Consider the following 114,791-nt stretch of genomic DNA (forward strand, 5'->3'; position numbering starts at 1 on the left):
TTCCGATGTATTACTCACCCGTTCGCCACTCGCCACCAGGTGCAAGCACCCGTGCTGCCGTTCGACTTGCATGTGTAAGGCATGCCGCCAGCGTTCAATCTGAGCCAGGATCAAACTCTTCAGTTTAAACCTGTTACTGTTTTCGGTTCTTTCGAACCGGTCGCTCACTCAAAGCTGACAGGAATATGAATCACTTCATAAACCTGACTTACTTTAGTGTGAGACTCTTGATACTTTTGCTATCTGATCCGAAGATCAGCTCGCTGCCATCAAGCGCCCACACTTATCGGCTGTTAATTTTTAAAGAGCATTTCTGCGAGCAACCTGAAGTTTCTCAGCAGCGCTGCGTTTTCAGCAGCAGAGAAGCGAGATTATGAACCGCGTTTCTCGGTTCGTCAACAACTTTTTGAACTGCTTCGTTGCGACGACCGGGGTTCAACTTCGTGTGCGCCGGCGGCTCTACAGCCAGCCCAACCGCACCGCTTCCCTTCTTTCCTCCGCGCCGCGTTGCCGTTAGCGCGAAAGAGGCGTGATTCTATGCACCTCACGGCAATCGCGCAAGGGGTTTCGTAAAAAATATAAGGCCTCGCATGCTGCCCGCATGCGAGGCCTTATATAGAGATAGAGGCAGCCCAGCCGTCAGGCCATACGCGCCTGACGCGCCACGATCTCCATATAGTGATCGAGACCAGGCGTCACCTTGCCCTCTTCCTTCGCGGTATCGTCCCAGCGGCGCAGGCGGAGCGCATCTTCCGCGAACGGGCGCTGCAGGAACGCGGCCGTTTCCGCTTCACTGAAGATGCCGCCCTGCAGCGCGAGGCTGCGCACCGAATCCGGCGACAGGCTCTCGAAGTAGCCGGCGTCCGTGCGGCACAGGCAACGCTTGGCGTCGACGTGCAGCCGGATCGGCTCCAGCACTGCGTCCGAAAACAGCGGCCGCAGAAACGGCAGCACGTAATACTGATGCAGGTCGTCGATGCCCCGCGCGCTCGGCGTCTCGCCCTGCCGATTCAGCAGATGGCCAAGATCGTGCAGGAACGCGGCCGCAACCAATGCTTCGTCGGCGCCCGCCTCCTCCGCCAGCAACCCGCTCTGCAACGCATGCTCCAGTTGCGTAACCGGTTCGCCGCTATACGCGACGTGGCCGTGTTCGCGATACAGCCCGTGAATCTCTTCCACCGTCAATGCCATCCGCTCACTCCCAAGGCAGCGAAAACGTCTTCACGTTCGTGAAGCTCTTCATCGCTTCCTGAACACCTTCCTTATAGCCAAGCCCCGAATCCTTGATTCCGCCGAACGGCGACAGTTCGATCCTATATCCGGGCACTTCCCAGACGTTCACCGTCCCGACGTTCAGTTCGTTCACGAACCGCACGACCGCCGCCGTACTGTCCGTACAGATACCCGACGACAGTCCGAATGCCGTGCCGTTGCTGATCCGGATCGCGTCGTCGATCGTGTCGAACGCGATGACGGGCGAAACGGGGCCGAACGTCTCCTCGCGCACGATCGTCATCGACGGATCGACGTTGTCGAGCACGGTCGGCGAATAGAGCGCACCGCGACGCACGTTGCCGGTCAGCAGGCGCGCGCCCTGCGAGACCGCCTCGCCGACCCGCGCCTCGAACAGTCGCGCCGCCGCGTCGTCGATCACCGTGCCCATTTCATTCGCGGGATCGAACGGATCGCCATATTTCCATGCGCGCGTCTTCTCGACGAGCAACTCGGTGAACGCCGGCGCGATCGTGCGCTGTACCAGGATCCGCTTGACGGCCGTGCAACGCTGCCCCGAATTCCGGTACGAGCCGAGCACGGCCAGCGTGGCCGCACGTTCCAGATCGGCGTCGTCGAGCACGATCAGCGGATCGTTGCCGCCCAGCTCCAGCACGATGCGCCGGTAGCCGGCCCGCGCGGCGATCGCCTTGCCGATCGACACGCCGCCCGTAAAAGTGATCAGCGATGCGTGCGGGTGCGTGACGAATTCGTCCGCGATTTCGCGCGGGTCGCCGGTCAGCACCTGCAGCATCGGCTCGGGCAGGCCGGCCTCGTAGAGCAGGTCAGCCAGATAGAACGCCGACAACGGCACCTTCTCCGACGGCTTCACGATCACGCGGTTGTTGGTCGCAATCGCCGGCGCGATCTTGTGCGCGACCTGGTTCATCGGATGGTTGAACGGCGTGATCGCGACGATCACCCCGTCGAGCGGCTGGCGCTGCGAAAACACGCGGCGCGCCTTGCCATGGGGCGTCAGGTCGCACGAGAAGCTCTGCGCGTCGTCGCGCAGCGCTTCGACCGACGCGAACTTCAGCACGTCGGCGACGCGGCCGATCTCGTAGCGCGAATCCCGCTTCGACAATCCCGATTCGAGTGTGATCAGGTCGGAGGCTTCCTCGGTACGCTCGCGCAGCAGCGCCGCCGCACGCTCGAGGATCTGCGAACGCTCGTAACGCGTGAGCGCGGGCCGGTACGCCATCGCGTAGTCGAACGCGGCGCGCACGTCGTCGACGCTCGCCAGCGGCGCCGTGCCGACACGCGTGCCGGTGTATGGATCGGTGACGTCGAGAACGCGGTCGCGCGTCGCACGCGTGCCGCGCCAGCGCAGTGCCTCTGCGCGAAACGCCGGGTGATCCTGTCGGGGATGAGCCATCATGACGCGATCCGGTTCAGCACGAAATCGAAAACGTCGAAGTTGCGCGGACGACGTGCAGGATCGTCCCGCTCGATCCGACGGTTGAACAACAACGGCACCTCCTGCTCGGACACGCCGCCGTGCGACCGCAGCGGCACGGTCAGGCCCGACAGGTCGTGTTCGCGCTCTCGCGTGCCGAGCGTCATGTCGCGCCGCGCGATCACGACAAGGTCGCCGATCCGGTCGGCCGGCAGCTCGAAGCGCGCGGCGGCTTCCGCGTTGTCGAGGACGAGCTCGACGCCGTCGATCGCGCCTACGCGCCACATCGCGTCGGTCCGGTCGACGCCGGGTGCCAGGTAGACGGTCGCGAACGAGCCAAGCGCGCCGTGGTGCACGACATACGGATCGGTGATCGGCAGGATCACGCGCGCAGCCCGTGCACCGAACCACTCGTCGAACGCGTCCTGCAGATAGATCACGTTGGGGCGGCCCGTAACCGGATCGTGCTTCGCGTTCATCCCGTGATCGGCCGTGAGCCCGATTGCCCAGCCGAGGGCGTCGAGCTGGGCGAGATAGCCGTCCATCATCGCGTAGAACGCGTTCGCGCCGGCACTGCCTGGCTCGCACTTGTGCTGCACGTAGTCGGTGGTCGACAAGTACATGAGATCGACCTGGCGCGTCTGCGCGAGCCGCACGCCGGCCGCGAACACGAACTCGGAAAGCGCCGCGCTGTACACGTCGGGCGACGGCAGGCCGACCCAGTCGAGCACGTCGACGATCCCGTTTTCCGCGAGATTCGCCTGCGCGGCCTTCTCGGCGGAGAAGCAGATGCCGTTCATCCGCCAGCCGAGCAGCCGGCGCAGCTTGTCCTTCGCCGTGACGACGGCCACCCGCGCGCCGGCGTCGGACGCCGCTGCAAGCAGCGTGCCGGCACGCAGGTACGCCGGGTCGTTCATCATCACTTCGGCACCGCGACCGCCGTCGGCAGCCGGATCCCAGAAGTAGTTGCCGCAAATCCCGTGGACCGCCGGCGGCACGCCGCAGACGATCGACAGGTTGTTCGGGTTGGTGAAGGTCGGCACGACACAGTCGGCACGCCAGGCCGTGCCTTCCGCGATCATCCGGGCGATGAACGGCGCGACGCCCGCCTCCACCGCGCGTTCGAGATAGTCGTACTCGCAGCCGTCGACGCAGATAACGACGGTCGGTTCGACCGGCAGCCGGTAGCGTCGGCCGTTGACGTCGATCGATCGTCCCGCGAGATTCGTCGACACGTTGCCGGCGGCCGGTTGCTCGCCGAACTGCCGCAGTGCGAACGCGGCGTTCACGATGCCGCCCGCTTGCCGCGCGGCACCCGCGCGGCGATCAGCAGCAGCGCCGCGAGCGACGCGCCGAGCATCAACAACGACAGCGCGGATGCCGGAAGGTAGTAGCCGCGCTCGACCTGACCGATCACGACGATCGGCACGGTCGCGAAACCCGGCGGGTAGACGGTCAGCGTCGCGCCGAGTTCGCCGAGCGACAGCGCGAAGCCGAGCGCGAGGCTCGCGCGCAGCGCCGGCACGAGTTGCGGGAGCAGCACGCGGCGCAGCACCATCGCGGGCGGCGCCCCGAGGCTCGCCGCGGCTTCGCGCAGCACGGTGAGCTCCGGGCGCAGCGCGGCAGCCGCGCAGCGATAGCAGAACGGCAGAATCAGCGCGAGTTGCACGAGCACGACGATCGCGGCGGAACTCGACAGGTCGAGCGGCTTCTGGTGATACGCGATCAGCACCGCGAGCCCGAGCACGACACTCGGCACGCCGTTCGGCACCATCACGAGCGCATCGACCACCGCGCCGAGGCCGCGGCGGTCGCGCCCTTCGAGTGCGAGCGCGAGCCACAGCCCGAGGATCGTGCCGATTGCCGACACGCCGAAGCCGATCTCGAGGCTCGTCAGCAGCGCGTCGTATTCCGGCGAACCGAGCCGCTCGAACCAGCGCAGGCTGTAGCCGGCCGGCAGGATCGTGCCCGACCACTGCGTCGACACGCTCGACAGCGCGACGACGATGACCGGCAGCACGAACAGCCAGAAGCACGCGAACGCGGCCAGCGCGAGCGCCGCGCGCGACGCATGCTTGAGGACCGTGTCGCCCCAGCCGACCTGGTGGCGCGGCACGGCTTGCCCGATACGGAATTCAGCGGACATCGTTCCCTCCCGTCGCACGCCGGTTCACCCGGCGATAAACCGCATAGAGCGCCAGCGACAGCGCGAGCATCACGACCGCGCCGGCCGACGCGGTCGGCAGGTCGAGGTCGACGGTCGCGCTGCTGTAGATCGCGACCGGCAGCGTCACGAGCCGCGCGCTGCCGAGCACGAGCAGGATGCCGAACTCGTTTAGCGTCAGCAGGAAGCACAGCACGGTGCCGGCAGCGATGCCCGGCCACGCGATCGGCAGCACGACGCGACGCGCGAGCATCCATCCGGACGCGCCGAGGCTGCGCGCCGCCTCGATCAGGCGCAGGTCGAGCGTCGCGAACGACGCGAGCGTCGGCCGCACGACGAACGGCGTATAGAACACGGTTTGAGCGAGGATCACGCCGCCGATGCCGAACAGGAAATCGAGCGGCGGAGCCTCGAGATGGAACAGCTGCTGCAGCGCGATACTGATCGAGCCTTGCGAGCCGTACAGGAAGATCAGCGTGAACGCGACGAGGAACGACGGGAACGCGACGTACAGTTCCAGGAAGCGCGTGACGAGCGACGCGCCCGGAAACGGCTTGAAGAACAGCAGCGCGGCCAGCAGCACGCCGAGCACCGACGCCGTGCCGGCGCTCGCGAACAGCACGCCGACGGTCGTCAGCAGCACGTTGCGCGTCTCGGGGTTGCCGAAGAACGTCCGGTACGCGGCAAAGCTCAGCCCGTGATCGCCGGACACGCTCAGCAGCACGAGCCGCACCAGCGGATAGACGACGAGCGGGCCGAGCACGACGATCGCGAGCGCGGCGAGATGCAGGTCGCCCATGCGCTTGCGGCGCCGCGCGGCGGCGGCATGCGCGGCGGCCGACGCCAGCACGTGCGGCGGCAGGCCGGCTTCAGGGCTCGATAAGGACGACATCGTCTGCCTCGCAATGCAGGGAAACGCGCGCGCCGCGCTCGGGAGCCGCGCCGCGGCCGCGTTGCATCGTGACGCGCACGGGTTCGTCGGGCGCCGCGTCGATCACCACCGCGATCGACAGATCGGCGCCCTGCCATTCGACCGACGACACCGTGCCGTGCAGGCCGCCCGCCGCGAGCGGCATCACGGTCAGGCGCTCGGGGCGCACGCACGCGACCTTGCCGCGCATGCCGTGACGCGGGTCGCCGAGCGGGAAAATCACGTGCGGCGGCAGCAGGTTGGCCGGGCCGAGGTAGCGCGCGACGTAGCCGTCCCGCGGCGCATCGTACAGTTGCTGCGGCGTGCCGAGCTGCGCGATGCGGCCGTCGCGCATCAGCAGCGCGCGGTCGGACAGCACGAGCGCGTCGTCGCGGTCGTGCGTCACGCAGACGACGGTCAGGTTCGGCAGGCGCTCGTGCAGCGCCTTCAGCTCGCTGCGCACCGACGCGCGCAGGTTCGCGTCGAGCGCCGACAACGGCTCGTCGAGCAACAGCACGTCGGGCTCGATCACGAGCGCGCGGGCCAGCGCAACGCGCTGCTGCATCCCGCCCGACAGCTGCGCCGGCAGGTGGTGGCCGGCTTCGCCGAGCTGCACGAGCTTCAGCGCATCGGCAACGCGACGCGTCACCTCCGACGTGGCCATCCCGCGGGCACGCAGCCCGAATGCGACGTTCTCGAACACCGACAGGTGCGGGAACAGCGCGTAATTCTGGAACAACAGACCGAGATTGCGCTTGTGCGGCGGCGCATGGGTCAGGTCGCGTCCGGCCACGGTCAGCGTGCCGGTCAGGCCGTCGGCCTTCACGAACCCGGCGATGAAGCGCAGCAGCGTGGTCTTGCCGCAGCCGCTCTTGCCGAGCACGGTCAGAAATTCACCGGCGCCAATCGACAGCGACAGATCTTCCAGCACAGTGCGTGCGCCGTAGCGCACGCTCAGGTGTTCGATCTGCACGCCGCCTGGCGCGCCGGACCGCAGCGTGGCGCGCGGTTCGGCGGCGCCGAATGCGCCGGGATGGGTCAGGGTGGTGTCCACCGGGTTCATCCTCTTGCTCACTGATACAGGCGACGTGTCGCGATCACTTCGGCTTGACGACGTCGAGCTGCTTGCCCGAGCTGCCGATCACGTCCTTTTTCCAGCGCTCGATCCACACCGGTTTCTTCGCCATCACCTGCGTCCAGTCGACCGGGATCAGTTTCACGCCCGCGATCGCCTTCTTGACCGCTTCGCCGTTCTTGCCGGCCAGCGGCACGTCCGTGCGGCCCGGGATGCCATACATGTCCGGCACCTTCGACTGCACTTCCGTCGACATCAGGTAGTCGATCAGCTTCTTGCCGGCGTCCTGGTTCGGGCCGCTCTTGATCAGGCCGATGCCGTACGGCAGCTGGAACGTGGTCGGCTGGTCGCCGTCCTTCGCGGCCAGGAAGATCGGCTTGACGGCCAGCGCGCCGTGCTCGGCGTCGTCGAGATCCATCTGCAGGTCGCCGTTCGCGACGCTGATCTCGTTACGCGACAGCAGCACGTTCAGATAGCCCGTGCCCTTCGTGTGGAACTTCACGCTCTGCGACAGCTTCGCGAGGTAGTCGAACGCCTTGTCCTCGCCCATCAGCGACGTCGTCAGGATCAGCACGGCCATCCCGTCGCCGGCCGTGGCCGGGTTCGAGTAGGCAACCTTGCCCGCGTAGGCCGGCGACAGCAGGTCGGCGAACGTCTTCGGCTGGTTCTTCACGACATCCGGGTTGATCGCGAACGAGAAGTAGTTGTTCACGAACGTCGCCCACGTGCCGTCTTCTGCCTTCGCGATCGCCGGCACGTTCTTGTAGTTGACGCTCTGGTACGGCTGCAGCAGGCCCATCTGGCCAGCTTGCTGGATGAACGGCGGCAGCGTGACGATCACGTCCGCCTTCGGCGAGTTCTTTTCGATGTTCGCGCGGTTGACGACCTCGCCGCTGCCCGCCGTCACGATGTTGACCTTGACGCCTTCCTTCTTCTCGAACGCGGGCAGCACGTCGCGATAGAGATTCTCGAGACCGTCCGCCGTGTACAGCACGACCGCGTTCGCCGCATGCGCGGGCATCGCCGCGCCTTGCAGCAGACCGGCGGCGCAGGCGGCCAGCGCGAGCTTGCGGAACGCGCCGGCAGCGGCGCGCGAGGAATTCTGCAGTGTCATCTCACTTCTCCGTAGGCGGAACACCAAACGGCCGGGGCACGATCCGGCTCCTTTCAGTCGGACAGACCGACGACCGGCCTGTCTCGCTGCCGCGCTGCAGGTGGTCTCGCGCGGCAACCGAAGGATCACAGCGTTCGATGACAACGCCGTGACGAGTGCCACAATTTCCAAAAAATGACACATTTTGCCAATATCATGCAAGTCGTTCAGAAATGCCGCCCGGCGTTTCGTCCGATCTTTGCAGGAGAAAAACCATGCCCGACCCGATTCTGCTCACGCCCGGCCCGCTCACCACGTCCGCCACAACACGCCACGCGATGCAACACGACTGGGGCTCGTGGGACGCCGCCTTCAATCAATTGACTGCGAGCGTCTGCGCGGATCTCGTCGCAATCGCGCGCGGCGGCGACGAATACGTGTGCGTGCCGATGCAAGGCAGCGGCACGTTCTCGGTCGAGGCTGCTCTCGGTACGCTGGTGCCGCGCGACGGCGTCGTGCTGGTGCCGGACAACGGCGCGTATTGCGCGCGCATCCTGAAGATCCTCGGCCGGCTCGGCATCGACGCGATCGCGCTGCCGTTCGGCGAGGACGCCGCGGTCGACCCGGCGGCGATCGAAGCCGCGTTCGCGTGCGAGCCGCGCATCACGCACGTCGCGCTGGTGCACCTGGAAACGAGCGCAGGCATCCTCAATCCGCTCGACGCGATCGCGGCCGTGTGCCGGCGGCACGGCAAGCGGCTGATCGTGGACGCGATGAGTTCGTTCGGCGCGTTGCCGATCGCGCTGGCGGACAGCGGGATCGACGCGCTGGTCTCGGCGAGCGGCAAATGCCTGGAAGGCGTGCCGGGGATGGGATTCGCGATCGTGCGGCGCGACGCACTCGACGCGTGCGAAAGCAACTCGCCGTCGCTCGCACTCGACCTTCACGATCAGTACGCGTACCTGCGCAAGACGGGCCAGTGGCGCTTCACGCCGCCGACCCACGTGATCGCCGCGCTGCGCGCCGCGCTCGACCAGTACCTGGCCGAAGGCGGCCAGCCCGCCCGCGGCGCGCGCTATGCGGAGAATTGTCGGACCTTGATCGAATCGATGCGCGCGCTCGGCTTCACGCCGTTCCTCGATGCGAGCGTGCAGGCACCGGTGATCGTCACGTTCCACGCGCCCGACCACCCGGCGTACGATTTCCGCCGCTTCTACGATGCGGTGCGCGACGCGGGCTTCATCCTGTATCCGGGCAAGCTGACGCAACGCGAGACGTTCCGCGTCGGCTGCATCGGCGCGATCGATGCCGGCGATATCCGGCGCGCGGTCGCGGCGATCGCGCAGGCGGTCGACTCGCTCGGAATCGTCGTGCAGCACGCGTGAGCGCCGCGTCAGCAACGCCCGGCAAGCGTGGAACGCAGACACAAAAAAGCCCGGCGACCCGCAGGTCGCCGGGCGAACGCACCGAGGGTGCGTGGAGCCGGTACTTAAAGTTCGATCCGCTTGATGTCGCCGACGACGAAGATGTACGACAGCGCACCGATCAGCGCGATCACGCCGATGAACACGAGCGCGCCGACGAACGATCCGGTCGATGCGACGATGAAGCCGACGACGAGCGGCGTGACGATGCCCGCGAGGTTCGCCGCGAAGTTGAAGATGCCGCCCGTCACGCCGAGCAGGCCGTCCGGCGCGATGTCGGACACGAGCGTCCAGCCGAGCGCGGCCATGCCTTGCGCGAAGAATGCGACCGACATGATCGCGATCACGGCTTCGTTGCTCTTCACGTAGTTCGCGAGAATGATCGTCGATGCAAGCAGCAGGCCCGCGATGATCGGCAGCTTGCGCGCGAGGTTCGCGGACTTGCCGCGGCGCAGCAGCCAGTCGGAGAAGATCCCGCCGAACATCACGCCCACCGATGCGGCGATGAACGGCATCACCGCGAAGAAGCCGATCTTCAGCCAGCCCATATGGCGTTCCGTCGCGAGATAGGTCGGGAACCAGGTGAGGAAGAACACGAGCGTCGAGTTGCCGGCGAACTGGCCGAGGCAGATACCCGCGAGCTGACGCTTCTTCACCAGCCGGCCGGCCATCGCCCAGCTGAACTTGGCCTGCGCGGACTTGCCGCTCGTGTCGCCGTCCTTGCGCGCGCGGTGCACGAGGCCGCCGCCCGCTTCGATGTATGCAAGCTCTTCCGAGTTCGCGCCCGGATGGTTGCGCGGCTCGTGATAGAACTTCCACCAGACGAGACCGAACACGATGCCAACCGCGCCGACGACCCAGAACAGCGAGCGCCAGCCGAACGCACCCATCAGCGCGAACAGCACCGGGCTGAAGAACGCGAGACCGATGTACTCGCCGACGGTGTACGTGCCGGTCGCCATCGCGCGCTCGTTTTGCGGGAACCACGTCGCGACGACGCGGCTGTTGGTCGGGAAACACGGCGCTTCGGTCACGCCGAGGCCGAGCCGGCATGCGAGCAGCGTCCCGACGCCGGGCACGAAGCCCTGCAGGAGCGTGCACAGCGACCACAGCGTCATGGACCAGTAATAGGTGATCTTGCTGCCGAAACGGTCGAGGAACAAGCCGCCGGGCACCTGCATCGCGACGTACGTCCAGGAGAACGCGGAGAACATGATGCCCATCACCGCCGCGTTGATGCCGAGCTCCTTGGTGAGCTGCGGCGCAGCCACCCCCAGCACGGTACGGTCAAGATAGTTGATCATCGTGCCGATCGCGAGCAGCGCGAGGATCTTGTAGCGCGCAGAGGTCCGCCGGACCGTGGCGGCCGCCGCGGGCGCGGCGTTCGTGTGGGTGGTGTGCTGCATGGTCGTCTCCTGGTCTCTTTTTCAGCTAGTCTGTAGAAAGGTCAGCGCGCGACGAGCGACTGAAAATGCTCGAACATCCGCTCGTCGTCCGGCGTGCGTCCGGTGAAGATCTCGAACGCATCGACCGCCTGGTACACGGCCATCCCGCCGCCCGGCAGCGTCGCGCAGCCGGCTGCGCGCGCGGCGCGGATCAGTTCGGTTTCGAGCGGGAAATACACGATGTCGGCGACCCACATTCCCGCGTGGAGCAGCTCCGCCGGCAGCGGCAGGCCCGGATGCTTGACCATGCCGGTCGGCGTCGCATGGATCAGGCCGGTCGCCGCCCGCATCGCGGCCGCGAGATCGTTGCCCGATGCGACCCGGGCGGCCGGGAAGCGCTGCTGCAGTTCGCCCGCGAGCGCGGCGGCACGCGTGCCGTCGACGTCGAAGATCGTCAGTTCGGCGGCACCCATCTGCAGCGCCGCATGCGCGACGGCCGCACCCGCGCCGCCCGCGCCCAGCTGCACGACACGCTCGAGCGACGCGCCGGGCAACCCGCGACGGAACGACTTCGCGAAACCCGACCAGTCGGTGTTGTGGCCGATCCGCTTGCCGTCCTTGAACAGCACGGTGTTCACCGCGCCGAGCGCGCGCGCATCGTCCGACAGTGCGTCGAGGTGCTCGATCACGCGCTGCTTGCACGGATGCGTGATGTTGAGCCCGTTGTAGCCCATCCGCTGCGCGGCATCGAGCAGTTCCGGCAGCGCGTCGACGGTCACGCCGAGCACGTCGAGATCGATGCGCCGGTACACGTAGCCGAATCCCTGGCGGAAACCTTCTTCCTCGTGCATCGCGGGCGACAGCGAACCGCCGATACCCTGGCCGATCAGGCCGATCAGAAACGACGGGCGGCTCATCGTGCGGCTCCTTGCGCGAAAAGGGTCGACAGGCGCTGCAGCGCAAATACGTAACCTTCGGTGCCGCAGCCGCAGATCACGGCTTCGGCCACCGCCGACACATACGAGTGATGACGGAATGCCTCGCGGCGATGCACGTTCGAGATATGCACCTCGATCACGGGCTTCGCGATCGCGGACAGCGCGTCGGCCAGCGCGACCGACGTGTGCGTATAGCCGGCCGGGTTGATCACGATGCCGTGCGTATCGTGGCGCGCGGCATGCAGCCAGTCGATCAGCTGGTGCTCGGCGTTCGACTGGCGAAAATCGATCTCCAGCCCGAGCGCCTCGGCTGCCGTGCGGCAACGCTGCTCGACGTCGGCAAGGGTTTCCGCGCCGTAGATGTGAGGCTGGCGGGTGCCCAGCAGATTCAGGTTCGGGCCGTTCAGCACCAGCACCTTGTGCTTGCTCATGGTGTTTCTGCTCCAAAAACGGGGGCGAATCGCTAGTCGACTTCGCCCCTTGACGTCAAGATTCGGCGCTAGTGTGCGCTTGCGCAAGCGCAATGTCTTTTCGGGTTTTCGCTTATTTGTACCATCTAGTTAGTTTGTATAATTCGCCATACTCCCCTAGTAAATTCGGGATGTGGCGCCCGCAAACAATTCAATGACTGGTTCATTCCGGCCCGATCCAGCCGACGCCATGCCCCGCTCACCGCAGGATTCGCCCATGCAGCGCTCGATCGCCACCGTGTCACTGTCCGGCACGCTCGCCGAGAAGCTCGCCGCCATCCAGGCCGCCGGCTTCGACGGTGTCGAAATCTTCGAGAACGACCTCGTCTACTTCGACGGATCGCCCGCCGACGTGCGCCGCATGGCTGCCGATCTCGGCCTCGACATCGTGTTGTTCCAGCCGTTTCGCGACTTCGAGGGCGTGAGCCCGGCCCAGCTTGCGCGCAATCTCGACCGCATCCGCCGCAAGTTCGACGTGATGCATGCGCTCGGCACCGACCGCATCCTGGTATGCAGCAACGTGTCGCCCGACACGATCGCGGACGACGCGCTGCTGATCGACCAGCTCGGCGCGCTTGCCGAAGCCGCGCGGCAGGCCGGCGTGGTGGCCGCGTACGAGGCGCTCGCGTGGGGCAGCGTCGTAAAGCGGTACGGGCACGCGTGGCAGCTCGTGAACGCGGTGAACAGCCCGCATCTCGGCCTCGCGCTCGACAGTTTCCATACGCTGTCGCTCGACGATTCGCCGGACGCGATCGCCGATATCCCGGGCGACCGGATCGCGTTCGTGCAGATCGCCGATGCGCCGAAACTCGCGATGGACGTGCTCGAATGGAGCCGCCACTACCGCTCGTTCCCCGGCCAGGGCGATTTCGATCTCGCGCGCTTCACTGCCCGCGTGATCGAGTCCGGTTATACGGGGCCGCTGTCGCTCGAGATCTTCAACGACGGCTTCCGCGCCGCGCCGACCGCGATCACGGCCGCCGACGGCCACCGGTCGCTGCTTTATCTGGAAGAACTGTCGCGCGCGCGACTCGCGCAGGACGGCCGCGCGCCGGCCGCCGGCCAGCCGCTATTCGCGCCGCCTGCGCCGCCCGCGCACGTCGGGTTCCAGTTCATTGAATTCGCGGTCGACGCGCAGGCGGCAGCCACCGTCGGCGAATGGCTCGGCCGGATGCGCTTCCGGCTCGCGGGCCGCCATCGATCGAAGGACGTGACGCTGTTCCAGCACGGCGCCGCGTCGATCGTGCTGAACGCCGAGCGCGACTCGTTCGCCGACGCGTTCTTCCAGCAGCACGGGTTGTCGCTGTGCGCGTCGGCGTTCCGCGTCGACGATGCGAAAGTGGCATTCGAACGCGCGGCCGGCTTCGGCTACACGCCGTTTTCCGGGCGCGTCGGCCCGAACGAGCGCGTGCTGCCGAGCGTGCAGGCGCCGGACGGCAGCCTCGAATACTTCGTCGACGAGACGCCGAACGCTCCAACGCTGTACGAATCGGATTTCGTGCTGACCGACATCGACGGCCCGACCGAGGTCGGCCCGCTGACCGGCATCGATCACGTGTGCCTCGCGCTGCCGGCAGACGCGCTCGACACGTGGATCCTGTTCTTCAAGACCGCCTTCGGCTTCGAGGCAGAGCGCAGCTGGCTCGTACCCGATCCGTACGGCCTGATGCGCAGCCGCGCGGTGCGCAGCGCCGACGGCTCGGTGCGGATCGCGCTGAATGCGTCGGTCGATCGCCATACGGCCGTCGCCGAATCGCTCGACCGTTATCACGGCACCGGGCTGAACCACGTCGCGTTCCGGACCGACGACATCGTGAAGACGGTCGCCGCGTTCGCCGCCGACGGCGTGCCGTTCCTGCGCATTCCGCCGAATTATTACGACGATCTCGCCGCACGCTACGCGCTGTCGGACGAGTTGATCGACACGCTGAGCGCCCATCATCTGCTGTACGACCGCGACGAAAACGGCGGCGAATTCCTGCATGCGTATACGGAACTGGTCGACAACCGCTTCTCGCTCGAAATCGTCGAGCGGCGCGGCGGCTACGACGGCTACGGCGCCGCCAACGCGGCCGTGCGGCTCGCCGCGCAGGCCCAGCGAAGAAAATAAGGGCGCAAGCGAATTCCGCGCTGGGAGCGATTCGAACGGGAAAATCACGCCGCCGCAGGGACGCGCGCCACGCGGAAGCGCCATCGTGGTGAGCGCTGCGGCAGCGCCTTGCCGGGCAAGGCCGACCACCGCGAGCGGGACATGGCCAACCTGCCGGGGTTACATCCGGTAACGCGCACCACGCTCCAACATGCGCGCGGCCACCGCGCTTTTAAGAATCGCTTAAGTCTTCGACGGCACCATCCGCTTCCAGTACCCGATAGATATCTCGAAAAGGAGGACAGCGATGAGCGCCGTAGAAGCACCCGCGGGCCGCCCGGCCGCCCCCCCTGTAAAAAAGACGATGCTGCGCCGATTGCTCAGCCATCATGAAATCGCAACGCTGCTCGTGCTGCTGCACGCACCGATCGGCGCGAATGCCAAAGCCGAATTGCCCGCGCTGCAGGAAGCCGGCCTCGTCGAGATGGTCAAGCTCGACGCCGACACGGCACCGAGCTTCCGGCTGACCGAAGACGGCACGGCCGTCCTGAAAGGCCTCGGCTACCGCTGAGCGCCGCCGAGTCGCCGCCAAGTCGCCGCTTTCCCGCTTCAATCCTTCGTACCGCCCCGATCCTTCCGACGCGCCGCCCCTTCCGGCGCGTCACTTCACCCTGCCCTGTCCTGCAGCATCAGCCGGTATTCCGTCGGCGTCATGCCGACCGTTGCCTTGAACTGGCGCGTGAACGCGCTGTGATCCGTATAACCGCATAGCGCCGCGACGTCGGTCACCTTGTCGTGCGTGACGAGCAGCGCCGTGGCCGCGTCGAGCCGCGTTTTCAGCAGCACCTGGCGCGGCGTCAGGTGAAACACCTTGTGGAAGTAGCGTTCGAGCTGCGCGACCGACATCCCGGCCATCTGCGCAAGCTGCTTCAGGTTCAGCGGCTGCACGTAGTGATCCTGGATGTGCTGCACCACGTCTGCGAGCTTGCTGTAGGCCGGGTGCGAACCTTCGTGCGCCTTCAGGTCGCGCGAGATGCCCGCAAGACCGACCACCTTGCCCGCCGCGTCGCGCAGCGGCTCCTTGCAGGTCAGGCACCAGCCCGGCTGGCGGCCCGGATACAGATGCAGCTCGAGCTGGTCCATCAGCTGTTGGCCCGCTGTGATCGTTGCCATGTCCTGCTCGAAATACGTTCGGCCGAAGCGGCGCGGAAACACTTCGTCGGTCGTCTTGCCGAGCAGGTCGCGCTTGTCCTTGTAGCCGCAACGCAGCGCGAGCGTGCGGTTGACGAGCGCGTAGCGGCCGTTCGCGTCCTTCACGAAGAATGCGACGTCGGGCAGCGCGTCGAACACCGGCTCGAGCAGGCGGAAGTGCGCGAGCATCGCGCCGAGATCGGCATTGTCGGGCTGGTAGCGCAATGTGTCGGCGAGGCTCATGGGCGGTGCGGCAAGGAAGGTCGTCATCCCGGCATCTGCGAAGGGAGTGGCTGATGGCGTCGATTATAGAAGCGCGGTCGAGAACACGTCGCGACGAGCTCGTACAAGCGCGATAGAGCGACTCGGCGAACGGCGGCCGCGCAACGCGACGCCGGTCGGCAACGATCGGGCAGCAGCATGGCTCCGCGCGCAACGCGCCGTGCCGTTGTGCGCGCAACCACCGCGCCGCGCTTGCCGGACGCCGAGGATTGCGCATCGATCCGCTGCGGGGTGCCCGGCATCGATCGGCAACTTCGGTGATATCGACCTGCCGCACGCGGTATCGCAACAACGCTCGCGAAGCTGCCATCCTGGAGATGCCGGCGTGCCGCGTCTTGGCCCGATTGCGCATTTCACATGACGATTTCAGCACATATCAGGGTTATCTACGATATGCCGAAATCGTCGCCGGTCACGCATCGAACGCGCAAGACGCGCGCATTTTCGCTACCTAGACTTCGATCAACGGTTACGAGACGACATCCCGCCGCCGCCGCGCACGCCGATTCCGGCACAATCCGCGCGGCCGTCGCGAAGGCCTGCCGATCGATACGTCTCGCCCGGTTTACCGCACCGGCCCGTCGGCCGGCGTCGGCCCAACCACGCCATCAAGGGGAAGTGAAAGTGAAGCTGAAGGTATCGCACGTCGCGCTGGCCGCTGCCTGCGCACTGTCGGGCGCACACGCCATCGCCGCCGACGTCGTCAAGATCGGTTTCGCCGCGCCGCTGACGGGGCCGCAATCGAACTACGGCACGGACATGCAGAAGGGCGTGCAGCTCGCGATCGCCGATTTCAACGCGACGCATCCGACGATCGGCGGCAAGCCGGTCACGTTCCAGCTCGACTCGCAGGACGACCAGGCCGACCCGCGCACCGGCACGACGGTCGCACAGCGGCTGATCGACGACAACGTGCGCGGCATCATCGGTCACTTCAACTCGGGCACGAGCATTCCGGCGTCCGACCTGTACGATCGCGCCGGGCTGCCGCAGATCTCGATGGCGACGTCGCCGCAATACACGGCGCGCGGCTACAAGACGACGTACCGGCTGCTGACGAGCGATGCGCAAGCAGGCCGCATCGTCGGCACGTACGCGGTGAAGACGCTGCGCTTCAAGCGCATCGCGATCATCGACGACCGCACGGCCTACGGCCAGGGCATCGCCGACGAATTCGCGAAGGCCGTGCAAGCCGCGGGCGGCACGATCGTCAAGCGCGATTTCACGAACGACAAGGCGCTCGACTTCTCCGCGATCCTGACCAACCTGAAGGGCATCAACCCGGATGCGATCTTCTACGGCGGCGGCGACGCGCAGTCTTCGCCGATGATCCGCAAGATGCGCCAGCTCGGGATGAAGTCGGCATTCGTGACCGGCGAAATGTCGCGTTCGCCGACGTTCCTGAAGGTCGGCGGCGACGCGGCCGAAGGCGCGATCGTCTACATGGGCGGGCTGCCGAAGGAAAAGATGCCGGGCTTCGCCGGCTATGCATCGCGCTACAAGGCACGCTTCAATGAAGACGTGATCACCTATTCGCCGTACTCGTACGACGGCACGATCGCGCTGCTCACCGCGATGAAGGAAGCGAACTCGACCGACCCGAAGGTCTATACGCCGTATCTCGGCAAGGTATCGATCAAGGGCGTGTCGGCGCCGAGCATCGCATACGACGCGAAGGGCGACCTGAAGGATGCGCCGGTGACGATCTACAAGGTCGAGCGCGGCGCGTTCAAGCCGGTCGACACGATCGCCGGCAACTGATCGCACGCTCGTTGCATTGCGCGGCGCGGCACGCGGATCGACCGCTTGCCGCGCCGCGCGCGTTTCTTCCGCGTGAAGTCCGAAGCGCTCCTCGGCGCGGCCCGCGCGCGCGCATTTCGCGCTCCTGTAGAATCCCCCCACCCGCTTTGACGCTTCGTCTGCGTCGTGCCCCATCCCGGTGCGACGGTGCGTGTCGCGTGCCCTATCCGGCGCTCGGCGCACGCTCGACGATGCAGGCCGCGCCTTGCCAGTCCATGCCGATAGCGGGTTCTGGAGACGCAGCACCGACAACAACATTCAAAACCGATCGTCCTGACCATGCAAGCTTCCGAATTGAGCGGCGTGCCCCGTGCCGCCGAACGCGCGCTCACGCGCAGCGACTACAAGACCCTTGGCCTTGCCGCACTCGGCGGCGCCCTCGAGTTCTACGACTTCATCATCTTCGTGTTCTTCGCACCCGCGATCGGACAGCTGTTCTTCCCGCACGACATTCCCGACTGGCTGCGCCAGTTGCAGACGTTCGGCATCTTCGCGGCCGGCTATCTCGCGCGCCCGCTCGGCGGCGTGATCATGGCGCACTTCGGCGACCTGTTCGGCCGCAAGCGGATGTTCACGCTGAGCGTGCTGATGATGTCGGTGCCGACGCTGCTGATGGGCCTGCTGCCGACCTACGACTCGATCGGCATCCTCGCGCCGGTGTTGCTGCTGCTGTTCCGCGTGTTGCAGGGCGCGGCGGTCGGCGGCGAAGTGCCGGGCGCATGGGTGTTCGTGTCGGAGCACGTGCCGTCGCGCCACATCGGCTATGCATGCGGGACGCTGACCGCGGGCCTCACGGCCGGCATCCTGCTCGGCTCGCTCGTCGCTGCCGGTATCAACAGCCGCTACTCGGGCGCCGAAGTCACCGCATTCGCGTGGCGCATCCCGTTCCTGCTCGGCGGCGTGTTCGGCCTGTTCTCGGTGTACCTGCGCCGCTGGCTGCACGAGACGCCGGTGTTCGCCGAAATGAAGGCGAAGAAGGCGCTCGCGGCCGAGATTCCGCTGAAGGCCGTGCTGCGCGATCACGGCCGTGCGGTGATCGTGTCGATGCTGCTCACGTGGATGCTGTCGGCGGCGATCGTCGTCGTGATCCTGATGACGCCCGCGCTGCTGCAGAAGCAATATCACCTGACGCCCGCCACCACGCTGTTCGCGAACAGCATCGCGACGCTGTGCCTGACGGCCGGCTGCATCACCGCCGGCTCGCTCGCGGGCTGGATCGGCGCGAAGCGCGTGCTCGGCATCGGCGGCCTCGTGCTGGCCGTGTGCTACTACCTGCTGTTCGCGCAGGTCGCCGCCGACGCGTCGACGTTGCCGCTGTACTACGGGATCGCCGGCTTCATGGTCGGCACGATCGGCGCGGTGCCGTTCGTGATGGTCAAGAGCTTCCCGGCCGTCGTGCGCTTCTCGGGCATCTCGTTCTCGTACAACGTCGCGTATGCGATCTTCGGCGGCCTCACGCCGGTGATCGTGTCGCTGATGATGAAGTCGAACCCGCTCGCGCCGGTCGTGTACGTCGCGGCGATCTGCGTACTCGGCGCGATCGCCGTGCAGTTCGCGAAGGATGCGAAGGAGCTGAAGGACGCACGCTGAACGCCGGCGCGCATCCGCGCGCAGGATGAACAAAGGGCCGAATCCCGCGGCGTGCGGGATTCGGCCCTTTCGTTTTGGTTCCGCGCGGCGCGCGACGTCCGTACGTCGCGCCGTTCAGCGCGACTCGACTCAACTCCGGCTCAGCGCAGCGCGCCGTACGACGAACTTGGCCGGCGCAGCGCGTCGATGCTCGCGCCGCCCGCACCGGTCACGAACAGCAGCAGGAAACCGCCGGCGATCGCGACGTTCTTCCAGAAGTGGATGACCATGTCGTGCTGGACGGCGGCGTCCGTCGCGTCCCAGAAATTGTGGCCGACCATCGCGGTCGCGATCGTGTAGAACGCCATCAGCAACGCGAGCGGCTTGACCTTGTAGCCGACGATCAGCAGCAGGCCGCCGAATGCTTCGATTGCAACGACGAGCGGGCCCGTCACCTGCGGATACGGGACGTTCATCCGATGCAGATAGCCGATGAAATCGCCGTAGCCGAGCAGCTTCATCACGCCGCCCCACAAGAACAACGCCGCCAGCGCCAGGCGCGCGAAAAAAATGACGCCGGAATCGACGGAACGCGTCATGCCTCTCTCCTCGTATGCAATTCGGCCGTCCGCTCGAGGCGTGCCCGGGCGGTTCGCAGCCGCGCGGCCCGGCCGGGCCCGCGGCAAATGGGCCAGCATAGAGGGTCTTTTCGCGGTGTCCAAGAAAAAGGTTGTAGCAAATCTTTACACTGCGGCGGCCGGCACCGACGCGGCGCCACCACGATGAACGACGCCGCAGCCCGCCGCCGCGAATAAAAGGAACAGGCCCTAACCGGCGTCGCTCAACAGCACGCCTTTCTTGAACACGAAGCAGCCGTAGCCGCGCTGCTCGCCGGTGACGATCACCGCATACGCCTGCTGCGCGCGCTCGTAGAACGCGAATCGCTCGATGCCCGCGAGCGGCACGGCGCGCCCTTCCGCGCGATCGATTTCAGCCTGCACTTCGCGCTGCACGGGCGGCACCGCGGCCGGGTCGCCGACCACCTCCATCCGCCACGCGGGCGTGTCGACGAACGTGTCGAGCGGCAGCACCGACAGCACCGCGCGCGCGACGCGCGCCGAATCCGCGCCATCGATGCGCAGCGCGCGGCCGACCACCGTATGCTCGGCGACGGATTCCGCCGGAAAATTCGCATCGCAAATCACCACTTCATCGCCGTGGCCCATCGCGCGCAGCGTGTGCAGGACGTCGGCGTGCAGCAGGGGATCGATATTCTTCAGCATGTGGGCAAACCTCCGGGACGGGGAACGAACTGCATACGTTACCCGATCCCGGCGGCCGCCGGGCATGCGTCGCTCACGTCACGACGTCGCGGCCGGCATTTCGTCGATGAAACCCGTCACCGACTTCAGGCGGCCCGACGCATCGACGGTGCCGAAATCTGAACCCTTCACGATCGCCGCGCCCTCCGGCGACACGAGCGCCCACGAGAAGCGCAGGTGCTGGCCGAAGCCGTCGACGTCGGTCGTGCGGCGAAAGCGATACGCGGGGAAGCGCGCCTGCACCGCGGCGATCATCGTGTCGATGCCCGCGTGGCCGTCGCCGGCCATCAGCGGATCGCGATAGGCCGCGTCGCTCGCGTAGGTCGCATCGATCAGCGCGCGCCGGCGTGCGGCGTCGGACTCGTTCCAGGCGTCGAAATAACGGTCGATCAGGTCGGCGTGAGCGGACTGGACGGTTTCGTTCGTGTTCATGCGAGGCTCCTGGTCTGGATGAGGGGAGGACAGCACCGCGGACGTTTCGTGTTCGCGTGTCGCCATCGTCGCCGGCCTCGCGCGGGCGGTCGATTACGTTCGAGGTAAGGAAACCGCGCCGCCGCTATTGAAAACGGGCGCCCGAAGGCGCCCGCATCGTCCGCCGTCGCAACCGCACGCGTCAGGTCACCGGCGCCGGATTGAACAGCGTCAGCGCATTCGCGAGCTTCCATTGCTCGGCCCACGTGCGGCGCTTGCCGCTCGCGACGTCGAGCATCAGCCGGAACAGCTCCCAGCCGACCTCTTCGATCGACGCCGCGCCCGTCGCGATCTGCCCGGCATCGAGATCCATCAGATCGTGCCAGCGGCGCGCGAGATCGCTGCGCGTGGCGACCTTGATCACCGGCACCTGCGCGAGGCCGTACGGCGTGCCGCGGCCGGTCGTGAAAACGTGCAGGTTCATCCCCGCCGCGAGTTGCAACGTGCCGCAGATGAAGTCGCTCGCGGGCGTCGCCGCGTACAGCAGCCCCTTCTGCCGCGCCCGATCGCCGGGGCGCACGACGCCGGCGATCGGCGCGCTGCCCGACTTCACGATCGAACCCATCGCCTTCTCGACGATGTTCGACAGGCCGCCCTTCTTGTTGCCGGGTGTCGTGTTCGCGCTGCGGTCGACGCGACCGCGCTGCAGGTAGCGGTCGTACCAGTCCATCTCGCGGATGATCTCGCGCGCGACATCCTCGTTCGCCGCGCGTGACGTGAGCTGCGCGACACCGTCGCGCACCTCGGTCACTTCCGAGAACATGATCGTCGCGCCCGCGCGCACGAGCAGATCGGCCGCGAAGCCGACCGCCGGGTTCGCGGTCAGCCCCGAGAACGCGTCGCTGCCGCCGCACTGCACGCCGACGACGAGATCCGACGCCGGGCAGGTTTCGCGACGACGGCGGTTCAGACGCTCGAGATGTGATTCGGCCATCTTCATGATCGAATCGATCATCGAATTGAAGCCGACGTGCGCGGCGTCCTGCAGGCACACGACGCCGCCGTTGTCCGTCGCGCCGTCGGCCGCCAGCGGAATCGCGCCGGGCGGCAGCAGGCGCTCGGGCTGCAGCTTCTCGCAGCCGAGGCTCACGGTCATCACTTCGCCGCCGAAGTTCGGGTTCAGGCTGATGTTGCGCAGCGTGCGAATCGGGATGTCGGCATCGGGCGCATCGATCGCGACGCCGCAGCCATATGTGTGCTCGAGCCCGACCACGTCGTCGACATTCGGGTAGCGCGGCAGCAGTTCGTCCTTGATCCGCTTCACCGCATGCTCGACGACGCCCGACACGCACTGCACCGTCGTCGTGATCGCGAGGATGTTGCGCGTGCCGACCGAACCGTCGGGATTGCGAAAACCCTCGAACGTATAGCCTTCGAGCGGCGCCAGCGGCGGCGCGGTACGCGTGGCGAGCGGCAGGTCGTCGAGCCCCGGCGGCTCGGGCATGCGCATCGTGCGCTCGTTGACCCAGCTGCCGCGACGCAGCTCGGTGAGCGCGTAGCCGATCACGACGTTGTAGCGGACGATCGGGTCGCCGGCGGCGAGGTCGACCAGCGCGACCTTGTGCCCCTGCGGCACACCTTCGCGCAGCGTCAGGCCGTCGGCAAAAGTCGCGCCCTCGGGCAGGCCGCCGTCGTTCACGACGATCGCGACGTTGTCGTCCGGATGGACGCGGATATAAAGCGGGGAAGCAGTCATCGGAATTCCTGGAAGGCTACCAGCCAGATCGTTAGTCATCATACGACATTCAACACCCATCGGTGATATTACGTAAACCCTTATCCGGAAAGACCCTACCCTTTATCTGTCGGGACGCTGCTTGCATTGCTCGTTCCTGCGTTGTACGATGACATACAACGACATCGCCAATATGGCCCGGATGCCGTACCCGACGAACCCAGCACTCGCGCTAGACGGACGACCCAACCATGACCTCACCGCAAGAACTCAAACAGATCATCTCCCACGGCCTGCTGTCGTTTCCGCTGACGGACTTCGACGCGGACGGCAGCTTCCGTCCGAGCACCTATGCCGAGCGTCTGGAATGGCTGGCGCCGTATGGCGCGACCGCGCTGTTCGCGGCCGGCGGCACCGGTGAATTCTTCTCGCTCACGCAGCGCGAGTATTCCGATGTGATCCGTGTCGCGACGGAAACCTGCAAGGGCAAGGTGCCGATCCTGGCCGGCGCCGGCGGCGCGACGCGCGTCGCGATCGAATATGCGCAGGAAGCCGAGCGCCTCGGCGCGAGCGGCGTGCTGCTGATGCCGCACTACCTGACCGAAGCGAGCCAGGAAGGCATCGCCGAGCACGTCGAGCAGGTGTGCCGCGCGCTGAAGATCGGCGTCGTGGTGTACAACCGCGCGAATTCGAAACTGAACGCCGACATGCTCGAGCGCCTCGCCGATCGCTGCCCGAACCTGATCGGCTTCAAGGACGGCGTCGGCGAAATCGAGAGCATGGTCACGATCCGCCGCCGCCTCGGCGACCGCTTCGCGTATCTCGGCGGCCTGCCGACGGCCGAAGTCTACGCAGCCGCGTACAAGGCGCTCGGCGTGCCGGTGTACTCGTCGGCCGTGTTCAACTTCATCCCGAAGACGGCGATGGCGTTCTACGAGGCGATCGCGAAGGACGACCACGCAACGGTGGGCCGCCTGATCGACGAATTCTTCCTGCCGTACCTGAAGATCCGCAACCGTCGCGCGGGCTACGCGGTCAGCATCGTGAAGGCGGGCGCGAAGCTCGTCGGCCACGACGCGGGCCCGGTGCGCGCGCCGCTCGTCGACCTCACCGACGACGAAATGGCCGAACTGGACGTGCTGATCAAGAAGATGGGCCCGCAGTAAGCAGGGCCGGCCGGCGCAGCGCCTTCAACCGCACCGCGGCCGGCTTGTTGCATCGCCCGTGTTGGATCGCGGCCGGCACCTGCCGGCCGCCGTCGTTTGCAGCGGCGGCCATGCCACGGATCCCGCCGCGCCGCGCGCGGTCACATCTGCGCGATGACGCCGATGATCCGGTGACGCACGTTGGCGAGCTTGATCCGCGTCGCCTCGATCTGCTGTTGCGCGCCCGCTCGCACGCGCGCGTTCGACTCGCCGCCGAGAATCTGGCCGAGCACGTCGCGATCGACGACGGCATCGAAGAACCGGCCGACCGTGATCGTGGCCGACTGCTTCGCGATGGACAGCGCGCTGTTGGCCTGCATCAGCGCGTCGGTGCGCAGGCTCGGGTCGTGCTCGTCGATGTTGCGGCGATACTCGAGTGCGAACACCAGCGCTTCCATGTCCTGCCGGAATTGGCGCACGGCGAGGCCGAACATGAGCGAATGCGCGTCGGAGCCCGTGACGGACCGCCCCTGGTTGATGGTCACGTCGAATTCGCTGCCGCCCAGGTCGCGCTGGAATTCCAGCAGCGCATTCGCGAGCACGCGCCCTTCGCTGTACTGGCCGATCCGGCTGCGCACGGCATGCGCGACGCCGCCGATCACCTTCCATAATCCGGCGGCGAACAGGTGGTCGCCGCGCTTGCTGATGTTCATCGGATGACTCCCTCTTGGAATTTTGTGGTCTCTCAGGCCCGCCTGCGGACCGGGCGGCCCGAGGCCCCGCTACTGTAGGAGAAATTCCGGCGACGCGAAAGCCATCATGAAAAAAGCGGGAGCCGCCAACAGGCGGCCCCCGCTCTCACTGCTTCGGCAAGCGGCGCGGCTGCGCGCCGTGCCGCCGCACCATCACTCCGCCCGGCCGTCGCGCAGCCGCGGAATACCGAGCGGATTGCTTTCCTGCAGCCCTTCGGGCAGCAGGTCGTCCGGGAAGTCCTGATAGCATACGGGCCGCAGGAAACGGTCGATCGCGGTCGCGCCAACCGACGTGACGGCCGGGTTCGACGTCGCCGGGAACGGCCCGCCGTGCACCATCGCGTCGCACACTTCGACGCCGGTCGGGTAGCCGTTGACGAGCAGGCGCCCGGCCTTGCGTTCGAGGATCGGCAGCAGGCGGCGCGCGAGCGGCTTGTCGTCGGCGTCGATCTGCAGCGTGGCCGTCAGTTGGCCCTCGAGTGCGTCGAGCACGCGTGCGACTTCGTCGAAGTCACGGCAGCGCACGATCAGCGATGCGGGCCCGAACACTTCGTGGCCGAACGCCGGCTCGGCGAGGAACGCCTGCGCAGCAACTTCATACAATGCGCCGCCCCCCTGGCATTCGGTCTGCGCCGCCTCGCCCGCGCCGATTTCGCGCACGCCCGGCAGTTCGGCCAGCTTGCCGCGGCCGCTGCGATACGCGTCGGCGATGCCGCGCGTCAGCATCACGCCGGCCGGCTTCTTCGCGAGCGCCTGCGCCGCGACGGACTCGAAGCGGTCGAGATCGGGGCCGTCAACCGCGAGCACGAGGCCCGGGTTCGTGCAGAACTGGCCGGTGCCGAGCGTCAGCGACTCGACGAAGCCGGTCGCGATCGCGTCGCCGCGCGCGGCGAGCGCGGCGGGAAACAGCACGACCGGGTTGATGCTGCTCATTTCCGCATAGACCGGAATCGGCTGCGGGCGCGCGTTTGCGAGCTGCACGAGCGCCATGCCGCCCTGGCGCGAGCCGGTGAAGCCGACGGCCTGCACCGCCGGATGGCTGACGAGCGCCGCGCCGGTCACGCGGCCCGGGCCGATCAGCAACGAGAACACGCCGTCCGGCATCCGGCATTTCACCACCGCCGCGCGGATCGCGCGGCCGACCAGCTCGGACGTGCCGAGGTGAGCCTCGTGCGCCTTCACGATCACCGGGCAGCCGGCCGCGAGTGCCGACGCGGTGTCGCCGCCGGCCACCGAGAATGCGAGCGGGAAGTTGCTCGCGCCGAACACCGCGACCGGCCCAAGCCCGACCTTCTGCAGCCGCAGGTCCGAGCGCGGCAGCGGCGTGCGCGCGGGCTGCGCGGGATCGATCGACGCGGCGAGGAAGCGACCGTCGCGCACGACGCGCGCGAACAGCCGGAGCTGGCCGACGGTGCGGCCGCGCTCGCCCTGCAGCCGCGCGACGGGCAGGCCCGTTTCGGCGTGCGCGCGCTCGATCAGCGCGTCGCCGAGCGCGACGATTTCATCGGCGATCGCTTCGAGAAACGCCGCGCGAGCCGCGAGCGGCTGCGCGCGGTACGCGTCGAAGGCATCGCGCGCGAGCTCGCACGCGCGCTCGACGTCGGCCTGCGTCGCGACGCCGAAGGCCGGCGCATCGATCGTCGCACCCTTCGTCGGGTCGAACGCGTGCAAGGTGCCCGCCGAGCCGGCCACCGCTTCGGGGCCGATCAGCATCTCTCCAGTCAGTTGCATGGGATGTGCTCCGTGGTTCGGGAATGATTCGGTCATTGTAGCCCAACAGATATGATGTCTGCCGACATCGTTTCGTCATTCACGCATCGCGTGCGCAGCGTTGCCGCTTGGCGTCGCGCCTTATCCGTCGAGCATAAGCCGTCATTCTTACCCTTTTTCGTCAACTTACAAAGGGAAAACCCGAGGTTTCCACATTCTGAGCGGACACATAAACTTTCATTCATGTCATACGACGACGTACTACTTTAACGTGCCCAATCAGACTCCCTCCCGCGATCTTCCGATCGACCTCGCCGGCACCGCGCGCCGCACCGCCGTGCGCTACTGGATCCTGGCGATGCTGTTCGTCGTCACGACGCTCAACTACGCGGACCGCGCGACGCTGTCGATCACCGGCACGCCGATCCGCAAGGCCTTCGGCATTGATCCGGTGACGATGGGCTATATCTTCTCCGCGTTCAGCTGGGCGTACGTGCTCGCGCAATTGCCGAGCGGCTGGCTGCTCGACCGCTTCGGCGCGCGCCGCGTGTATGCGACCAGCATCTTCCTGTGGTCGGCGTTCACGCTGCTGCAAAGCACGATTGGCCTTGGCGGCAGCGCCGCGTTCGCCGTGACCGCGCTGTTCGTGATGCGTTTTGCGGTCGGCATCGCCGAAGCGCCCGCGTTTCCGGCGAACGCGAAGGTCGTCGCAAGCTGGTTTCCGACCGCCGAGCGCGGCACGGCGTCGGCGATCTTCAATGCCGCGCAGTATTTCGCGGCGGTGGTGTTCTCGCCGCTGATGGCGTGGCTCACGCATGCGTATGGCTGGCATCACGTGTATCTGTGGCTCGGCCTCGCCGGCATCGCGCTTGCATTCCTGTGGTTGCGCGTGATGAAGGATCCGGCCGACCATCCGGCGGTGAACCGCGCGGAACTCGAGCACATCGAGCAAGGCGGCGGCCTCGTGCGCACCACGGGCCGGCCGACCCGCGCGCGCGGCGCCGGCGCGGCGTCGGCGTCCGAAGGCAGCCGCGTCGCGGGCTGGTATTACGTGCGCCAGCTGCTGTCGAACCGGATGCTGCTCGGCGTCTACCTCGGCCAATACTGCGTGAACGTGCTCACGTACTTCTTCCTCACGTGGTTCCCGATCTATCTGGTACAGGCGCGCGGGATGTCGCTGCTGAAGGCGGGCTTCATGACGTCGCTGCCGGCGATCTGCGGGTTCCTCGGCGGCGTGCTCGGCGGGATGCTGTCGGACATGCTGATTCGCCGCGGCGTGTCGCTGACGCTCGCGCGCAAGATCCCGATCGTCGGCGGCATGCTGCTGTCGATGGTCATCATCGGCTGCAATTACGTCGACAGCGAAGCGCTCGTGATCGTGCTGATGGCCGTGTCGTTCTTCGGCAAGGGAATCGGTTCGCTCGGCTGGGCCGTCGTCGCGGACACGGCGCCGAAGGAAGCGATCGGCCTGTCGGGCAGCCTGTTCAACATGTTCGGCAACACGGCCGGCATCGTCGCGCCGATCGCGATCGGCTATCTGGTCGGCGCGAGCGGTTCGTTCAACGGCGCGCTCGTGTTCGTCGGGCTGAACGCGCTCGTCACGGTGCTCAGCTATCTGGTGATCGTGAAGGACATCAAGCGCGTCGAGCTGCGCCATCGCGACGCGTGACCTTGGGGAGGCACCGGGAAGCGACGGCGGCCGCCGTTTTCACGTCGCTCGGGCCGCCGAATGCGCGACGCGCAGCATGTCGTGCACGCCGGACGTCATCAGCGCGAGAAACGCGAGCAGGCCGACGTAGAACAGCGCGTAGGTCGTTTTCGTCTCGACCGACGTCGTGTAGTACGCACGGTTCTCCGGCGCGTCGGGATCGTAGCGCCACGCGCGCTTCAACTGCGGCAGCGCGAGGATCGCCATCACGATCAGCAGCGGGCTCGGCCGGTACACGAACAGCGCGATCAGAACGGGCACGCCCGCGAACCAGATGCGCGGCGACAGCACCGCCGTGATGCGCCCGCCATCGAACGGCGACAGCGGAATCATGTTGAACAGGTTCAGGAAGAAGCCCGTGTAGGCGAGCGCGAGCAGCAGGTTGCTGTCGTAATGCCGTGCGGCCGCGTAGCAGGCCAGCGCGCCGAGCGTGCCGACGAACGGCCCGGCCAGCCCGACGTACGCTTCGGTTTCGGCGTCGTGCGGCATCTCCTTCAGCTGGATCCATGCGCCGACGAACGGAATGAACGTCGGCAGCCCGACGTCGAGCCCGCGCCGCTGCGCGGCCACGTAGTGGCCGGCTTCGTGAACCAGCAGCAGCGCGACGAAGCCGACCGCGAAGCGCCATCCGTAGAACAGCGCGTACACCGCGATCGACGCCAGCATGGTGCCCGCCGACATGAGCACCTTGCCGAACTTCAGGCCGCCGAAAATCAGCAACAGCAGCTTCGTCATTCCTTGCGCTCCGTGCCGGACACGGCGGCAGCGTCGGTTGCATCGGTTGCATCGGCAACGACCGGCACGGCCGCCGGCTTCGGCTTGCGCCCGAAGAAGCGCTTCAGCGCCGCGCCGCCCGCCAGCAACGCGACCGCGCCGATCTTGAAGAACTTCACGGCGAACGCGCCGATCGGCGCGAGCAGCCCGAGCTTCTTCGCGCCGACGCCGACGATCAGCGCCGCGAGCCCGTACTCCGCGACGTGGTCGGTCGACTTGTTGAAATCGGCATAGCGCTTGCCGTCGTTGAAGCGGATGTTCGCGAGCAGGCCGTCGGCCGAAGGCTTGTATTTCGGCAGATCGGCGAGCGTCGACGCCATCGTCAGCGACAGGTAGCCGTCGCGGCCGAGCACGAGCGTCCGATAGTTCACGCCGTCGCTTTGCGCGTTCGCCGCCGCGCCCTTGTCGCGGATGATCGCGGACCACACGAGCCGGTGCGTGGCGGCGTCGTACGCGGGCGCCTGCGCCCAGCCGACCACCTCGGTCTCCGGCAGCCCGCGTTCCTTGCGCGCCGGGTTGTTTGCCTCGGTGCCGGCCTGTAGGCTCTTCAGCAATTCGTCCGGTTTCCAGTCCTTCGCGTCGTCGTCGCGAATGTAGCCGCTCGGCTCGAACGACACGACCGAGATCCAGTCGGCGTCCGGGTCCGTGGGCAGCACGAGGCCGACCAGCTTCGATTCGTCGATCGAGTTGCCCATCGAGCGCAGGTAGCGGCCGGCTTCGGCGGCCGGCACGAACGACTCGCCTTCCTTCAGCTTCAGCACGGCTTCGTGCTTGACGTCGATATCGGCCGGCCCGTTCACGACGACCTTGTTGGCGGCCGCGGCGGCGGCCCTCATTTCGACCTGCGCGGCTTCGGTCTGCGCATGGCTGCTGGTTGCGGCGAGCGCGAGCATCGCCATGAAGGCGACGCGGACGGCGAATTTTTTCATTGTTGGATTCCCCTGGAATGCCTTGTTGTAAATGTGCGCGGCATCCGGCCGGGCGTCGTGGTCGCGGGCCGATGTCGCCTCTCAGGTGGCACGGGAGCTATGGTAACGCAGCGTCAGCGCACATCCGGGAACGGAATGCGGGGGCGCAACGGGGCCTCGGGCGGCGGCAGGTGGCGGCGCGAATGCGCGCCGATCCGGAATGCTTACCTCGCAGGTAATGCCCGATGCGCGCGGGATTGCCTATCATCTTCGTCATGAACTCGACCGCCACCCTTCAATCGCTCCCTCCGTCCGCCGGCCGCGTGTCCGGCATCGGCTCGCTGCTGCGCACCTGGCGTCAACGCCGGCGGCTGAGCCAGATGGCCCTCGCGCTGGAGGCGGAGGTGTCCGCGCGACACCTGAGCTTCGTCGAATCCGGGCGCGCGCAGCCGAGCCGGGAGATGGTGCTGCATCTCGCCGAGCGCCTCGACGTGCCGCTGCGCGAGCGCAATGCGCTGCTCGTCGCGGCCGGCTATGCGCCGCTGTTTCGCGAGCGTCCCTTCTCCGATCCGCAGCTCGATGCGGCACGGCACGCGGTCGAAGCCGTGCTGCGCGGCCACGAACCGTACCCGGCACTCGCGGTGGATCGTCACTGGACGTTGCTCGCGGCGAACCGGATGCTCGGCGCGCTCGTCAAGCAGGCCGATCCGGCGCTCTTGCAGCCGCCCGTCAACGTGCTGCGTCTGAGCCTGCATCCTGACGGCCTCGCGCCGCAGATCGTCAACTGGCACGAATGGCGCGCGCATATCCTGCATCGGCTGCAACGGCAGATCGACGCGAGCGGCGACCGCACGCTGCATGCGCTGCGCGACGAGCTCGCCGCCTATCTGGCACCTGCCGGCCAGCCCGACGACACGCACGCACGCGCCGACTACGCGGACATCGCGGTGCCGCTGCGGCTGCGCACGTCCGCCGGCGAACTGACGTTCTTCAGCACGACGACCGTGTTCGGTACGCCGGTGGACGTCACGCTGTCGGAACTCGCGATCGAGGCGTTTTTCCCGGCGAACCCGGAAACGGTGGACGCGATGCGCACGCTGGCGGAGACGATGCCGGCTCAGTGAGCATCGTCAACGCCGCTCGAACGCCAGCTTCACGCCCAGCCCGAGAAGCACCGCGCCGCTCACCCGGTGCATGCGGGTCAGGATGCGCGGATTGCGCCGGATTGACGTCGACAGCAGGCCGGCGAACAACGCGACCGGCCCCTTGACGAGAAACGTCAGGCCGGCAAACGTCGTGCCGAGCACGAACAACGACAGCATCGGATGCGCGGCGCCGGCCGGCACGAACTGCGGCAGAAACGCGAGATAGAACAGCGCGACCTTCGGATTCGACACGTTGGACAGCGCGCCTTGCGCGAACGTGCGCAAGCCGGACGCCGGCGCGTCGCGACCGCTCGCGAGCGTCAGCTCGCCGGACGAACGCAGCAACGTGATGCCAAGGTACAGCAGGTACAGCGCGCCGATCATCTTCAATGCAGTGAACAGCCATTCGGATGCCTGAAGAAGTGCGCCGAGGCCGAGCGTCGCGAGCATCGTATGCACGAGCAAGCCGACGCTGACACCCGCCGCGGTTACGAGGCCCGCCCGCGTGCCGCCGGACAGCGTGCGCGACATCACGAGCACCATGTCCTGGCCCGGCGTCAGAATGATCAGAAGGGAGGTGGCCATGAACGGCAACCAGGCTACGTGCGGCATCGGGATTCTCCTGAAAGCGGCACCGGGGCGGACGGGCGGGAATCGCGCGCCTGCGACGCCGGGCAGTCGTCCGATTATCGGCAACCGGCAGTGGAGAATGGCTGCGAAGTCGGCTATTTTCGATGTCGGGTTTGGAGTTATTCTCCAATCTTCATCACGTTGGTAGTCAAAAATGCCAATCAAGCTGGATGCCATCGATCGGCGCATCTTGCGTGCGCTGCAACGAAACTCGAATCAGACGAATGCCCAACTCGCCGAAGAGGTGGGCCTCTCGCCCACGCCTTGCCTGCGCCGCGTTCACCTGCTCGAGGAACAGGGCGTCATCGACGCGTACGTCGCGCTGCTGAACCCGGCGGCCGTCGAGCTGCGATTCACGGCATTCGTGCGCGTCACGCTGGAGCGTCAGGACAAGACGACCGTCGAACGCTTCGCGCGCGAGATGGAGCAAGCGCCCGAGGTGCTCGAATGCCATCTGATGGCCGGCAGCTACGACTATCTGCTGCGCGTCATCGCGAAGGATCTGGACGACTACCAGCGCTTTCAGATGGAAACGCTCACGCAGATCGAAGGCGTACGCAACGTCGAAACCGAGATTCCGCTGAAACGCATCAAGCAGACGGTGCGGCTGCCAATCTAGGTGCCGAGAAACGTCGCGGCTTCCCCGGGCCGGCCGCCCGTTCAACTAGCCGTCGCGCACGACGACCTGCCCGCGCGCGACAGGCTGCACGGGCCAGCCCGTGATCGCGCGTCCGTCGTCCGGCGTCCAGCCGCTCACGCTCGCCCATGAATCAGAACTCGTTCTGGATGTGCTTGTAACCGCGCACCAGCGCGTTGTTCGTCCGCGCGACGTCCTCGGAGAAATCGCTCGCGTCGGGCGTCACCTGAGGCCGTGCGGCGAGGTCGGTTTCCGGCCCGATGCGTTCGGTCGACCGCACGTAGAAGCCGGACGGCAAACGGCAGCCGTCGACGACCGCGTTGTAGCGCACCACGCAGCCGTCATCGATCGTGCAATTGAACAGCACGCTGTTGAATCCGACGAACACGCCATCGCCGACCGTGCACGGCCCGTGGACGATCGCGCGATGCGCGATCGACGTGTGCCGGCCGATCGTCACGCTCGCGCCCGATTTCGAATGGATCACAACGCCGTCCTGGATGTTCGAATGCGCACCGATCACGATCGGCGCGATCTGGCCGTCCGCATCCGTTTCGTCGGCGCGGATCACCGCGTACGGGCCGATGAACACGTTCTCCTCGACGATCACGCGCCCGCACAGGATGGCGGTGGGGTCCACGAACGCGTTCGGATGAATCTGCGGCAGGTCGCCGCGCGGATTTTTTCGGATCATGACGATTCCTGCCGGGAAAGGACCTGGCCGCGCTTGAGCCGCTCGAACAGGCCCGGATCGCGCCACTGCGCGACGATCGCGGGCGCGAACACGATCGCGTCGAGGTCGATGCAGCCCATGCGCGAGTTGAATGCATCGTCGCGGAAGCATTGTGCGTAGCCGGTCTCGGTTTCGTGAACGATCACCGAATACAGTCGCACGCCGGCTTCGCCGTTCGACATCGGCGTGCCCGACAACGCGGCATCGACGAGCCGGAACAGCACGCGCGAGAACTGCTCGGCGCTCGGCGACACCGGCAGCCGCACCCAGCGCTCCGAATGCCGGCGCATGCTTTCGACGTAGCGCGGATCGTCGTCCGACCACAGCGTCACCGCATGGTCGAACGCGTCGATCAGGTCGCGCACGTCGCCCTTGAGCAGCCCGAAGTCGTAGATCATCTGCCCGTGATCCAGTGCATGCGCTTCGAGCAGCAACTCGACACGGTACGAGTGGCCATGGATCGAATGCGAGCAGCGCCGCGTGCTGCAACCACGTACGACGTGTGCGTTCTCGAACCGGAACAGCTTGCGGATCAGCATGCGTCGCCCCCTTCGCGTACCGGTGCGGCCCACGCCACTGCATCGTGCGGATGCAGGCTCTCGAGATGGCGCACGCGCACGCGCGGGCTCGCATGGCGATCCTCCAGCGCGGCCTGCACGCGGCGCGCGGCATCCTCGACGAACATCAGGTTCTCGCCGTTCAGTACCGCGAACGCCTGCTCGTCCGCACGCTTGACGGCCGTCTGCACCGGCGTGCCCAGCGCACGCTCGACGCGATCGACAAGGTCGATCAGCCCCAGTGTCGCGCCATCGGCCGGCAGTGCCACGTCGACGACGGCTTCGCTGCGCTGGCTGTGCGGCGTGGCGGCCGTCGCATGCCGTTTCAGCCATGCGGCGACCGCCGCCGGTTCCACGCGGTCCTCGCGGCCGAACGCCGTCAGAAACGCCTGTTCGACCCAGTGCCGCGACAGCGCGGCCGAGCACGGGCACGTCGACGAATAGACAATCGTCGTCTGCGCACGCAGCGCGAACGCATCCCCGGCCAGCGTCGCGTCGATCTGCACCGGATAAGCCTTCCAGCCGGCCAGCCCCTCGGTCACGAGCGCGGCGCGACGGGCCAGCAGGTCGAAGCGCAGCCGCACGCGCGCGCTGCGCGTGGCGCAGTCGTGGTGGCTGTCGATCATCGCGCGCAACATGCGCTGCAAGCCCGCCCGCGACAGCGCTTCGCCATCGGCAAGCCGGTCGAGCAGCCCGTACAGCCGCGACATGTGGATGCCTTTCACCCGCGGCGCAGGCAGATCGACCTGGACGTCGGCACGTGCATGCACGTCGCGCCGGCAACCGGGCTCCGCCACGACGACAGGCAGATCGACGTTCTGCATGCCGACCCATTCGAGCGGGCGATGGCCCGGCGCGGCATCGGTCAGGGAAATATCGGGAAGCGCTGCATTCATGTCTGGAATCCGGTGGAGCGCCGTCTCCATCCGGATCGATGCAGGCAGCGCGCGTTCAGGTCAGGGCCAGTCGCGAAACGGGTTGTCCCACGTGGTCCAGTGTTCGGGGCCGATCGCCATCTCGGCGTCAGTCAGCAGACACGCGTCGAAGCGGGCGCGCAACGCCGGCTCGTCCATGTCCATGCCGATCAGCACGAGTTCCTGCCGCGCGTCGCCGACGTGCTCGTCCCAGCGCGCGCGGATCTGCGCGACGGCTTCCGGATCCTGCGGCCAGCGCTCGGGCGGCACGGCCGCCCACCAGTGGCCGGCCGGCCCGTGCCGCGCAACCGCGCCCGCCTGCGACCACGAACCGGCGACCGTCGGATGCGTGGCCAGCCAGAAGAAGCCCTTCGAGCGGACGACGCCCGGCCATTCGCTTTCGACGAGATCGAGGAAGCGCTGCGGATGGAACGGCCGCCGCGCACGATAGACGAAGCTGCGAATCCCGTATTCGTCGGTCTCCGGCGTGTGCGTGCCGCGCAGCTCCCGCAGCCAGCCCGGCGCGCGCGACGCCGCGTCGAAGTCGAACAGGCCCGTGTCGAGCACACGCTCGAGCGGCACCTTGCCGAATTCGGCGATCTCGATCCGCGCACGCGGGTTCAGCCCGCGCAGCAGTGCGACCAGCCGCTCACGCGAGCGGCCGTCGATCAGGTCGATCTTGTTGATCACGAGCACGTCGCAGAACTCGATCTGCTCGATCAACAGATCGACGACCGTGCGTGCGTCCTCGTCGCCCATCGATTCGCCGCGCGATTGCAGGCTGTCGCGCGATGCGTAGTCGCGCAGGAAATTGAACGCGTCGACCACCGTCACCATCGTGTCGAGCCGCGCGACTTCGCCGAGACTGCGGCCGTCCTCACCCTCGAACGTGAACGTCTCGGCCACCGGCAGCGGCTCCGAGATGCCGGTCGATTCGATCACGAGCTGATCGAAGCGCCCTTCGCGCGCGAGCCGGTCGACCTCGATCAGCAGATCCTCGCGCAGCGTGCAGCAGATGCAGCCGTTGCTCATCTCGACCAGCTTCTCGTCGGTGCGCGACAGCCCGGCGCCGCCGTCGCGCACGAGCGCCGCATCGATGTTGACCTCCGACATGTCGTTGACGATGACCGCGACGCGCCGGCCCTCGCGATTGTTGAGGATGTGGTTGAGCAGCGTCGTCTTGCCGGCGCCGAGAAAGCCGGACAGGACGGTCACGGGAAGCCGCGGGGACGGGTGAAGGGCGGGACTCATCGGTGATTCCGGTACAGGACGTTGAAGATGAAATGATATATTGTATCGCTACGATATAACATATCATTCCGGACGTCCAGCAGCCCGACTCGTCGATGTGGCAACAGCGAAGGCAGCAGCACGCGGCGCCATGCCCGTGCCCCCGCTGCGTATTACGTATACAGCGACGCCGGCGGCAATTCCGCGGTGAGCGCGAACCGGCCCACGTCGCGCAGCCGGTAGTCGAGCGGATCGTGCAGCGTATGCGTGCGCGCGTTGCGCCAGAAGCGGTCGAGGCCGAGCGATGCGGCCGTCGCGCGCGCGCCGCACGCGTCGAACAGCGCCTCGCCGTTGTCGAGCGCCGCGCGCTGCGCGACGATCTTCGCCTCCGACACCGCGAGCGCCGCTTCGGCGCGTTCGTCGGCGGTCAGCGCGTCGCGACGCGCCCATGCGCGCTGCAACGCGGCTGCCGCGCGATCGGCGAGCGACGCCGCCGCCACCGCCTGCACACGCATGTCGCCGAAGCGCTGCAGCGTATAAGGATCGTCGCTCGCTTGCGCAACGCCCGAGTTGATCCACGGCCGGCCGTGCGCCAGCACGTAGTCGCGCGCCTCGGCCAGCGCGCCTTCCGCGAGCCCGACGAACAGGTTCGTCAGCACGAGTTGCGAGACCAGCGTGCGCAGCGTCGCGCGCGGCGTCGGCGGCGTTTCGGAACGGTGCAGCACTTCATCGGGCGCGAGCACGACGCCGTCGAAGCGCACGCTGCCGCTGTCGGTCTGCCGCTGGCCGATCGGGTCCCAGTCCGTGTCGACCGCGATCCCGTCGCGATCGGTCGGCACGACGCCGAACACGGCACGACCGGTTTCCGGATCGTGCGCGGACACGGTCATCCGCTGCGAGCCGCGCGTGCCCGAGCAGAAGCCCTTCACGCCGTCGAGCCGATAGCCGCCGTCCGCCGTTGCGGTTGCCACGAGCCGCGTGTCGAGCGGGTTGACCGCATTGCCCCACCACCAGCGATGCTCGACCGTGCCGCGCAGATAGCGTTCGCGTTGCGCCGCGCTGCCCCATACATCGACGCTCACCACCTGCAGCGCCTGGAACCCGACCAGATGCGCAAGCGCGCTGTCGACACGCGCGATGCGCCGGATCGTGTCGTAGATCGTCGGCCACGCGGCTTCCTGTCCACCGAACTCGCGTGGCACCGCGAGCGTCAGCAGTCCCGCATCGGCGAGCCACCGCTTTTCGTCCGCCGCGTGGCCGCCCGCGCGGTCGCGCTCGGCGGCCGTCGCCCGCAGTGCGTCGATCGCGCGCGCCAGCGCGTCGGTGTCGATCGCGCCGGCGCCGGGATCCGGCGCAAGCGTCGCCGGCCTGCGCGGGTCGTTCATGCGACGGCGCCCTCCGAAACGGTTTCGCGCGCAACGACTTCGTGCGACAGCGGCACCAGCGCATCGAGTCGCCGACCGGTCAGCCGCGACAGGATCTCGCGCCGCCAGTCGTCGTAGATCGCGCGGTATTCGGCGATATCCGCGTCGAACACGTGCGCGGTATGCGCGTACTCGTCGTGCAGATAGCCGTCGAGCCGCGCCTGCGTTTCCTCGTCGGCCGCGATCACGCGGTCGATCAGTGCGTCGCGCTCGGCGGCCGGCAGCGCATTCAACGTGTCGAACCACCACTGGACGATCTGCACGCGATGCCATTCCTCGTCCGGGCGAATCCGGTTCTCGCCATGCTCGCGCATCGCGCCGTCGGCGATGCGGCCGGTCTTGCGCTGGATCCACAGCTTCGCGAGGATGTGCAGCTCGTAATGCCATTCGAATGCGAGAAAGCCCGCGACGTCGCGCACCGCGATATCGCCGATGCGTTCCCAGTGCGCGGCAACGAGCCGCTCGACTTCGGGCAGCGGATCGCGGCCCGTCAGTTCGGTCACGCGCTCGCGACCGATCACGGCGTGCGCGCCGTCGTCGCCGAGCTGGCGCGACAGGATCAGCTGGAAATGCGGATCGTCGCGGAACAACGTATCGATCGCCTTCGCGACGACCTGCACGATGAACAGGTCGTGCGACGCCATCTTCGTGTAGTAGTCGGCGACCGCGCCCAGTTCGTGTTCACCGCGCGGCTCGCGCGGCGGTGTCGCCAGCTTGTCCGGGAAGCCTGGACGATGGCGTCGCGCGACGTCCAGAAACAGCGCTTCCTCGAATTGTCCGTTCCATTCGCGCGGGGCGCCGGTAGGTAGGGTCATGGGTATCGTTCTCTCAGGGTCTTCAATGAAAGGAGCCGGCGCTCGTGGCGCCGCTCAGGTACGCCGGGTCACGCGTCGGACCAGGCGGTCGCCCGTGATTTGCACGGCCGAAACAAGTGCGATCAGGATCACGATCACGGTCGCCATGACCGTGGTGTCGAAGCGCTGGTAGCCGTAGCGGATCGCGAGATCGCCGAGCCCGCCCGCGCCGACGGCACCCGCCATCGCGGTCGAGCCAATCAGTGCGACGACGGTGATCGTGAAGCCGCCGAGCATGCCCGGCAGCGCCTCGGGCAGCAGCACGTGCCATACGATGTGACGGCGTTTCGCGCCCATCGCGAGCGTGGCCTCGATCAACCCGCGATCGACTTCGCGCAAGCTCACCTCCGCAATGCGCGCGAAGAACGGAATCGCGGCGATCGACAGCGGCACGACGGCCGCCCACACGCCGATGGTCGTGCCGATCAACACACGCGTGAACGGCAGCAGCGCGACGAGCAGGATGATGAATGGCGTCGAGCGAAACACGTTGACGAGCGCGCCGAGCACCGCGTTCACGCCGCGCCGCGCGTAGATGCCGCCGGGCGCGGTCGTCACGAGGATCACCGCGAGCGGGATGCCGATCAGCGCGGCGATCGCGGCCGACGCGGCGACCATCGACAGCGTGTCGCGGATCGCGTCGAGCAATTCGGGCCACCAGAGTTCAAACATAGCCGAGCACCTCCGCGTGGTTCGCGTGGCGGCGTGCGCGTTCGAGCAGTGCCGCGACCGCGCCGCCGCGTGTCGGCGATTGGCCGGCGTCATCCGCGCGCGGCGCTGCCGCGATCACGAGACGCCCCTGCGCATGCCCCTGGATCCGCTCGATTCCGCCGTGCAGGAAGCGCACCGAACCGCCGAGCGCCGCCGTGAGCGCGCCGACATCGGGCTCGCCGCCGCTCTCGCCCGTATAACGGACGTCGAGCACGACGTGCGCGCCGGCCGGCAGCGCGGCCAGCTCGGGCAACGGGTGCACGCGCGCGGCCAGTTCGGCCGGCAAGTCGTGCACGAGCGTACTGAGCAGTGCGCGCGTCGCGCCGTGACGCGGATCGCCGAACACGCGCCACACCGGGCCCGTTTCGACGACCTCGCCCTGCTCGATCACCGCAACCGTGTCGCACACCGCGCGGATCACTTCCATCTCGTGCGTGATCAGCACGATGGTGAGCCCGAGGCGGCGATTGATGTCGGCGAGCAGCGCGAGGATCGATTGCGTCGTCTCGGGATCGAGCGCCGATGTCGCCTCGTCGCACAACAACACCTCCGGATCGTGCACCAGCGCCCGCGCGATGCCCACGCGCTGTTTCTGGCCGCCCGACAGGCTCGCCGGATACGCGTCGCGCTTCGCCGCGAGCCCGACGAGTTCGAGCAACGCATCGACCTTGCGCGCGCGCTCGGCTTTCGGCACGCCCGCGATCTTCAGCGGCAGCGCGACGTTCTCGAACACCGTCTTCGCCGACAGCAGGTTGAAATGCTGGAACACCATCCCGGTACGGCGGCGCAATGCGACGAGCCCGTCCTCGTCGAGTGCGCCGACGTCGATGTCGTGCACGCGCACGCTGCCCGAGCTCGGCCGCTCGAGCCCGTTGACGAGCCGCAGCAGCGTCGACTTGCCTGCACCGCTGCGGCCGATGATGCCGAATACCTCGCCGCGCCGGACCTCGAGCGTCACGTCGCGCAGCGCGACGGCCTGGCCGCGCGGCGTCGGGAAAACCTTGCCGACGTGCGCGAACGACACGGCGGCGCCGTCGGTGCGTGCACGCGCTTCATCATGCGCCGCATGTGCGTGCGCGCCTGCGCCGGCCCGCACGGCCGAGGGCTCGATGAATCCCAGCGTATCGAACAATTGCGTCATCGTTTCGCTCCGTCACGTTCATGCATGCGCGGGATGCGCGGGCTCCGTCACCGGCACGGCGGCCGGCCGATGCTGCGCGCCCGTGTGCCAGGCCGGCAGCCGCGCGCCCGCGCCGAACAGTTTCTCCCGCAGCGTCGGCGCCGGATCGTAGTCTTCCTTGTAGATGCCGCGGTTCTGCAGTTCCGGCACGACCCAGTCGACGAAATCCTCGAACGACTCGGGCATCACGGTGCGCGTGAGGTTGAAGCCGTCGATGCCCGTCTCGTCGATCCACGACTGCAGTTCGTCCGCGACCTGCGACGGCGAGCCGACGATCGGCGCATAGCGCCCACCGAGCGACATCTGTTCGAGCATCCGGCGCACGGTCCAGGTGCCGCTCGTGCTCTTTTTCGAAATCGCGTCGACGGCCGACTGGATCGAATCGGTCTTCACGTATGAAATCGGTTCGTCGAGGCCGTACTTCGCGAAGTCGATGCCGGTCGAGCTCGCGAAATGCGCGAGGCCGGCTTCCGGGCTCGCGTAGCGCCGGTATTCGTCGAATTTTTCGCGCGCGAGAAGTTCGGTCTCGGCGGTCACGACGCTCACGCCCGCAAAAATCCTGATCGATGCGGGATCGCGCCCCTGCCGTGCAGCAGCCGCGCGAATATCGAGCGCGGCCGCGCGCGCGGCGGCCTTGCTCTGCCCGTTCACGAACACGCACTCCGCATGCCGCCCCGCGAACTCGACGCCACGCGCGGACGAACCGGCCTGGTACAGCACCGGCGTGCGCTGCGGCGACGGCTCGCTCAGATGGATCGCGTCCACCGAGTAGAACGGCCCGTCGTGCTTCACGCGGCGCACCTTGCCCGGTTGCGTGAACACGCGGGCCTGCGCGTCGCGGATCACCGCGTCGTCGTCCCAGCTCTGTTCCCACAGCTTGTAGACGACGTCCATGTAATCGTCCGCGCGTTCGTAGCGGTCGTCGTGGCCGATCTGTTTCGCAAGGCCCATCCCGCGCGCGGCGCTGTCCAGATAGCCGGTCACGATGTTCCAGCCGATGCGCCCCTTCGTCAGGTGGTCGAGCGTCGACATGCGGCGCGCGAACAGGTAAGGCGGCTCGTACGTCAGGTTCGCGGTCACGCCGAAGCCGAGATGTTGCGTGACCTGCGCCATCGCGGGCACGAGCAGCAGCGGATCGTTGACGGGCACCTGCACCGATTCGCGCAGCGCGGCATCCGGGCCGCCGCCGAACACGTCGTATACGCCGACGATGTCCGCGAGAAAGATTCCGTCGAACTTGCCGCGTTCGAGCGTCCTCGCGAGATCGGCCCAGTAGTCGAGATCGGTGTAGTGCGCGGAGCGGTCGCGCGGATGCGTCCACAGCCCGTGGTTGATGTGCCCGACACAGTTCATGTTGAACGCGTTGAGCAGGATCTTCTTGCGGTTCGTCGTCATGTCGCCTCCGTCACCACGCGATCGCGTACAGCGAGCCGAACGCGTTGTCGAGCGCCCGGCGCACCGCCGGCGAGTGCTGGTAGATCGCGATGAACTTGCGGATGCGCGCGTCGTTCACGCTCTCCGGCCGCACGACCCACTGGATCGCGAAGTTCTTGTTCTCGGTGCCGTCGAACAGCAGTGCGCTGTTCGGGTCCGTCGTGCCGGCGAGCTTGATGAAGCTCGGGTAGCCCTGCGCGAGATCGACGTCGTCGAGCGAGCGGGCGAGCTGCGATGCCTCGAGCGGGATGATCTTCAGGTGCTTCGGATTGGACACGATGTCGTGCGTCGTCGCACGATAGTCGGCGCCCGGCTTCAGCGTGATGAGTCCTGCGCGCTGCAGCAGCAACAGCCCGCGCCCGCCGTTCACGGGATCGTTCGCGATCGCGACGCGCGCGCCGTCTTTCAACTCGTCGAAGCGCTTCACCTTTTTCGAATAGAGGCCGATCTTCATGATCGTGCCGGGCGCGATCGATACGAAGTCGTAGCCTCCCTGCTTCTTCGCGTTCTCGAGAAACGGAATGTGCTGGAAGTAGTTGACGTCGATATCCTTGTTCGCCAGCGCCGCGTTCGGCGTATTCCAGTCGGTGAACTCGACGATCCGCACGTCGAGGCCCTGCGCCTTCGCCTCCTTCGCGGCGATCTTCAGCGCATCGATCTGCGGGCTCGTCGAAATGCCGACCTTCAGCGGCGCGGTGTCGGCGCGTGCGCCGTTCAGCATCACGACGCCGAGCAACGCGGCAGCGAGCAGGCGGGCCACGCGGCCGGAGGAAAAGCGGGCGGAAAAAACGGCATGCAGCATGGGAACCACTCTCCTGTCCAAAGACGGTATCGACGGATGAGCGACGCCGCGGCGAACGCGCGGGCGTTCTCCGGACGGTCGTCGTCGCATCGGAAAAGGATCAGCCGATGATAGAGAGCGGCAGGAAGGCGGTCTACGAAGCGATTGTGCGAAGAAAATCGCGCGCAGCGATATGGCGCGCGATCCGCCGGGGCGGCGGCCCGGCCGGCCAGTTGGCCGAAATCTCGGCCTGGCGGGCCGGCGAATTCCGAAATCTCGGCCAACCGGTGGCGGCCGGCCTTTCCGCAGACGAAACAAATCCCTTATGAATCAATGCTTTGAAAATATTCCGGCAGGCCGAAATTCTGGCACAGGGGTTGCATAACAGACGGCACACGATGCCGCGAAGCCATGCAGGCATTCCAACATCCGGAGACACGTCTTGCAGACCTCAATTCCTACCCAAACCCGTCCCGAGCCGATTGCCGAAGCCGGTCCCGCCACGCGCGAGCGCTTCTGGCCCGAAGGCTGGTGGAAGCTGATGGAAATCCGCATCGGCATCATCCCGCTGCCGGTCTACGTGATCCTGTTCGCGCTGATCGTCGGCTTCGCGGTGACGGGCAAGGTGCCCGGCGAAATCTCGATGGCGATCGCCGTGCTCGCGTTCTTCGGCTTCACCTGCGCCGAGCTCGGCAAGCGCCTGCCGCTGTTGCGCAACATCGGCGCGGCCGCGATCTTCGCGACCTTCGTGCCGTCGGCGCTCACCTACTATCACGTGCTGCCGAAGCCGGTGCTGAACCTCACCGTCGAGTTCACGAAGTCGACGAACTTCCTGTACCTGTTCATCGCGTCGATCATCGTCGGCAGCATCCTGAGCATGGACCGGCGCGTGCTGATCCAGGGCTTCGTGAAGATCTTCATTCCGCTCGCCGCCGGTTCGGTCGCCGCCGCGATCGTCGGCACGGCGGTCGGCACCGCGCTCGGCCTCGGCGCGCGCCACACGCTCCTTTACATCGTCGTGCCGATCATGGCGGGCGGCGTCGGTGAAGGTGCGATTCCGCTGTCGATCGGCTATTCGGAACTGATGCATCTGCCGCAAGGCGAGATGTTCGCGATGGTCCTGCCGCCGGTGATGCTCGGCAGCCTGACCGCGATCATCCTGTCGGGCGCGCTCGACATGCTCGGCAAGCGCCTGCCGCACCTGACCGGCAACGGCCGCCTGCAGGTCGGCGAAAGCGGCGACATGACGCCGGAAAGCGAGGAAATCCGCGGCCACGTCGACGTCACGCACATCGCGGGCGCCGGCATCACGGCGATCACGCTGTATCTCGTCGGCCTGATGGCGCACAAGCTGTTCGGCCTGCCCGCGCCGGTCGCGATGCTGTTCCTCGCGGTGCTGGTGAAACTCGCGCGCGCGGTGTCGCCGCCGCTGCAGGAAGGCGCGTTCGTCGTCTACAAGTTCTTCTCGACCGCCGTCACGTATCCGCTGCTGTTCGCGATCGGCGTCGCGATGACGCCGTGGGACAAGCTGACTGCCGCCTTCACGATCGTCAACGTCGTCACGATCGTGTCGACCGTCGCGACGCTGATGGGCACGGGTTTCGTGGTCGGCCGCCTGCTGAAGATGTACCCTATCGACACCGCAATCGTGAACGCCTGCCACAGCGGGCAAGGCGGCACCGGCGACGTCGCGATCCTGACCGCCGCGAACCGGATGCAGCTGATGCCGTTCGCGCAGATCGCGACGCGCATCGGCGGCGCGATCGTCGTCACGGTGACGCTGATCCTCGTCGCGCACTTCGGTTGACACGCCGCTGCGCGCACCGTCGCGCAGGCTGCTTCGCACGCGCCGCCGCCGGCCTTGCCGGCGCGCGGCGCGTGTCGTTGCGGAGGGCCGGTTGCGGAGGGCCGGTTGCGGACGGCCGGTTGCGGACGGCCGGTTGCGGACGGCCGGTTGCGGACGACCGGTAGCGGGCTTCGATGAGGGCGAACGTGCAGAAAAGCTTCAAGGGAATCCCGTGGTGGGGATGGGCGTCGGCCGCCGTGCTGTACGTCGGCGTGGCGGGCGCGGCCGTCGATTTCGCGTGGGAGCGTGCGATCGATGCGCTCGAGGAAACCGGCGCGCATCGGCTCGACCTGTACGCGTCGAGCCTGAAGAGCGAACTCGGCCGCTTCGAGATCCTGCCCGGACTCGTCGCCCGCCAGGACGGCGTGCGCGCGCTGCTGCGGGCCGCGCCGCAAGACCGGCCCGCGCTCGCGCATTCCGTCAACACGTATCTCGAAGCCGTGAACCGCGATGCGGGCAGCGGCGCCGTCGACGTCATCGATCTGCACGGCGAAGTGATTGCCGCCAGCAACTGGAACGAGACGATCAGCTTCGTCGGCACCAACGTGTCGTACCGCCCTTACTTCAAGGACGCTTTGGCACACGGCAGCGGCCGCTTCTTCGGCATCGGCACGAACACCGGCGTGCCGGGCGTCTACTTCGCGAGCGCGGTGCGCGACGACGGCGTGCCGATCGGCGCGGCCGCCGTGAAGATCAGCGTCGATTCGCTGGAGTCCGCGTGGCGCGCGCCGGGTGTCGCCGCGATGGTGGTCGACGGCAACGGCGTGGTCGTGATCTCGACCGAGCCCGCGTGGAAGTTCACCGCGCTGCGCCCGATCACCGCACAGCAGCAGCGCGACATTCAGGCATCGCGACAATACGCGGGGCGCACGGTGGACGTGCTGCCGTACCGCCATATCGGCGACCGCAGCGCCGCCGCGTGGTTCGGCACGTTTCCGGATCCGCGTCACGCCGGCCGCAACACGCGCTACCTGGTGATGTCGCGCCCCGCGCCGCAGGCCGGCGATTCGTTGATGGTGCTGCTCGACATCGCCGGCGCGCGGCGTCAGCAGCAGACGGCATTCGCGTTCGTCACCGGCGCATTCCTGATCGTCGCGCTGCTGGTCGGCTATGCGATCCAGCGCCGTCGGGCAATCCTTGCGCGGCTGAACGCGCAGGACGCGCTGCGCCGCGCGAACGACCGGCTCGAGCTGACCGTCGCGCAGCGCACGGCCGCGCTGACGGCCGCGAACGAGCGGATGCAGCGTGAGATCGTCGAGCGCGAGCGCACCGAGCAGCGGCTGCGCGATTCGCAGCAGGAAGTCGTGCACGCGGGCAAGCTCGCGGTGCTCGGGCAGATGGCGGCCGGTCTCACGCACGAGCTGAACCAGCCGCTCGTCGCGATCCGCACGCTGTGCGACAACGCGCGTACGTTCTTCGAGCGCGGGCAGCCGGCGCCGGCGTATGCGAACCTCGAACGGATCGGCAAGCTCGTGGACAGCATGGCCGTGCTCACCGGCGAATTGAAGACGTTCGCGCGCAAGCCCGACGTCGAGCGCGTCGCCGTATCGCTGAACGAAGCCGTCGCGCATGCGCGGCTCATCTACGATGCGCGGATCCGCGACGAAGGCGTGCAGCTCGACGTGAACATCGCGCCGGGCACGACGGTATCCGCCGAATCGAGCCAGTTGCAGCAGGTGATCGTGAACCTGCTCGGCAACGCGCTCGACGCGGTGCACGACGCGCCCGTGCGGCGCATCGTCATCGAGGCCGTCGAAGTCGTGGAAATGAAGGATGCGAAAAATGCGGACGATGCACACACTGCCGGCCGCGTGCGTTTCACCGTCGCCGACAGCGGCGCCGGCATCGCGCCCGACGTGCTGCCGCATCTGTTCGAGCCGTTCGTCACGACCAAGCCGCGCGGCCAGGGGCTCGGGCTCGGCCTCGCGATCACGTCGCGCATCGTCGAAGCCTTCGGCGCGAAGATTACCGCGACGAACCGCGACACGGGCGGCGCGCAGTTCACCATCGAATTCGCGGCGGCGACGCCGCAACAAAGGACAGAGCATGGAAGATGAAATTCGCGTGCTGGTCGTCGAGGACGATGAAAACGTCCGCATCGGCGTCGAGCAGGCCGTCGCGCTCGCCGGGTTCCCGGTCGACGCGTTCGCGTCGGCGGCGGACGCGCTCGCGCACGTCGCGCCCGGCGCACCCGTCGTGATCGTGTCGGACGTACGGATGCCGGGCATCGACGGGCTGCAGCTGCTCGAACGCGTGATGGCCGTCGACGCGCAGATTCCCGTCGTGCTGATCAGCGGTCACGCCGACATTTCGACGGCTGTCGGCGCGATGCACGACGGTGCGTACGACTTCATCGAGAAGCCGTTTTCGTCGGACGTAATCGCGGGGCGCGTCGCGCGCGCGGTCGAGAAGCGCCGGCTGACGCTCGAGGTGCAGGGGCTGCGTGCCGCACTCGACAACTGGCAGGGCATCGAGGCGCTGGTGCTCGGCAAGTCGCCGGCGATGGCCGATGTGCGCAAGAAGATCCTGCGCCTCGCCGATACGTCGGTGTCGGTGCTGATCACCGGCGAGACGGGCACCGGCAAGGAGTTGATCGCGCGCAGCCTGCACGACTTCGGCGGCCGGCGCGATGCGCATTTCGTCGCGCTGAATTGCGGCGGCCTGCCCGAGCAGGTATTCGAGAGCGAGTTGTTCGGTCACGAGGCCGGCGCGTTCACGGGTGCGATCAAGAAGCGCATCGGCAAGATCGAATGGGCACATGGCGGCACGCTGTTTCTCGACGAAATCGAAACGATGCCGATTCCGCTGCAGGTGAAGATGCTGCGCGTGCTGCAGGAACGCGTGGTCGAACGGCTCGGCGCGAACGAGTTGATTCCGGTCGATTGCCGCGTCGTTGCCGCGTCGAAGGCCGATCTCGCGGAACTGGCCGCCGATGGGCGTTTTCGCGCGGACTTGCTGTATCGACTCAACGTCGCGCAGATCGAGTTGCCGCCGCTGCGCGAGCGGCGCGAGGACGTGCCGCTGCTGTTCGAGCACTTCGTGCTCGCGGCCGCGCGGCGCTTCGGGCAGCCGGCGCCGGTCGTCACCGCTGCACAGGTGTCCGAACTGATGACGCACGCATGGCCCGGCAACGTGCGTGAACTGCAGAACGTGGCCGATCGCTTCGTGCTCGGCCTGACCGGCGACAGCCTGCTGTCGTCGGGCGGCGAACCGGCGGCGGGCGGCACGCTTGCCGAGCAGATGGCGTATTTCGAGCGGATGCTGATCGAGGACATGCTGCGGCGTCACAACGGTAACGTTGCGGACGCAAGCGTCGCGCTCGGCATGCCGAAGAAGACGCTTTATCACAAGCTGCGCAATCTGCGGATTCCCGCGCGCGGCGATGCGGGGGCTGACGGAAGCGAGACATGACGCGTGCGGCATCGGCGTCATGCGCGTGCCGGCCGTGCGGCAGAGTCGTCATCGCTGCCGCACGCGGATCGAGATCAAACGCAGCGTGAAACCGCGGCTGATACGCGAACGAGGATAGTACAGGGATGGATCGCATCAACATAACCGAAGGATGCCGGATCGACGGCTTCCTCATCAGGGGAATCACGCACGCGCACAAGACGTTCAGGCCAAGCGACTGGCCCGAACGGCTCGCGGGTGTCATCACGCTGTTCGTCGGCGAGAAGCGACCAAGCTGCCGGAGCGCGCTGACGCGGCTCGCAACGCCGGTCGTCGTCGACGGCGCCAAGTGCCTGGTCGTGTCGTGCGAGTTGTAGGACGTATGCCCCGACGCATTCGAATTCGCAATGCAGTTCGCGCGCGACAACGACCTGCCGGTCGATGCGTATCGTTACTGAAATGTGACGCTGAAATTCGCATCGGCCGCTACCGTGCCGGCGCGCAATGCCCCGCCGGTCCGCACGTAATACGCCTGCAACGGCAGGACCACGGTGCCGCCCACCGGCGTTCCCATCGAGAACGTGTTGTTCCTGCCAAAGGTTACATCCGTATTGGTCGTCGTGTTTCGGATCCGGAGCGCGAGACCGTTCGCCGTGCTGGTGCTTTTCAATGCCAGATTCGGCATCACCGGTGGCCGAACTGATCTCGCAGCTATCGCTCACAACCGAGCCAGTGAAATTGATCGTGCCATCCAGCGTGTCAGCGGCCATGGCTGCTGACGCGAACGCCGACATGACCCACCGTGCCAAAAATAGCTTTCCCGGGTTCAGCAGTGACATGCCTGCCATGCATGCGAAGCATGCTGTTCGCGTGGAACGATGAAATCGTCTGCGCTTTCCGGTCGCCAGCAACGCGAACTTCAGGGCTGCGGACGATCAGAGGCGAATCACGCCACTGACCCACGTCATCGCCTTCGCCGGGTTGCCCGGGCCTCCCGTCGTCCGCATCGCGTAAGAGAGGCTGACGGTTGCGCGCTTGCCGATCGCGTATTCGATTCCGGCTCCGGCGCCGGCCAGCGTCAATGAGAGCTTGCGCCTCGAGAACTTTTGGACGGTAGCGTGCGCATGATCGTAGAAGACGCTGATGCCGAGGCCCGGAACCGCTGGCACGCCCGCATGCACCGTGGCCGACGCGATGTAGCCCGAATCGGCGCTGAACATGTCGTTGTCGTAGGCACGCACCGCATACGGGCCGCCGAGCGACATTTTTTCCGAGCCGTCGAGATTGCGGGTCGTCTGTTGCGCATTGAGCGAGAGATGGACGCGCGTGCGTGCGGACAGTCGCTGATGAAAGTCGAATTGCTGGGTCGTCTTGGCGTAGCGGCCACGCGTGCCAGCGCCATTCCAGTCATCTTCGTTCGCCAGGCTGCCACCGGTGACGCCCACGCGATAAGAGACGATGTTCTGGTTTCCTGACCATGCGCCGTATCGCGAACCAGACAGTTGAACGGTCATCGCACGTGCGCTGCGCGGATTTTCGACGTCGAGCGTCCGGTCGGACAGCCGCTTGAATTCGGCTGTGGTTTCGACATCAAGCGTATGGCGCAGCGTTCGCAACAGCGGGAATGTGCCGTACACGCTGAACAGCGTTGCATGACCGCCGGTGCCGCTGTCGCGATACTGTTCGCCGCCAACGGTATAGTCGACGCGCGTGAGCGCCGCTCCCAGCCGCATGCCGCGCGAACCGACAGGAGCGTCGTAGGAGAGGCGTCCGACTATCGTGTTGCCGCCGTCGCTGTCGTGACCGCGCTGCAGGAAGTCGGGCGAGAAAAACGCGATGCCTTGAAGACGATCGCCCAACCCCAACGGACCGTTGATGCCGAGCTGGACGCCGATCCGGTTGCGGCCGGTGGTACGCTGACCGGAATTGTCTGCGACAAAGGCACCAGTCAGCCGCTCGCCGGCGTCGACGTCGATCGACATGGCCGTGCCGCCCGGCATTCGGCCGGGCGACAGCTCCGGCGTAATCGTCCCGACGCCCGGCAAGTCGCCGAGGCGGCCGAACTGGTCTTGCATCCGTCGCACGTCACCGTCGCGATCGAGGCCCGCGCCGAGATAGCGTTCGATGACCGAATCGCGCACCAGCGAGCGGTTCCGCCTCAGTGTTGCTGATTCGAGCTTGCCTTGCATCACGGCGAGATGCACGACGTCATCGACGATATCCTGCTCGGGCAAGTAAGCATACGAAATCGATTCGCCGTGATCGAGCAACACGCGCGTGACCTCGATCGCGACGTCGCGCAGTTGCGCGAACGTCATCGCGCGCTCGCGGTAGGGCGCAACCACGGCGTCCACCGCCTCCCGCACGCGTTCCGGGGCGTGGTCCACGACGATGCGGGCGACGTGCAGCCGAATCGCGTCGTTCGCGTCCGACGTGTGCTCGGAAGGCCGGCGTTCGATCAACGGCACGTCGGCGCGATGCGGATCGTCCTGCAGTGAGGGAAGTGGATGGTTGCGCAGGATCGAGCCGGTGGAGGGCAACGGGCCGTGCACGTCGCCCGCCTGCGCCGGCAACGGACCGGCGTGGGCGACGAATGGCTGGAGGGCGGCGCACGACAACGCGCCGAGCGTGACTGCGCGAAAGCTTGGGACAAACATGAGGAGCAGGGAGAGCCGCGGCGCGTCGAGGTCGATCGTAATCGACGCGCCACGGCATGCAGTGTTGGAACAAGAGAAACGCCCGGCCGGAGCCGGGCGCTCGAACGGAACGGATTGCGCCAGCGCGGTGCCGCGTCTGAAGCTGCAAACGTCAAGCGCGCCCCGTCACGCGGGCATCGCGGTGATGCTTACGCCTCTTCCGCCGGGCGGATCTGCGCGGACTGCGCCGGATACGTGACCCGGACCGCGCCGTCACGGCTGTAGACCGCGCCGAGGGTCGGTGCGGTGTCCGCCGAGACCGAGACGTCGCGCGTAGCGTAAATGCTCAGACGATTCGAGCCGTTCCCGCTGCCGACGGCCGTGACGCTCTTGCCGTGGAGGGTGCTCGAACCGCCTTGCGCCCACAGGCCTCCCGTGAAGCGAATGTCGCCGTCGCTCGTGACACGAAGGTCGCCGCCGGAATGCGCGGCAACGAGGTCGACACTGTGCACGCCATGGACCGAAATGCCGCCCCAGCCGATGATCACCGGAGCGGGTAGTCCGGAATCGCGAGCCGCCACGACTTCACCGCCTCGCACACTCACCGCACCGTTCGCCACGAGCGGGCCCGAATAGCGGACGCGTCCGTCGCTGTTGAGCGTCAGTGCGCCTCGAGTCGCCTCCGCGCGGCGAACGCTCAAGCCGCTCTTGCCATCCAGCGTCGCGTCGCGTTGCGCGACGACCGATGCGACATCGAGTTGCTCGTCTGCGGCGAGCGCGACCGACTGGCCGCTGACGTTGCCGAGCGTAGCGTTGCCCTTCGCGGCGACACGCACGTCATTGGAGCTGGAAATACGCGCGCGTGCCGGCAGGCCCTGTGTGTCACCGTCGCGAACGACCGCAGCCGTGACGTTACTTCCGCTGATGTCCACCGGACCACGGATGGACAGGTCGCTGCCGATATGCACATCGCCGTCGCTCGCGAGCGTCAGGGACGATGCATTCGTCTGCCCGGCGTCGACGCCGCGCGCTCCGTCGATCGACGCACCTGATTTCGCGTCGAGACGCGCGTAGGCGGCCTTGCCATCCGTCGACCGCAACGCAACGCTATTCCCCGACACATTGCCGAGGGATGCATCGCCCCGTGCCACCACATCGACGTTGCCGCTGGCGTCGAGTGTATCCGCGACGAGCGTCCCCGCGCTGCGCAGGGTCAGGTCGCTGCGCGATTTCGCGCGTCCGATCGTCGTGTCGCCAGCCAGCGACAGATGTGCGCCATTCGCATCGATGTCGACGTGTTTCAGCGTGTGAGAGCCGCGAGAGAAGTCGATCTGGCCACCGGACAAGCTTGCCGTGCCGGCGCTCAACGCCGCGCGATCGGTGGTTTGCGCGCGGGCATACCCGTCGACGTCGAGCCGCGACGCGCCGACGACGCCGTCCAGCGTGATGTCATTGGCGGCGAGCGCCACGCTATCCGCTTGCGTGGTGTCGCCCAGCTTGATCGAATTGCCCCACACGGTGAGCTGCTTGCCGTTGAAGCCGCTGCTCAGGTCGACATCCGCGGTGCCCGCCAACGACAAGGCGGACGCATTGACGGCGCCGAGCGCGGACACCGTGCCTTGCGCCAGGATCCACAGATTCTGCTCGCCTGCCGCCTTGAGGAAGCCGCTGCTGACGGACCCCTTGCCGCCGGCCAGCGTCGACATGGCCTCGGCGTCGGGCGCGCGGTTCAGCACATACCCGGCTTGGGCATTTTGAGCGCTCAGCATGATCGCGTCGGCCGCGAAGGTCGGCAGCCCCGCGTTTGCCGCGGCCGTCAGCACGTTGTCGGCGACGATATCGACGAAACCTGCCTTGAGGGTCGCGTCGCCGAACGTCACGTGTCCGGCCGCCCCCGCTTGCGGGCGCGTCTGCAGCTTGATCGAATCCTGTCCGCCTGCCGTGTCGAAGCGCGCGCCATCCGCGATCCGGATGCCTTGCGCCGAAACCTCGATCGAACGCTCCGGGCCGTTCGCGTTCGAGCCGGTCAGGCGCATATCTCCGCCCGCCGTCACCGTGCCGCTGCCCTCGCTCGCAATGCGGATCCCGCGCAGTTGCCCCATGCCACCGGCCTCGATCTTGCCGGTCTGATTCACGACGGCACGCGTGAGAGCGTCGCGCGCCCACGCGCTGAGCATCACGTCGCCATTGTCACTGATGATCATCCCGCCGTTTTCGACCAGCGCCTGCAGGCTTCCGCGCGTGAGCTTCACCTGCAGCCCGTTGCCGGCGAACGAGAGCGACACGCCGTCGGCCGCCGCGAGCGCGACGCTGCCGCGCTGGCTGTGAATCGTGCCGCGGTTCTCGACGCGCGGGCCGAGCAGCGCGACGGATTCGCTGGCGTCGATGCGCCCTTCATTGACGACCTTGGCCTGCGTGTTACCCGAGAAGTTGAGGCGGCCGGCGAGAAAGTCGTCGTTCGACACATTCAGTGACGAAGCGACCAGGCTGCCGACGTTGATCTTCGCCTGGTTGCCGATCAGGATGCCGTTAGGGTTCACGACGAACACGCGGCCTGATGCGTTCAGCGCGCCGAGAATCTGCGTCGGGTCGGCTCCGACGACCCGGTTCAGCATGGCGGCGGTTTTGCTCGGTTGTGCGATGTTCAGCGTCTCGTGTGCCGCGACGTTCATGTCGCTCCAAAGGACCACCATCTTGTCGGTCTTCTGATTGACGGTAGTGACGGCGCCGTCTCTGACGATCGAACCGCTGCCGTGCTGGATGGCACCGGCGCCGACTGCAAGGGCCTGTTGGGCGGCCAGCAGCGACGTTGCGAGCACGATGGGACGCAGGAAAAATCCTGGCATCGCAGGTTGCTTATTCAAGTTTGATCTCCTCACGATGAGAAATGCTGCCTTGCTTTCGGAAGTGACGAAGGCGTTTGCATTATCCTGAGGACACCGATTTTTACTATCAGACTGATACTAAAAGCGTTGTGGACCGGGTGATAAATCTGCCGCCGGCGATTTTCCTGACATCGGCTCCGCCGCGAACATGCCACGACTCAGATCGATCACGAAGGCGGAAGTCACATGTCTCGTTGAGACGATGTCGGGGCACATTCTGCGAATGTGGGAATCCATCCGGGCGTCGCCGCGATGGTGGTCAACCGCAAAGGCGTGATCGCGATCTTGACCGAGCCGCTCGGCCGGGGGCTCAGGCTCGGCCTTGCGATCCCATCGCGCATCGTCAAGCGTTGCGCGATCGTGGTATCGGGCCAGTGATCGCCGAGCGCCGTACCGAACATGGCACTGGCCTTGGCAAATATCGCTGGTCGTCGAACGCGCGCATGCCCGGCTGAATCACTTCCGTCGCCTCCGTATGCATTTCGAGCGCCGCGCCGATATTCACGACTCGTTCCTCAAACTCAGCTGCTGCTTGATCTGCTGGAATACCTCGCAGCGCACTCAGCAGTCTTTTTGAGACCGTCTCCAAGCCATTTGCACCACAGCCACACGGCTTACCGGTACTCGAGTGTCACCGCCATTGCCGCATTTACCGTACCCGTCGTCACCGCAGCATCGGTCTGGATGTACGACACCTCCGTCGGAATCGCATATGAGCCGCCGGTCGTTTTGTCGTACGCATCGATCTTGATTGATTGGCCGAAGTTGACCGGCGCCCCGTTGTCGTCCGCAACGAAAATCTTCACACCGCTCGCAGTCGAGTCTGCGCTGAGCGGCAATACTCCAGGAGCGCCGGCAACGGCACCGCCCACGGGCCGCAATGAATAACCCACTTGGTTGTAGCCCTTAGGGCAGCTATTGACGCGAAGCTGGAAGCGCTGCGTGCCGTGCATCGAGCCAACGGTGTCGAACTTTCTGGCCGTGACGGACGGTAGCGTCACATTCTGACTCGGCACAGAGCATGTGCCTGGCACCGAGGTAATCTTTCCTGCCAATTCCAATTTCCGTACAGTGTTGAACTCCTTAAAGGAAGGCATATAAATGTAGCCGACTGGATTATTGCTATTAAGGCTGCCACCAGTAATCGTGCGACCGTCTGCAACAAGCTGTATTTCAATGAGGTCCTTGAAAAGGATATTGATCGAACTGCGCGCCAATGGCACCCCGTTGACCAGCATCTGCACGCTGATGCCCGTGACGGCCGTGGGGATGAGCGGGCCTGGCAGTGAGGCCCCCCCCCCCAACGGAACGAAGCTCGCCCCCGGTTCAATGAGCGTGCACGTTGGTCTGTTTTTTTCACCGCAAATTGTCGCGGACGAAACAAACTCTCGCAACAATACGGTACCGGCCACTGGCGAGGCCGGCACAGAGTAGCTGCCCGCAAATGCATCGTACGCGTGAGCGACAGAAGGTATCCACGAGCAAAGCACGGCACCCAAGAGGACAGCGCATTTCCGCCAATACACATACATCGTGTTCGCCTCGCGGGCAACCACGTTCGAGAAGGCGCTAATGGCCAGTCGCTTTATCAAGCGTATGGGTCTCAAAGTTTTCCTCATATTCGATTTCCACTACACCACCAAGTAATTAGTGACAGCCACACATTTCCGAACCGGCGCATCGCACGCACATCGTCATATAAGACAACGTTACCGACACCGAACGCTCAGACGCACGTAATACCGCCCGGCTTCCGCCTTCGGTAGTGCATACGGCGCCCGGCACTGCCCATCCTTCCACTTGACTGCCAGCGTTCCCTGCTCTCGATCGAGCAGCACGAGCGCATTGCCGCCCGGATCGACGATGCCCATCTGCTTGCCGGTTTCCTCGTCTTCCAGGCTGGCACCGAACGGCACCGGCTGACCATCCGCCTGTGCCACGTTGAACTGCACGCGCCGTCCGCCGTTCGCCTGGAACACCGCTTCGACCACCGCGCCACGGCGCGGCACCACCTGTTTCGCCGTGTCGATCAATTCCACGTCCGCTCCGACGTTCCGCGTGTCCGGCCTCAGCGTATTGACGCGATAGGGCTGCACGTAGGGCACCACCATGTAACCGTTGCGGCCGATGCTCACGCCGTCGTCGGTTCGCACGTCCACGCCCTTCACACCTTCGACATTCATCAGCGCAAACGTATCGCCTAGCGTCTGGCTCAAATTGACGCCGCCGCGGTGTACGACCAACGCGCCCGTCGCGCCGACGCTGGCCGACTGATAGTTGGGTGCGTAGTTGTAGCTACCCGACAACTGCCCGATGTCTGCGTTGTGCGTCACGCTCGCGCCGGCCGTCGCACCTTGCCCCTGATTCGCATAGCCGGCTTGCGCCGCGTAGGATGTCCGCTCGTTGAAGCTGCCGCTCACGCCCGCCCGCATGTTGGCAGCGCCGGAGCTATCGCGGCTGATGTTCGTATAGACACGCGGTGACCGAACCTGCTTGCCGAGCGGAATCGACAGCGATGCCATGACCTGCGTGTTCGCGCCCGAGTTGCCGTATCGGGTATCGCGCGACTGCGTGAAGCTCAGGTTGTAGCCCAGTTGCTTCCAGTTGTTCCCGTAGCCCATGCTTACACTGCGGCTCGACCCGGACTGGTTCCAGTATGTCTGCTGGCTGACGTTCAGATACACGCTGCCATATTTCCGCTCCGGGCCAAGATCCTGGCTCGTAGTCAGATCGATCCTCGAACGACCGCGCGCTGCCCGAATGCCGCTTGCTCCGTTGACTTCACTGACGTGGTCGCTGAACGTGCGGTAACCCTCGGTCGAATATCGATACGCGGCCAGCGTGAAGTTGGTGTTGGTGCTCGTGAAAGTCTTCGCGTACAAGATGCGCACACTCTGGCCAGTGTTGCGGGCTCCCTGTGCGCGGCTGATGGACTGCGTGACGTCGAGCGAAAGTGCGCCGATCGGCGTATTGGTGCCGACGCCCACGTTGAACGCCTGAAAATCCTTCGCGACCTGAAAGCCGCCCGCGACCGTGCTGTTGTCGGTCAGTCCGTAGACCACCGAACCCGTCGCCAGCATGGGCGACGTTTCCTGGTTGCCTTGATATTGGCCCGCCGAAAAGTTGTATTTCATCCGGCCTTTGCGCAGCATCAGCGGCAGGCTCGAGAAGGCCTGGCGCGTCACGTGCTTGCTGCCATCGGCCTCGGTCACCGTAATCTCCAGGTCGCCGTTGGACCCCGACGGGAAGATGTCGGTCAGTTCAAACGGACCAGGCGGCACGTTCGCGCGGTACAGCACGTAGCCGCTCTGGCGTACCTCCACCATCGCGTTGCTGAATGCCTGCCCGCGAATCACCGGCGCATAGCCGCGCTCACTGTCCGGCAGCATTGCGTCGTCCGAACCGACCTGCACGCCGCGAAAGCGGACGCTGTCGAACAACGTGGAATCGGAATACTGCTCGCCGATAGCAAGCTGGGATTTGAGCGACGTGATATCGCGCTCGACGAGCGTACGGTTGCTTTTGAATTGTGGCTTGCCGCCCATGCCACCGCTGAACGTAGACTCGTTGCGCAAACGCCATGGGCCGATATTGATGCCGTTTTGCAAACCGAGGAAATACGCGTGACTGCCGCCCACGTAGGCGCTGCGGTTGTAGTTCCCGTTGAACTGGTAGTTCACGTAACCAGCCGCCACGCCGGCATCCCACAGCGCGGGATCGACGTAACCACGCGCGGTGCGCGACAGGAATGCCTGCGGGATGCTGAGATCGAGCCGCAAGCGACCAGCGTCGAAATCCACGGCGGCCTGTTCCATCGCATTCGGCACGTTGATACATGCCGAGTCGTTCATGTCAGGCACCGACGCCAACGCGTGCAAGTTGACGCCGAATTCCTGAAGCATTTGTGCAGTCAAGCAAGGCTCGACTCGCCCCTTGTTCTCATCGAGGCGGAAGCTGATATCTCGGCGCGTAACGAGATCGCCGTTGACCTGTACTTCGACGCGATAAGTGCCCGGAGGCACGCTGTTGTCAGCAGCCAGCACCGACGAAAGATCGGTCGGACGGCCTCGATCGTGCAGGAAGTTCGTATTGAACGCCAGGGTCATCGGCGCGGCGTGAGCGACAACCGTATCCGCCGTTTCCGCATGCGCCTTGTTGACGACAGCCAGACATGCCGCGAGATACAGCGGCGTCGCGCGCGGAAAAACGGTGGATGGAATCGGTCCAGCCACGCTGCGCGTCGATGTTTTAAACGGTCGGTCTGGCATCGAGATTAAACTCCGGCGGCGGTTGAGTCAGGCAAAATTTGCCAGAACAAATAGGAATACGAAATATTGTTTGGCGAACAAAAAATGAAATCGGCCGGCGTCAACCGCGTGGCCGCGCTCAGTGCTTGACGGAAGCCGGTGCGGCGTACTGACCGGCAGGCAACGTAACCCGATACGGTTCCCGTCCGCCGAAATCGTTGACGATCTCGTAACGAAGTTCAGGTGCGGCTCCGCTTGCCGGCAATTTGACCGGCATGCTCGTCGACGCACCGGGCGCGACCATCTTGGCGTCGATAACGGGTGCATCCGCGCTTCCCGTGTGCCACTTTGCATCAACGACCGTGACGTGATACTGACCTGAATTCTTCACATGGAGAACTGCCTTGCCCGATTCGCGATCGAGGCGCCACTGGAGATTCCCCGGTGCCTGTTGCGGGTCGCCCTTCAGCTCCGTCGGCCGAAAAAAGACCTTGATCCGCTGACGAACCGCCAGTTGAAGAACGTTGTCACCGGCGGCCGCCTGCGGGATTTCCTGCACATTCAGCCAGAATGCGGATTCCCGATCTGCGGGCAGGCCGACACCCTCGTACAACACGCGAAGCAGTTGCTGCCGATTCGCGGGCACCTTGACAAGCGGCGGCGTTACCGCGAACGGCAACGTCTGGCTGCTGGCGTCGTCGAGCGGGTCGAGCCAGGACTGGATCAAGGCGTCCGCGCCGTCATTGTTGACGACGACGGACGCTTCCTTGTTCTTGCCGTCGAAGATGAGGCGCGTAGCACTCAATGAGATCGCAGCATGTGTCGCGGGCGTAATCAACGCGCACACGAGCGCCACTCCGGCGGCGAGGTATCGTGTTTTCATAGGTAGGAAACCTGCAGAAGTGCAGCGGGGAAGAGCGCCCTGCTGCACGTTGAAGGCGACTCAGAGCCGCCTGAAGGAAACTTACTGGTAGCTCAGCGTGAACGGCAGGCTCGCGTTCGCGATACCGGCCGTGACCTTCGACGGATCCGGTGCCACATAAGCGGCGGCAAAACGCACGTTGATTGCACCGGCTGTCGCCAGTTCGGTCTGCGCCAGCAGATCGCCATTGCTCAGGTCGAATGCATTTGCGCCCGCACCGGTGCCTTCATATACGGCGATGCCGACGTTCTGCGCGTACCCCGGGGCGGTCGTGCCGCTGTTCACGCGAATCGACTTTTTGTCTGCGCTCAATTCCGAAGGCTGGCCCGCAAACTTCATGCTGACCTTCTGGCCGGTCTTACAGGCGATGTTGAAGTTGGCCGTACCCGCCCCGCTCGCCATGAATTTCGGCGCAGCCACAGTACCGACGTCATCGGTCGCGATCGTGCCCATGTTCACGTTGATCGTGCCGGCGTCGCCCGTGATCGAGCTCACCTTGCAAGTATCGTTCACGATCGATCCCTGAAAGTTGATCACGCCGCCGACGGTATCCGCCATCGCGACGGAAGAGAATGCAGCCATCGCAGCGCCAGCGAGAATCATTTTTGCTTTCATCATATTTTCCATATTAATCAGGACACCGAATATGTATGCGCCCATGCTTTAAATGAAAAGGCATCGCACTCCACGCGAAACCTTTGCCTACCCTTCAACGAAAAGGTCTGGTTATTATCTTCATCCGAGGCTCCCAACACCATCAGATTTGTACGAAAAGTCGTTATCCTATGTATTCCCGTTAAACCTCCATCCGGAATAGTATGATCCGGCACCCGCCGAAAGCCGCCCACATTCACACATTGAACGATATGACATCGAACAACGCGTGCTTGGATACGAGCGGGCCTCAATAGGCTACCCTCGGTCCACGCCAGGTACTGCGTCGGGTGCCGTTGGGTAAATCAGCTTGTCGCCACTTTTGAGCGCCCTGCATCGAACCGCTTGAAATATGAAACTCGGGCTGCAACGCACGAGAACGTGCGCCCATGGCACCCATCTGATCATCGATGCGACCCAATGACACGTGCGGGTCTCGGCGAGCTGTGCATAACCTGACGACGTCAGATTTACATCTCTAGATCAGCTCTGACACCAACCGATGGGGCATTGAATTTCCGCATCGGGAATGGCTGATGGAATTGTCGCTATGCAAGCAAATTGAAACAATCGTACTCGGGGCGAATTCCCGGCCTTGGCAGCTCGTACTCGTACGAAAATAGAACGTGTTCCGCAGATCGTTGGAGATCCAAAGTCGATATCACATCTCATGGAAGGTCATGCGGGCGTTCTGAAACATACGAATCAGTGGCCTGAAATGCGACGATGGATCATCGGTGCCGCATGGCTCGAAATGCAGAAGCGGTTCGATCTCGGTCGCACGCCCGCTCGACAACACGACCGTGCCAGTGACGGCTCAATCGTTCGCCCCGGCGTGACGCGATTCGAGATCCGTCGCGATCCGCTGGAGCGCCAACGCCACACTGGTGCGCACCTCGGCGAGCGCTTCTGACGTCCGTCCGCCGTCGACGTCCGGCGCGTGGAGGATCACGTCCTCCAGCCGCACACAGGCATCGACCACCGCCTGCTCGTGAATCATCGCAAATGCACCCTTGATCGAGTGAACGCGCGAGCCCACGGTCTCCCAGTCGCCACGGGCCATGGCATCGTCGATAGCCGACAGCGACTCGCCCGTGCGCTGATCGAGCGCGGCCACGAGCGCCGGCGACAGCACAATCGACCGTTCGGCCGCTGCGACGATCGCCGCGGCGGCATGCGGATCCGTGGCGAGCTTCAGGTGCTTGCGCGCGACCGCATCGATCGACGCAAGCGACATCGGCTTGAGCAGCACGCCCGAAATCCCCGCTTCCTGCGCGCGCCGCGTATTGGCCGCCGTGACGTCAGCGGTAATCGCGATGATCGGCGTGCGTGCGCCCTGGTTGCGCAGGCATGTCGCGAGCGTGTAGCCGTCCATCACTGGCATCGCCAGATCTGTCAGCACCAGGTCGTAATGCCGCTCATTGAAATAGCGCAGCGCGACGAGCCCGTTCTCGACGATGTCGCACGTGTAGCCGAGCGCGTCGAGCTGGTCGCGGATGAGTTCGCGATTGACCTCGTGGTCCTCGGCCACGAGCACGTGGATGCCGCGCATGTCGGCGTCCGCATCCGGGGTGCCGCCTTCCGTTTCCACGTCGACTGCCATATGGTCGTCGGGTGATATCGGCAGCGTCACGGTGAAGGTGCTGCCCCATCCGACCTCGCTATCCACCGCGATCGCGCCGCCCATCGATTCGGCGATGCGCTTGCACAGCGCAAGGCCCAGCCCGGTGCCGCCGAAGCGTCGCGTAATCGACACGTCTGCCTGATCGAACGCGTCGAAGATATGTACCTGACGATCGGCGGCAATGCCGATTCCCGTGTCGGTCACAGCGATGACGACCGGCGACGCAGGAAGGCCGCCTCCGTCGGCCCGCACGTCGATCGACACATGGCCGTCATCGGTGAACTTGATCGCATTTCCCACCAGGTTGACGACGATCTGCCGGATGCGCCCCGGGTCGCCAACATAGTGTCTCGGCAGCGCGGGATCGATCGACCAGTTGAGCGCGATCCCTTTGCGTTGCGCGAGCGGCATGAGCATCGCGACAGCCTCCGAGATCAGGCGTGCCAGGTCGAACCTGATCGATTCGAAGCTCATCTCGCCCGCCTCGACCTTCGAGAAATCGAGGATGTCGTTGAGAACGTCCAGCAACGCACGCGACGACGACGCGACCGTGCGCACGCGCCCCGCGACGGGCGCAGCTTGCGGCAGCCGCTCCAGCAATTCGAGGTGACCGAGAATTGCATTGAGCGGCGTGCGGATTTCGTGGCTCATCGCGGCGAGAAAGGCCGTCTTCGCCGCGTTCGCGCTATCGGCCGCCTGCTTGGCCGCGGTCAACTGGCGAGCCAGCCGACGCTCGGCCGTTACGTCGGAAAATGCCGCGACCACCACTGGCCGCCCCTGATAGTGCGCCGGCGTCAGCTTGGCCGCGAGATCGATCATCCCGCCGTCGTCGCCGGGCAGGCTCAGCTGGAGGTCGGCCGTCGTCGCGCGGCTGCCGCGCTGCTCGAGGAATGCCGCCGGCGCATGGCGCTTCAGCACGTCGCCGATGAGCGTGCCGTCGCGCGCGCCGACACGGGCCTCCAGCGCCAGCATATGCGCGCTTTCGAGCAGCACGGTGTTGTCGCTCACGTTGACGAGGGCGAGCCCGACCGGCGCGGTCTCGATCAGCGTGCGGCTCAGATGTTCGCTGTCGAACACGCGCTCCGACCGTTCGAACAGCGGTGCGACGACCTTGCGATTGAAAAGGATGACGAACGTCCATAACAGCACGAGCGCGAGCGCGGTGGCACTCGCGGTGCCGGCGATGCGCCGCGCCACGGTCTTCATGATGACGTTCCGGGGCAATACGTAGACGAGCGACCATCCCGATCGGGCGAGCGGCATGGAAATCGTCATCGCGCCATCCGCGTAGCGCTCGGTCAACTCCGACGACGACGCGTTCGCCTTCTGCTCCGCAAGCACCTGCCGGATTGCCGCGTTGTCAAGTGGCGGCGCAGACGTGCTCACCACGGGCACGCCGCGCGCATCGACGATCATATAGGTACCTGCAAACGACCCCGGAACGATCGACTCGATCAGCCGTTCCGGCATGTACTGCCCGACGACTACGCCAAAGGGCCGGCTCCCGTCGAACATCACGGCGGCGACGCGGTAGTACATCTGCCCAGTCACCGGATCCGGCTCCGGCGGCAACCAACGGAGTTCGCGCGCCCCTTCCCGCGGGACGGCCCACTGGTCGAAATTGTCGAGACCGGCCAGGTAATAGCGAGCAAGGCGCTGCCGATCGGCAATGGCGCCTGCCACGCGAGGGTCGGACAAATCCGGCGGCGGGGCGATACCGACTATCGACATCGAAGGGAAGACCACGTACCCCTTCACCTGCCATGTCATATATAGCGCTTCGCTTTGCGATTTCATCTGACGCCGAGAAAAGCCGGCAGGGCCTTTCGCGTACATCAGAATGCGACGCACCTCGTCGTCCGGGGTCCGCGAAGCGCCCGGCAGACGGAGCAACAACGGCAGGTTCACATCCGAGGGGGACGGAAAGACCAGTTGACCGCCCTGCGCGTCGAACCGCCGCCGCACCTCGGAATCGGCGAGGCCGGAAGCTTCCCAGACGGTCTCGCCCTGCACGGCCGCGAGCCGCACGCGGATCGCGCTGACGTAGGCCCTGTCGAGCACCAGCGCCCGGTCGCGACTGAACGTCTGCCGCTCGTCACCGAGGTAGCTACGCAAGGCCCCCGTCAGGCTCAGCGCGAACGTGAGCAGGATGAAGCACGTCAATACCCCGGCACCCGAGAACAGCAGGATTTGTTGATGGGTGCGGAAGCGGCTGAGCAGGTTGAGCGACGGGGTCACACGCATGGTGAGCCTGGAAGTAAGCGGGTTCCGGAACGGTTATCGAACTTCAGTATCGCGACCGCGACGCACGCCGGGCTCCGGCACGCAAGCGACAACGCGCGTTCACCGGGGCGCGGCCCACTGCCGGCGAAATAAGACGAGTATGATTCATACTTCGCTCCCTTCGGGGTGCCGGCATCGCGACCGCCGCATCGTCGAATGGCGAGCGACCACACTATCCGGGGCGGCAATCGCGAACAACATGAACCAGTTTTCGATACGAGTGATTATCGCGGACGATCATCCGACGGTGCTGGGTGGGCTCGTCCACACACTGGAACCGATTGGCACCGTCAAGGTCGTCGCGACATGCGGAAATGCGACCGAACTCATCAAGACACTCGAGCGACAGCCCTGCGACATCATCGTCTCCGACTATGCGATGCCGGGCGGCGAATACGCCGACGGCCTCGCACTCTTCGAGTACCTGCAGCGGCATTACCCGAATATTGGCCTGATTGCATTGACGGCAATGGGCAGCCCCGCCGTGATCCGCTCGCTGATGTCGATCGGCATTTCGTCGATTCTGAGCAAATCCGACGCGACCGGCCATATCGTCACGGCGATTCACGCGCGTTACGCCGGCGGTGCGTATTTATCGCCGATCATTGAAGCGATCGTCAAGCACGCGGAGATCGATTCGTCTGGCGCCGGACAACCGCTCTCGCCACGGGAACACGAAGTGGTCCGGCTGTTCGCATCCGGCCTGTCGACGACCGAGATCAGTAAGCGTCTGAACCGCAGCAAGCAAACGGTGAGCACGCAGAAGGCGGCGGCGATGCGCAAGCTCGGCGTCGCGAACGACGTGGAATTGATCCGCTACGCCATCGACGCGAAACTGACTACCGCCTCCCCCGGCAACACGGAATGAATCCGGTCGCGTAGCGGCGTGACGATTCCCGCCCGTGGGGCCGCATGCCGCGCCTGCCCCGCGCCTTGCTAGTCGGTCGGGAATTCAGAGCGCATATTGTCTCTGTTCGACCAAACGCTCAGCGACCGCATCCCCTCAAGCATCTGCACATCCCGATCGCACGCCTCGCGGCCATACGCGAGGCCCTCGCGAAAATCGGCGCTTGCATCGCCATGGGCGGCGCCTTGAAAACGCGTTCCGCCACGACATCCTGAGCAGCCGGGCCATCGTTCGATCGATATTTCGTACGTGTACGACGTCATCTTCCCCCAAGTCGATCGCGCATACGATACCGGCCCCTCCGCGATCTCACTAGACTTTTCAGTGCCCTTCCCGAGGTGCTCCTTCATCGGATGGCGAGCGAGTTCGCAACGAGCGATCGCGTTCGTCACCCCGGATCGGTGACGAACGGGCGCCGGCCGACAAGGTCCCGCGTCGCCGTTTGATACGGGACGAACCGGCCGCACGCGAAGCGACTTCTTCGCCGTTCGATCGCCATGGTTCGAGGAGTGCCCTTTGCCCAGTTGCCAACCGGATAACCATCGCATGAAGAAATTCGCCATACGCGTCGTGATTGCCGACGATCATCCCGCCGTGCTGTTCGGTTTGCAGCAGATCCTCGAAACCGTCGACACGTTTCGGCTCGTCGGCGTGTGCCAAAACTCGACGGAACTGATCGCGACGCTGAGACGCACGCCGTGCGACGTCGTGCTGTCTGACTATACGATGCCGCCGGGTGAATACGGCGACGGGCTGGCCCTGTTCGGCTACCTGCAGCGGCATTTCCCCGACGTCGGGCTGGTCGTGTTCACGATGATGTCCAATCCCGTGGTGATCCGATCGCTGATTGCGCAAGGCGTGTCGTCGGTACTGAGCAAGGCCGATCCGATCGGGCACATCATCACGGCGATTCACGCGAGCTACGCAAGCGGCAAGTACACGTCGCCGAGCATCAGCGCCCTCCTCGCCAACGCGCAACTTGCCGCGCCGGGCCCGATGCACGATCTTTCGCCGCGCGAGGCGGAGGTGCTGCGGCTGCTCGTCTCCGGACAGTCCGTCGCCAACATCGCGCGGCACTTGAGGCGCAGCAAGCAAACGGTCAGCACGCAAAAACGCAGCGTGATGCGCAAGTTCGGCGCGGCGACCGACATGGAACTGATCAAGTTCGCATTGGAAGCCACCGATCAGCGCAAGTGACACGCTGCAAAAAGGTGGATCACATGCGTCGCCGGCGAGCCCCGGCGCTTGAAGTCGGCGGGCGCTCCAGTGCGCATCCGCGCATATCTCGATGACCACCACGTTACTCGGAAAATTGCCCGTCAGCGTGAACATCTGGCTGTGCGTGAGCCTCTTGCGGAACGCCATCCTGCCTGATCCTGCCCATGCACGTTGAAGCAGTGCTTGCCCGGATCGATGCCGATCAATGAATCCGTACTCGTGATGGTCGAACAATCCCCAGGCAGCGTAGTCCGCCGAGAGGGGATCGGGCTCACTATCTTATTAACGCCGCTCGCGTTATCTGCAAAAATCCCCAAGAGTCGGATCATATTTCGACTTTCCGGATAATTTTAGATCCAGTGCCCGATCGGGATAAATATCTCAATAAATTCCCGACAGCTCTGACAGGCTATCAAACATCAAAATCAATAAGCACTGACATCAGTCTTTCAATAAAATAAACAATCCATACTTCAATCAACAGAAACCATACCCTCCCAAACGAATCTCTCCGGCAAATTCCTCGCGAGGCATGCCTTCCTATTTTATGTTCTTACAAATGCTTGACATTCGCATTTCATTTGATGCACTCTCACGTGGCGGGCAACCTCTCAATGAAAAACGAGGATGTGCGCAACAGCGTTGTTGTCGCCAAAATTTGTGAATGAATTATGGGGAAAGCAAGCGGCGGAGCTCACCATCTCGCAGATCCCATTCAGCGATAAAGACGTGCTGGATGCACTCAAGCAATATTCCACCAGCACAAACGACATTCGTTCTCGCAACGCTCATTCTGAAGCGATAACGGCTTTCAATGGAAAACGCACTCCAGAACCGCGCCCTGACTTTCTCGTGCTTCCGACCGACACTACGTTCGACGGTTATGTATCGAGAATCGCGCGTCTTGCCGGCGATGACGAATGGACGGTAATGTACTATGGACTTCACGCGGCAAGCCCCGTCATTTGGGACGTCGCAAAGTCCTTTTCAGACCAGCTTGCGTCATCGATAGGATATCGCCCAGGCGGCCGCGTCGATATTGATTGCTTTATTGGACGATACTCATCCACTTATATCGGGATTCACGCCGATCACGCGCATAATTTCGGATTCACCCTGCGCGACGGGAAAACGATGTTCACCTGGCCCGGAAGCAGGTCGGACCTCGATGGAATACGATTTCCCGATTACGAGCCATTCAAGCCCGAGAGCACTCCGCTCGAGAACAAAACGAATCGCGTCACCTATTTCCCCGAAAACTGGTTGCACGTTGCCGAAACGCGATCCGACGTATCGGCAAACGTGAATATCGCTTTTTGGGAAACCGGCAACGATACGCAGCAAAACGCAAACTACGTGAAGGGACTGCTTCCGGTGTCCACTCGTACACGCCATGACGTGCGCTCCTCCGGCATCGTAAGCCTCAATCCCGATGACGAGCTGCTGCTTTCGTCCTTGCAGGCCTTGCTGGACGGCGCCTCTCTGAAAAGACGAATGATGATTTCCCAACTCGTCTCGGACACCAGTAGCCGCTTGAATGTCGGTCGTCCGATCGTCGAAGTCGATGAGCTGGACGACGTCATCTCCCTCAACGCCATCAGCACGCTGCAGTGGATGCCGGTATTGCAGGATGGCGAGATCCTGGTCGCGGCCAATGGCCATTGCAGCAGCTTCCGATACAGTCGCGTACTGCACGACTTTCTGAATCGCTTGGCCAACGGTCAACACGTGAACATTGCGGATATGTCACGCGAGCAAGACCCAACGCTCAATGATGCGCTCCTGAGCGTCACCGCTTCGCTGGCGCAATGGGGTGCGCTTTGATGGGCGTCAGAGCTCGATGGGCGCTCGTTTTTATCTGTATCTGCCTGTCGTTTGGCAGCTTCGCTGATGAAGCGGCTCAAGTGACCTTTGCCCTGAGACTGGCCGACCGCACTTCATCTGTATCGATGTTGCTCGCCGCCGGTCTCATCGGAGGCATTCTTTCCGGTCCGATCGCTCCAGTGATCCTCGAGCGAAGCGGGCCTCGCCAAACGATTCCTGCGATATTCGTCCTTCAGTCCGTTCTGATCGCGATCGCGTCCCTGGCCAATCAGTTCTGGGGCTACGTCGCCGTGTCGATGGCGCTCGGATCCACCGGGTCCCTGCTATGGGCCTCAATCATGGTCGCCATTCCGACCTACGCAAGGGACGAACGATACCTCGATCGCATCAACCGGATTACGCAATCGATGCGAAACATGGGTTACGTCGGTGGCCCGGCTCTCGGCGGATTGCTTTACGGCATGGCCGAGCGTTCGCGGGGCTTGTTGCTGCTGGCGTTGCTGGTATTGGTCGCTGCGCCCGTCACCGCGCTCTGTTTCAATGCGCTGGATTCCTTCGCTCAAAAATCCGGCCAGATACGCACGCAAGACAAGCAAAAGGGCCGGCTGGACCTGCCGGGCCTCTTTCGCACCACCGGCGTGATCCGCGCGGTCGCCCCATTGTGGGTCACTGTCGTGCTGACCTCCACGCTCAATGTTCTGTTGATATTTCGCATCCGGAACGATCTGCAGTTGAGTGCCGAAATCTACGGATTTGTTGTCAGCGCGTTGAGTGTCGGGCTCATCGTCGGTCCGGTTGCTTGTTCCGGAATGTTGGCAAGGTTCGGCGATGCAGCCGGTGCGTCCATTGCCGCCAGCGTCATCGGCTTCGGCATCTTGTGGCTCGCCTTGAGCGACACCGCGTGGATCATCATGTGCGCGACATTTGTGATCGGCGTGGCCAACGGCATCCAGAACGCGCTCACGTCGAGTTTCATGATGAAGGCGATCGCTCCAAATCAGCGGGTCAACCTGATGCCCGCTTATATCTTTTGCATCCAGACTTCGGTATTTCTCGGATTCGTGAGCGCCGGCATGATCAGCACCGCGCATGTGAGCATGGCCCTCGTAGCAGTTGGAGTCGCAACGGCAATCACAGGCGCATGCGGCTTCGCGTTGAATGTCAGAAACCGACCCGGCATGATTACAAAAGGAGCTTAATGATGGATGTCATAGGACGCTTCGGATCAAAACCAAGCGATACGAAATCGATCAACCTGCAAGCCCCGTTGGATCGCATCGTGTCATCGGGCGTGGCGAATCTCCGAGTCAGCCATTACTACTTCGACGAACCGCTGTTTGACGAGTATGAATCGACAACGGTCCGCGCGACATGGGACTTCGCCGCCGCAGAATCCATCGTCAGAGATGGGTATAGCATTCTCGATCTGGGCTGCGGCGACGGCAGACTGCTCCTGCACCTCGCCGAAAAATTCTCACTGGAGGAGAGTTTTGGTATCGACATCTCCCCCATCGCCATCGAACGATTCGAAGCGTCCATCCATCACGACCACATTCACGCGCTTCGGGGAGACATATTCGACCTTCCGCCATCGATCACACAACGCCGATTCGACGTCGTCACCTTCGGCGATGCAACCGTCAATTTCATTCTGGACGACAACAAGCTCGAAGCGTTGCTCCGCAGCGCGAAGGCGCAGCTGCGCGACTCCGGGTCGCGGATCATGGTGGCCGTCTTCGGCGACGGAACACCCGAGCGTCTTGCGTTCATGGACAAGCGCTGCACCGTCGTGCCATTTCGGCGCAGCAACGGCGAAGCCGCGCTCATCTGGTGGGCTTACAAATACGACCGTGACAAGCTGATCATGCATCGATCGGTCTTCGCGCAATCGGGACGGAACGACAGCGGAGATATCGAAGGCGTCGTATGCGATCTTCGAGACCGGATGTGGACACCCGCGACACTCGCTCCGATTGTGAAGGCCAGCGGCCTCACGATCGAGAAAGTCGTCGCATCCGAAGTGCAGGACGGCACCGCCGTGGGCATGGCGACGGCAATCGTCATATTGAAAGCGGCCTGAACCACCATGAGAACAGATCCGATTCGACCGAACTTCTATCGAGGCACGGGGGGATATGCGTGGCAGCTCGCCGAATATCTCCAGGGCGGCCACGTCCAGGTCGACAGCAACTACACCCTCGGCAAATCAATGCCGCCGGAGTTACGGAACCCGCTTGCAGCCTATCCGGAGTCTCTGTCCCCGGACTCGTCGGTCAGGTGGGCCAAGTCGGTGCGCATTACTCGCGGTACGCCTCGACTCGTCGGCGCGCGAGGGATTCGATCGTCGCTTGTCGTGGTCGAAAGCGCGCAGGCGTTTGGTGGATTTCGCGACGAAGACGTTCAGGCGCTCGTCGAGGGAACGACGGTGAGGGCGTTGCCGAATGTGGAGATCAACGGCGTGCTGCACAAAACCGACACGCTTCTGATCGCGCTCTATCGACACGGATTCATCGAGACCGACCAGACATTTCCGGCATCGCCCCCGCTCCGCTATCTGATCGAGCCCACCTGTATCGTCTCGGACGCTCCGGGTATTGGACGCGTCGCTATCAACCAGCTCAACGGCCGAACCATCCGATTGAGCGAAGCGTCTCAACGTATCTTCTCACCGGACACGATCGCGGAAGAGATAACGGAAACGCTGCCGCCGACCGTCGCGCATTTTGCGAAAGCCGGCATGTTGAGATTGATCTCTGGAGGAAACGCCCGTGCAACTGATTAGACCCGGAATGGGGACGGAGAACAGCGCTGCATTGATCTCGGCGCTCATCCGCATGGCCCGCCCCGTTACAGTCGTCGAGATCGGTGCCGGCGACAGCACGGTTTTCATCGCGAAGGCGCTCCAGCAGGCTCGGCAGGATTGGCTGAACGACAAGAATCTACTGGATACCTCAGCATGGCAGGAGCGCAGCGCGCTTCTCGATCCGACCGGAATCCCCGATGTCTATCGACCCAGGCTGATCACCATCGACGACTTTACCGCGGAAGGCTCCTCTGCCGAAGAAGCATGGGACGCATTGAAGAATCACGATATCGACGAGCACCTCGTCACATTCGTCAAAAGCAACTTCCACACGCTCGACGAAGCCACCATCGCGTCATGGGGACCAGTCGATATCGCGTGGATCGATGCGGGCACACCCGCTGACGACGTCCGTTTCGTCGCGACACTGTGGGACCACATCGCGCCCGGCGGATACTTGTGCCTTCACGAGCCGACCATGTTGACCACCGTCAACATGGAGGGAACACAACGTGTTCGCAGAGTCAGAACGCCGATCTGGGAAGAGCTGTTTCGCAGGCAGGACAATTCATTCGAGATCGTCACGCTGCCGGAGTTGCACAAATACCGCCAGAGCGGCCTGGGTATCGTCCGAAAGCGCCAACAAAGTGAACGTGTGCTCCGTTCGCAACCGCTGCAGTCCGAACTCGTCGCATTGGGAGAGATTCCGATTCGCAGCAGCTATTTGCCGATTGGCGAGGAGGCGTTGAAACTGCGTCTTCGCAAGGACGCCATCCTTGCCGCGATGACGTCGCGCGAAGCGCGCTCCGTTTACGCTGCGATCGTCCTCGGCATCAATCGTGTTGCCGATATCGAGGAGAAGGTCGGTCTCGATGCGAAGGTCGTCGGCAAAATTCTCACCCGGTTGCTGAGCATCGGTCTTATTCAGCGCGATCAGAATGGATTCTCGGATGTCGGTGCGGTATGGGGAGAGATGGTCGATCGTCAGCATCGCAGCGCGGAAGATTTGAGCGATCGACAGCTGGAAACAGATACCTCCATCGAGAAGATCGCAACGGCTTTCGCGCCGGATACTCAATACTCCGAATCGGAGATATCCAGAATCTGTCAGTTGTTCACAACCGATTACGCGCGACTGAGGCGCTACCTGGTTGATCGCGGTGTCCTGCGACGTCAAGACAACGTATATCAACGGGTTCTATCGTAATAGCAAGCGCTCACCCGATCGATGTCGAATCCGTCGCCGGTCGATGCGGCAAGCGGCCCTTTTCATGAACGCGCCGTTACGACGACGATGCGTTCTACCGAACGCGCAGCGCTCGAAGCAGTGCAGCCGCGTGAAGGCGCGCTAGATAAACCAACGATTCTTGCCGAGGCCGCTGCCGTGCCCGGGGCCATGATCGGCCCCTACCAACACTGGCGTTAGCCGCGACCGTCCTGCTTGTCACGATGGTCGCCTCTTGAAGACGCAGGCAATCGTTGCGGCTCTCTGTCGCCCTCTCAATCCACGACGCGATGCGCATCCCCACAAGCCGCCGCATGCTGCCTTCGACTGCAACTTTAATCATCTGACGATTAGATGCGCTGGCTGAGGTTCCCCCTCCGACAAGCCTCTCCAGCCGAACCATCAATAAAATTGATCGTGACGATGAAAATTATGCGTTTTCCTTGCAGCTTGCCGTGAGGCATAGTTGCGACGTGATGACGCACCCATTGAGTTTTCAGTCATGAACATGCGAATCGAGCCGTCGGTGCTCGCGAACCCCGACCTGCAATTTGCGACGCTGTCGTCGGGCATCAGCCTGCCGTACGTCGAGCGGGGCAGCGGCGCGCCGATGGTGTTCGTGCACGGATCGTTGTGCGACTACCGTTACTGGGATCCGCAACTCGCGTCGCTGTCGGCGCACTACCGCTGCATCGCACCGAGCCTCAGCCACTACTGGCCGGCCGTCGAAGCCGGCATCCAGGACGAATTCAGCTGGCAGAACCATGTCGACGAACTCGCCGAATTCATCGACGCGCTCAATCTCGGCCCCGTGCATCTCGTCGGCCATTCGCGTGGCGGCAGCGTCGCGTTCAACGTCGCCCGCCAGCATCCGCACCTCGTCGACACGCTGACGCTTGCCGATCCGGGCGGCCCGCTGCAACAGCCGGGCGTGCGCGAAGCGGCGCTGCCGGCCGCCGCGATCGCGTTGCGCACGAAGGCCGTGACCCTGATCGGGCAAGGCGAAGTGGAAGCCGGCCTCGAGATGTTCGTCGATTCGGTCAGCCTGCCCGGCGCGTGGAAGAAGAGCACGTCGCGCTTTCGCACGATGGCGATCGACAACGCGAGCACGCTGCCGAAGCAACTGCAGGATCCGCTGCCCGCGTATTCGCAGCACACGGCGTCGGATATCGCATGCCGCACGCTGCTGATCGACGGCCAGCGCAGCCCGAAAATGTTCCGCAACAACGTCGAAACGCTCGCGCAGTGGATCGGCGACGCACACCGGCAGACCGTCGCGGGCGCATCGCACGGGATGAACGCGGCGAGCCCCGCGGTGTTCAATCGTTACGTGCACGAGTTTGTGACCGCGTAATGCTCGCGGGCGGCTTCCGTTATGCCCGCACACAGCGCGACGGTGCGTGTCGTTTCCAGGCGCCGGCGCTCCCATGCCTCCAACCCCTGGAATTCAGACAATGGGCGCGGCGAATCATCGCCGCGCCGTCGGGCGACGCGCAAAGGCTTGACCGTTAGTTGCAATCAGCGCATCGCCGCTGCTTGCTTGATCGAATCGACGAGCGACGCGTTGTCGTAACGGCGTCCGGCAATCCCCCATCCGCCGTCGACCGCGTGCACGACGTTCACCCAGACCTGCGCCGGTGTCAGCCGTCCGCCCGCCCGGCGCAACACGATCGCGGTCGCCCGTTCGACGAACTGTCGCTGCGTATCGGGCGCCGCGAGCGCCACGGCCGGCAGCTTGAGTTCGACGAACGCCGCGGGCTCCGCGCGACCATGTACGAAGGTGCGGTGGCGCGGCAGCACGTTGAGCGTGCCGATCACGTTCGGCGCCAGGAACGCGTTCCCGGTCAGCCCCTCGACGTCCAGCAGCGCATCGGTCAGTTCGGCAAACACCGGCCCTTCGTCGTCCGGCGTGAAAACCCCTTCGGATACTGTCAGCGTAATCGGCATCGCACGTTCTCCTGGTCAGGTCATCGAAATCGTGACGTGATATAAATACCAGTCACTCTCTATACATTAGAAACTGGTCGCTCTCTATGCAAGATAAAGAGCGACCTCTCTGAAGCGAGCCTGTCATGCGTTATTCCGTCGAGCACAAGCAGGAAACCCGCGCGCGCATTCTCGATGCGGCGAGCCGCCTGTTCCGCCAGGAGGGCTATGGCGGCTCCGGCATCGGCCCGCTGACAAAGGCCGCAGGCGTCACCAACGGCGCGTTCTACGGGCATTTCAAATCGAAGGGCGAAGCGTTCCGCAGCGTCGTGCTCGCCGGCCTCGACCAGCTCCGGCAAGGCGTCGCGACCTTCAAGTCCGAGCACGGCGCGCGCTGGCGGCGGCCCTTCGTGTCGTTTTATCTCGGGCCGCGGCGCACCTGCGCACTCGGCGAAAGCTGTGCGCTGCCGAGCCTGTCACCCGAAGTGATGCGCGCCGACGACGACACGCGCGACGCCTATGAACAGGCATTGCGGCAGATCGTCGACGAAGTGTCGTCCGGGCTTGGCGACGCCCCGGACGACGATCGCGCGATCGCTTTCCTCGCGCTGCTGTCGGGCGGCGTCACGCTCGCCCGTGCGGTGCGCGATCCGGTGCTGGCGGAGCGCATCGCCGATGCCGTCGGTCGATACGCGGTGGTGATCGCCGAACGCACGGATGTGCAGCCGGAGCCGAAGCCCGAATCGCGCGCATGAAAAACCCGATCCGCGTCGCCGCGGATCGGGTCATTCCAACCTTCAGCCAGACTCCGGTGTCGGTGACGCATGGCGAAGCACCACGCGTCACCGATGCGTTAACGCACGGCGACGTCCTGCTTACCCGTCCCCGCATCGCCGACGGCAGCCGACGCCGGCGCCGCGCCCCATCCGCCGCCCAGCGCGCGAATCAGGTTGACGGTCGACACGGCCTGCGCACCGGTCAGCTGGTTCGCCTGCAATTGCGACTGCAGCACCGAGCGCTCGCTGTCGATCACGTCGAGATAAGCGACCTCGCCTTCCTGATACTGCGTACGCGACAGCTTCGCCGCACGACGCGACGCATTGACGGCCGCCTCCTGCGCGCGGATCTGGTCGTCGAGCAGACGCAGATCGGCGAGATTGTCCTCGACCTCGCGGAACGCGACGAGCACCTGCTGCCGGTAGTTCGCGACCTGCTCGTCGTACTGCGCGCGTGCCTGCTGCACGCCGGCCGCGCGGCGGCCGCCGTCGAACAGCGGCAACGTCAGTGCGGTGCCGGCGAACGGCCCCAGCAGGAACGTGCGGCTCGACCACAAGAACAGGTTGCCGAGCGTCGACGCCTCATAGCCGAACGAACCCGTGATATCGAGCTTCGGGAAATACGCCGACTTCGCGAGGCCGATCCGCGCATTCGCGGCGGCCATCGCGCGCTCGGCCGCCGACACGTCCGGGCGGCGTTCGAGCAGCGCCGACGGCAGGCCCGGCGGCACCTTCACCGCGACCGGCACGAGCGGCGTTTCCTTGAACGCAAAATCCGCCGGCGCCTTGCCGAGCAGGATCGCGAGCGCATGCTCGGACGCCGCGCGCCGGCGCGCGACGCCGACTGCGTCGGCTTGCGCGCTCGCCAGCTCGTTCTTCGCGCGCGACACGTCGAGCTCGCTGATGTCGCCTTCGTTGAAGCGGCGCTGCACGAGCTTCAGCGCTTCCTCGCGCAGCTCGACGGTGCGGCGATACAGGTCCTGGTCCGAATCGAGCTGGCGCAGTTCGAAGTAGTTCTGCGCGACGTCCGCCTGCAACGCGAGCTGCACCGAACGGAACAGCGCTTCGCTCTGCGCCTGGTCGGCACGCGACGCCTCGACGTTGCGGCTCACGCGGCCGAACAGGTCGGCCTCGTACGACACCGTGCCCTGCGCGCGCCACAGCGTCGCGGTCGTCGGGCCGGTGCCCTGCGGCTGGAACTGCGACGCCGACGACAGCCCTTCCCGTGTCGGCCCGAACCCGGCGCCGATCTGCGGGAACCACTGCGAGCGCGCGGTGCGCGTTGCGGCACGTGCTTCCTCGACGCGCGCCGCCGCGGCCTTCAGGTTCTGGTTCGCGGCGAGCGCCTGCGACTCGAGCGAGTCGAGCACCGGATCGCCGAATACCTTCCACCATTCGCCGCGATGCTCGCCGTCCGCCGGCTCGGCCGTCTTCCATGTGCCGGCCTGCTCGCCTGGCGCGAGCGTGGGCGCTTCCTTGAACGCCGCGGGCGTCGACACGTCCGGGCGCTTGTAGTCGGGCCCGACCGCGCACGCGGCGAGCAGCGTCGCGAGCAGGGTGCTCGCGGCCGCCACCTTCGCGAAACGCATCAGGCCATTCGAGTTGTGCATGTTGTCCATCTTGTTTTCCTCAAGCATCCGAAGCCGGCACGCCCGGTGCAGATACGCCATACCCGGCCGAGTCCTTGCCTGCGACGTGGATCTTGCCGCCCGCCAGCGTGCGCAGCACGACGTAGAACACCGGCGTCAGCATCAGCCCGAACAGCGTCACGCCGAGCATCCCGAAGAACACCGCGACGCCCATCGCATGTCGCATCTCGGAGCCTGCACCCGTCGACATGACGAGCGGCACGACGCCCATGATGAACGCGATCGACGTCATCAGGATCGGGCGCAGCCGCAGCCGGCTCGCCTCGATCGCGGCCTCGAGCGGCGTCCTGCCGTCATGCTCCAGTTCGCGTGCGAATTCAACGATCAGGATCGCGTTCTTCGCCGACAGCCCCACCAGCACCATCAGGCCGATCTGCGTGAAGATGTTGTTGTCGCCCTGCGTGAGCCACACACCCGTCAGCGCCGACAGAATGCTCATCGGCACGATCAGGATCACCGCAAGCGGCAGCGTCAGGCTTTCATACAGCGCGGCGAGCACGAGGAACACGAGCAGCACGCTGATCGGGAACACCCACATCGCCGAATCGCCCGCGAGGATCTGCTGGTACGTGAGGTCGGTCCATTCGAACCGCACGCCGCGCGGCAGCGTCTCGTGCGCGATGCGCTCGATCGCGGCCTGCGCCTGACCCGAGGAGAAACCCGGCGCCGGGCCGCCGTTGATGTCGGCCGCCGTGTAGCCGTTGTAGCGCACGACCATTTCGGGGCCGAACGTCGGCGTCACGGTGACGAGCGACGACAGCGGCACCATCTCGCCCCGGTCGTTGCGCGTCTTCAACTGCAGGATGTCGTCCGCGCGCTGACGGAACGGCGCATCGGCCTGCACGCGCACCTGGTACACGCGCCCGAAGCGGTTGAAGTCGTTCACGTACAGCGAGCCGAGATACACCTGCATCGTGTTGAACACGTCGGTCACGGGCACGCCGAGCTGCTTCGCCTTCACGCGGTCGAGATCGACGTTCAGCTGCGGCACGTTGATCTGGTAGCTCGTGAACAACGGGCCGAGTTCCGGCGCCTGCTGCGCGCGCTTGATGAAGTCGTTGGTCGCGTCCGACAGCTTCGCGTAGCCGACCGCGCCGCGATCCTCGATCTGCATCTTGAACCCGCCGAGCGTGCCGAGGCCGAGCACCGGCGGCGGCGGGAACACCGCGACGAACGAATCCTTGATCGCGCCGTACTGCTGGTTCAGCGCACCGGCGATCGCACCGGCCGACAGCGCCTTGCCATGCCGCTCCGCGAACGGCTTCAGCGTGACGAACACGATGCCCGCGCTCGAGCTGTTGGTAAAGCCGTTCACCGACAGCCCCGGGAACGCGACCGCACTCTCGACGCCCGGCTGCTTCAGCGCGATCGAACCCATGTCGCGAATCACCTTCTCGGTGCGGTCGAGCGACGCGCCGTTCGGCAGCTGCGCGAACGCGATCAGGTATTCCTTGTCCTGCGCGGGCACGAAGCCGCCCGGCACGATCTTCGACACGAGCACGGTCGCGCCCACCAGCACGAGATATACGCCGAGCATCAGCGTCTTGCGCGACAGCACGCCGCGCACGCCGCGGCCGTAGTTTTCCGCGCCGCGATGGAACACCTTGTTGAAGCGCCTGAAGAAGCCGCCGAGCACGCGGTTCATCACGCGCGTGAGCCAGTCTTCCTTGTCGCCATGGCCCTTCAGCAAAATCGCGGACAGCGCCGGCGACAGCGTCAGCGAGTTGAACGCCGAGATCACCGTCGAGATCGCGATCGTCATCGCGAACTGCTTGTAGAACTGGCCGGTGAGGCCCGACATGAACGCGAGCGGCACGAACACGGCGACGAGCGTCAGCGCGATCGCGATGATCGGCCCGCTCACTTCCTGCATCGCCTTGTAGGTCGCCTGCCGCGCGTTCATCCCGCTTTCGATGTTGCGTTCGACGTTCTCGACGACCACGATCGCATCGTCGACCACGATACCGATTGCGAGCACCATCCCGAACAGCGACAGCGCGTTGATCGAATACCCGAAGCCGAGCAGCAGCGAGAACGTGCCGATGATCGACACCGGCACCGCGATCAGCGGAATCAGCGATGCGCGCCAGGTCTGCAGGAACACGATCACGACGATCACGACCAGCGCGATCGCCTCGAGCAGCGTGTGCACCACGGCCTTGATCGACGAGCGCACGAACTGCGTCGGGTCATAGACGATCTTGTAGTCGACGCCGGCCGGCATGTCCTGCTTCAGCTCGGCCATCGTCTTGCGCACTTCGTCGGAGATCTGCAGCGAGTTCGCGCCCGGCGACTGGTTGATCGCCATCGCGACGGCCGGCTTGTTGTCGAGCAGCGAGCGCAGCCCGTACTCGGACGCATCGAGCTCGATGCGCGCGATGTCGCGCAGGTGCGTGACGCCGCCGTCCGGCGTCGTTTTCACGACGATGTCGCCGAACTCGTCTTCCGTCTGCAGACGGCCGCGCGCGTTCACCGACAACTGCAGCGGCGTGCCCGGCAGCGACGGCGACGCGCCGATCACGCCCGCCGCGACCTGCACGTTCTGCTCGCGGATCGCCTGCACGACGTCCTCGGCGGACAGCCCGCGCTGCGCGACCTTCTGCGGATCGAGCCACACGCGCATCGCGTAGTCGCCCGAACCCCACAACTGCACCTGGCCGACGCCCTGGATCCGCGACAGGCGATCCTTCACGTTGATCAGCGCGTAGTTGCGCAGGTAGGTCATGTCGTAGCGGTTGTCCGGCGAGATCAGGTGGACCACCATCGTCAGCGTCGGCGAGCTCTTCACCGTGGTGATGCCGAGCCGCTGCACGTCTTCCGGCAGGCGCGGCAGCGCCTGGTTCACGCGGTTCTGCACGAGCTGCGTGGCCTTGTCCGGATCGGTGCCGAGCTTGAACGTGACGGTGATCGTCATGTTGCCGTCGCTGTTCGCCTGGGACTGCATGTAGAGCATGTCCTCGACGCCGTTGATCTGCTCCTCGAGCGGCGATGCGACCGTCTCGGCGATCACTTTCGGGTTGGCGCCCGGATACTGCGCCTTCACGATCACGGAAGGCGGCACGACTTCCGGATACTCCGAAATCGGCAGCAGGAACATCGCGATCACCCCGCCGAGCAGGATGATCACCGATAGGACTCCTGCAAAGATCGGCCGGTCGATAAAGAATTTGGAAATGTTCATGTCTGGCTCTGTCTGGTTGAACGCGCAAACGAAGCGGCGGGCCGCTTACGATTCCGCCTTCGCCGGTGCGGCCGGCTTCGCGCTGTCCGCGAGCGGCGCGGACGGCTCGTCGCCGCCCGTCATCGGGACCATGTGCGGCTTCACCTGCTCGCCCGGCCGCACGCGCTGCGTGCCGTTCACGATCACGCGATCGCCGGCGGACAGGCCGCTCACGATCACGCGCCGGTTGCCGTGCTGCATGCCCTGCTGCACTTCGCGATACGACACGCGGCCCTGCTGGTCGACGACGAACACGAACTTCTTGTCCTGGTCGGTGTTGATCGCCGCGTCGTCGACGAGCAGTGCCTGGTGCGGCGCGCTGCCGCCCACCTTCACGCGTGCGTAGAGGCCCGGGACGAGCGTGCCGTCCGCATTGTCGAAACGCGCGCGCACGCGGATCGTGCCGGACGACGTATCGAGCCGGTTGTCGACCGAGTCGATCTCGCCGCTGCGCGAATAGCCGGTTTCGTTCGCGAGGCCGAGCTCGACCGGCACCTTGCGGCCGTTGCGCGCGCCGTTGATGTATTGCAGGTAGGTCTGCTCGTCCGCATCGAACGATGCGTAGATCGGCGACACCGACACCAGCGTCGTCAGCGGCGCGGCCGACGCACCGGCCGACACGACGTTGCCGAGCGTGATTTCCGCGCGCGACACGCGGCCCGACACGGGTGCGGTGATACGCGTGTAACCGAGGTTGATGCGTGCCGTTTCCAGCGCCGCTTCGGCGGCCTTCAGGTTCGCGCTCGCCTCGCGCGCGGCATTCTGCTTCTCGTCGTAGTCGCGCTTCGCGATCGCGTTGTCGCCGATCAGGCGCTGCGCGCGCTGCCAGTCGGTTTGCGCATAGCCGTTGCGCGCCTGCGCGGCGGCAAGCTGAGCGGCCGCGCGATCGACTTCCGCCTGGTACGGGCGCGGGTCGATCACGAACAGCACGTCGCCCTTCTTCACGAGCGCGCCGTCCTTGAAGTTCACCGCGACGATCGTGCCCGAGACCTGCGGGCGCACGTCGACTTTCTCGACCGCCTCGAGGCGGCCCGAATAGCTTTGCCAATCGGTGACGGTCTGCGGCACGACGGTCGCGACATCGACTTCCGGCAGCGGCGGTGCCGCTTTCTCGGGTGCGTTCGCGCTCACGCGCATCGCGCCGAACGTGCCGAGGCCGACGACGGCGAGCGTCACGATCGCCGCGGTCGCGATTCGGGAACGGGAGGTGCGTAGGATGGCCATGTGGATCTCCAATAAGCGTGGATTGGTCTGGTTATTCGGAACGGTTCGGCTGACGCGCCTGGAAGCGGCACTGGAAGAAGCGCACGGCTTCCTCCAGCGCGGCTTCGTGCGTCGCGAGCGCCGCATGCGTGACGTCCGGGTAGCGGATCACCTGCGTGAGCACGCCCGACGAAATCAGGCAGCCCGCGTATTTCTCCGCTTCGACGTGCAGCACGTCGTTCTGCGCGGTCACGACGAGCGTGGGCGGCAGGCCCGCGAGGCGCACCGATTCGAGCGGGGCCGCATACGGATGCATGCGCTGCGCCGCTTGCGGCAGATAGGCGCGATAACAGGCCGCGCATTCGCGCGCGGTGATGTCCGACGAAAGGCGTTCGGCGTCGCCGATGCGCGTCATGCTCGGATCGAGCATCGGCCCGAACAGCGCCTGCGCGACGATCGACACTTCGCCGCGATCGCGCGCGATGAACGCGAGACAGTTCGCGAGCTGGCCGCCCGCGTCGTGCCCCGCGACGCCGATCTTCTTCGGATTGCCGCCGAACGCGCGGGCGCGCGTCGCGGCCCACACGGCGGCGCGATACGCATCCTCCGGCGCGGCCGGAAAAGGAAAGGCCGGCGCGAGCGAATAATCGACCGACACTACGAGAGCTGGTAAGCGTTCTGCTAAAAAGCGCGCGGCGAAGTCGGCGTCGTCGAGCGAGCCGCGCACGAAACCGCCGCCGTGGAAATAAAGCACTACCGGCAATCCGGTTTTATCGGCGCGCCGGTAGACGCGCAGCACGATGTCCTGCGCGTAGCCGGGGATTTCCACCTCCGCGACCGTCAGCGCCGCGCCGGCTCTGGCTTCGGCGGGCAATGCGGCTTTCAGGAATTTGCTGAATTCAGAAGCGTCCATGACGATGCAGCATCCATTTCGAGATGGAACGAATTCTGGGTCCGGCAGACATCCGGATAAATGCCTATAATCCGGCAACACAATTCAACGCCCCCGAACAATCCCAGGCTGCGCCACCTACAAAGTGGCGCAGCCTTGTTGTTCCGGCGGCAAATTAGATTGCGGAGGTTGTGATGGACCGGCTTCAGGCCATGCAGGTGTTTACTCGCGTCGTCGATACAAGCAGCTTCACCAAGGCAGCAGAAACGCTCGGCCTGCCGCGGGCGTCCGTCACGACGATCATCCAGAATCTCGAAGCATTCCTCGGCGTGCGCCTGATGCACCGGACCACGCGCCGGCTGTCGCTGACGCCCGACGGCGCCGCGTACTACGAACGCTGCGTGCGGATCCTCGCCGATGTCGAGGAAACCGAAGCAAGCTTCCAGAACAACAACCGGAAGCCGCACGGAAAGTTGCGTATCGACATGCCGGGGTCGATCGGGCGGCTGCTCGTGATCCCGTCGCTGTGCGAATTCCACACGCGCTATCCGGACATCGACCTGCAGCTCGGCCTGTCCGACCGGCCGGTCGACCTGCTGCAGGAAGGCGTCGATTGCGTGATCCGCGTCGGTGCGCTGCAGGACTCGTCGCTGGTCGCGCGCCGCGTCGGCCTGTTCGAATGCGTGTCGGTCGCGTCGCCCGCGTATCTCGAGAAGCACGGCGAGCCGCAAACGATCGAGGACCTGAGCGACCACAAGGCCGTCAACTACTTCTCGAGCCGCACGGGCCGCACGATCGACTGGACCTTCCTCACGGACGGCAAGGAAGTCGAGGTGAAGATGAACGCGATCGTGTCGGTCAACGACGCCGACGCATACGTGACCTGCGGGCTCGAAGGCTTCGGCCTGATCCAGCCGCCGTTGTTCATGGTGCTGCCGCACCTGCGCGACGGCCGGCTCAAGGAAGTGCTGCCCGGCCTGAAACCGCTGCCGATGCCGATCTCGGTCGTCTATCCGCACAGCCGTCACCTGTCGCCGAAGGTGCGCGTATTCGTCGACTGGATCGCCGAGGTGTTCGACCGCTGCCCGCTGCTGAGCGGCAAGGGCAGCCTCGACGCGACGTGCAGCAAGCGCACGTTCGAGGAAGCCGAGCGCGCACCGGCGCTCGACACGCCGGTCATCAACGAGTGGGTCGCGTAATCGTCTGAATCGCGGTGCGCGGGCTGTCCGGCCCGCGCGCCGTCCCGCCTTCGTGCCGCTTAGGTGTCACCTTCGTGCCACCTTCGTCGCCGCACACATCGTCTTTTCCGAATCCGCATCAGACCTTTGCGCCGCGCGCGGCAATCGTCCGCGCACGTGGTCGCGCGAGCGTCGGCACACCGCGCGAAGCCCGCGCCACGCGGCTGCGGACGATTTCGACATCCTCCTGAAGACGTTGCGGATCGCGATTGTTCCTCGATCACGACAAATCAATTCGCGTCTGCCGCATTTATCGCGTCCGGACAGATACCTAGAGTAAACCCTGTCGCGCACCTCGTTGCGCATCGAACAGCCCGTTTGACGGGACCGGAGCGCGCGCTCACGCGCCAACTCCGACCAACACAGGAGTTACGTCATGAACCGCCGCCATCTTCTCTCCGCCGTTGCCCTCGCACTCGCCGTGTCCGCACCGGCCTTCGCCGATACGACCACCGAGCACGCCGGCGACTACGGCAACACGTCGTGGTACACGCAGCACAACAACGGCCCGCGCACGCGCGCCGAAGTCAGCGCCGAAGTCGAGCAGGCACGCCGCGACGGCACGCTCGCGTGGCTGCGCAAGGCGAATTCGTATCCGCAAGGGCTCGAACTCGCGCAAGGCCCGTATCGCTCGATGCCGGAAAGCAATCAGCTCGCGGGCGGCGCGCGATAAATGTCGGTAAACGAGCAACGCCGCGCAGCGGATGATCCGCCGCGCGGCGTCGCGATACCGCCGTCGAACACTCGATTAGTCAGTTAGTTGCAGGAGTCTGTGATGAACGACCAACTTCCTTCGCCGCTCGATCATTGGGACGACACCACGCCGGTGTGGACGCCGTTCCGTTCCGCGCCGCAATCGCATTGACCTTCGCGTCGACGTGTCGCCGACAGCGGTCGGCCGTCAGCGGCGCGGCACCCCGTCGCGCCATTCGCCCCAGTGAGTGACGATGTCCTGAACGAGCGGATTGCCGGCGCGATAGAGGTTTTCCGTCGCCGGGGCGAAGCCGCCCTGATCCGCGTAGTTCAGCAGGTTGTCGGCGCTCGTCTGTCCCGCATATGGCCGATCGAAATCGGAGCCCGTGCGCAGCACCGCGACGCGCGACAGGTCGACCCGCTTCACGCTCGCCGCGCGCTTGAGCGCTTCATACGTCGCGTTGTCTTCTTGCGCGGTCATGCAGTACGTGCCCTTGCCGTCGGTCAGGATCTTCGTCCATTGACGCGCGCGCTCGCCGATCAGCGTGCCCGAGAACCACGTGTTGCCCGATGACGTGTCGCACTGGATCACCGTCGGCGGCCGGTTCGCGGGCGCGTAGGTGAACTTCGCGCGCGCGGCCTGCGCCTGCGCGCTGTCGGCAAGCACGACGTTGCGCGACAACGCATAGGCGGCGTCCGTGAGCTGCGGGTTGAGCTGAAATACTTCGGTGCGGTAGTCGAGCGGCGGCTTGTCGTTCGGGCTCTTCGTGTTGATGCCGAGATAGCCGGTGTTCCAGCCGGCCGGAATCTCGCGCGCATCGAGCTCCCACTGCAGGCTGAAGTCGACCAGGTACTTCGACCACGCGGCCGAACCGACCGTGCCTTGCGCGGGGTCGACGCCCGCGATGCCCGAGATCAGGAAGTACGTGCGGCGCAGGTCGAAGCGCTGCGAGAACGTGAGTGCCATGATCGTCGCGGATGCGTTCGCATAGCCCATGCCGGTCGTCACCACGCAGACGTCCTGCTTGTTGCAGTGAACGTTGGGGTAGTCGGGCGACAGGCCCGGCACCGCGATGTCGCGCCACGGGCCGAGCCGGTCGAGCCATGCCTGGCCCTCCGGCCCGAACATCGTGATGATCATGACCTTGACCGGGCGGCCCTGTGCGCCGGTCTCGGCGAATGCCGTATTGCCCGCGTTGTTGCCCTGGTTGTCCTGCGCGATCGATGGCGCGGTCGCACAGGCGGCAAGCGAGAATGCGGCTGCGGAAAGGATGGAGCGAGTCAGCATCGGCGTTCCTTGTTTCGATGATGTTGGGTGAGAACGGCTGTCGGAGACTGCGCGAGGGAGTATAGAACGCGCGTGCGCGGTGCGGAACCCGACTACGAAACGCCAGCGCTACCGCAGGGCAGGCGCGATGCTCGCGCAATGCGAGACGATGTCGCCGGCATTCGAATCCGGGCGCGATGCAATCGGCATTCACCGCGCGCATCAACATCAGGAATGCTATCGAATTGAACGACACGCCGGCTCGCATCGACGCAACCGTGCCGCGAGCCAAACTGCTACAACTTCGCCAATCCCGCCACGCCGTAGCCGAGCACGACGAGCGCCGCCACCACATGGCTCGCGGCGAGCAGCCCCGGCGATTTCACGACGCGGCCGATCGCGCTTCCGCCGAACGCGAACACGAGCTGCCCGGCGAGACTGCCGGCGAACACGCACGCGGCGCCCGCGAGCCAGTGCCGATGCGTGCCGGCCGAGGCCGTCGCATAACCGTAAAACAGCAGGATCGTCAGCGGGTTCGCAAGCGTGACGAAGAACATCGACACGAACGGGTAGCGGCCCGGCGGCGGCGCCGTGCCGCCGAGCGTGCGGCGGCGATCCCGCAGCGCCTGCCACAGCATCCGTGCGCCCATCGCGAGCAGCACGAGCGCGCCGACGAGATGAAACAACGGCAGGTGCGACGCGAGCGTGCTCGCGAGCATCGCGCCGATCGTGAATGCGACGACCGCATAGCAGCCGTCGGCCGTCGCGACGCCGACCGCCGCGCGCACGCCGCTCGCGGCGCCGGCGCGCATCCCGTAATTTGCGATCATCAGCGCAACCGGCCCGACCGACAGCGCGATCATCAACCCGAACAGGAAATCCTTCATCGGTCATCGACGCCTTCAGAAGAAGGCATCGATTCTAGCGACTGAAAAAATATCCGTCGCCGGCAGCGAGGCAACCGCGTCAGGCGACGTCGACCCGCGCGGGCCCGTCCACCATCTCGCCGATCACGGCGGCACGGTCGAAACCGTCGGCGCGGAAGCAGGCGAGCACGTCGTCGACTGCGTCCGGCGCGCATGCGACCAGCAGGCCGCCGGATGTCTGCGGATCGGTCAGCAGCGCCTGCGCGACCGGCGGCAGCCCGTCGGCGAGCCGCACGTCGGCGCCATACGCGGCCCAGTTGCGGCCTGATGCGCCGGTGAACACGCCGTCGGCGACGAACGCCTCGACGCCCGCCAGCCACGGCAGCGACGCGTAACGCACGCGCGCGGTGAGATTCGCGCCGCGCGCCAGTTCGAGCGTGTGGCCGAGCAGCCCGAAGCCCGTGACGTCGGTCAACGCATGCACGCCCGGCAGCGCGGCAAGCTCGGCGCCCGGCCGGTTCAGCTTGGTGGTCGTCGCAACCATCTGCGCATAGCCCGCGTCGTCGAGCTGGTTCTTCTTCAGTGCGGCCGACAGCACGCCGACGCCGAGCGGCTTGCCGAGCACGAGCACGTCGCCCGCGCGCGCGGCTGCGTTGCGCTTCACGCGCGACGGATGCACGACGCCGATCGCCGCGAGCCCGTAGATCGGCTCGACCGAATCGATCGAATGGCCGCCCGCGACCGGAATGCCGGCATCCGCGCACACCGATTCGCCGCCGCGCAGCACGGCCGCGATCGTCTCGTGCGGCAGCACGTTGATCGGCATCCCGACCAGCGCGAGCGCGAGAATCGGCTTGCCGCCCATCGCGTAAACGTCGGACAGCGCATTCGTTGCCGCGATGCGGCCGAAGTCGAACGGATCGTCGACGATCGGCATGAAGAAGTCGGTGGTCGCAACGATCGCCTGCTCGTCGTTCAGGCGATAGACGGCCGCGTCGTCGGAGGTCTCGGTGCCGACCAGCAGGTCCGGGAACAGTGCGGGCGGCGTCGCCCGCTTCAGCAGCTCGGACAGCACGCCCGGCGCGATCTTGCAGCCGCAGCCGCCCCCGTGCGACAGGCTCGTGAGGCGCGGAACGGCGGGCGGGGTGAGGGTGGCTTCGGTCATCGTCGGCATCCGGTGAATAACAACGCTCCATTATCGACAATTCCGCGCGCGCGCGCCGGATACCCACATAATTGACGGCGCTTGCCGCTTCCCCTCTCCCTCCCTTCGTCATGGATCACCTGTTCATCGGCCTCGTGCTGTGCTCCGCGTTGCTGCACGCGATCTGGAATGCCTTCCTCCACGTCAGCGAAGACCGGCTCGTCCAGCTCGGCACGATGTCGCTGCCGTATCTCGCGTTCGGCATCGCGGGCGCGGTGCTGCTGCCCACGCCGGCGCCCGCTGCGTGGCCATATGTCGCGGCGTCGGCGGTGCTCGAGGTCGCGTACTGCTTCACGCTGGCACGCGCGTACCGCAACGGCGAATTCGGCCAGATCTATCCGATCGCGCGCGGGATCTCCCCGCTGCTCGTGTCGGTGCTGGCGCTCGCGCTGCTGCACGAGCGGCCGACGCCGTTCGGCTTCGCCGGCATCGCGCTCGTGTCGTTCGGGATCATGTCGCTCGCACTGCGGCGCGGCTTTCGCTTCTCCGGCGAAGGCGTGCCGTACGCGCTGCTCACGGGCGTGTTCATCGCCGCATATTCGATCTGCGACGGGATCGGCTCGCGCGTGTCCGGCAGCGCGCTCGGCTACATCGCGTGGGTGTACCTGCTGTGGAGCGTGCCGCAGCTCGTGCTCGTCTGCATGCTGCGCGGCGGCCCGCGCGCGATGCGCGCGTCACGCACCGCGCTCGTGCAAGGCGCGATCGCCGGCACGATCTCGCTTGCCGCCTACGGGATCGTGATCCTCGCGTACCGGCATCTGCCGGTCGCGACGGTGTCGGCGCTGCGCGAGACGAGCTCGATCTTCGCGGTCGCGATCGGCTGGTTCGTGATGCGCGAACGGCCCGGCGCGCAGCGGCTCGCCGCGTGTGTGCTGGTGGTGGCGGGCGCGGCGCTGATTCGGCTGTAGCGCACACCAACGATTGGCTCGCACCGCGCAGGCGATCGTCCGGTCCACGACCGACGCGCGCAGCCCGCAGCGCGCGCATGCCTCCGTCCCGCTCCGTTCAGACCGTCGCGATCACCGGGTCGAACGCCCGCTCGTCGATCGCCTCGGCCAGCGTCGCGAACGCCGTCGCGATCTCGTCCTCGGGCACGCACGCATAACCGAGCAGCAAGCCCGATGCCGCGCGTTCGCGCTGCGCGTAATAACCGGACAACGGCCGCACGACGATGTTGCGTTCGAGCGCGGCCTGCGCGACCGCACGATCGTCGACACCGTCCGGCAGCCGCGTGACGAGATGCAGCCCCGCGTCGCTGCCAAGCGCCTGCAGCGTGTCGCCGTAGCGGCGTGCGACCGCATCGAGCAGCACCTCGCGACGCTGCCCGTACAGCGTGCGCATCTTGCGGATATGCGACACGAAGTGCCCTTCCGCGATGAACTCGGCCAGAACCGCCTGCTGCAGCAGCTGACCTTCGCGATACAGCTCGGCGCTCGCGGTCGCGAAGCTCTCCGCGAGCGGCTCCGGCGCGACGAGATAGCCGACCCGCAGCCCCGGGAACAGCGTCTTGCCGAAGCTGCCGACGTAGATCACCTGCCCGGCCGTATCGAGCCCCTGCAGCGACGCGAGCGGCCGGCTGCCGTAGCGGAATTCGCTGTCGTAGTCGTCCTCGATGATCCAGCAGCCGTGCTGGCGTGCGTATTCGAGCAGCATCCGGCGCCGCGCGAGGCTCATCACCATCCCGAGCGGATACTGGTGCGACGGCGTGACGAGCATCAGCTTCGGCGGCTCGGCGAGATCGGCGGCCGACGGCGCGATCCCTTCTTCGTCGACCGGAATCGGCCGCGTGGTCAGCCCCGACACGTTCAGCACGCTGCGCACGCCCCAGTAGCACGGATCCTCGGTCCAGATCGCGTCGCCCGGATCGGTCAGCAGCCGCACCGCGAGGTCGATCGACTGGTGGATCCCCGTCGTGATGACGATCTGCTCGGGCGTGCAGCGCACCGAGCGCGACGTGCGCAGATAGTCGGCCAGCGCCTCGCGCAGCAATGCGAGCCCGCCGCCCGGCGCGTAGGTCAGCAGGTCCGGGCGCAGACGCCGCCAGTACTTGTTGTGCAGCCGCGTCCACACGCGCGCCGGAAAGCGCGACACATCGGGCACGCCCGGCATGAACGCGCCGCCCTGGCGCTTCGACACGCCCGCGCCCTCGACGAGCCGCGTGCCGCGCGACGAAAGCCGCCGCGCGGAAGAAGGCACCACCGCCGGCCCGGCGCCGGCGTCGGCCGGCGCGCCGACGATCTCGTCCGGCGCGCTGTCGGCGACGAACGTGCCGCGCCCCGTCGCCGAGTTCACGTAACCTTCGAGCGCAAGCTGTTCGTAAACCTGCGTGACCGTGTTGCGGGCGATCCCGAGTTCGGCCGCGAGCAGCCGCGACGACGGCACGCGCGTGCCGGCCGGCAGTTCGCGCGACAGGATCGCCTGCTGCAGCAGGCGGTGCAGCTGCCGGTAGATCGGCTGTTCGCCGCCGCGCACGAGGCGCTGCGCCAGCCAGTCCGACAACACGCTTGCACGCATGATTGGCTCCTGAATATTTATTGAAATGGCTCTGATTGCCAGAGCCAAATGTGATTATAGTCGCCTCCATGGGCTGCCAACGCGGCCGATTTTTATCCCACCGGACAAAACATCAAGGAGATGACCGTGAAGAATGCCGACCTGCAGGCCCGCAAGAACGCCGCCACCCCGCGCGGCGTCGGCGTGATGTGCGATTTCTACGCCGCCCGCGCCGAGAACGCGGAGCTGTGGGATGTCGAAGGCCGCCGCTTCATCGATTTCGCCGCCGGCATCGCGGTGCTGAACACGGGCCACCGCCACCCGAAGATCGTCAAGGCGATCGCGGATCAGCTGAACGCCTTCACGCACACGGCTTACCAGATCGTCCCGTATGCGTCGTACGTCGAGCTGGCCGAAAAGATCAACGAACGTGCGCCGGGCGACTTCCCGAAGAAGACGGCATTCTTCACGACCGGCGCGGAAGCCGTCGAAAACGCGATCAAGATCGCGCGCGCGGCCACCGGCCGTCCGGGCGTCATCGCGTTCTCGGGCGGCTTCCACGGCCGCACGATGATGGGCATGGCGCTGACCGGCAAGGTCGCCCCGTACAAGCTGAACTTCGGCCCGTTCCCGGGCGACGTGTTCCACGCCCCGTACCCGAACGCGCTGCACGGCGTGACGACGGCCGACTCGATCAAGGCCATCGAAATGCTGTTCAAGGCCGACATCGATCCGAAGCGCGTCGCGGCGATCATCTTCGAACCGGTCCAGGGCGAAGGCGGCTTCAACCCGGCGCCGGCCGAATTCGTGCGCGCGCTGCGCAAGATCTGTAACGAGCACGGCATCCTGCTGATCGCCGACGAAGTGCAGACGGGCTTTGCGCGTACCGGCAAGCTGTTCGCGATGCAGCACTACGACGTGCTGGCCGACCTGATCACGATGGCCAAGAGCCTCGCGGGCGGCATGCCGCTGTCGGGCGTCGTCGGCCGTGCCGACGTGATGGACGCGGCAGCGCCCGGCGGCCTCGGCGGCACGTACGCGGGCAACCCGCTGGCCGTCGCATCGGCGCACGCGGTGCTCGAGATCATCGACGAAGAGAAGCTGTGCGAACGCGCGGCGCAACTCGGCGACGTGCTGAAGGCGAAGCTGAATTCGCTGCAGGCCGACGTGCCGCAGATCGCCGACGTGCGCGGCCCGGGCGCGATGATCGCGGTCGAGTTCCTGAAGCCGGGTTCGGGCGAGCCGGACGCGGAATTCACGAAGCGCGTGCAGGCGCGCGCGCTCGAGCGCGGGCTGCTGCTGCTCGTGTGCGGTGTGTACTCGAACGTCGTGCGCTTCCTGTTCCCGCTGACGATCCCGCAGGCCGTGTTCGACGAGGCGCTCGTGATCCTCGAGGAAGTGTTGAAGGAAACGGTCGGCGTGCCGGCCTGAGTTCCGTCCGCTTCAACCGAATGTGCCGCCGCCGTCGTGAAGACGGCGGCGGCCATTTTCATCCGTCCTTATCCGTCCTTTTCAAAGCAGGCGATGCATATGAGCACTGTTCAGGAAACCCTGGCACTGAAAGACCCGTCGCTGTTCCGCCAGCAGGCGTACGTCAACGGCGAATGGCAAGGCGCGGCGAACGGCGAATCGTTCGAGGTCCGCAACCCGGCTACCGGCGGCCTGCTCGGCACCGTGCCGGCGATGGGCGCGGCCGAGACGCGTCATGCGATCGAGGCAGCGAACGCCGCATGGCCGGCGTGGCGCAAGAAGACCGCGAAGGAACGCGCGGCGATCCTGCGCAAGTGGCACGACCTGATGATGGAAAACGCCGACGACCTCGCGCTGATCCTGACCACCGAGCAGGGCAAGTCGCTGGCCGAAGCGAAGGGCGAGATCGGCTACGCGGCGTCGTTCCTCGAATGGTTCGCGGAGGAAGGCAAGCGCGTGTACGGCGACACGATCCCGACGCCGGCGAGCGACAAGCGCATCGTCGTGACGAAGGAAGCGATCGGCGTGTGCGCGGCGATCACGCCGTGGAACTTCCCGGCGGCGATGATCACCCGCAAGGTCGGCCCGGCGCTCGCGGCGGGCTGCCCGATCGTCGTGAAGCCGGCCGAAGCGACGCCGTTCTCGGCACTGGCAATGGCCGTGCTGGCCGAACGCGCGGGCGTGCCGGCCGGCGTGTTCAGCGTCGTCACGGGCGACCCGAAGGCGATCGGCGGCGAACTGACGTCGAACCCGATCGTGCGCAAGCTGTCGTTTACCGGCTCGACGCCGGTCGGCCGCCTGCTGATGTCGCAATGCGCGGCGACGGTCAAGAAGGTGTCGCTGGAGCTCGGCGGCAACGCACCGTTCATCGTGTTCGACGATGCCGATCTCGATGCGGCCGTGCAGGGCGCGATCGCGTCGAAGTACCGCAACAGCGGCCAGACGTGCGTGTGCACGAACCGCTTCTACGTGCATGAAGCCGTGTACGACCAGTTCGCGCAGAAGCTTGCGGCGGCGGTCGGCCAGCTGAAGGTCGGCCGCGGCACGGAGCCGGGCGTCACGCAAGGCCCGCTGATCAACGAAGCGGCCGTGCTGAAGGTCGAGGCGCACATCGAGGACGCGCTCGCGAAGGGCGCGACCGTCGTCACGGGCGGCAAGCGCCACGCGCTCGGCCATGGCTTCTTCGAGCCGACCGTGCTGACGGGCGTCACGCCGGCGATGAAGGTCGCGAAGGAAGAGACGTTCGGGCCGCTCGCGCCGTTGTTCAAGTTCAGCAGCGACGACGAGGTGATCCGCCTCGCGAACGACACCGAATTCGGCCTCGCCGCGTATTTCTACAGCCGCGACATCGGCCGCGTGTGGAAGGTCGCCGAGGCGCTCGAATACGGGATGGTCGGCATCAACACGGGCCTGATCTCGAACGAAGTCGCGCCGTTCGGCGGCGTCAAGCAGTCGGGCCTCGGCCGCGAAGGCTCGCACTACGGCATCGACGATTACGTCGTGATCAAGTACCTCTGTCTCGCCGTCTGACGGTTCGGGGCCTGTCGCTTGCGTGGCAGGCCCTGACCGCCCGGCCGGAACCGGGCGGTCCCGACGCGGGCCGGTGCCCCTCTCCGCCGGGCCCGCGTCGCCTTGCTTGCCGCGTGTTCAACGAAACACGTTCACCGCATCGACCAATCGCGTCGCCTGCTGCTTGAGGCTTTCCGACGCCGCCGCGCTCTGTTCGACCAGCGCCGCGTTCTGCTGCGTGATGTTGTCCAGATGCACGACCGCCTGGTCGACCTGCGCGACGCCCGTGCTCTGTTCGGCCGTCGACGAGCTGATTTCGGCGATCAGGTCCGACACGCGCTTCACCTGCGTGACGATCTCCTCCATCGTCTTGCCCGCGCCGTCGACGATCCGCGCACCCGACTCGACGCGCTCGACGCTCGCGCCGATCAGCGTCTTGATTTCCTTCGCCGCGTTCGCGCTACGCTGCGCGAGCGCCCGCACCTCGCCCGCGACCACCGCGAAGCCGCGCCCCTGGTCACCGGCCCGTGCGGCTTCGACGGCCGCGTTCAGCGCGAGGATGTTGGTCTGGAACGCGATGCCGTCGATCACGCCGATGATGTCGGAGATCTTGCGCGAACTCGCCGTGATGTCGTTCATCGTCGTGACGACCTCGCTCACCGCCTGCCCGCCGCGCTCGGCTGCCTCGCTCGCGGAAACCGACAACTGGTTCGCCTGCAGCGCCGTCTCCGCATTGCTCGATACGGTGGCCGTCATCTGCGCCATCGACGCGGCCGTCTGCTGCACGCTGGTCGACGCCTGTTCGGTGCGCGCGCTCAAGTCGTTGTTGCCCTGCGCGATCTCGTTGCTCGCGCGCTGCACGTTGTGCACCTGCTCGCTGACGTCGTCGACGAGCCAGCGGAACATCAGCCCGAGCTGGTTGATCGTACGCAGCGTCATGCCGATCTCGTCGACGCGGTTCATCGCCACGCCGGTGCGGCTTTCGCCCGTCGCGACGCGCAATGCCTGGTCGCGCAACTGCATCAGCGGCCGCGCGATCTGCGCATCGAGCCACAGCCCCGCGGCCACCGACACGCCGGCCGTCGCGGCGGCAAACGCCGCGAGCCCGCCGCCGGCCAGCCCGCATGCCCAGCCCGCGCCGACCACCGCCGGGGCCAGCACGCACAGTGTCGAATGCAGCCGCGCGCGCACCGACATCGTCTGGAACAGCGACGCGACGCTCATCAGCCCGGTGCGGACGATCAATCCCTTGTGGAACCGGCGATTGCCGGCCTTGCCTTCGCGAAACGCGCGATACAGCGCGTCGGCAGCCGCGATCTCGTCGCGCGATGCCTTCGTGCGCACCGACATGTAGCCGGTCGGCTGCCCGTTGCGCATCACCGGCACCGTATTCGAACGGACCCAGTAATGATCGCCGTTCTTGCGCCGATTCTTCACGAGCGCGGTCCACGGTTCGCCGTTCTTCAGCGTCGCCCACATGTCGGCGAACGCCTCCTTCGGCATGTCCGGGTGCCGCACGACGTTGTGCGGCTGACCTTCGATTTCTTCGGGGGAAAATCCGCTGACCTGAATGAACGCGGCATTCGCGTATTTGATGTAGCTCTCGGCGTCAGTGGTCGACATCAGCGTCGCGTCATCGGGGAATTCGAATTCGCGTTGCGTGACAGGCTGGTTATTGCGCATGGTATGGAGTTCCCGGTTGCGAATCTTGTGTCCGCTTGTGGATTGGATCGAGACCGTACGCATCGCGGTCGGCCCACATGCGTTCGATCACACTCCTGCGCTTTCGGCAAATCTGGCGAAAACATTATGCCGGCTGCGGGTAAATATGCATTAATTTCGCATCATCTTGATTCAGCCGAAAACTTTGTTTATACGTGAATCAAAAACCCCGTCTTATCAAGCACTTGCCGGTCAATTGTCTGATTAATCGGAGTATTTCATCTGCCGGATTAGCGAATAAATGCCGATCCTGAAATGAGAATCTCTCTCGTTTCATACATTCGAATCAAATCGGAAAGCGAAGATGCAGATGATGCAGGCGGCTCGCCGCGACGAAACGCGCAAGTGCGCGCCGCCGCCGATTAGCGAAACACGTTCACCGCATCGACCAATCGCGTCGCCTGCTGCTTGAGGCTTTCCGATGCCGCCGCGCTCTGCTCGACCAGCGCCGCGTTCTGCTGCGTGATGTTGTCCAGATGCACGACCGCCTGGTCGACCTGCGCGACGCCCGTGCTCTGTTCGGCCGTCGACGAGCTGATTTCCGCGATCAGGTCCGACACGCGCTTCACCTGCGTGACGATGTCCTCCATCATCCTGCCCGCATCGTCGACCCGCTGCGCGCCCGACTCGACCCGCTCGACGCTCGCGCCGATCAGCGTCTTGATTTCCTTCGCCGCGTTCGCGCTGCGCTGCGCGAGCGCCCGCACCTCGCCCGCGACCACCGCGAAGCCGCGCCCCTGTTCGCCCGCGCGCGCCGCCTCGACGGCCGCGTTCAGCGCGAGGATGTTGGTCTGGAACGCGATGCCGTCGATCACGCCGATGATGTCGGAGATCTTGCGCGAACTCGCCGTGATGTCGTTCATCGTCGTGACGACCTCGCTCACCGCCTGCCCGCCGCGCTCGGCTGCTTCGCTCGCGGACACGGCGAGCCGGTTCGCCTGCAACGCGGTCTCGGCATTGCTGTCGACGGTGGCCGTCATCTCTGCCATCGACGCGGCGGTTTCCTGCACGCTCGACGCCGCCTGTTCGGTGCGCGCGCTCAGGTCGTTGTTGCCCTGCGCGATCTCGTTGCTCGCGCGCTGCACGTTGTGCACCTGCTCGCTGACGTCGTCGACGAGCCAGCGGAACATCAGTCCAAGCTGGTTGATCGTGCGCAGCGTCATGCCGATCTCGTCGACGCGGTTCATCCGCACGCCGCGACGGCTTTCGCCGGTCGCGACGTTCAGCGCCTGATCGTGCAGCCGTTTCAGCGGACGCACGATCTGCGCGTCGAGCCACAGCCCCGCGGCCACCGACACGCCGGCTGTCGCGGCGGCAAACGCGGCGAGCCCGCCGCCGGCCAGCCCGCATGCCCAGCCCGCGCCGACCACCGCCGGCGCCAGCACGCACAGCGCCGAATGCACGCGTGCGCGCACCGACATCGTCTGCGGCAGCGACACGATCCGCAACAGCCCGGTCCGAACGATCAATCCCTTGTGAAAACGGCGCTGGCCGGCCTTGCCTTCGCGGAACGCGCGATACAGCGCATCGGCTGCCGCGATCTCGTCGCTCGGTGCCTTCGTGCGCACCGACAGGTAGCCGTGCGGCACGCCCGCGCGCATCACCGGCACGGCGTTCGCACGCACCCAGTAATGGTCGCCGTTCCTGCGGCGATTCTTCACGAGCGCGGTCCACGGTTCGCCGTTCTTCAGCGTCGCCCACATGTCGGCGAACGCCTCCTTCGGCATGTCCGGATGCCGCACGACGTTGTGCGGCTGGCCGACGAGTTCGTCGTTCGAGAAGCCGCTCACGTATGCGAACGTCGTGTTCGCATACGTGATGATGCTGTCGGCATCGGTGGTCGACATCAGCGTGACGTCGTCGGGAAATTCGAATTCTTGTTGGGTGACAGGCTGGTTGTTGCGCATGCAAGGCTCCGAAAGGCGGATCCGGTGCGGGATCCGCGCGGCGCGAAAATCACGCTCAGTAGCCGAAAAACGGTTTATCGCTTTACGACGGTCTCGTTCCTTCTGTCGGCAATCGCCGGGAAATCCTTAGTCCGGAAAGCGCATGAAATATCGAATTCCTCCATCGACATGATTTCGATCAAGTAATCCCGCAATAATCGCGGCCTGCAGCCTGATGCTCTGCGCGATTGCGTCGGGCAATGTATCGGTTCGGACAACCATTGCACACGGCAAAGCGATTCAACCTGATCGACGTCATTCAACCGGCATTTGAATTCGACGAGAAAATCCGGCGATCAATGGAATTTGCCGTGCCCGAATACGGCAGCGGACATATCGCTCGGCGCGAGATCATCCGCGAGCGCGACCCGCGCGTAGAATTTCAGCTTGCTCAATATCGCCTGCACGGAGAACGACATTGCAGAACGCGTCGCAGCCGCCGCCCTCGCCGAAGATCCTCGTCAGCATGTGCGTGCTCGGTCACCCCGTCCGTTACAACGGCTCGGCGAAGACGGCCGCGCATGAAGCGCTCGCGCGCTGGCAGCGCGAAGGGCGCCTGGTGCCCGTATGTCCGGAGCTGGCAGGAGGATTGAGCGTGCCGCGTCCGCCCGCCGAAATCGCGGACGGGGAGTCTGGGCAACGCGTGCTGGCGGGTGCCGCGCGCATCGTCGACGTGCACGGCACCGACGTGACGGCGCCGTTCGTCGACGGCGCGCGCACCGCGCTCGCGCTGGCCCGCGCGCACGACTGCCGCTACGCGATCCTGGCGGACGGGAGTCCGTCGTGCGGAAGCAGTTTCATTTACGACGGGCGTTTTGCGGGCCGGCGGCATGCCGGGGCCGGCGTGACGGCGGCGTTGCTGCGCGAGCATGGAATCGAGGTGTTCGCGGACAGCGAGATCGACGCGCTCGTCGCGCGCCTCGCACAACCGTCGCAAGCCGAATGACGATGTGGCCGGCACGACGATCGCGTGCCGGCCACATCTTCTGGAAGAGGAACCCGCTGAAGCGGCGTGAACGTCGCCGCTCCCCGGATGACGCGATCAGACGCGCTCGATCGCGATCGCGATACCCTGGCCGACGCCGATGCACATCGTGCACAGCGCGAAGCGGCCGTTGGTGCGATGCAGCTGATACATCGCGGTCGTCACGAGCCGCGCGCCCGACGCGCCGAGCGGATGGCCGAGCGCGATCGCGCCGCCGTTCGGGTTCACGCGAGGATCGTCGTCGGCAACGCCCAGCATGCGCAGCACCGCGAGGCCCTGCGATGCAAACGCTTCGTTCAGCTCGATCACGTCGAACTGGTCGATCGTCATCCCGAGCCGCGCGAGCAGCTTCTGCGTGGCCGGCGCCGGGCCGATGCCCATCACGCGCGGCGCGACACCGGCCGTCGCGATGCCCAGCACGCGCGCACGCGGCGTCAGGCCGAAGCGCTTCGCGGCGGCTTCGTTCGCGAGCAGCAGCGCGGCGGCGCCATCGTTGACGCCCGACGCGTTGCCGGCCGTCACCGAGCCGTCCGGGCGCACGACGCCCTTCAGCTTCGCGAGCGCTTCGAGCGACGTTTCGCGCGGATGCTCGTCACGCGAAAAGACGACCGGATCGCCCTTCTTCTGCGGAATCGTGACGGGCACGATTTCCTCCGCGAGCGTGCCGTCCTGCTGTGCACGCGCGGCCTTCTGCTGGCTGCGCAGCGCGAACAGATCCTGGTCGGCGCGGCTGACGTTGTAGTCGACCGCGACGTTCTCGGCCGTCTCGGGCATCGAATCGACGCCGTGCAGCTGCTTCATCAGCGGATTGACGAAACGCCAGCCGATCGTCGTGTCGTAGATGTCGGCCTGGCGCGCGAACGCGCTGGCGGCCTTGCCCATCACGAACGGCGCGCGCGTCATGCTTTCGACGCCGCCGGCCACCATCAGCGCGGCCTCGCCCGACTTGATCGCGCGCGCGGCCACGCCGACCGCATCCATCCCGGAACCGCACAGGCGGTTGATCGTCGAACCCGGCACGCCTTCCGGCAGCCCCGCGAGCAGCGCGGACATGCGCGCGACGTTGCGGTTGTCCTCGCCTGCCTGGTTCGCGCAGCCGTAGATCACGTCGTCGATCGCCGTCCAGTCGACGTCGCGGTTGCGCTCGACAAGCGCCTTGAGCGGCACCGCGCCGAGGTCGTCGGCGCGCACGCCGGACAACGCGCCGCCGTAACGGCCGATCGGGGTACGAATCGCATCACACAGAAAAGCTTCGGTCATCAGTGTCTCCGGTCTCATGCAAGGCTGGGAAGAAGTTGGAACGCGCCCCTTGCATTGCCCGCCGGGATGCGCTTAAATGTTCTATATACGAACATAAGATCGTGTATCGAACGTTCAACGCATCATAGGGAGTGCGGGGACGACCTGTCAAGCGCCCGGTCGGCGGTGCGGTTGGCGTGTCAGGCCCCATGCGCTATCTTCTCGGCTGCACGACAATCCGACCGTTCATGACAACCGAAGACATCCAGACGAAACCGGGCGACTCCTATGTGCAGTCGTTCGCGCGCGGCCTCGCGGTGATCCGCGCATTCGATGCCGAGCGCCCGGAGCAGACGCTCACCGAAGTCGCCTCCGCCACCGGGCTCACGCGCGCCGGCGCGCGCCGGATCCTGCTGACGCTGCAGACGCTCGGCTACGTCGAGGCCGACGGCCGGCTGTTCCGGCTCACGCCGAAGATCCTCGAGCTCGGTTTCGCGTATCTCACCTCGATGCCGTTCTGGAATCTCGCCGATCCGGTGATGGAGCAGTTGTCCGCGCAGATCCACGAAAGCTGCTCGGCCGCCGTGCTCGATCGCACCGAGATCGTCTACGTGCTGCGCGTGCCCACCCACAAGATCATGACGATCAACCTGTCGATCGGCAGCCGCCTGCCCGCGTACTGCACGTCGATGGGCCGTGTGCTGCTTTCCGCGCTCGACGACGCGACGCTCGACGAGACGCTCGCGCAGAGCGGCATCCGCGCGCATACGCCGCGCACGATCACCGACATCGGCGAGCTGAAGGCGACGATCGCCCAGGTGCGCCAGCAAGGCTGGGCCGTGGTCGACCAGGAACTCGAAGTCGGCTTGATGTCGATCTCGGCGCCGATCCGCAACCGGCGCGGGCAGGTGATCGCCGCGATGAACATCAGCGGCAACGCACAACGGCACACCGCGAAGCAGATGGTGAAGGAGTTTCTCGGGCCGCTGCAGCAAGCCGCGCAGACGGTGTCGGAGCTGGTGGCGCGGCGCGGGTGAGAGCACACCGCGCCGCCCGATTTCGCGACGCGGCAAAGCCTCATCGGGCCAATGAAAACGAAACTGCACGGCGCCGCCCCGCCACCGTGCCCGCCGCTCATGCGCCGAGCAACATCCCCTTGCGCACCGGCACCGTCCCCGTCACGCGGCCGAGCGGCGCGCCTGCCGTCACGAAGCGGATCGCGCGGCGCATGTAGAACACGCCGTCGGTGCCGCTCGACACCGTCGTGATCGCGTCGGTCAGCGGATCGACGATGTCGAACAACGGATCGCCGGCACGAATCGTCGCGCCGACCGCCGCGCGGTGCACGAGAATCCCGCTCACCGGCGCGTAGAACTGCTCGCTGCCCGCAAGCGGCGTGGCCGGCGCGGCAAGCGGCGGCAGCGGCGTGCGCTCGCCGCGCACCGCACCGCACCACACCAGATAGGCGACGAGCGCGTCGGCGTCACGCGCCGCGTATTCATGCGTCACGTCGCGCTGGCCGCGGCATTCGACCGTCACGGCCACCGTGCCCGCCGCCATCGGCGTGCGTTCCGGCAGATGCTGCCGCAACTGCGTCCACATCAGGTGATGCGCATCGTCGAACGCGTGGCCGCCCGAATCCTCGGCGAGCAGCGACACCTGCGCGCCGAGATAGCGCGCGAGCGGCTCGACCTGCGGCCATGCCGTGTCGCTCGTGTACACGTGCATCACCGCTTCGAGCGAGCAATGCAGGTCGATCACGATGTCGGCGTCGTGCGACAGCTTCAGCAACGCAAGCTGCAACGCGTCGAATTCGGTGCGCGGCGCGATCTCGTCGAGCGCCGCGCCGACGCATTCGCGCACGATCGCGCGGTTGCGTTCCGGATCCGCGCCGAGCCGCCCGCGCGCCCGCGCGGCGATGTCGGCGAGCGGCAGGAAGCCGCGATTAAAATTGCGCCCGCTCGCGAGATCGAACCGCCCGATGAATTGGCCGAGCAGATGATGGTTCAGACCGACCGGGTTCGCGACCGGCACCAGCACGACCTCGGCCGCGAGCCGGCCGTCCGCTTCGAGCCGCGCGAGTCGCTGCTTGAGCGCGACGGCGGCCAGCATCGCGGGCGTCTCGTCCGCGTGCAGCGCGGCCTGCAGATAGATCTTGCGGCCGGCGTCGGCCGGCCCGAAATGAAAGCTCGTCAGCGTGCGCTGCGTGCCGATCGACGGCGACAGGAGCGGCGTGGTGCGAATCTGCATCGAGGGTCCCGAATGAAGGAGTGCGACGGAAACGGAGCGTGCGGCTCAGTCGCCGTACGGGTTGAAATCGAAGTACTGCTTTGCGATCCGTTCGTACGTGCCGTCCTTCAGCATCGATGCGATCGCGCCGTCGATCGCCGCCTTGAGCGCCGTGTCCGACTGGCGCATCCCGATGCCGACGCCGCGATCGCCGAGATCGAGCGGTGCGCCGACGAACGCGAAACCCTTGCCCTTCGGCTGGCGCAGGAATCCGTAGTCGGCTTCGACCGTGCCGAGCAGCGCGGCGTCGAGCCGGCCGTTGACGAGATCGGCGAACACGTCGTCCTGGCTCTTGTACGGCACCACGCCGACGCCGGCCGGCGCCCAGTGCGCGAGCGCCCACGATTCGAACTGCGTGCCCGACTGCACGCCGACGCGCTTGCCGGCCAGCGACGCGGGCGTGCTGCCGAGCCCGCGCTCGGGCCGCGCGACGAGCCGCGACTTGAAGCGGAACAGTTTCGACGAGAACAGGATCTGCTTCTCACGCTTCTCGGTGATCGCCATCGACGACAGGATCGCGTCGATCTTGCGCGCCTGCAGCGCGGGGATCATCCCGGAGAATTCGAGCTCGACCCACTGGCAGCGCAGCTGCGCGCGCCGGCAGATCTCGTTGCCGAGATCGACGTCGAAGCCCTTCAGGCTGCCGTCGGGCGCCTTCGCGTCCATCGGCGGATAGGTCGGATCGATGCCGAGGCGCACCACGTGCGCATCGAGCGCGTGCGCGCAGGGCGCCGCGAAACCGATGCACGCGACAGCGAGCGGAACGAGGAAGCGGCAAAAGCGTTGGAGGCGTGGCACGCGTTTCATGGTCGACGGATAGCAGGAAGTGGAACGACCGGCATGGGCCGGACTGCCTGCGATCGTAGTGCGCGCGCATCGCCGCCGGAATGCGCGGCTGTCTTATCATGATCGGTATTTCCGATCACCGGCCTCGCGCTCGACCATGGCGTTTACGCTGTCCCAGCTCCGCATCTTCCAGGCCGTCGTCGAACACGGCAGCCTGCGCGCCGCAGCCCGCGCGCTGGATCTCGCGCAGAGCGGCGTCACGCAGCAATTGCAGAGCCTCGAAGCGACGCTCGGCGCGACGCTGTTCACGCGCACCAATCGCGGGATCGTGCCGACGGCCGTCGGCCAGCGGCTGCTCGCGCGCTCGGGCGCGATCCTCGGCGAATGCGAGCAGGTCGAGCACGAGATTCGTCAGTTGAGCGGCGCCTACGAAGGCACGGTCACGCTGGGCCTCGTGACCGAACCGCTGATCGACGCGTTCGCGCCGGTGCTGACCTCATTCCGTGCGCGCTTCCCGAAGGTCGACGTGCACCTGCGCACCGGCACGTCGCGGATGATGATCGGCTGGCTGCGCGAGAACGCGGTGGATTTCGCGATCGCGCTGGTCGCGAAGCAGACCGACACGACCGATCTCGCGGTCACGCCGCTGCACGCATCGGCGCCGGTGATCGTGTGCCGCAGCAGCCATCCGCGGCAGCACGCGCAATCGCTTGCCGAGCTGGCCGACTACGCCTGGGTGTCGACGCGTTCGCCGAACCTGAGCGCCGATCCGGTCGTCAACCGGCTGCTCGCGTATTTCGACGCGCACGGTCAGCCCGCGCCGACCATCATCGCGACCGTCGAAGGGATGTTCGAAACGCTGCAGCTCGTCACGCAGACGGATTGCCTCGCGCTCGAATCCGAAGCCGTCACGCGACACGGCCCGTTCGCGGGCGCGCTCGCGAAGGTGCGCGTGCGCGAGCAGGCGGAATCGCAGGACGTCTGCCTGCTGCAGCGCGCGGCCGTGCCGTTGACGCCTGCCGCGCAGGAGCTGGCGACGATGCTCGCGTCGTACCTGAGGACCGTGCGCGGGCGGTGATCCGGGCGCGGATCGCCGCCCACGGCGGCGCACGTCAGTCCATCGATTCGCGCGCCGTCTCGCGCAGCATCGCCACCGCGATCAGCGACAGCACCACGCACGCCGCCACATAGCCGGCCGGCGCGAGCTTGCTGCCCGTCGTCTTCACGAGCCAGGTCGCGACCAGCTGCGCGGTGCCGCCGAAGATCGTCACCGCGAGCGCATACGCGATCGAGATGCCGGTCGCCCGCACGTGGCGCGGCAGCGATTCGCACATCAGCGCCATTTCGGATGCCGAACCGAGCGAATAGAACAGCAGCATCAGCGCGGTCAGCGGCAGGATCACCGACAGCGTCGGATGATGGTTCATCAGCCAGAACGCCGGGAACAGCAGCAGCACGAGCACGCCGCGCCCGACGAAGATCGGCATGCGCCGGCTGCCGACGCGGTCCGACAGCCATCCGAACAGCGGACACGTCACGAGCATCACGCAACCCGACGCGACGCCGACGAACATCGACAGCTTCATCGGCAACCCGAGCGTATGGATCGCATAGGTCGGCATGTAGAAGGTCAGGATGTAGGTCGACACCGTGCCGCCCATCACCGTCAGCATCAGCAGCAGCACGGTGCGCGCGTGCTGCGAGAACAGCTCGCGCAGCACGCCGCGCTCGATCCCGTGATGGCTGTCGCCGGGCGCATCGTCGGCGAGCCGGCGGCGCAGATACATGCCGACCGGCGCGATCAGCACGCCCACGAAAAACGGCAGGCGCCAGCCCCAGCCCTCGAGCGCGTCCTTCGTCAGCGTGTTCGACAGCAGCGCCGCGAAGCCCGAGCCCATCAGCGCCGCACCGCCCTGCGTCGCGAGCTGCCAGCTCGCGCGGAACGCGCGGTGCGACGTGCCGCCCTGCTCGATCAGCGTGGAGGTCGCCGCACCGAATTCGCCGCCCTGCGAGAAGCCCTGCATCAGCCGCGCGCAGACGACCAGCAGCGGCGCGGCCACGCCGACCTGCGCGTAGGTCGGCGCGATCGCGATCAACCCGGTGCCGAGCGCCATCAGCATGATCGTCAGGTTCAGCGCGGCCTTGCGGCCCTTGCGGTCCGCATAGACGCCGAGCACGACGCTGCCGAGCGGCCGCGTGAAGAAGCCGGCGGCGAACGTCGCGACCGACAGCAACAGCGACGTGGTCGGATCGCTCGACGGGAAGAACAGCTTGCCGATCAACACCGCGAAGAAGCCGTAGACGGTGAAATCGAAGAACTCCAGCCAGTTGCCGATCACGGCCGCGGCGATCGCGCCGCGCTTCGTGACGGCCGGCGCGCCGCGCGTCCCGGTTTCGGCGGCTCCCGTCGACGCGGGGTGCAGCGCGAGATGGTCTTTCTGCATCTTCGTCTCTCCTCTCAATGCGCCGGAAGCGCCGGCCGCGCGCCGCCAGGGTTACTGTCCGAGGTAACGCTCCACGAGACGCGTCCAGAACGCCGCGCCGATCGGCAGATTGCGATCGTTGAAGTCGTACTTCGGGTTGTGCACCATGCAGCCGTCCTCGCCTTCGCCATTGCCGAGGCGCACGAACGAGCCCGGCCGCTGCTGCAGCATGAACGCGAAATCCTCGCTGCCCATCAGCAGATCGGCCTGCTCGACCACATGCGCGTCGCCGACCAGCTCGCGCGCGACCTGCGCGGCGAAATCCGTTTCGGCATCCGTATTGACGACGACCGGATAGCCTTCGATGTACTCGACGTGCGCGGTCGCGCCGTAACTCGCCGCCTGCGACTCGGCGAGCTCGACGATGCGGCGCTTGAGCAGCGCGCGCACGTCGGGGCTGAACGAACGCACGCTGAGTTCGAGGCGCGCGCCGTTCGGGATCACGTTGTTCGCGGTGCCCGCATGCATCGATCCGACCGTGACGACCGCCGGCTGCGACGGATCGACGTTGCGCGCGACGATCGTCTGCAGCGCCATCACGATGCTCGCCGCGACGACCACCGGGTCGACCGTCAGGTGCGGCCGCGCCGCATGGCCGCCGACGCCCTCGATCGAGATGATCGCCTTGTCGCCGGCCGACATGAACGGCCCGCGCCGCGTGAGGAACACGCCCGGCGCCGCGCCCGGATGGTTGTGCATGCCGAACACCGCGTCGCACGGAAAGCGCTCGAACAGGCCGTCGTCGATCATCTTCTTCGCGCCGCTGTCAACGCCGTGCTCCTCCGCCGGCTGGAAATACAGATGCACGGTGCCGGAGAAGTTGCGCGTCTTCGCGAGGTGTTGCGCGGCGCCGAGCAGCATCGTCGTGTGGCCGTCGTGGCCGCATGCGTGCATCTTGCCGGGCGTGCCGCTCGCGTACGGAAGGCCCGTCGCCTCGACGATCGGCAGCGCGTCCATGTCCGCGCGGATGCCGATGCTGCGCGTGCCGTCGCCGACCCGCAGCGTGCCGACGACGCCCGTCTTGCCGACCCCGCGCGTCACCTGCCATCCCCATTGTTCGAGCTTGTCGGCGACGAGCGCGGCCGTGTCGTGCTCCTCGTATGCGAGCTCCGGGTGATGGTGAATGTGATGGCGAATCTCGCGCAGCCCGCCGGCGGCGGGCATCAGATCCTCGATTTCGGTGAATCGGACGTCGGTGGTCATCAAGCGGCTCCTGCTGATCGTCAGCGTGTCAGCCGCACGCGAACGGTTGCGTGCGGGAAAGCGAGCCACTATAGCGAGCCGATATCGGTTCAATAAGATGCGGAATTTTTCACCGCGATAAGGTTTGTTAATCAGGGTTTATACGGGCAGCGGAGGCCGGACGAGCCGCGATCGCCGCATTCAATAGATGGCTGGTTGATTTTCGAGACGAACGGTCTATTATTCGCGCATGGACGTTCGAACCAATCCGCCTCGCCGTCGCGGCAGGCCGCCGAAGCAGCACGAAGCGCTCGTCGCGACGCGCGACATGCTGTTGCGCACCGGGCTGGAAGTGCTCACCGAAAAAGGCTTCTCCGCCACCGGGCTCGACGAGATCCTCGGGCGGGCCGGTGTGCCGAAGGGCTCGTTCTATCACTACTTCGACAGCAAGGAGGCGTTCGGCCTCGAACTGATCGATCGCTACGCCGAGTTCTTCGCGCGCAAGCTCGACCGCCATTTCAGCCAGACGGAACGTTCTCCGCTCGCGTGCGTGCGCGCGTTCATCGACGACGCACGCGGCGCCATGGCGCGCTACGAATACGGCCGAGGCTGCCTGATCGGCAATCTCGGCCAGGAAATGGGCGCGCTGCCCGAAAGTTTTCGCGCGCGCCTGCGTGCGACGTTCGAGGACTGGCAGCGCCGTCTGGCCGACTGCCTGGCCGCGGCGCGGCAGGCAGGCGAGCTGGCGGACTCGGCCGATCCCGCGGCGCTGGCCGCGTTCTTCTGGATCGGCTGGGAAGGCGCCGTGCTGCGCGCGAAGCTCGAACGCAGCGACGCGCCGCTCGCGCTATTCGCGCAGTTTTTCTTCAATGGACTGCCCCGCCGCTGAGTTTTTTTGCCATTACCCAGACGATCTGGTCTGGAAAGGAGGACGGATGTTCCAGGGCATCGTGATCGACAAGGACGAAACCGGCCAGCACGCGCGGCTGCAGACGCTGGACGACGCGCAGTTGCCGGCCGGCAACGTGACGATCCGGGTCGGCTATTCGACGTTGAACTACAAGGACGGGCTCGCGATCACCGGCAAGAGCCCAGTCGTTCGCAAGTTTCCGATGGTGCCGGGGATCGACCTCGTCGGCGAGGTCGAGCACAGCACGCATCCGGATTACCGCGCGGGCGACCGCGTCGTGCTCAACGGCTGGGGCGTCGGCGAAATGCACTGGGGCGGGCTGGCGCAGAAGGCGCGCGTCGACGGCGACTGGCTGGTGCCGCTGCCGTCCGCGTTTTCGCCGCAACAGGCGATGGCCATCGGCACGGCCGGCTACACCGCGATGCTGTGCGTGATCGCGCTGGAGCGGCACGGCGTGCGCCCGGACGACGGCGAGATCGTCGTCACCGGCGCGGCAGGCGGCGTCGGCAGCGTCGCCACCGCAATCCTCGCGCGGCTCGGGTATCGCGTCGTCGCCGTGACCGGCCGCCCGGCCGACGCCGATTACCTGCGGCAACTCGGCGCCGCGGAGATCCTCGGCCGGTCGCAGTTCAGCGCACCGGGCAAGCCGCTCGGCAAGGAACGATGGGCGGGCGCGGTCGACGTGGCCGGCAGCCACGTGCTCGCGAACGTGTGTGCGACCACGCGCTATCGCGGTGTCGTGACGGCCTGCGGCCTGGCGGCCGGCATGGATTTCCCGGCTACCGTCGCGCCCTTCATCCTGCGCGGCGTGACGCTCGTCGGCATCGACAGCGTGATGTGCCCGCGCGCCGAGCGCCTGGAGGCGTGGCGCAGGCTCGCATCCGATCTCGATGTCGAGAAACTGGGCGCCATCGGCCACCAGGTCGGCCTGGCCGACGCCATTCCGCTCGCCGACGAACTGATCGGCGGCAAGGTGCGCGGCCGCATCATCGTGGACGTCAACGCATGACGCCGGCAACGGCAATCCATCGATTCGATCCAGGCCGGTGCCTCGTGCGCCGAGACCACCCGCGCCATTTCAATCAGGAAACCTCATGAACGCAGCAGACACCACGCCGGTCAGCCGCTTCCCCGTACCGGCACTCGACGACCTGTCCGACGACATTCGCGAGAGGATCGTGGCCGTCCAGGAAAAATCGGGCTTCATCCCGAACGTATTCCTCACGCTCGCGCATCGCCCGGACGAGTTCCGCGCGTTCATGGCATACCACGACGCGCTGATGGACAAGCCGGGCAACCTCACCAAGGCCGAACGCGAAATGATCGTCGTGGCCACCAGCAGCGTGAACCAGTGCCAGTATTGCGTGATCGCGCACGGCGCGATCCTGCGCATTCGCGCGAAGGATCCGCTGATCGCCGACCAGGTCGCGACCAACTATCGCAAGGCCGACATCACCGCTCGGCAGAAGGCGATGCTCGACTTCGCGATGAAGGTGTCGCAGACCGCGCATCTGGTAGGCGAAGCGGACTTCGACATGCTGAAATCGCACGGCTTCACCGACGAAGACGCGTGGGACATCGCGGCGATCGCGGCGTTCTTCGGGATGTCGAATCGCATCGCGAACGTGACGAACATGCGCCCCAACGCGGAGTTCTACGCGCTGGGGCGTTGAAGGCCGCAGGCGATGGCGACCGTTGTCGGCGACCGGGCGTGCATGCGCCTGGTCTTTCCTCGATCGCCGGACTTCGGCATCGGCGTTCGCATCGGCGGCCGTTGAGCCGCACGAGCCAACCAACGAAGCCCCGGCTCGCGGCTTACCCGACCTTCTTCAACGCCTGCAGCCCGTCCGGCAGCTTCGCGTCCGAGAACATCGTCGACAGCGTCGTGTCGCGCCACCGCGCCGCCTCGTCCGCACGCTGCGCTTCCGCCTGCTCGCACACGAGCAGCGCATCGCCGCCGAGCAGCAGGCGCATCGGCACGTCGTCGCGACGCGACAACTCGACGATCAGCGCCGCGATCCGCGCCGGATCGCCGACCTCGTGGCCGCCGTACGCGCCGAGCAATTCGAGCATCTTCCCGACCGACGGCTGATAGTCGGGCAGCAGGCCGTCCACGTCGCGCTTCGCCTGCGCTGCCCATTCGGTGCGCATCCCGCCCGGCTCCAGCGTGCAGACGCGTACGCCGAACGGCGCGACTTCCTTCGACAGCACGTCGCTGAATCCGCCGACCGCCCACTTCGCGGCCTGATACGCGGACAGGCCGGGCGTCGCCGTGCGCCCGCCGACCGACGACACCTGGAAGATGTGGCCCGCGCGCTGCGCCCGCATCGTCGGCAGCACCGCGCGCGTCAGGTTGACCACGCCGAACAGGTTCGTTTCGATCTGGTCGCGAAAGGCATCTGCGTCCATCTGCTCGAACGGCGCCGTATGGCCGTAGCCCGCGTTGTTCACCAGCACGTCGATGCGGCCGAACGCATCGCGGGCAGCCGCCACCGCATGCGCGGCTGCCGCCGCATCGGTCACGTCGAGTTCCACCGGCAGCAGCCGGTCGCCGTATCGTGCTTCCAGATCTGCGAGCCGCGCGGGATCGCGTGCACCGGCCACCAGACGATCGCCCGCCGCCAGCACCGCTTCCGCGATCGCGAGCCCCAGGCCGCGCGCGGCCCCTGTTACCAGCCAGACTTTCGACATTTTCCACTCCTCGACAAGGTTGAAACCATAAAATGAATGATTACTCACTCATTAATATGAGCGCTGACACGATTGATTTCGTCGTGCCTCGCCCTGCCTGAAACCGCCTGCGGCCGCGGCGGATGTGCCGGAATGGAACGTTCCGCGATCACCCACCTACCGTTCGGCCCGCCCGGCAGGCCATCAACTCATACCGCGTGCAACACCGCCCACAGCGCGCGAAATCCCGCTTCCCGGTACGCATCGGCCAGCGCGGGATCGCGCGCGATCGACTCCATCGCCGTCTCCGCGATCGACGTAAACAGCGCTGCCGAGAACGCATGCGCGTCGTCGGCCTTCAGCTCGCCCTTTGCGGCAACCTGCGCGCGCAGCAGCGAGCTGATCGCGCCGAATCCTTCGGCCCCGGCCGCGCGATGCGCGTCGTCGATGCGTCCGCTCACGCCGAGTTGCCGCAGCGCGCGGCGCCCGTCGGGATTCGCGACGCCCCACGACACGTAGCCGTTCCATGCATGCCGCATCGCCTGTTCGGCCGGCGCGTGCTCCGGAAACCCGGTCATCATCGCCTCGCGCATCCCGGCCTTCAGGCTCAGGTACAGCGCATTGAGCAGCGCATCCTTCGTCTCGAAATAGGTGAACACCGTGCCTTCCGCAACGCCGGCGAGCCGCGCGATGCGCGCGGTGGTCGCGCTCGCGCCGTCCTCCGCGAGCGCGCGGGCGGCGGCGGCGAGGATGGCATCGTGCTTGTCGGGACTGCGCGGTCGGGCCACGTTCGCTTCCTTTAATGAGTGAGCGCTCAATCATAATCTCGACATGCATGCGCTGCAAGCGCTGTTACAACGTGCGAACCCATACACGATCGATCAAAAGCGTGCACTATTAGCGTTTTCACGTACTGGCGCGCCAATGCACCGGCGCCCGGCGCTTCGCCGTTCGTTCCACGCTCACACCGCTAGACCGCGATCCACTCATGACGAATAAGCCCAACCAGACCGAAGCCGACCAGCCCGTCGACATGATCATCTTCGGCGGCGGCGGCGACTTGGCCGCCCGCAAGCTGTTGCCCGCGCTGTACATGGCGCACCTGCACTGCAACCTGCCGCCGGACACGCGCATCATCGCGGTGGGCCGGCGCGACTGGGGCATCGACGGCTATCGCAAGTTCATGGACGAGCAATCGCGCCCGTTCATCGACGACAAGGCGTTCGACGCCGACGCGTGGGGCCGTTTCCTCGACCTGTTCAAGTACGTGCTGATCGACGTGAACACGCCGGAAGACTACGCGCGGCTCGCCGAAGCGGCGCGCGGCGAGGCGATCCGCGTGTTCTACCTGTCGACGTCGCCGGAACTGTTCACGACGATTTGCGACAACCTGTCGGCCGCGCACCTCGTCGATGCGCGCTCGCGCGTCGTCCTCGAAAAGCCGCTCGGCCACGATCTCGCGTCGGCGCAGGCGATCAACGATGCGGTCGGCAAGCATTTCGCGGAATCGCAGATCTACCGGATCGACCATTACCTCGGCAAGGAAACCGTGCAGAACCTGATGGTGCTGCGCTTCGGCAATCCGATCTTCGGGCCGCTGTGGCAGGCGCCGAGCATCCGCAGCGTGCAGATCACGGTGGCGGAGACGGTCGGCGTGGGCAGCCGCGCGGGCTTCTACGACCATACCGGCGCGCTGCGCGACATGGTGCAGAACCACCTGCTGCAACTGCTGTGCATCGTCGCGATGGAGCCGCCCGTGTCGCTCGACCCGGACGCGGTGCGCGACGAGAAGCTGAAGGTGCTGCGCTCGCTGCGGCCGATGGCGCTGTCGGACGTCGCGCGCGACACGGTGCGCGGGCAATACACGGCCGGCGCGGTCGACGGCCAGCCGGTCAAGGGCTATCTCGAGGAAGACAACGTGCCGGCGGACAGCCACGCGGAAACCTTCGTCGCCCTGCGCGCGTACATCAACAACTGGCGCTGGGCGAACGTGCCGTTCTTCCTGCGCACCGGCAAGCGGCTGCAACGCCGCCAGTCGGAAATCGTGATCGAGTTCGCCGACATGCCGTTCTCGATCATCCCGAGCGGCCCGCGCCACTACAGCAACCGCCTCGTGATCCAGCTCCAGCCGGAGGAGTCGATCCAGCTGCAGATGCTCGCGAAGGAGCCGGGCAGCGGCATGAAGATGGTGCCCGTGAGCCTGAACCTCGACCTGCAGCAGGCGATTCCGGAGCGGCGCGCGGAGGCGTACGAGCGGCTGCTAATCGACGTGATCCGCGGGCGGCTCACGCACTTCATGCGCCGCGACGAGCTCGAGGCGGCGTGGTCGTGGGTCGAACCGATCCTCGACGGCTGGCAGCAGCTCGGCGATCGCCCGCGTCTCTACACCGCGGGCACGTTCGGGCCGGCGGCATCGTCGGCGCTGCTGGCGCGCGACAACATGTCGTGGTCCGAGGAAGCATAAGCACTGCACGACGGCGTGCCCGCGGCGCGGGCGCCGTGCGGCACGTCGGCTCGCGCCGGCGCGCACAGCCGGCCTCCCGTAGGCCGTAGCGGCCCGAAATCGGCCGCCCGCTGGCGGTCGCCCAACGGCGGTCCCCCGAAGGCGGTCCCCCGAAACCGGTCGCCCGCGCCCCGTTCAGTGCGCCGCCGTTACAGCGACCCGACCCACGCGGCCTTGCGCCGCGCCGGCGCATCGCCGCCGCTTCTCCCGCCGCCCAGCACCTCGATCATGTAATCGACGAATGACGCGATCCGAGACGAGATCGCGGTGTTCCGGTAATACACCGCGTTGATCGGCTGTTCGACCTCGAGTGTCTGGCGCGCGAGCACCTGCACGAGCCGGCCGGCCTCGCGATCCTGCGCGGTCATGAAATCCGACAGGCACACCACGCCGGCCCCCTCCAGCGCGAGCTGCCGCAGCGTCTCGCCGCTCGACGACCAGATATCGGGCTCGACGCGGGTCGGCTCGCCGTCCGCGCCGAGGATCGGCCACACGTTCAGCGATTCGGGCTGCGTGAAGCCGAGCAGCGTGTGCTTGCCGAGGTCCTCCACCTTGCGCGGCTGGCCGTGCGCTTCGATGTACGCGGGGCTCGCGAGGATACGCAGCCGGCTGTTGCCGATCCGCCGGCTGTGCAGCGTCGAATCCTTCAGGCGGCCGATCCGGATCGCAACGTCGGTGCGCCGCTCGAGCAGGTCGATGATTCCTTCGTTGCTGTTCAGCTCCAGTTCGACCTTCGGGAAACGTTCCCGGTAGCCGCGCACGAGCGGCACGATCACGTGCAGCATGAACGGCGTCGCGGCATCGACGCGCAGCCGCCCCGACGGCATCTCGCGCCGCGCGAGCATCTGCTCCTCGGCGTTCTCGACCGATTCGATGATGGCGCGCGCATCCTGCAGGAACGCGCGCCCCTCCTCGGTCAGTTCGAGCCGGCGCGTGGTCCGGCGCAGGAGCGTCGTCTTCAGCTTCTCCTCGAGCCGCCCGAGCGTGCGGCTCGCCGCCGACACGGTGACGTCGAGCTGCTGCGCGGCGGCGGTGATCGAACCGGTGTCGACCACGGCGGCAAAGGCCTGGAGTTCGTCGAGAGTGATTTTCATTGTTGATCTGAAATCAAAACAATTTGGTTTATAGACGAGTTTTTCCGCAAAAGTAAAGGCGGCACACTGCGGCCCATTCTTACTGGAACCTGGATCCCGCCATGCCACTCGCCCTGCTGGCTCTGACCATCAGCGCCTTCGCCATCGGCACGACCGAATTCGTGATCGTCGGGCTGATCCCGACGATCGGCGCCGATCTCGGCGTCAGCCTGCCGTCGGCCGGCCTGCTCGTCAGCCTCTACGCGCTGAGCGTCGCGATCGGCGCACCGCTGCTCACCGCGCTCACCGGCCGCGTGCCGCGCAAGACGCTGCTCGCCGCGCTGATGGCGCTGTTCACCATCGGCAACCTCGTCGCCTGGCAAGCGCCCGGTTATGAATCGCTGATCGTCGCGCGCGTGCTCACCGGCCTCGCGCACGGCGTGTTCTTCTCGGTCGGCTCGATCATCGCGACCACGCTCGTGCCGAAGGACAAGGCCGCCAGCGCAATCGCGACGATGTTCAGCGGCATGACCGTCGCGTTCGTCGCCGGCATTCCGCTCGGCACCTTCATCGGCCAGCACTTCGGCTGGCGCGCGACGTTCCTGATCGTCGCGCTGTTCGGCGTCGTCGCGTTCGTCGGCGCGGTGGCCTTCGTGCCGCGCGGCCTCCCGCGCACGCCGCCGGCGCCGCTCGCCCGTCAGTTCCGCGTGCTGGCCCAGCCGCGGCTGCTGCTCGTCTATGCGATGACGGCGGTCGGCTACGGCGGCTCGCTGATCGCATTCACCTACATGGCCCCGCTGCTCGAACGGATCGCCGGCTTCACGCCGTCGCAGGTCAGTCTCGTGCTCGTCGGCTACGGCGTGTCGGTCGCGTTCGGCAACGTGTGGGGCGGCAAGCTCGCCGACCGCGTCGGCCCGGTCAAGGCGCTCAAGCAGATCTTCCTGCTGCTCGCGATCGTGCTGTTCGCACTGACCTTCACGGTGCACGCGAAGTGGCTCGCGGTGCTGACGATGCTCGCGTGGGGCGCCGTCGCATTCGGCAACGTGCCGGGCCTGCAGGTGTACGTCGTCAAGCAGGCGCGCCACTTCGCGCCGGACGCCACCGACGTCGCATCGGGCTTCAACATCGCCGCGTTCAACCTCGGCGTCGCCGGCGGCTCGTCGCTCGGCGGGCTGATCGTCGCGAACGTCGGCCTCGGCCATACGCCGTGGATCGCCGCCGTCGTCACACTCGGGGCGTTCGCGCTGACCGCGCTGAGCGGCCGCCTCGACCGCGGCCAGGGCCTGCCCGAACGCACGGCCGAACCCGTCGAACTCGCGCATTGAAGATCGCCCATGCGCGAAAGCGGCCCGGCGCGGGGCGTTCGACCGCAAGACGCTCGACATACGCAGCGACGGCTTCATCTCGCGTTGCGCGCTACACAAGGACGGACCGCGCATGCGCCCCTGCGAGGGCAACGACGCACGCGCCGGAGCAAGCTCGCGCCGACCTTTGATTTCAAATCAAATATTTTTGACCTCTGAAGGCGTTTATCTCACCAGTCCCGAGCGCCAGAATGGTCCATGACGCAACTGCCTCTTTCAGGAATACACGATGAACAACATTCCCGCATTCGGCCTCGGCACCTTCCGCCTGCAAGGCCAGGTCGTCATCGACTCGGTCCGCAACGGCCTCGAACTCGGCTACCGCGCGATCGACACAGCGCAGATCTACGGCAACGAAGCCGAAATCGGCGAAGCGATCGCCGCATCGGGCGTGCGCCGGGAGGACCTGTTCCTCACGACGAAGATCTGGGTCGACAACTACGCGCCGGCCAAGCTGGCCGCGAGCCTCGAGGAAAGCCTGCGCAAGCTGCGCACGGACTACGTCGACCTGACGCTGATCCACTGGCCGGCTCCGGACAACGGCGTGTCGATCGACGCGTTCATGACCGCACTCGCCGACGCGAAGGCGAAGGGCCTCACGCGCCAGATCGGCATCTCGAACTTCAACATCGAACTGACGAAGGAAGCGATCGCGGTGGTCGGCAAGGATGCGATCGCGACGAACCAGATCGAACTGAGCCCGTATCTGCAGAACCACAAGCTGGTCGAGTTCCTGAACGGCGAAGGCATCCACGTGACGTCGTACATGACGCTCGCATACGGCAAGGTGCTCGGCGACCCGGTGATCGGCGCGATCGCGCAACGGCACGATGCGACGCCCGCGCAGGTCGCGCTGGCCTGGGCGCTGCAGCTCGGCTACTCGGTGATTCCGTCGTCGACGAAGCGCGAAAACCTCGCGAGCAACCTGCTCGCGCGGACGCTGCGCCTGACCGACGAAGACATGGCGCAGATCGCCGCGCTCGAGCGCAACGGCCGCGAAGTCGACCCGGCCGGCCTCGCGCCGAAGTGGGACTAAGCGCCGCGTGCGCGACACCTCGATCGACTCATCCGCGGCCAGCCGGCCGCGGTACCGAAAGGAACCCGTGATGAACCATGACCCGCTTTTCCAGCCGCTGCAATTCGGCACACTGACGCTGCCGAACCGAATCGTGATGCCGCCGATGACGCGTTCGCGCGCCAGCCAGCCCGGCGACGAAGCCAATGAACTGATGGCCGCGTATTACGCGCAGCGCGCAAGTGCCGGCCTGATCGTCAGCGAAGGCACGTACATCGCGCCGCTCGGCAAGGGCTACGCATGGACGCCCGGCATCCACACGCCGTCGCAGGTCGCCGGCTGGCGCAAGGTGACCGACGCCGTCCACGCCGCGCACGGCCGCATCTTCGCGCAGCTCTGGCACGTCGGCCGGCTGAGTCACACGAGCCTGCTCGGCGGCCGGCAACCGGTGTCGTCGTCGCCGCTGCAGGCGAAGGGCGTGAACGTGTTCATCGCCGGCGAAGACGGCAGCACGCCGGGTTTCGTGCAGGCTTCCGAGCCGCGCGCGTTGTCCGTCGACGAAATCCGCGAGACCGTCGATCAATACCGCGCCGCCGCGCGCAACGCGATCGAAGCCGGCTTCGACGGCGTCGAGCTGCACGGCGCGAACGGCTATCTCGTGAACCAGTTCATCGACTCGAACGCGAACACGCGCACCGACGCGTACGGCGGCTCGCTCGAGAACCGGCTGCGCTTCCTGCGCGAAGTCACGCAGGCGCTGATCGAAGGCACCGGCGACGCGTCGCGCGTCGGCATCCGCCTCGCGCCGCTGACCACGCTGAACGGCTGCGTCGACGACGATCCCGAGACGACCTACCTCGCCGCCGCGAAGCTGCTCGGCGAACTCGGCGTCGGCTACCTGCACATCGCGGAAGCCGACTGGGACGACGCGCCGCTGATGCCGGTCGAATTCAAGCAGCAGCTGCGTGCCGCGTTCCCGGGCGTGATGATCTACGCCGGCGCGTACACGGCCGAGCGCGCGCGCGACGCGATCGCCGCAGGCTGGGCCGACCTCATCGCGTTCGGCCGGCCGTTCGTCGCGAATCCCGACCTGCCCGAGCGCCTGCGCACCGGTGCCGCGCTCGCTCCGCACGACCGCAACACGCTGTTCGGCGGCGGCGCACGCGGCCTCGTCGACTATCCGACGCTTGCGCAAGCCGCGGCGTGACGTCCCGAGGCCGGGCAAGACGAGCAGTGCGCCCGCGTCGCGTTCCGGTGTCGGCACCGCACCGCCAGGCGCCCGCATCGGCGCATGCCGGACGCCAGCGCCGGCAATGCCCGCGCATCGACCGCGGCGCGATGCTCGGGCCGTCGGCACGCTTCGCATTCAGCGGATCCGCATCGACAGCTCGACATCGCCGCCGAACGGCACCGACAGGTAGCCGTTGCGCGGCGCGCGGACGTAATCGAGGTAGTCCGGGCTGTACTCCGCGTTGTCGGCAACGACGAACGCGCCGGACCGCAACCGCGGCTCGACCCGCGCGAGGATCTCGGGATACAGCGCCTTCGCGCCGTCGAGCAGCAGGAGATCGACCGTGTCCGGCAGATCGCTCGCCAACGTGCGCAACGCATCGCCTTCACGAATCTCCACCAGATCGGCCAGCCCGGCCGCCGTCAGGTTCGCGCGCGCCCGCGCGACCTTCGACGCCTCGAACTCGCTCGTGATCACCCGGCCACCGCCGTTGTCGCGCAGCGCGGCCGCGAGGTGCAGCGTCGAGATGCCGAACGACGTCCCGAACTCGACGATCGCACGTGCGCCGCAGCCGCGCGCGAGCATGTACAGCAGCGTGCCCGTCTCGCGCGACACCGCGAGCGGATAATCCTTCAGGCGTGCATAGAAATCGGCGTAATCGGTCTTGCTGCGCATCAGCCGCGCGTGCTCGTCGTGCGACAGGTCGGCGAAGTCCGGGCTCGACGCGGGCGACGATGCGTCGGCTTCGTCGAACAGGCGCGCGAGCAGCG

97 protein-coding genes, 1 rRNA gene and 3 pseudogenes (1 of these 101 running past the window's edge) are annotated in these 114,791 nt (G+C 66.0%); 41 read left to right on the plus strand and 60 right to left on the minus strand.

Annotation, left to right across the window (positions count from 1 at the left end):
- The 8 genes from HW466_RS04595 to phnS all read right to left on the minus strand — a co-directional run.
- A 16S ribosomal RNA gene (locus tag HW466_RS04595) occupies positions 1 to 126 on the minus strand; the annotation flags it as partial.
- A gap of 513 nt (positions 127 to 639) precedes the next feature.
- The gene (locus HW466_RS04600) at positions 640 to 1,191 is read right to left on the minus strand and encodes a phosphonate degradation HD-domain oxygenase (protein ID WP_059449084.1); all 552 of its coding nucleotides are present in this window, start codon (positions 1,189 to 1,191) and stop codon (positions 640 to 642) included.
- A gap of 4 nt (positions 1,192 to 1,195) precedes the next feature.
- A complete protein-coding gene (phnY, locus tag HW466_RS04605) occupies positions 1,196 to 2,650 on the minus strand; it encodes a phosphonoacetaldehyde dehydrogenase (RefSeq protein ID WP_151006405.1) in 1,455 nt (484 codons plus the stop codon).
- A complete protein-coding gene (gene phnA / locus HW466_RS04610; RefSeq protein WP_151006404.1) occupies positions 2,647 to 3,957 on the minus strand; it encodes a phosphonoacetate hydrolase in 1,311 nt (436 codons plus the stop codon). Before phnA ends, phnY begins: the two co-directional genes overlap by 4 nt.
- Complete coding sequence (gene phnV / locus HW466_RS04615; RefSeq protein ID WP_059501672.1) at positions 3,954 to 4,814, minus strand: 2-aminoethylphosphonate ABC transport system, membrane component PhnV; 861 nt, start codon at positions 4,812 to 4,814, stop codon at positions 3,954 to 3,956. Before phnV ends, phnA begins: the two co-directional genes overlap by 4 nt.
- Entirely contained in the window at positions 4,804 to 5,724 is a 921-nt protein-coding gene (gene phnU / locus HW466_RS04620; RefSeq protein WP_059501670.1) for a 2-aminoethylphosphonate ABC transporter permease subunit, read from the minus strand. The genes phnV and phnU overlap by 11 nt, the downstream gene beginning before the upstream one ends.
- Entirely contained in the window at positions 5,702 to 6,805 is a 1,104-nt protein-coding gene (gene phnT, locus HW466_RS04625; protein ID WP_060346173.1) for a 2-aminoethylphosphonate ABC transport system ATP-binding subunit PhnT, read from the minus strand. The genes phnU and phnT overlap by 23 nt, the downstream gene beginning before the upstream one ends.
- 34 nt (positions 6,806 to 6,839) lie before the next feature.
- Positions 6,840 to 7,931, minus strand: coding sequence for a 2-aminoethylphosphonate ABC transporter substrate-binding protein (gene phnS / locus HW466_RS04630; protein WP_059449078.1), 1,092 nt, complete (start codon positions 7,929 to 7,931; stop codon positions 6,840 to 6,842).
- Between the two features lie 254 nt (positions 7,932 to 8,185).
- On the opposite strand from phnS, the gene HW466_RS04635 reads away from it, so the two are divergent.
- Positions 8,186 to 9,295: a 2-aminoethylphosphonate--pyruvate transaminase gene (locus tag HW466_RS04635; protein ID WP_151005716.1), complete on the plus strand. Its 1,110-nt coding sequence runs from the start codon at positions 8,186 to 8,188 to the stop codon at positions 9,293 to 9,295.
- A gap of 104 nt (positions 9,296 to 9,399) precedes the next feature.
- On the opposite strand, the gene HW466_RS04640 is transcribed toward HW466_RS04635, so the two are convergent.
- From HW466_RS04640 to aroQ, 3 genes are read right to left on the minus strand one after another with little or no spacing between them, the layout of a single operon-like run.
- The gene (locus tag HW466_RS04640) at positions 9,400 to 10,740 is read right to left on the minus strand and encodes an MFS transporter (RefSeq protein WP_059449076.1); all 1,341 of its coding nucleotides are present in this window, start codon (positions 10,738 to 10,740) and stop codon (positions 9,400 to 9,402) included.
- A gap of 41 nt (positions 10,741 to 10,781) precedes the next feature.
- Complete coding sequence (locus tag HW466_RS04645) at positions 10,782 to 11,636, minus strand: shikimate dehydrogenase (protein WP_059501659.1); 855 nt, start codon at positions 11,634 to 11,636, stop codon at positions 10,782 to 10,784.
- Positions 11,633 to 12,088, minus strand: a complete 456-nt coding sequence (aroQ, locus tag HW466_RS04650; RefSeq protein WP_059449074.1) for a type II 3-dehydroquinate dehydratase — start codon at positions 12,086 to 12,088, stop codon at positions 11,633 to 11,635. Before aroQ ends, HW466_RS04645 begins: the two co-directional genes overlap by 4 nt.
- 256 nt (positions 12,089 to 12,344) lie before the next feature.
- Between aroQ and HW466_RS04655 the strand changes: the two genes are divergently transcribed.
- Positions 12,345 to 14,237, plus strand: coding sequence for a bifunctional sugar phosphate isomerase/epimerase/4-hydroxyphenylpyruvate dioxygenase family protein (locus tag HW466_RS04655; RefSeq protein WP_174905693.1), 1,893 nt, complete (start codon positions 12,345 to 12,347; stop codon positions 14,235 to 14,237).
- Between the two features lie 286 nt (positions 14,238 to 14,523).
- Complete coding sequence (locus HW466_RS04660; RefSeq protein ID WP_059501655.1) at positions 14,524 to 14,787, plus strand: hypothetical protein; 264 nt, start codon at positions 14,524 to 14,526, stop codon at positions 14,785 to 14,787.
- A gap of 95 nt (positions 14,788 to 14,882) precedes the next feature.
- Here HW466_RS04660 and HW466_RS04665 read toward each other — a convergent pair whose 3' ends face one another.
- Positions 14,883 to 15,677 carry an AraC family transcriptional regulator gene (locus HW466_RS04665; protein ID WP_059449071.1) on the minus strand — a complete coding sequence of 265 codons (795 nt, stop codon included), beginning with the start codon at positions 15,675 to 15,677 and terminating at the stop codon, positions 14,883 to 14,885.
- Between the two features lie 636 nt (positions 15,678 to 16,313).
- Between HW466_RS04665 and HW466_RS04670 the strand changes: the two genes are divergently transcribed.
- Complete coding sequence (locus HW466_RS04670) at positions 16,314 to 17,450, plus strand: branched-chain amino acid ABC transporter substrate-binding protein (protein WP_059449070.1); 1,137 nt, start codon at positions 16,314 to 16,316, stop codon at positions 17,448 to 17,450.
- Between the two features lie 318 nt (positions 17,451 to 17,768).
- Positions 17,769 to 19,079 (plus strand): MFS transporter, encoded by a 1,311-nt coding sequence (locus tag HW466_RS04675; RefSeq protein ID WP_151004823.1) that lies wholly within the window; start codon positions 17,769 to 17,771, stop codon positions 19,077 to 19,079.
- Positions 19,080 to 19,219: 140 nt separating this feature from the next.
- On the opposite strand, the gene HW466_RS04680 is transcribed toward HW466_RS04675, so the two are convergent.
- The 4 genes from HW466_RS04680 to garD all read right to left on the minus strand — a co-directional run bounded on the left by HW466_RS04680 (position 19,220) and on the right by garD (position 22,547).
- Positions 19,220 to 19,657 (minus strand): DoxX family protein, encoded by a 438-nt coding sequence (locus HW466_RS04680; protein ID WP_151004821.1) that lies wholly within the window; start codon positions 19,655 to 19,657, stop codon positions 19,220 to 19,222.
- Positions 19,658 to 19,885: 228 nt separating this feature from the next.
- Complete coding sequence (locus HW466_RS04685) at positions 19,886 to 20,341, minus strand: RbsD/FucU family protein (RefSeq protein ID WP_059449066.1); 456 nt, start codon at positions 20,339 to 20,341, stop codon at positions 19,886 to 19,888.
- A gap of 78 nt (positions 20,342 to 20,419) precedes the next feature.
- The gene (locus HW466_RS04690; RefSeq protein ID WP_059449065.1) at positions 20,420 to 20,812 is read right to left on the minus strand and encodes a nuclear transport factor 2 family protein; all 393 of its coding nucleotides are present in this window, start codon (positions 20,810 to 20,812) and stop codon (positions 20,420 to 20,422) included.
- A gap of 181 nt (positions 20,813 to 20,993) precedes the next feature.
- A complete protein-coding gene (gene garD / locus HW466_RS04695; protein ID WP_151004819.1) occupies positions 20,994 to 22,547 on the minus strand; it encodes a galactarate dehydratase in 1,554 nt (517 codons plus the stop codon).
- Between the two features lie 230 nt (positions 22,548 to 22,777).
- On the opposite strand from garD, the gene kdgD reads away from it, so the two are divergent.
- Positions 22,778 to 23,692, plus strand: a complete 915-nt coding sequence (gene kdgD / locus HW466_RS04700) for a 5-dehydro-4-deoxyglucarate dehydratase (protein ID WP_059501649.1) — start codon at positions 22,778 to 22,780, stop codon at positions 23,690 to 23,692.
- 140 nt (positions 23,693 to 23,832) lie between these two features.
- On the opposite strand, the gene HW466_RS04705 is transcribed toward kdgD, so the two are convergent.
- Both HW466_RS04705 and HW466_RS04710 read right to left on the minus strand, forming a co-directional pair.
- Entirely contained in the window at positions 23,833 to 24,384 is a 552-nt protein-coding gene (locus HW466_RS04705) for a hypothetical protein (RefSeq protein WP_151004818.1), read from the minus strand.
- A 192-nt stretch (positions 24,385 to 24,576) separates the two neighbouring features.
- Entirely contained in the window at positions 24,577 to 26,154 is a 1,578-nt protein-coding gene (locus HW466_RS04710; RefSeq protein WP_174905694.1) for an aldehyde dehydrogenase (NADP(+)), read from the minus strand.
- A gap of 250 nt (positions 26,155 to 26,404) precedes the next feature.
- On the opposite strand from HW466_RS04710, the gene HW466_RS04715 reads away from it, so the two are divergent.
- Positions 26,405 to 27,802, plus strand: a complete 1,398-nt coding sequence (locus HW466_RS04715; protein WP_279610337.1) for an MFS transporter — start codon at positions 26,405 to 26,407, stop codon at positions 27,800 to 27,802.
- A gap of 39 nt (positions 27,803 to 27,841) precedes the next feature.
- Here HW466_RS04715 and HW466_RS04720 read toward each other — a convergent pair whose 3' ends face one another.
- Together HW466_RS04720 and HW466_RS04725 are read right to left on the minus strand one after the other, a co-directional pair.
- Positions 27,842 to 28,576 carry a site-2 protease family protein gene (locus tag HW466_RS04720; protein ID WP_151005745.1) on the minus strand — a complete coding sequence of 245 codons (735 nt, stop codon included), beginning with the start codon at positions 28,574 to 28,576 and terminating at the stop codon, positions 27,842 to 27,844.
- Positions 28,573 to 29,544, minus strand: coding sequence for a DUF2167 domain-containing protein (locus HW466_RS04725; protein WP_151005747.1), 972 nt, complete (start codon positions 29,542 to 29,544; stop codon positions 28,573 to 28,575). The genes HW466_RS04720 and HW466_RS04725 overlap by 4 nt, the downstream gene beginning before the upstream one ends.
- Positions 29,545 to 29,798: 254 nt before the next feature.
- Between HW466_RS04725 and HW466_RS04730 the strand changes: the two genes are divergently transcribed.
- Positions 29,799 to 30,647: a helix-turn-helix domain-containing protein gene (locus HW466_RS04730; protein ID WP_151005749.1), complete on the plus strand. Its 849-nt coding sequence runs from the start codon at positions 29,799 to 29,801 to the stop codon at positions 30,645 to 30,647.
- Positions 30,648 to 30,653: 6 nt separating this feature from the next.
- Here HW466_RS04730 and HW466_RS04735 read toward each other — a convergent pair whose 3' ends face one another.
- Positions 30,654 to 31,280: a LysE family translocator gene (locus HW466_RS04735; RefSeq protein WP_059528415.1), complete on the minus strand. Its 627-nt coding sequence runs from the start codon at positions 31,278 to 31,280 to the stop codon at positions 30,654 to 30,656.
- A 172-nt stretch (positions 31,281 to 31,452) separates the two neighbouring features.
- On the opposite strand from HW466_RS04735, the gene HW466_RS04740 reads away from it, so the two are divergent.
- Complete coding sequence (locus tag HW466_RS04740; protein ID WP_081053177.1) at positions 31,453 to 31,917, plus strand: Lrp/AsnC family transcriptional regulator; 465 nt, start codon at positions 31,453 to 31,455, stop codon at positions 31,915 to 31,917.
- Between the two features lie 151 nt (positions 31,918 to 32,068).
- On the opposite strand, the gene HW466_RS04745 is transcribed toward HW466_RS04740, so the two are convergent.
- From HW466_RS04745 to HW466_RS04790, 10 genes are all read right to left on the minus strand, one after another.
- Positions 32,069 to 32,629, minus strand: a complete 561-nt coding sequence (locus HW466_RS04745) for a gamma carbonic anhydrase family protein (RefSeq protein WP_151005750.1) — start codon at positions 32,627 to 32,629, stop codon at positions 32,069 to 32,071.
- On the minus strand, positions 32,626 to 33,207 hold the full coding sequence (locus HW466_RS04750; protein WP_151005752.1) for a 6-pyruvoyl trahydropterin synthase family protein: 582 nt from the start codon (positions 33,205 to 33,207) through the stop codon (positions 32,626 to 32,628). The genes HW466_RS04745 and HW466_RS04750 overlap by 4 nt, the downstream gene beginning before the upstream one ends.
- On the minus strand, positions 33,201 to 34,121 hold the full coding sequence (gene folE2, locus HW466_RS04755; protein WP_174905695.1) for a GTP cyclohydrolase FolE2: 921 nt from the start codon (positions 34,119 to 34,121) through the stop codon (positions 33,201 to 33,203). The genes HW466_RS04750 and folE2 overlap by 7 nt, the downstream gene beginning before the upstream one ends.
- Positions 34,122 to 34,181: 60 nt before the next feature.
- Complete coding sequence (zigA, locus tag HW466_RS04760; RefSeq protein ID WP_174905696.1) at positions 34,182 to 35,390, minus strand: zinc metallochaperone GTPase ZigA; 1,209 nt, start codon at positions 35,388 to 35,390, stop codon at positions 34,182 to 34,184.
- A gap of 152 nt (positions 35,391 to 35,542) precedes the next feature.
- Positions 35,543 to 36,754, minus strand: coding sequence for an acyl-CoA dehydrogenase family protein (locus HW466_RS04765; RefSeq protein ID WP_174905697.1), 1,212 nt, complete (start codon positions 36,752 to 36,754; stop codon positions 35,543 to 35,545).
- Positions 36,751 to 37,608, minus strand: a complete 858-nt coding sequence (locus HW466_RS04770) for a hypothetical protein (protein WP_151007004.1) — start codon at positions 37,606 to 37,608, stop codon at positions 36,751 to 36,753. The genes HW466_RS04765 and HW466_RS04770 overlap by 4 nt, the downstream gene beginning before the upstream one ends.
- A gap of 54 nt (positions 37,609 to 37,662) precedes the next feature.
- Complete coding sequence (locus tag HW466_RS04775; RefSeq protein WP_151007005.1) at positions 37,663 to 38,319, minus strand: methionine ABC transporter permease; 657 nt, start codon at positions 38,317 to 38,319, stop codon at positions 37,663 to 37,665.
- Positions 38,312 to 39,499, minus strand: a complete 1,188-nt coding sequence (locus HW466_RS04780) for a methionine ABC transporter ATP-binding protein (RefSeq protein WP_174905698.1) — start codon at positions 39,497 to 39,499, stop codon at positions 38,312 to 38,314. The genes HW466_RS04775 and HW466_RS04780 overlap by 8 nt, the downstream gene beginning before the upstream one ends.
- 18 nt (positions 39,500 to 39,517) lie before the next feature.
- On the minus strand, positions 39,518 to 40,933 hold the full coding sequence (locus HW466_RS04785) for an LLM class flavin-dependent oxidoreductase (RefSeq protein WP_059799223.1): 1,416 nt from the start codon (positions 40,931 to 40,933) through the stop codon (positions 39,518 to 39,520).
- 10 nt (positions 40,934 to 40,943) lie between these two features.
- Positions 40,944 to 41,774: a MetQ/NlpA family ABC transporter substrate-binding protein gene (locus tag HW466_RS04790; RefSeq protein ID WP_059449050.1), complete on the minus strand. Its 831-nt coding sequence runs from the start codon at positions 41,772 to 41,774 to the stop codon at positions 40,944 to 40,946.
- A gap of 107 nt (positions 41,775 to 41,881) precedes the next feature.
- On the opposite strand from HW466_RS04790, the gene HW466_RS04795 reads away from it, so the two are divergent.
- From HW466_RS04795 to HW466_RS04815, 5 genes and pseudogenes are all read left to right on the plus strand, one after another.
- Complete coding sequence (locus tag HW466_RS04795; protein WP_151006226.1) at positions 41,882 to 42,082, plus strand: hypothetical protein; 201 nt, start codon at positions 41,882 to 41,884, stop codon at positions 42,080 to 42,082.
- Positions 42,083 to 42,195: 113 nt separating this feature from the next.
- Entirely contained in the window at positions 42,196 to 43,560 is a 1,365-nt protein-coding gene (locus HW466_RS04800; protein ID WP_059449049.1) for a 2-hydroxycarboxylate transporter family protein, read from the plus strand.
- Positions 43,561 to 43,733: 173 nt separating this feature from the next.
- Positions 43,734 to 45,656 (plus strand): sensor histidine kinase, encoded by a 1,923-nt coding sequence (locus HW466_RS04805; protein ID WP_151003058.1) that lies wholly within the window; start codon positions 43,734 to 43,736, stop codon positions 45,654 to 45,656.
- Positions 45,646 to 47,010: a sigma-54-dependent transcriptional regulator gene (locus HW466_RS04810; RefSeq protein ID WP_059772863.1), complete on the plus strand. Its 1,365-nt coding sequence runs from the start codon at positions 45,646 to 45,648 to the stop codon at positions 47,008 to 47,010. The genes HW466_RS04805 and HW466_RS04810 overlap by 11 nt, the downstream gene beginning before the upstream one ends.
- A 125-nt stretch (positions 47,011 to 47,135) precedes the next feature.
- A pseudogene (locus HW466_RS04815) lies at positions 47,136 to 47,447 on the plus strand (DUF3579 domain-containing protein).
- On the opposite strand, the gene HW466_RS04820 reads toward HW466_RS04815, so the two are convergent.
- Positions 47,441 to 47,674, minus strand: coding sequence for a fimbrial protein (locus HW466_RS04820; protein ID WP_170296604.1), 234 nt, complete (start codon positions 47,672 to 47,674; stop codon positions 47,441 to 47,443). The pseudogene HW466_RS04815 and the gene HW466_RS04820 sit on opposite strands and share 7 nt — an antisense overlap.
- A 5-nt stretch (positions 47,675 to 47,679) precedes the next feature.
- Here HW466_RS04820 and HW466_RS04825 point away from each other — a divergent pair, with 5 nt between their 5' ends.
- Complete coding sequence (locus HW466_RS04825; protein WP_151003062.1) at positions 47,680 to 47,871, plus strand: hypothetical protein; 192 nt, start codon at positions 47,680 to 47,682, stop codon at positions 47,869 to 47,871.
- A 53-nt stretch (positions 47,872 to 47,924) separates the two neighbouring features.
- Here the strand turns inward: HW466_RS04825 and HW466_RS04830 are convergent, their stop codons facing one another.
- Together HW466_RS04830 and HW466_RS04835 are read right to left on the minus strand one after the other, a co-directional pair.
- Positions 47,925 to 49,646: a ShlB/FhaC/HecB family hemolysin secretion/activation protein gene (locus tag HW466_RS04830; protein ID WP_151003064.1), complete on the minus strand. Its 1,722-nt coding sequence runs from the start codon at positions 49,644 to 49,646 to the stop codon at positions 47,925 to 47,927.
- 188 nt (positions 49,647 to 49,834) lie between these two features.
- Positions 49,835 to 52,471, minus strand: coding sequence for a two-partner secretion domain-containing protein (locus tag HW466_RS04835; RefSeq protein WP_275405502.1), 2,637 nt, complete (start codon positions 52,469 to 52,471; stop codon positions 49,835 to 49,837).
- A gap of 291 nt (positions 52,472 to 52,762) precedes the next feature.
- On the opposite strand from HW466_RS04835, the gene HW466_RS32095 reads away from it, so the two are divergent.
- Positions 52,763 to 52,888: a hypothetical protein gene (locus tag HW466_RS32095; RefSeq protein WP_275405504.1), complete on the plus strand. Its 126-nt coding sequence runs from the start codon at positions 52,763 to 52,765 to the stop codon at positions 52,886 to 52,888.
- Positions 52,843 to 53,087: pseudogene (locus HW466_RS04840) on the plus strand (IS5/IS1182 family transposase); the annotation flags it as partial. The gene HW466_RS32095 and the pseudogene HW466_RS04840, both read left to right, overlap by 46 nt.
- Before the next feature lie 37 nt (positions 53,088 to 53,124).
- Here HW466_RS04840 and HW466_RS04845 read toward each other — a convergent pair.
- From HW466_RS04845 to HW466_RS04865, 5 genes are all read right to left on the minus strand, one after another.
- Entirely contained in the window at positions 53,125 to 53,748 is a 624-nt protein-coding gene (locus HW466_RS04845; RefSeq protein ID WP_239005910.1) for a fimbrial protein, read from the minus strand.
- Positions 53,749 to 54,219: 471 nt separating this feature from the next.
- The gene (locus HW466_RS04850; RefSeq protein WP_151003070.1) at positions 54,220 to 56,778 is read right to left on the minus strand and encodes a fimbria/pilus outer membrane usher protein; all 2,559 of its coding nucleotides are present in this window, start codon (positions 56,776 to 56,778) and stop codon (positions 54,220 to 54,222) included.
- 118 nt (positions 56,779 to 56,896) lie between these two features.
- The gene (locus HW466_RS04855; protein ID WP_151003072.1) at positions 56,897 to 57,640 is read right to left on the minus strand and encodes a fimbrial biogenesis chaperone; all 744 of its coding nucleotides are present in this window, start codon (positions 57,638 to 57,640) and stop codon (positions 56,897 to 56,899) included.
- A gap of 81 nt (positions 57,641 to 57,721) precedes the next feature.
- Entirely contained in the window at positions 57,722 to 58,339 is a 618-nt protein-coding gene (locus tag HW466_RS04860) for a fimbrial protein (RefSeq protein ID WP_239005890.1), read from the minus strand.
- A gap of 811 nt (positions 58,340 to 59,150) precedes the next feature.
- A complete protein-coding gene (locus tag HW466_RS04865) occupies positions 59,151 to 62,201 on the minus strand; it encodes an ATP-binding protein (protein ID WP_239005891.1) in 3,051 nt (1,016 codons plus the stop codon).
- Positions 62,202 to 62,439: 238 nt separating this feature from the next.
- Between HW466_RS04865 and HW466_RS04870 the strand changes: the two genes are divergently transcribed.
- The gene (locus HW466_RS04870) at positions 62,440 to 63,108 is read left to right on the plus strand and encodes a response regulator (RefSeq protein ID WP_151003074.1); all 669 of its coding nucleotides are present in this window, start codon (positions 62,440 to 62,442) and stop codon (positions 63,106 to 63,108) included.
- A gap of 585 nt (positions 63,109 to 63,693) precedes the next feature.
- Positions 63,694 to 64,344 carry a response regulator gene (locus HW466_RS04875; protein ID WP_151003076.1) on the plus strand — a complete coding sequence of 217 codons (651 nt, stop codon included), beginning with the start codon at positions 63,694 to 63,696 and terminating at the stop codon, positions 64,342 to 64,344.
- A 9-nt stretch (positions 64,345 to 64,353) separates the two neighbouring features.
- Here the strand turns inward: HW466_RS04875 and HW466_RS04880 are convergent.
- Positions 64,354 to 64,589 (minus strand): annotated as a pseudogene (locus tag HW466_RS04880) (IS110 family transposase); the annotation flags it as partial.
- Positions 64,590 to 64,992: 403 nt separating this feature from the next.
- Here HW466_RS04880 and HW466_RS04885 point away from each other — a divergent pair.
- The 6 genes from HW466_RS04885 to HW466_RS04910 all read left to right on the plus strand — a co-directional run bounded on the left by HW466_RS04885 (position 64,993) and on the right by HW466_RS04910 (position 71,571).
- Positions 64,993 to 66,189 carry a hypothetical protein gene (locus HW466_RS04885; protein ID WP_151003078.1) on the plus strand — a complete coding sequence of 399 codons (1,197 nt, stop codon included), beginning with the start codon at positions 64,993 to 64,995 and terminating at the stop codon, positions 66,187 to 66,189.
- Positions 66,189 to 67,388, plus strand: coding sequence for an MFS transporter (locus tag HW466_RS04890; RefSeq protein WP_151003080.1), 1,200 nt, complete (start codon positions 66,189 to 66,191; stop codon positions 67,386 to 67,388). Before HW466_RS04885 ends, HW466_RS04890 begins: the two co-directional genes overlap by 1 nt.
- Positions 67,388 to 68,269, plus strand: a complete 882-nt coding sequence (locus tag HW466_RS04895; protein WP_151003082.1) for a class I SAM-dependent methyltransferase — start codon at positions 67,388 to 67,390, stop codon at positions 68,267 to 68,269. Before HW466_RS04890 ends, HW466_RS04895 begins: the two co-directional genes overlap by 1 nt.
- Before the next feature lie 6 nt (positions 68,270 to 68,275).
- Positions 68,276 to 68,971: a hypothetical protein gene (locus HW466_RS31805; RefSeq protein WP_239005892.1), complete on the plus strand. Its 696-nt coding sequence runs from the start codon at positions 68,276 to 68,278 to the stop codon at positions 68,969 to 68,971.
- 7 nt (positions 68,972 to 68,978) lie between these two features.
- Positions 68,979 to 70,199: a DUF2087 domain-containing protein gene (locus HW466_RS04905; RefSeq protein WP_151003094.1), complete on the plus strand. Its 1,221-nt coding sequence runs from the start codon at positions 68,979 to 68,981 to the stop codon at positions 70,197 to 70,199.
- A 520-nt stretch (positions 70,200 to 70,719) separates the two neighbouring features.
- Complete coding sequence (locus tag HW466_RS04910; protein ID WP_151003084.1) at positions 70,720 to 71,571, plus strand: alpha/beta fold hydrolase; 852 nt, start codon at positions 70,720 to 70,722, stop codon at positions 71,569 to 71,571.
- Between the two features lie 164 nt (positions 71,572 to 71,735).
- Here the strand turns inward: HW466_RS04910 and HW466_RS04915 are convergent, their stop codons facing one another.
- Positions 71,736 to 72,164 carry a hypothetical protein gene (locus HW466_RS04915; RefSeq protein ID WP_060346198.1) on the minus strand — a complete coding sequence of 143 codons (429 nt, stop codon included), beginning with the start codon at positions 72,162 to 72,164 and terminating at the stop codon, positions 71,736 to 71,738.
- 125 nt (positions 72,165 to 72,289) lie between these two features.
- On the opposite strand from HW466_RS04915, the gene HW466_RS04920 reads away from it, so the two are divergent.
- Positions 72,290 to 72,898: a TetR/AcrR family transcriptional regulator gene (locus HW466_RS04920; protein ID WP_059799218.1), complete on the plus strand. Its 609-nt coding sequence runs from the start codon at positions 72,290 to 72,292 to the stop codon at positions 72,896 to 72,898.
- Between the two features lie 98 nt (positions 72,899 to 72,996).
- On the opposite strand, the gene opcM is transcribed toward HW466_RS04920, so the two are convergent.
- The 4 genes from opcM to HW466_RS04940 are packed head-to-tail and all read right to left on the minus strand — an operon-like array spanning position 72,997 to position 79,904.
- Positions 72,997 to 74,538: a multidrug efflux transporter outer membrane subunit OpcM gene (gene opcM / locus HW466_RS04925; RefSeq protein ID WP_059543511.1), complete on the minus strand. Its 1,542-nt coding sequence runs from the start codon at positions 74,536 to 74,538 to the stop codon at positions 72,997 to 72,999.
- A 10-nt stretch (positions 74,539 to 74,548) separates the two neighbouring features.
- Complete coding sequence (gene ceoB, locus HW466_RS04930) at positions 74,549 to 77,749, minus strand: multidrug efflux RND transporter permease subunit CeoB (protein ID WP_059449026.1); 3,201 nt, start codon at positions 77,747 to 77,749, stop codon at positions 74,549 to 74,551.
- 45 nt (positions 77,750 to 77,794) lie between these two features.
- Positions 77,795 to 79,012 carry a multidrug efflux RND transporter periplasmic adaptor subunit CeoA gene (gene ceoA / locus HW466_RS04935; RefSeq protein ID WP_059449025.1) on the minus strand — a complete coding sequence of 406 codons (1,218 nt, stop codon included), beginning with the start codon at positions 79,010 to 79,012 and terminating at the stop codon, positions 77,795 to 77,797.
- A gap of 31 nt (positions 79,013 to 79,043) precedes the next feature.
- Entirely contained in the window at positions 79,044 to 79,904 is an 861-nt protein-coding gene (locus HW466_RS04940) for an alpha/beta hydrolase (RefSeq protein WP_059449024.1), read from the minus strand.
- 173 nt (positions 79,905 to 80,077) lie between these two features.
- Here HW466_RS04940 and ceoR point away from each other — a divergent pair, with 173 nt between their 5' ends.
- The gene (gene ceoR / locus HW466_RS04945; RefSeq protein ID WP_059449023.1) at positions 80,078 to 81,082 is read left to right on the plus strand and encodes a putative multidrug efflux transcriptional regulator CeoR; all 1,005 of its coding nucleotides are present in this window, start codon (positions 80,078 to 80,080) and stop codon (positions 81,080 to 81,082) included.
- Between the two features lie 415 nt (positions 81,083 to 81,497).
- Positions 81,498 to 81,794, plus strand: coding sequence for a DUF4148 domain-containing protein (locus HW466_RS04950; protein ID WP_059449022.1), 297 nt, complete (start codon positions 81,498 to 81,500; stop codon positions 81,792 to 81,794).
- Positions 81,795 to 82,022: 228 nt separating this feature from the next.
- Here the strand turns inward: HW466_RS04950 and HW466_RS04955 are convergent, their stop codons facing one another.
- From HW466_RS04955 to selD, 3 genes are all read right to left on the minus strand, one after another.
- Positions 82,023 to 83,102, minus strand: a complete 1,080-nt coding sequence (locus HW466_RS04955) for a purine-nucleoside phosphorylase (protein ID WP_059501597.1) — start codon at positions 83,100 to 83,102, stop codon at positions 82,023 to 82,025.
- Between the two features lie 275 nt (positions 83,103 to 83,377).
- Positions 83,378 to 83,968: a LysE family translocator gene (locus tag HW466_RS04960; RefSeq protein WP_060023859.1), complete on the minus strand. Its 591-nt coding sequence runs from the start codon at positions 83,966 to 83,968 to the stop codon at positions 83,378 to 83,380.
- 79 nt (positions 83,969 to 84,047) lie between these two features.
- The gene (selD, locus tag HW466_RS04965) at positions 84,048 to 85,112 is read right to left on the minus strand and encodes a selenide, water dikinase SelD (RefSeq protein ID WP_081085027.1); all 1,065 of its coding nucleotides are present in this window, start codon (positions 85,110 to 85,112) and stop codon (positions 84,048 to 84,050) included.
- 110 nt (positions 85,113 to 85,222) lie between these two features.
- On the opposite strand from selD, the gene HW466_RS04970 reads away from it, so the two are divergent.
- Positions 85,223 to 86,059: a DMT family transporter gene (locus tag HW466_RS04970; protein ID WP_151003086.1), complete on the plus strand. Its 837-nt coding sequence runs from the start codon at positions 85,223 to 85,225 to the stop codon at positions 86,057 to 86,059.
- A gap of 97 nt (positions 86,060 to 86,156) precedes the next feature.
- On the opposite strand, the gene pdxR is transcribed toward HW466_RS04970, so the two are convergent.
- The gene (gene pdxR, locus HW466_RS04975) at positions 86,157 to 87,665 is read right to left on the minus strand and encodes a MocR-like pyridoxine biosynthesis transcription factor PdxR (RefSeq protein ID WP_059810224.1); all 1,509 of its coding nucleotides are present in this window, start codon (positions 87,663 to 87,665) and stop codon (positions 86,157 to 86,159) included.
- Between the two features lie 120 nt (positions 87,666 to 87,785).
- Here pdxR and HW466_RS04980 point away from each other — a divergent pair, with 120 nt between their 5' ends.
- The gene (locus HW466_RS04980) at positions 87,786 to 89,075 is read left to right on the plus strand and encodes a 4-aminobutyrate--2-oxoglutarate transaminase (protein ID WP_170296736.1); all 1,290 of its coding nucleotides are present in this window, start codon (positions 87,786 to 87,788) and stop codon (positions 89,073 to 89,075) included.
- A 99-nt stretch (positions 89,076 to 89,174) separates the two neighbouring features.
- A complete protein-coding gene (gene gabD / locus HW466_RS04985) occupies positions 89,175 to 90,644 on the plus strand; it encodes an NADP-dependent succinate-semialdehyde dehydrogenase (protein WP_059794655.1) in 1,470 nt (489 codons plus the stop codon).
- Positions 90,645 to 90,761: 117 nt separating this feature from the next.
- On the opposite strand, the gene HW466_RS04990 is transcribed toward gabD, so the two are convergent.
- Together HW466_RS04990 and HW466_RS04995 are read right to left on the minus strand one after the other, a co-directional pair.
- On the minus strand, positions 90,762 to 92,306 hold the full coding sequence (locus HW466_RS04990; RefSeq protein WP_059501579.1) for a methyl-accepting chemotaxis protein: 1,545 nt from the start codon (positions 92,304 to 92,306) through the stop codon (positions 90,762 to 90,764).
- Between the two features lie 401 nt (positions 92,307 to 92,707).
- A complete protein-coding gene (locus tag HW466_RS04995) occupies positions 92,708 to 94,252 on the minus strand; it encodes a methyl-accepting chemotaxis protein (protein ID WP_059794656.1) in 1,545 nt (514 codons plus the stop codon).
- 505 nt (positions 94,253 to 94,757) lie between these two features.
- Between HW466_RS04995 and HW466_RS05000 the strand changes: the two genes are divergently transcribed.
- Positions 94,758 to 95,237 (plus strand): 2-thiouracil desulfurase family protein, encoded by a 480-nt coding sequence (locus HW466_RS05000; protein ID WP_151006940.1) that lies wholly within the window; start codon positions 94,758 to 94,760, stop codon positions 95,235 to 95,237.
- A 96-nt stretch (positions 95,238 to 95,333) separates the two neighbouring features.
- Here HW466_RS05000 and pcaF read toward each other — a convergent pair whose 3' ends face one another.
- Entirely contained in the window at positions 95,334 to 96,536 is a 1,203-nt protein-coding gene (gene pcaF / locus HW466_RS05005; protein WP_059944701.1) for a 3-oxoadipyl-CoA thiolase, read from the minus strand.
- A gap of 227 nt (positions 96,537 to 96,763) precedes the next feature.
- On the opposite strand from pcaF, the gene HW466_RS05010 reads away from it, so the two are divergent.
- Positions 96,764 to 97,552 (plus strand): IclR family transcriptional regulator, encoded by a 789-nt coding sequence (locus HW466_RS05010; RefSeq protein ID WP_059449010.1) that lies wholly within the window; start codon positions 96,764 to 96,766, stop codon positions 97,550 to 97,552.
- 97 nt (positions 97,553 to 97,649) lie between these two features.
- Here the strand turns inward: HW466_RS05010 and HW466_RS05015 are convergent, their stop codons facing one another.
- Together HW466_RS05015 and HW466_RS05020 are read right to left on the minus strand one after the other, a co-directional pair.
- A complete protein-coding gene (locus tag HW466_RS05015; protein ID WP_059501569.1) occupies positions 97,650 to 98,765 on the minus strand; it encodes a succinylglutamate desuccinylase/aspartoacylase family protein in 1,116 nt (371 codons plus the stop codon).
- Positions 98,766 to 98,810: 45 nt separating this feature from the next.
- A complete protein-coding gene (locus tag HW466_RS05020; protein ID WP_230939746.1) occupies positions 98,811 to 99,548 on the minus strand; it encodes a transporter substrate-binding domain-containing protein in 738 nt (245 codons plus the stop codon).
- Between the two features lie 199 nt (positions 99,549 to 99,747).
- Between HW466_RS05020 and HW466_RS05025 the strand changes: the two genes are divergently transcribed.
- Positions 99,748 to 100,668, plus strand: a complete 921-nt coding sequence (locus HW466_RS05025) for a LysR family transcriptional regulator (protein ID WP_151004710.1) — start codon at positions 99,748 to 99,750, stop codon at positions 100,666 to 100,668.
- 34 nt (positions 100,669 to 100,702) lie between these two features.
- Here HW466_RS05025 and HW466_RS05030 read toward each other — a convergent pair whose 3' ends face one another.
- Entirely contained in the window at positions 100,703 to 102,034 is a 1,332-nt protein-coding gene (locus HW466_RS05030) for an MFS transporter (protein WP_059977485.1), read from the minus strand.
- Between the two features lie 51 nt (positions 102,035 to 102,085).
- Positions 102,086 to 103,276 (minus strand): M20 aminoacylase family protein, encoded by a 1,191-nt coding sequence (locus tag HW466_RS05035; protein ID WP_059501560.1) that lies wholly within the window; start codon positions 103,274 to 103,276, stop codon positions 102,086 to 102,088.
- A 229-nt stretch (positions 103,277 to 103,505) separates the two neighbouring features.
- Between HW466_RS05035 and acuR the strand changes: the two genes are divergently transcribed.
- From acuR to HW466_RS05050, 3 genes are all read left to right on the plus strand, one after another.
- A complete protein-coding gene (gene acuR / locus HW466_RS05040) occupies positions 103,506 to 104,144 on the plus strand; it encodes an acrylate utilization transcriptional regulator AcuR (RefSeq protein WP_151004708.1) in 639 nt (212 codons plus the stop codon).
- 46 nt (positions 104,145 to 104,190) lie between these two features.
- On the plus strand, positions 104,191 to 105,174 hold the full coding sequence (gene acuI / locus HW466_RS05045; RefSeq protein WP_151004706.1) for an acrylyl-CoA reductase (NADPH): 984 nt from the start codon (positions 104,191 to 104,193) through the stop codon (positions 105,172 to 105,174).
- A gap of 85 nt (positions 105,175 to 105,259) precedes the next feature.
- Positions 105,260 to 105,838 carry a peroxidase-related enzyme gene (locus HW466_RS05050; RefSeq protein WP_151004704.1) on the plus strand — a complete coding sequence of 193 codons (579 nt, stop codon included), beginning with the start codon at positions 105,260 to 105,262 and terminating at the stop codon, positions 105,836 to 105,838.
- Between the two features lie 142 nt (positions 105,839 to 105,980).
- Here the strand turns inward: HW466_RS05050 and HW466_RS05055 are convergent, their stop codons facing one another.
- Positions 105,981 to 106,856, minus strand: a complete 876-nt coding sequence (locus tag HW466_RS05055; protein WP_151004702.1) for an SDR family NAD(P)-dependent oxidoreductase — start codon at positions 106,854 to 106,856, stop codon at positions 105,981 to 105,983.
- 188 nt (positions 106,857 to 107,044) lie between these two features.
- A complete protein-coding gene (locus HW466_RS05060) occupies positions 107,045 to 107,623 on the minus strand; it encodes a TetR/AcrR family transcriptional regulator (RefSeq protein WP_059944696.1) in 579 nt (192 codons plus the stop codon).
- A 200-nt stretch (positions 107,624 to 107,823) separates the two neighbouring features.
- Between HW466_RS05060 and zwf the strand changes: the two genes are divergently transcribed.
- Entirely contained in the window at positions 107,824 to 109,299 is a 1,476-nt protein-coding gene (gene zwf, locus HW466_RS05065; RefSeq protein ID WP_059501548.1) for a glucose-6-phosphate dehydrogenase, read from the plus strand.
- Between the two features lie 188 nt (positions 109,300 to 109,487).
- On the opposite strand, the gene HW466_RS05070 is transcribed toward zwf, so the two are convergent.
- Positions 109,488 to 110,432, minus strand: a complete 945-nt coding sequence (locus HW466_RS05070; protein WP_059501545.1) for a LysR family transcriptional regulator — start codon at positions 110,430 to 110,432, stop codon at positions 109,488 to 109,490.
- A gap of 101 nt (positions 110,433 to 110,533) precedes the next feature.
- Here HW466_RS05070 and HW466_RS05075 point away from each other — a divergent pair, with 101 nt between their 5' ends.
- The 3 genes from HW466_RS05075 to HW466_RS05085 all read left to right on the plus strand — a co-directional run bounded on the left by HW466_RS05075 (position 110,534) and on the right by HW466_RS05085 (position 113,997).
- Entirely contained in the window at positions 110,534 to 111,736 is a 1,203-nt protein-coding gene (locus HW466_RS05075) for an MFS transporter (RefSeq protein WP_059944694.1), read from the plus strand.
- A gap of 268 nt (positions 111,737 to 112,004) precedes the next feature.
- Positions 112,005 to 112,811, plus strand: a complete 807-nt coding sequence (gene dkgB / locus HW466_RS05080; RefSeq protein ID WP_151006288.1) for a 2,5-didehydrogluconate reductase DkgB — start codon at positions 112,005 to 112,007, stop codon at positions 112,809 to 112,811.
- A 70-nt stretch (positions 112,812 to 112,881) separates the two neighbouring features.
- Entirely contained in the window at positions 112,882 to 113,997 is a 1,116-nt protein-coding gene (locus HW466_RS05085; protein WP_174905700.1) for an alkene reductase, read from the plus strand.
- A 159-nt stretch (positions 113,998 to 114,156) separates the two neighbouring features.
- Here HW466_RS05085 and HW466_RS05090 read toward each other — a convergent pair whose 3' ends face one another.
- Positions 114,157 to 114,791, minus strand: the 3' portion of a protein-coding gene (locus HW466_RS05090; RefSeq protein WP_060346211.1) for an O-methyltransferase. 31 nt of this gene lie beyond the right edge of the window; 635 of the gene's 666 nt are visible here — the last part of the coding sequence; its start codon lies off the right edge, out of view; the stop codon is at positions 114,157 to 114,159.

This window comes from Burkholderia territorii, assembly GCF_902833055.1.
Classification (GTDB): Bacteria; Pseudomonadota; Gammaproteobacteria; order Burkholderiales; family Burkholderiaceae; genus Burkholderia; species Burkholderia territorii.

Excerpts from the sequence above, each read along its gene's own strand:
- HW466_RS04770 (WP_151007004.1), bottom strand. The coding sequence starts at position 37,608 with ATGACCCTACCTACCGGCGCCCCGCGCGAATGGAACGGACAATTCGAG.
- HW466_RS05055 (WP_151004702.1), bottom strand. The coding sequence starts at position 106,856 with ATGTCGAAAGTCTGGCTGGTAACAGGGGCCGCGCGCGGCCTGGGGCTC.
- HW466_RS05025 (WP_151004710.1), top strand. The coding sequence starts at position 99,748 with ATGGCGTTTACGCTGTCCCAGCTCCGCATCTTCCAGGCCGTCGTCGAA.
- HW466_RS04875 (WP_151003076.1), top strand. The coding sequence starts at position 63,694 with ATGAAGAAATTCGCCATACGCGTCGTGATTGCCGACGATCATCCCGCC.
- pdxR (WP_059810224.1), bottom strand. The coding sequence starts at position 87,665 with ATGCGTGCAAGCGTGTTGTCGGACTGGCTGGCGCAGCGCCTCGTGCGC.
- HW466_RS04860 (WP_239005890.1), bottom strand. The coding sequence starts at position 58,339 with ATGGGCGCATACATATTCGGTGTCCTGATTAATATGGAAAATATGATG.
- phnV (WP_059501672.1), bottom strand. The coding sequence starts at position 4,814 with ATGTCCGCTGAATTCCGTATCGGGCAAGCCGTGCCGCGCCACCAGGTC.
- HW466_RS04635 (WP_151005716.1), top strand. The coding sequence starts at position 8,186 with ATGCCCGACCCGATTCTGCTCACGCCCGGCCCGCTCACCACGTCCGCC.
- HW466_RS04740 (WP_081053177.1), top strand. The coding sequence starts at position 31,453 with ATGCCAATCAAGCTGGATGCCATCGATCGGCGCATCTTGCGTGCGCTG.
- phnY (WP_151006405.1), bottom strand. The coding sequence starts at position 2,650 with ATGATGGCTCATCCCCGACAGGATCACCCGGCGTTTCGCGCAGAGGCA.
- HW466_RS05085 (WP_174905700.1), top strand. The coding sequence starts at position 112,882 with ATGAACCATGACCCGCTTTTCCAGCCGCTGCAATTCGGCACACTGACG.
- HW466_RS04830 (WP_151003064.1), bottom strand. The coding sequence starts at position 49,646 with ATGTTTGTCCCAAGCTTTCGCGCAGTCACGCTCGGCGCGTTGTCGTGC.
- HW466_RS04915 (WP_060346198.1), bottom strand. The coding sequence starts at position 72,164 with ATGCCGATTACGCTGACAGTATCCGAAGGGGTTTTCACGCCGGACGAC.
- HW466_RS04705 (WP_151004818.1), bottom strand. The coding sequence starts at position 24,384 with ATGAACATCAGCAAGCGCGGCGACCACCTGTTCGCCGCCGGATTATGG.
- HW466_RS04980 (WP_170296736.1), top strand. The coding sequence starts at position 87,786 with ATGACCGTGAAGAATGCCGACCTGCAGGCCCGCAAGAACGCCGCCACC.
- HW466_RS05050 (WP_151004704.1), top strand. The coding sequence starts at position 105,260 with ATGAACGCAGCAGACACCACGCCGGTCAGCCGCTTCCCCGTACCGGCA.
- HW466_RS04970 (WP_151003086.1), top strand. The coding sequence starts at position 85,223 with ATGGATCACCTGTTCATCGGCCTCGTGCTGTGCTCCGCGTTGCTGCAC.
- HW466_RS04655 (WP_174905693.1), top strand. The coding sequence starts at position 12,345 with ATGCAGCGCTCGATCGCCACCGTGTCACTGTCCGGCACGCTCGCCGAG.
- HW466_RS04950 (WP_059449022.1), top strand. The coding sequence starts at position 81,498 with ATGAACCGCCGCCATCTTCTCTCCGCCGTTGCCCTCGCACTCGCCGTG.
- HW466_RS04955 (WP_059501597.1), bottom strand. The coding sequence starts at position 83,102 with ATGCTGACTCGCTCCATCCTTTCCGCAGCCGCATTCTCGCTTGCCGCC.
- HW466_RS04940 (WP_059449024.1), bottom strand. The coding sequence starts at position 79,904 with ATGGACGCTTCTGAATTCAGCAAATTCCTGAAAGCCGCATTGCCCGCC.
- HW466_RS04675 (WP_151004823.1), top strand. The coding sequence starts at position 17,769 with ATGCAAGCTTCCGAATTGAGCGGCGTGCCCCGTGCCGCCGAACGCGCG.
- HW466_RS04710 (WP_174905694.1), bottom strand. The coding sequence starts at position 26,154 with ATGCAACTGACTGGAGAGATGCTGATCGGCCCCGAAGCGGTGGCCGGC.
- ceoA (WP_059449025.1), bottom strand. The coding sequence starts at position 79,012 with ATGGCCATCCTACGCACCTCCCGTTCCCGAATCGCGACCGCGGCGATC.
- HW466_RS04765 (WP_174905697.1), bottom strand. The coding sequence starts at position 36,754 with ATGAACGACCCGCGCAGGCCGGCGACGCTTGCGCCGGATCCCGGCGCC.
- HW466_RS05075 (WP_059944694.1), top strand. The coding sequence starts at position 110,534 with ATGCCACTCGCCCTGCTGGCTCTGACCATCAGCGCCTTCGCCATCGGC.
- garD (WP_151004819.1), bottom strand. The coding sequence starts at position 22,547 with ATGACTGCTTCCCCGCTTTATATCCGCGTCCATCCGGACGACAACGTC.
- acuR (WP_151004708.1), top strand. The coding sequence starts at position 103,506 with ATGGACGTTCGAACCAATCCGCCTCGCCGTCGCGGCAGGCCGCCGAAG.
- HW466_RS04820 (WP_170296604.1), bottom strand. The coding sequence starts at position 47,674 with ATGCCGAATCTGGCATTGAAAAGCACCAGCACGGCGAACGGTCTCGCG.
- HW466_RS04780 (WP_174905698.1), bottom strand. The coding sequence starts at position 39,499 with ATGACGCAATTGTTCGATACGCTGGGATTCATCGAGCCCTCGGCCGTG.
- pcaF (WP_059944701.1), bottom strand. The coding sequence starts at position 96,536 with ATGACCGAAGCTTTTCTGTGTGATGCGATTCGTACCCCGATCGGCCGT.
- HW466_RS31805 (WP_239005892.1), top strand. The coding sequence starts at position 68,276 with ATGAGAACAGATCCGATTCGACCGAACTTCTATCGAGGCACGGGGGGA.
- HW466_RS05035 (WP_059501560.1), bottom strand. The coding sequence starts at position 103,276 with ATGACCACCGACGTCCGATTCACCGAAATCGAGGATCTGATGCCCGCC.
- HW466_RS04745 (WP_151005750.1), bottom strand. The coding sequence starts at position 32,629 with ATGATCCGAAAAAATCCGCGCGGCGACCTGCCGCAGATTCATCCGAAC.
- HW466_RS04990 (WP_059501579.1), bottom strand. The coding sequence starts at position 92,306 with ATGCGCAATAACCAGCCTGTCACGCAACGCGAATTCGAATTCCCCGAT.
- gabD (WP_059794655.1), top strand. The coding sequence starts at position 89,175 with ATGAGCACTGTTCAGGAAACCCTGGCACTGAAAGACCCGTCGCTGTTC.
- HW466_RS04960 (WP_060023859.1), bottom strand. The coding sequence starts at position 83,968 with ATGAAGGATTTCCTGTTCGGGTTGATGATCGCGCTGTCGGTCGGGCCG.
- HW466_RS04890 (WP_151003080.1), top strand. The coding sequence starts at position 66,189 with ATGGGCGTCAGAGCTCGATGGGCGCTCGTTTTTATCTGTATCTGCCTG.
- HW466_RS04795 (WP_151006226.1), top strand. The coding sequence starts at position 41,882 with ATGATAGAGAGCGGCAGGAAGGCGGTCTACGAAGCGATTGTGCGAAGA.
- HW466_RS04680 (WP_151004821.1), bottom strand. The coding sequence starts at position 19,657 with ATGACGCGTTCCGTCGATTCCGGCGTCATTTTTTTCGCGCGCCTGGCG.
- ceoR (WP_059449023.1), top strand. The coding sequence starts at position 80,078 with ATGGACCGGCTTCAGGCCATGCAGGTGTTTACTCGCGTCGTCGATACA.
- HW466_RS05030 (WP_059977485.1), bottom strand. The coding sequence starts at position 102,034 with ATGCAGAAAGACCATCTCGCGCTGCACCCCGCGTCGACGGGAGCCGCC.
- phnT (WP_060346173.1), bottom strand. The coding sequence starts at position 6,805 with ATGAACCCGGTGGACACCACCCTGACCCATCCCGGCGCATTCGGCGCC.
- kdgD (WP_059501649.1), top strand. The coding sequence starts at position 22,778 with ATGACCTCACCGCAAGAACTCAAACAGATCATCTCCCACGGCCTGCTG.
- HW466_RS04835 (WP_275405502.1), bottom strand. The coding sequence starts at position 52,471 with ATGCCAGGATTTTTCCTGCGTCCCATCGTGCTCGCAACGTCGCTGCTG.
- phnU (WP_059501670.1), bottom strand. The coding sequence starts at position 5,724 with ATGTCGTCCTTATCGAGCCCTGAAGCCGGCCTGCCGCCGCACGTGCTG.
- HW466_RS04720 (WP_151005745.1), bottom strand. The coding sequence starts at position 28,576 with ATGACGAAGCTGCTGTTGCTGATTTTCGGCGGCCTGAAGTTCGGCAAG.
- opcM (WP_059543511.1), bottom strand. The coding sequence starts at position 74,538 with ATGGACAACATGCACAACTCGAATGGCCTGATGCGTTTCGCGAAGGTG.
- HW466_RS04845 (WP_239005910.1), bottom strand. The coding sequence starts at position 53,748 with ATGCTGGTCAACGGGGTGCCATTGGCGCGCAGTTCGATCAATATCCTT.
- HW466_RS04640 (WP_059449076.1), bottom strand. The coding sequence starts at position 10,740 with ATGCAGCACACCACCCACACGAACGCCGCGCCCGCGGCGGCCGCCACG.
- HW466_RS04920 (WP_059799218.1), top strand. The coding sequence starts at position 72,290 with ATGCGTTATTCCGTCGAGCACAAGCAGGAAACCCGCGCGCGCATTCTC.
- selD (WP_081085027.1), bottom strand. The coding sequence starts at position 85,112 with ATGACCGAAGCCACCCTCACCCCGCCCGCCGTTCCGCGCCTCACGAGC.
- aroQ (WP_059449074.1), bottom strand. The coding sequence starts at position 12,088 with ATGAGCAAGCACAAGGTGCTGGTGCTGAACGGCCCGAACCTGAATCTG.
- zwf (WP_059501548.1), top strand. The coding sequence starts at position 107,824 with ATGACGAATAAGCCCAACCAGACCGAAGCCGACCAGCCCGTCGACATG.
- HW466_RS04810 (WP_059772863.1), top strand. The coding sequence starts at position 45,646 with ATGGAAGATGAAATTCGCGTGCTGGTCGTCGAGGACGATGAAAACGTC.
- HW466_RS04790 (WP_059449050.1), bottom strand. The coding sequence starts at position 41,774 with ATGCTGCATGCCGTTTTTTCCGCCCGCTTTTCCTCCGGCCGCGTGGCC.
- HW466_RS04905 (WP_151003094.1), top strand. The coding sequence starts at position 68,979 with ATGGGGACGGAGAACAGCGCTGCATTGATCTCGGCGCTCATCCGCATG.
- HW466_RS04600 (WP_059449084.1), bottom strand. The coding sequence starts at position 1,191 with ATGGCATTGACGGTGGAAGAGATTCACGGGCTGTATCGCGAACACGGC.
- HW466_RS04995 (WP_059794656.1), bottom strand. The coding sequence starts at position 94,252 with ATGCGCAACAACCAGCCTGTCACCCAACAAGAATTCGAATTTCCCGAC.
- dkgB (WP_151006288.1), top strand. The coding sequence starts at position 112,005 with ATGAACAACATTCCCGCATTCGGCCTCGGCACCTTCCGCCTGCAAGGC.
- HW466_RS04855 (WP_151003072.1), bottom strand. The coding sequence starts at position 57,640 with ATGAAAACACGATACCTCGCCGCCGGAGTGGCGCTCGTGTGCGCGTTG.
- HW466_RS04690 (WP_059449065.1), bottom strand. The coding sequence starts at position 20,812 with ATGAACACGAACGAAACCGTCCAGTCCGCTCACGCCGACCTGATCGAC.
- HW466_RS04805 (WP_151003058.1), top strand. The coding sequence starts at position 43,734 with ATGAGGGCGAACGTGCAGAAAAGCTTCAAGGGAATCCCGTGGTGGGGA.
- HW466_RS04665 (WP_059449071.1), bottom strand. The coding sequence starts at position 15,677 with ATGACGACCTTCCTTGCCGCACCGCCCATGAGCCTCGCCGACACATTG.
- HW466_RS04885 (WP_151003078.1), top strand. The coding sequence starts at position 64,993 with ATGTGCGCAACAGCGTTGTTGTCGCCAAAATTTGTGAATGAATTATGG.
- HW466_RS04725 (WP_151005747.1), bottom strand. The coding sequence starts at position 29,544 with ATGAAAAAATTCGCCGTCCGCGTCGCCTTCATGGCGATGCTCGCGCTC.
- HW466_RS04865 (WP_239005891.1), bottom strand. The coding sequence starts at position 62,201 with ATGCGTGTGACCCCGTCGCTCAACCTGCTCAGCCGCTTCCGCACCCAT.
- HW466_RS05015 (WP_059501569.1), bottom strand. The coding sequence starts at position 98,765 with ATGCAGATTCGCACCACGCCGCTCCTGTCGCCGTCGATCGGCACGCAG.
- HW466_RS04730 (WP_151005749.1), top strand. The coding sequence starts at position 29,799 with ATGAACTCGACCGCCACCCTTCAATCGCTCCCTCCGTCCGCCGGCCGC.
- HW466_RS04850 (WP_151003070.1), bottom strand. The coding sequence starts at position 56,778 with ATGCCAGACCGACCGTTTAAAACATCGACGCGCAGCGTGGCTGGACCG.
- acuI (WP_151004706.1), top strand. The coding sequence starts at position 104,191 with ATGTTCCAGGGCATCGTGATCGACAAGGACGAAACCGGCCAGCACGCG.
- HW466_RS04785 (WP_059799223.1), bottom strand. The coding sequence starts at position 40,933 with ATGACGACGAACCGCAAGAAGATCCTGCTCAACGCGTTCAACATGAAC.
- HW466_RS04910 (WP_151003084.1), top strand. The coding sequence starts at position 70,720 with ATGAACATGCGAATCGAGCCGTCGGTGCTCGCGAACCCCGACCTGCAA.
- HW466_RS05010 (WP_059449010.1), top strand. The coding sequence starts at position 96,764 with ATGACAACCGAAGACATCCAGACGAAACCGGGCGACTCCTATGTGCAG.
- HW466_RS32095 (WP_275405504.1), top strand. The coding sequence starts at position 52,763 with ATGGTGGTCAACCGCAAAGGCGTGATCGCGATCTTGACCGAGCCGCTC.
- HW466_RS04870 (WP_151003074.1), top strand. The coding sequence starts at position 62,440 with ATGAACCAGTTTTCGATACGAGTGATTATCGCGGACGATCATCCGACG.
- HW466_RS04660 (WP_059501655.1), top strand. The coding sequence starts at position 14,524 with ATGAGCGCCGTAGAAGCACCCGCGGGCCGCCCGGCCGCCCCCCCTGTA.
- phnS (WP_059449078.1), bottom strand. The coding sequence starts at position 7,931 with ATGACACTGCAGAATTCCTCGCGCGCCGCTGCCGGCGCGTTCCGCAAG.
- HW466_RS04685 (WP_059449066.1), bottom strand. The coding sequence starts at position 20,341 with ATGCTGAAGAATATCGATCCCCTGCTGCACGCCGACGTCCTGCACACG.
- HW466_RS04775 (WP_151007005.1), bottom strand. The coding sequence starts at position 38,319 with ATGTTTGAACTCTGGTGGCCCGAATTGCTCGACGCGATCCGCGACACG.
- HW466_RS04645 (WP_059501659.1), bottom strand. The coding sequence starts at position 11,636 with ATGAGCCGCCCGTCGTTTCTGATCGGCCTGATCGGCCAGGGTATCGGC.
- HW466_RS04750 (WP_151005752.1), bottom strand. The coding sequence starts at position 33,207 with ATGCTGATCCGCAAGCTGTTCCGGTTCGAGAACGCACACGTCGTACGT.
- zigA (WP_174905696.1), bottom strand. The coding sequence starts at position 35,390 with ATGAGTCCCGCCCTTCACCCGTCCCCGCGGCTTCCCGTGACCGTCCTG.
- HW466_RS04735 (WP_059528415.1), bottom strand. The coding sequence starts at position 31,280 with ATGCCGCACGTAGCCTGGTTGCCGTTCATGGCCACCTCCCTTCTGATC.
- ceoB (WP_059449026.1), bottom strand. The coding sequence starts at position 77,749 with ATGAACATTTCCAAATTCTTTATCGACCGGCCGATCTTTGCAGGAGTC.
- HW466_RS05000 (WP_151006940.1), top strand. The coding sequence starts at position 94,758 with ATGTGCGTGCTCGGTCACCCCGTCCGTTACAACGGCTCGGCGAAGACG.
- HW466_RS04895 (WP_151003082.1), top strand. The coding sequence starts at position 67,388 with ATGATGGATGTCATAGGACGCTTCGGATCAAAACCAAGCGATACGAAA.
- HW466_RS05070 (WP_059501545.1), bottom strand. The coding sequence starts at position 110,432 with ATGAAAATCACTCTCGACGAACTCCAGGCCTTTGCCGCCGTGGTCGAC.
- folE2 (WP_174905695.1), bottom strand. The coding sequence starts at position 34,121 with ATGAATGCAGCGCTTCCCGATATTTCCCTGACCGATGCCGCGCCGGGC.